The organism is uncultured Arcticibacterium sp., from assembly GCF_964021845.1.
Classification (GTDB): domain Bacteria; phylum Bacteroidota; class Bacteroidia; order Cytophagales; family Spirosomataceae; genus Arcticibacterium.
Genome location: NZ_CAXHZC010000003.1, coordinates 288,358 through 403,700 on the forward strand (window position 1 = coordinate 288,358; position 115,343 = coordinate 403,700).

Sequence of the window (115,343 nt, forward strand, 5' to 3'; positions counted from 1 at the left end):
TAAAAACAGAAGAAGACGCTGTTTTTGACAAAGAATTAACTTATTCGGCTGAAGATATTGAGCCACAAATCACTTACGGTACCAACCCTGGTCTTGGAACTGGTATTTCAAATACTATTCCTAAAGCGGGTGAAGTAATTGACGGTGAAGCCAGTTATAAAAAATCACTTAACTATATGGGTTTTGCTGAAGGCGAAAGCATGATAGGAAAAGAAGTTGATTATGTATTTATTGGTAGTTGTACTAATGGTCGTATTGAAGATTTTAGAGCTTTTGCTTCTATAGTAAAAGGAAGAAAGAAAGCGGATAATGTTACCGCGTGGTTGGTTCCCGGCTCACACATTGTAGAAGCTCAGATTAAAGAAGAAGGTCTTTTAGACATCTTTACTGATGCAGGTTTTGTACTTCGTCAGCCTGGTTGTTCTGCTTGTTTGGCTATGAACGACGATAAGATTCCTGCTGGTAAGCTTGCGGTTTCTACCTCAAACAGAAACTTTGAAGGTCGACAAGGACCAAATTCTAGAACACTTTTAGCTTCTCCATTAGTGGCAGCAGCAGCAGCGGTTTCTGGTAAGGTTAGTGACCCGCGTGGGTTTATGGATTAAGGTTTTCAATACTTAACTACATTGAGCATTAAGTATTTCACAAAGATGGAATTACGAGAGTCATAGATACTTCCGTGAGTACGCTTTGAGCACTTTGTGGTTAAACTCCAAAAATTAAGAAATAACAAAATTATGGCATACGATAAATTTACAGTTTTAAACAGCACTTGTGTACCGCTTCCTTTAGAGAATGTGGATACCGACCAAATTATTCCAGCTCGTTTCTTAAAGGCAACTAAGAGAGAAGGTTTTGGAGACAATCTTTTTAGAGATTGGAGATACAATAACGACGACTCTCCAAAAGAAGATTTCGTTCTAAACAATGACACATACTCTGGTAAAGTATTAGTAGCCGGAAGAAATTTCGGTTCGGGTTCTAGCCGTGAGCACGCTGCTTGGGCCATCTATGATTATGGTTTCAGATGTGTTATCTCTAGTTTCTTCGCAGATATTTTCAAAGGAAACTCGTTGAACATTGGAATATTACCTGTGACAGTTAGTCCTGAATTTTTGGATAAAATTTTCAAAGACATTGAAAAAGACCCTAACGCTAAAGTTGAAGTAAATCTTCCTGAGCAAACGGTAACCCTAGTTTCTACGGGTGAAAGTGAGAGCTTTGATATCAATGGCTATAAGAAAAACAATATGGTCAACGGCTTTGACGATATTGACTACCTACAAGCAATGAAAGAGGAAATTGGTAGTTTTGAAGCTGCTCGTCCCTTTTAGAGAGCATTGAGCTATTTGCTTTGGCAATTGGCTTTTCGAATTGTGAAATACGGAGAATAAATGTCGACTTCTCAATTCTTTTCAAAACAGCAATCTATTCATTGAATACAAACTAACGAGCATTAAATGGTAAAAGCTCAGGGCGGTAGACGCCATATTGAAATAATGGACACCACCCTCCGGGATGGTGAACAAACCAGTGGAGTGTCTTTTTCGGCCTCTGAAAAACTTACAATGGCTCAACTTTTACTTGAAGAAGTAAAGGTTGATAGAATTGAAGTGGCTTCTGCCCGAGTCTCAGAAGGCGAGCTAAACGCCGTCAAGAAAATAACTAGCTGGGCAAGCCAAAAAGGTTATTTGGATAAAATAGAGGTCTTGACCTTCGTAGATGGCGACGCTTCCATTGATTGGATGGAACAAGCTGGAGCAAAAGTGATGAACCTTTTAACTAAAGGCTCTTTAAATCACTTAACTCATCAGCTTAAAAAAACTCCTGAACAGCATTTTTCTGAAATTGAAATTCTAGTAAACAAAGCTGTCGCTAAAGGTTTCAGTGTCAATGTTTATTTGGAAGATTGGAGCAATGGAATGCGTCATTCTAAGGAGTATGTTTATCAACACTTAGACAATCTCATTAAGCTTCCAATTAAACGGATTTTACTGCCCGACACTTTGGGTATTTTAACCCCCATGGAGTCTTATTCTTTTGTGAAAGATATCGTGGATAGATATCCTGATAAACACATAGATTTTCATGCCCATAATGATTACGACTTAAGCGTTGCAAACGTAATGGGTAGCCTTAGGGCGGGCACTCATGGATTACACGTAACCGTAAACGGTCTTGGTGAACGTGCTGGAAATGCACCACTGGCTAGTACCGTAGCTGTAATAAGGGACTTTTTTCCAGATATTCAAATTAAGGTAGATGACAAGTCGCTTTACAAAATAAGTGGTTTGGTAGAAGGTTTTTCAGGAATGAGAATTCCGGCGAATCAGCCCATAGTTGGTGATAGTGTTTTTACACAAACCGCTGGTATTCATGCCGATGGTGACAAGAAAAACAACCTTTATGTATCTGATTTAGAACCTGCAAGGTTTGGAAGAAAAACACTTTACGCTTTAGGAAAGTCTTCTGGTAAGGCGAACATTGAGAAAAACCTTCAAATGTTGGGTATTTCATTGCCTGATGAAGATTTAAAGAAAGTCACGAAGAGGATTATAGAGCTTGGCGACAAAAAAGAGGCTGTAACTCGTGAGGATCTTCCTTTTATCATTGCAGATGTTTTAGACCGTGACCCTGAGGAGAAAAAGGTAGAATTAATCAATTATGTGCTGACACATTCTAGAAACTTAAGGCCTTCTGCTACGCTTCAAATTAAGATTGACTGTGAGGTTTATGAAGAAAATGCTCAAGGTGATGGTCAATATGATGCCTTTATGAATGCCTTGAAAAAGATATTCAAACAAAAGAAAATGGACTTCCCTGTTCTAGCAGATTATGCCGTAAGAATTCCTCCAGGTGGAAATACAAATGCTCTTTGTGAAACTATTATCACTTGGAAAGTGGGTAAAAAAGAAATGAAAACCCGCGGTCTAGATTCTGACCAAACGGTGTCAGCGATAGAGGCTACGGTGAAGATGATGAATTTGATATAAATTAGCTTTTAGCCATTTGCGGTTAGCTATTAGCTCCAAATATTCCGCAGCAAAACGTACAATTAAAAAGTGCTAAAGGCTCAATGCCAATAGCTCAAAGCTCAAAACAATGAACTTAAACATAGCAGTATTAGCCGGTGACGGCATCGGGCCAGAAGTAGTAGAACAAGCACAGAAAGTATCTGATGCGATAGCAAAGAAATATGGTCATACCATCAAGTGGACACCAGCCATTACGGGTGCAGCAGCCATTGACGCCGTAGGCGAACCATATCCAGATTCCACACATGAAATTTGCATGAATTCTGATGCGGTTTTATTTGGAGCCATTGGTCTTCCAAGGTTTGATAATGACCCATCTAACCCAGTAAGACCTGAGCAAGGTTTATTGGCAATGCGTAAGAAACTAGGACTTTACGCTAATATCCGTCCTACATTGGTGTTTCCATCGCTTCTTCATAAGTCTCCATTGAGACCAGAATTGATTGAAAATGCTGATTTTGTATGTATTCGTGAACTTACTGGTGGAATATACTTTGGTGACAAAGGAAGAAACGAAGCTAGAGATAAGGCTTGGGATGTATGTGAATACACAAAACCTGAGGTAGAAAGAATTATCCGTTTGGCTTATAGCTACGCTATGCAGCGTAACAAGAAGCTTTGTATAGTAGATAAAGCTAACGTTTTAGAAACATCAAGACTGTGGAGAGAAGTGGGTCAATCTTTAGAAAAAGAGTACCCAGAAGTAAAAACAGAATACCTTTTAGTAGATGCCGCTGCCATGCGTATTATTCAATGGCCAGAGGGTTTTGACGTAATGGTTACCGAAAACATGTTTGGTGATATCTTAACTGACGAGGCTTCTGTAATTTCAGGTTCTATGGGCTTAATGCCGTCTGCATCTATTGGTCTTCATACATCTGTTTTTGAGCCTATACACGGCTCTTATCCTCAAGCGACAGGTCTAAACATAGCAAACCCAATTGGAACCGTTTTATCGGCTGCTATGATGTTTGAATATGCTTTCAAACTTATGGACGAAGCTCAGGAAATTAAAGATGTAGTGAATAAGTCTTTGGCAGAAGGAATTGTAACCGAAGACATCGCTGGAAAAGATAAAGCTTATGGCACCAAAGAAGTGGGTGACTGGTTGGCTGCTCAGATTGCCGGCTAAGTTAGATGTCAGATGCTCGGTGTCGGGTGTTTTTTGCCTGATGTTGATGCCGAAATAAAATATTATCCTGACCTATAGAAAGAAAGCCCTAATCGAGAGATTGGGGTTTTCGTTTTTACCCTAAAAACCATCCCTAAGCTCCTTATCCATCGCAAATTTCCTAAAGTACAGGATGTTAGACTTATCATTTAGTTCTGTTTCTATCCACTTATCCATTTCTTCTTTTGGGAATTGGCTTTTATGGCATCTTATGGCTTCGTTTGATTTTGCTTCATCTTCATCAGAAAACGTAATAACGGTATTAAAGCTTTCTTTGGCAGAATAATTTAGGTTCCAAGCCTTATATCTCTCTGCTTGATCCTTTATCCAGCCTAGATAATAAAGGTCAATTTTTTCGGTTAAATTCTCTCTTAGTAATAGTTCTGTCGTCACCAAACCTACCATTCGGTGGTCCGGGTGGCCAGTATCGCCATCTGGCCCAAAAGTGACAATTACATCAGGCTTTAATCTTTCAATTTCTTTTAACAAATTAACCTTAAGTCTCGCTTCTTGCTCATAGAAATTATTATGCCCGTTAAGTCCTAGTCCATCTTGTAAGTCTAGCCGAATGGGTGCATGAATGCCCATTTTTTCACAGGAACATTTAGCTTCTTCGTTTCTAATAGCTATCAACGAGTCGCCTGCTGGAATTCCTGCATGGTCTGTTACTCCGAATTGACCGTCTGTAGCAATGATTAAATAAACAGAGTCTGTTTGGGCGTATTTAGCCAATACTGGGCTTATTGTTGTTTCATCGTCTGGGTGAGCTAATACCGCTAAGATTGTTCTTGGGCTTGAGTCGTTTGTTTGACAGGCGGTTGTTAGGATTAGGAGAGTTAGAATTTGTAGTAGTTTATTGGGCATTTTTTATTGGGCTTCATCTTTAAAATCCTAGTCAAAAGGAGGCTTTTGAATTAATGAATTTAGGGTTTTTATATTTTTAGCTGGGTAATTCCTAACTTTAATGAGACGTTTGACATGATTTTGGTGCAAAATCTCGCCAAACTAAAGGGTATCCTTGGTTTTTCCCTTCTACCAAGGTCTAGCCCCGACGGGGCTACAGATTCAAATTGAAGGTTTTATGGCATACTTGATGGAAGGGAAGCCAAGAAAAGTAAGGATGGGTTATCACTCCACCCTATTAATTCCGTTCCGTAGGAGCTATTGGCTACTCTCAAAAATTTTTATTGAAAAAAGCCGAAATCATACAATTCCGGCTTTTTTAATGCTATTACAAAAATGTTAATTACTTATAAATCATACCAAGTAAACTCGCCATTTTATCTTTTAAGTCCTTTCTATCCACAATGAAGTCCAAAAACCCATGTTCTAGCAGAAACTCTGCTGTTTGGAAGTCTTTTGGTAGGTCTTTACCTATTGTTTCTTTTATAATTCTTGGTCCTGCAAAGCCAATTAATGAACCAGGCTCCGCAATGTTGAAATCTCCTAACATTGCAAAAGAGGCTGTTACACCTCCTGTTGTTGGGTCAGTCAATAAAGAAACATAAGGAATTCCTGCTCTATCAAGCAAAGCTAATTTCGCTGAAGTTTTCGCCATCTGCATTAAAGAGAAACCTGCTTCCATCATTCTGGCTCCGCCAGATTTTGAAATCATTAGAAACGGTATTTTCTTCTTTAAGGAATTATCAATTCCGCGGGCTATCTTCTCCCCTACTACGGATCCCATAGAACCACCAATAAAACCAAAATCCATACAAGAAATCGTAATTCCTTTGCCATGAATTTTACCTTCTGCTGTCCGACAAGCATCTACTAAACCGGATTTTTTTTCAGTTTGGACAATTCTATCTGGATAAGCTCTAGTATCTACAAACTCTAAGGGATCTGCAGAACGCATATTGGCGTCTAATTCTGTATATTCACCTCCGTCAAAAAGTAATTGAAAATAAGCCTCTGAACCTATTTTCTCATGGTAATTACAATGATTGCAGGTAAAAGAGTTTTGCTTGTGCTCTCTAGTATGCGTAGCCTGTTTGCACTCTGGGCATTGATACCATAGTCCGTCTGGAGCTTCTCTTTTAAGCTCCGTAGGGGTGTTAATTCCTTTTCCTGTACGTTGAAACCAAGACATAAATTAGATTTTGATTGAGGGGCAAATATATAAAGGGTACTGCTAAGAACCTGAATCTAGTCAACAGATAATTAGAAATACCCTTTTAGAAGTGGCTAGTCAGGTGCACATAAGCCGAAATCCACTTACTTATTTTTCTATATCATTTTCAAAAAATATGGTTCCTTGAACTCCGCCATAATAGATAACACGTCCTTTTCCCTCCTTTTTTCCATTCACGTAACGAATATATAATCGATCTCCATTTTGATAGTAAAAAGTAGCCTTGTCATCATGCATCAAGCCTTGCTTAAATTTACCAACATATTTTGTTCCGTCTTTAAAATAGTAAGTGCCATATCCATGGAAATTACTGCCAGCAAAATCACCTTCATATTTCTTTCTGTTATCAGCATAATACTCTATTCCGTAACCTACCCTTCTTCCATTTTTCCAGTTACCAGCATATTTTTCTAGGGTCTTTCTATTAACAGCCACGCCATATCCTTGGCTGCAATTTCCTTCAATGCATCCTGTTCTCACCGTAATTACATTTCTTGGTTTTGAAGTAACCTTTACTATTTCTGGTTTTCTAACAACTGGTTCTGTCTTTGGAACTTCTCTTTCAATTTCTGGTTCTGGCTCAGAACTTAATCTTGGATACATGCCTTGGGCATTTTCATAACCACGTTTAATTGCGGTCATTCTTTTTCTTCTTGGAGGATGACTTCCAGTATCATAGTCGGTAGTCATTTTCCAGATGGCAGATTGGGCTTCTTTTAAACTGGCTCCCATTTGATACATTACAAAACCAGAAAATTCATCTGCTTCTAATTCTCTATTTGGGTCAGAGCCACCTTGTTTTAGCGTGTGACCCTGCAAATGGTGACCTATTTCATGAGCCAAAATACTCATTGCTCCCCAGTCGGTATTAGTAAGGTTATTTACTCTACGCATAAAACTGGCATCGTACACTATTAGGCGTTCTCCGTTTCTAGCTGCCGCAAAACAATTGTCAATGTTTGGACATTCCATCACATAGAAGTTTTGCTTTAAACCAGACCTACTCACTATTCTTTCAACTGCTTTTTGAGCCTCTGGCCTCGTTCTAAAACCAAGCATGCTACAAATTGATTTTTCATTTATAACACCTGCCGTGTAACTGCAAACAAAATTCGATTTATCGAGTTTTTCTTCCTCCTGAGCATTAGCTAAATTAACAGAAGCAGAGAATAAAATAAGTAAGCTTAATAATTTTGGAAGGGACATTCTTTAGCCTTTTGAATTGATAGCAATATACCAACGCCTGCAATCAAAATATTATTTTAAAAGATTTGGAATCTTGGTTCAAAGAAAAGGTAATTTTTGACTCAAATTGAGTCAAAAACTAACGAAAAGCTTGGCTAATTCCACGTGGAACTAAATTTTAGTAGACAAAATCCCCTCTAAGTTCTCGGAACCTTTTTCTAGCCTCAGCCCCAAAAATGCTACCAGGGAAATCAGTCAATATTTGACGATACAAAGCCATTGCCTTTGTATTTTCATTTAATTTTTCATCATAAATTTTAGCTAGCTTGTATAATGCGTCATCCGCCAGAATGTCATATTTATAATTCTCTAATAATACATTCAGGTCACTTATAGCAGCATCTACCCTATCTAATTTGTAATTGGTATTTGCTCTAAGCCAAAGAATTTCATCTGCCAAAGAATGTGTTTTATAAATTTCAAAAAGCGAATCAAGTTTTAACAAGGCTTCCTCGTTTCTGTTTTGGAATAAGAGTAGGTCAACGGCGGAGTATGCACTTATGGCAGCATCCGTAGTATCAAGCCCTAAATTATCTTGAATAAGTAAACTAAGCTGCATGGCATCATTAGCAATTTCTCTGGTAGTAGCTTTCTTTAAAATATTCAAAATGTCTTTTGACAAGTCAAACTCCCCTGTGTAATAATGCAGTTTGGCATTTTTAAGCTTTGCCGTTTCTCCTAAAAAATCTTCCTTTTGAGACTTTTCCACTTGCATATAAAGCAATGTAGATTCCCAAGGTTCTTCTTTCAAAATGTATATATCTCCTAAATCTAACTTGCACTGGTCTTTAAATTTAATATTGGAGCCTGCTTTCGAAATCGCCATTTCTAGGACTTCTACCGCACGATCTTGGTCATCTAGATAGAAGGCATACAATAAAGCCATGTTACGAAGTGCATCTATTGTTTTAGGCGTCAGGCCTAGGTCCTTTATCAACAACTCATATTGACTTATCAACTCTAAAATTTCTGTCTCATCTATTGGGAAAGTATTTTTCACCAATTGTTCACGACATTGAATGTTCCATCTTCTAGCATATGGATAAAAATCACCTTGTGGATATTCATTCATCACATATTGATACATTCTAGCAGCATCTCGAAATTGACCATTTGTATAAGCTAAACCTGCTAATTCAAAAACCTTACGCCCTCCTAATTCCAATCTTCTATCCAAAGCCCTCGCTTGTGTAAAAGCTCGTGAAAATTGTTTTTGCTGTACAAAGTGCCAAATCAAAATTTCATTATAATAAAACTCATCAGGGTTATCTTGAATTTTTGTGTAGAGTAAACGCTCCAACATTTCAATTTCCTTATCCTCCTTTATATTATCCTGAATGGTTCTTTCTACATAATCCGAATTCCTATGTTTTATTCCATAAGAGAAAACCTCTTCCAACATTTTATCTTTTTTGCCAGCAAACAAATATGCCCTTGCCAAATGAATGTTATGCTTATCTTCAGATTTTGACCTCAACCTTGATTTAAGCAACATATCAATCAATAAATTGATCTTATTCGTCTTGTAAAAGAAATTTTGAAGTTGGTACACATAAGAATCCTTTTGCGAAGCTTTGTCAATTAATTCTTGGTAAGCTATATCAGCACCCGTCAGGTCGCCAGAAACCTCTATTAAATACGCTAAGTCTGCTTCATAGACCACCACATCAGGATAGGTCTTTATCTCTTGTCTAAGGAAGTCTTTTGCCTTATCAAACTGTTTTAGACGAATAAGGCTATTTAAGTAGTTATCATGAATAAGTCTTCCATTCTCTTTTTTTCTGCTAAGCTTATCGAAAATTTCCGCTGCTTTTTCATATTCCCCTTTATTGTAATATTCGTTGCCCAGTTCTAAGCTTTGGCCGTAAGCCGCCGACACAGACATTATTATTATCATTAGGTTTATAAATCTCTTCATATATTAAAAATAAGAATATGTATTTATTTATTATTATTAATTATTAGGGCTGTGGATATGTGCTTATCTTTTTATTTGAATTCTATTGTTAATTCTGATTGTTCTTAATGGTTTTACTGATGTGGATAGTTCAATATTTATTCCACAATTAGATACCTTATTTTTAGATAGTTAATAGATTCTCCACCAAAGTTTGCATTTTTAAGGTCGTTAAGTTTTGATGTTAATATTAGCAAAATATCTGTGTATATATGTTTTAACTAAATTGAGTATAACTCAAGCTTATGTGGTTTCATCCACGGTTTTTGATGTTGATTTCTTTAAGTTGTTTGTTATCCCCAATTTTCTAATAGGTTTTGCACCGTTTAATTTGGGTTATCTACAGGTTTACCAACATCATTCTATTATAATATCGTTTAATTCGAAGTTTGCCTTAAGTTTTATATCTCCTTTAGATATAACTATCTTTTCTGGAAGATTATTCTTTTCAAAGTCACCCGTATCCCATTGACCATTCGAGTTGGAATCTTCTATTATTCTAAGTTTATATACACCAGGAATTAAATCTGGAAATTTGTATTCTTCTGTAAATAGCTGACTATCAATAATACTAAGATTCTTAAAGTTTAATACTTCGATAATTTTTTGACCTTTAAATTTATCATACCTACCAGAAATACTACCGTACGAGTCTTGTTGATAAAGTTTGTTGATAAGTTGATAAGTCCTATTAGTGTCTGATTTATAGTTAGTTATAGCCCCTTCTTCTATACTTAGTGATATTTCACGCGTGGCAGAACTGTTGAAATCTATTTGAAGTTGTGTTTGAGATTTATCTATCCAGTTTAATGATAGTTGTTCTTGTGTAGTTGTATCGGAGGTTATCGTGATTTTCGAAGTATCGATGTTGGTTATCGGAAATTGAAAGTCAAGTATGTATTGGTTAGGTTTTTTTATGATACTGTTTGACTTTATAGTATTATTGGAAATTGAAAGTACTTCAGGTTTAGGTTCACTTTTAATGTTGGTATTAAAATATATTTTGAGTGTGTCTTCTAAAATATTATTGGCTGAGTCTAAAACTATTATTTTAGTTAATGTTGTATCAGTGGTGTAAGGGTGGTTAAAAAATAGGAGTTCGTCATCACGTTTTTGATAGGTTAGGCTATCAGGTGGGTTTAAAAATTCAACATTTATATTTTTTACAGCTTTATCAAAAGTTACCGAGAAATTTGATTGTCTTGACAAGCTTCTTTTTATTTTGGGAGCTTTGGTATTATTAGGATATATATTAATGTCAAGATTAGTAATGATGCTATCAAGTTTTAAAGTGTCTTGATGGAATCCGAATAATTCGTTTTTACTGTCAAATATTAAATTCTGGTTTTTATCTGAAAAGGTTAATAAGCGGTAAGAGGAGGATTTAATATTTTGGAAGATGTAATTGCCAGAGGTGTCAGTTTCTGTAAAGTAAGATGGCTTTCTATCTAGTAAGGGAATTGTATCATTTGTGTTGAGGTCATAAATACCTACCAATATTTCTTTACCTGGAAGACCTGTCCATAGATTAGTAATTTTGCCACTAAGACCTAATGAGTCAATTTCAGAACCAGTACTAAAAACTAGTTTTAGGTTTTTTGCTGGATTCTTTTCATTCAGGTCTTTTATTCCGTCCCTGAAATTTAATGTGTAGGTGGTGCTGTCATTAAAGTCTTCGTCGAATTTTAGTTCTATACTATATGGTTTGTTTTTTAAACTGTAAATTCCTTTTTGACTTGGTGTTATTATCAACTCTTGTCTTACTGCCGTTGCATCTATTAATTCATTAAAAACGAGATTTATAGTCTTCTCTTTGAACCGAAGTGTTTTATTTTCGGGATAAGAAGTTACTAGTTCAGGAGGTTCCTCGTCTTTAGGTCCACCAGTAGGTGGAACAAACTGAGCACAGCTGCTTATTAGAATAGAGAGGGAAAGGATAGTATAGATGCGTTTCATTTTTTAACGACCAAGGAATATCATAAGAACGGAGATATCTGCAGGTGAAACACCACTTATGCGAGAAGCTTGTCCCAATGTTTCTGGTTTGATATCTTTTAATTTGTGTCTTGCTTCATATGATAGGGAGGTCAATTTACTATAATCAAAGTCAGGATTGATAGACAAGTTTTCAAGCTTGTTCATTTTTTCTGCCATAGTCACTTCCTTCTCTATATATCTTTCATACTTAATGTTAATCTCCGCTTGCTGTGCTATTTCAGGAGTCAGTGTTAGAAGTAATGTATCTAGTTCGGGAGAAATGGCTCTAAGATTATCAATATTCAACTCTGGTCTTTTCAGTAGATTATTAAGTGTAGTTTTTTCTCTAAGTTTTGAAGACTTATTTTCGCTTAAGTAATCGTTAACTTGGAGTGGTTCTACTTTGATGCTAGCGAGTTGTTTCATCAAGTTTTGAGAGGATTCTATCTTATGGTTTACCTTTTCTAATCTGGTATCAGAGGCTAATCCAATATTATTTGATTTTTTAGTTAACCTGATGTCTGCATTGTCTTGGCGTAGTAATGTTCTAAACTCAGCTCTTGAAGTAAACATTCTATAAGGTTCATCGGTGCCTTTGTTAGTAAGGTCATCTATTAGTACTCCTATGTAAGCTTCATTTCTCTTAAGAACAAAAGGCTCTTTGTTATGTACTTTTAGGTGAGCATTAATTCCGGCCATTAATCCTTGTGAACCTGCTTCTTCATAGCCAGTAGTTCCGTTTATCTGACCAGCAAAATATAGATTACTTACTAGTTGTGTTTCTAAGGTAGAATTTAGTTGAGTTGGTTGAAAAAAATCGTATTCTATGGCATAACCTGGTCTAAACATCTTAACATTTTCGAAGCCAGGAATTTTCCTTAATGCCTTAAATTGGATATCTTCTGGAAGTGAAGTAGAGAATCCGTTGACATACATTTCTACTGTATCACGTCCTTCTGGTTCTAAGAATATTTGATGGCTGTCTTTATCAGCAAAACGATTTATTTTATCTTCTACAGATGGGCAGTATCTAGGACCAAGACCTTGTATTCTTCCATTAAACATAGGAGACTTATCGAAGCCTTTTTTTAGTTCTTCATGTACAGCTAGATTGGTGAAGGATATCCAGCAACTCTTTTGGTCGGTTGTGATATTGGTATCGGTGTATGAAAATCTTTCAGGCTTTTCGTCACCTAGTTGTTCTTCCATCTTTTGGAAGTTAATGGAACGTTGATCAACTCTTGGTGGTGTTCCTGTTTTCATTCGTCCCGATTGAAAACCTAGTTTTATTAGGTCGGCAGTTATTCCAACAGAACTACTCTCCCCTGCTCTTCCGCCACCAAACTGTTTTTCTCCAATATGGATTAGACCATTTAGAAAAGTACCGTTTGTTAGGATAACGGAACTTGCTTTTATTTCTAAACCAAGAGATGTTTTGATACCAGTGGCGACACCATCTTCCGTAATAAGGCCTGTAACCATCTCTTGCCAGAAGTCAACGTTAGGATTCTGTTCTAGTTTATACCGCCATAACTCGGCAAACTTCTGTCTATCACTTTGACATCTTGGACTCCACATTGCAGGACCTTTTGACCTATTTAGCATCCTGAATTGAATCATTGTTTCATCAGATATTATACCTGACATTCCACCTAAGGCATCAATCTCTCTTACTATTTGACCTTTTGCCACGCCGCCCATTGCGGGATTACAAGACATTTGGGCAATGGTTTGTAGGTTCATTGTTATAAGTAAAACCTTAGAACCCATGGTTGCGGCTGCGTGTGCAGCTTCGCATCCGGCATGTCCTGCCCCTACTACTATTACATCGTATTTTGGAAACATATGTATTACTGTTCCACGTGAAACCTTCGTTATTTAATGCTTCTTAGTTCCACGTGAAACACTGTCGTTTTATTGTTTTTATTTAGGTGTTTAAACACCAATTTTAAAGCCATTACAAATTTATATAATGGGCTGATTAGTTAATTCTCCTGAAATAATTATCTGTTTCACGCTTATAGAATGGAGTGAAATTAGGCGGAGTAGTTCTTATAAGTTCTACTTGTTTCTCCTTCTCTTTCATAAAATTCTCTAATGACGGCGGAGATTCTCTTTCAAAATTTAAGGCTGTTTTGGATTTTCGTTTTGGGTCTAGCTCTTGTTCTTTAACCGCCTTTTCTACCTCTAGTAATCTAGTTTCAAGTTTTAATTGCCTTTTTATTAATTCAGGATTAACTCTCTTATTGACTATTTCATTCTCGGCGGCGTCCATTTCTTTTTGTAGCTTTTTTAATTCATCCCCTACTTTCTTTCCTGCCTCAGTACCGTTTAAAGACTCCTGCATTTTCTCTAACTGCTTTCTAATTTGAGCTTGCTCATTAGCTAATTTGGCTAGTTCTTTTGATAACTCAGAACCATTTTTCCCACTTTGACCTAAGCTTTTCATTTTTTCATTGAGACTCTTTTGTTGTTCACCAATACCGGGCATTGGCATACTACCTTTCTTTCCCCCCTTCCCACTTCCGGGCATAGACATGGCCATCATCTCTTGCATTTGATTAAAGGTATCACTAAGCATTAAAGCCAAGTTATTAATAGAGGTCATAGAAAACTGCTGTTTGGCTGCGGCTTTTGGTAAACTCCTATCTTTAAGCAATTGGATGGATTGGTCCATACTATTCTTCATGGCGGTTACTTCTTTAGTAACAAAAGATTCTATTTGCATGACACGCTGAGCCAAAGAGTATAGACTATCTTCTATTACTTGTGCATCGTCAGTAAGTTTTAACTGTTGTTGAGAAAGATCAATGAAACGGGGGTCAGATTTAGATAGACCTTTTAAATCTTTCATTGCTTGTTCTTGGTCAAAAGAAAGTGTAACTAGGTTTTCGAGAATAGCTCTTAAAGCTTCAAGGTCTATATCAAGCTGTTTCATTTCAGCAGACTTCATAGACTCTGACATTTTTGCTGCCATAGATTTCATATTTTGGGCAGCCTTCTTTTGAGCTTTACTCGATTTGGAATTTTCTTGCTTTTCTAAGCTGTCTTCCGCTTTCTTTTGTTCGTCAGAAGTTTCCTCTTGTTTCTTCTTTTCGGTATCCATTTCCTTACGTAACTCTTTACTTAACTTTCGGATATCCTCTAGTTTTTCCTTCTTCTCTTCGAACTCCTTACTTAATTTTTCTTGCTCTTTTTTTAGTTCTTTGTTTTTAGCAGCGTCTTTATTCTCTTCTGTTTTTTCAGCAAGATCCTCTTGTTTCTCAGCTAACTTTTCTAATTCCTTAGCTACCTGCTCTACTTTTTGTTTAAGCTGCATGTTTTTAAAAAGCTTAAGAGCTCTGTCTATATCCTTATTCAGGTTTCTATCTTGCTCCTTCATTTTCTGAAGTTGGTCTTGAATTTTTTCATCTTCGTTTTTCTTCAACATTTCCTCCAACTGTTCGAAAAGCTGATTCTCTTTATCTTGCATTAACTCATTAAGAAGTTTCTGCAACTGTTCCATCTTTTCTTGAGTCTGTGGGTTTTGTTCTTGAAAACGATTTTGTTTTTCCTGCATTTGGTCAAACTGCTTTTGAAGGTCTTTAAGATCCTTTAGCATGTCTTCACGTTTCTTGACTAGCTCCTCTAGGCGTTTTTTATCTTGGAATTCTAATTTCTTTTTACTCTTAAGATCTTGATCAAGCTTGTCAATATCTTTTTGAAGCTCTTTAGATTTTTGAAGTAGTTTATCCATTTTGCTTTCAGTTTCCTCTATTTGCTTTTCTACTTCCTGGTCAAATTCTGTAGAAGACGGCATTCCGAAAGTCATGATTGAAGTTTTGGAAGACTTAGCTCCATTAACCCCATCATTATCCCAAACTTCTAAAAAGTATTCAATTTCATCTGATTGGTCCAAAGCCAAAGAGGCTACATCAAATTGATAAAAGAATGATTGCGAAAGCTGATTTTGATTAAAACTGACATCTAAAGCTTTGTAAGGATCGCTTTCAGCACCTTTCTTTTTATATTTCAATTGAAATTTTGAAAGGCCGTAATCGTCCGCAATATTTCCACCAAGAGCTATATAATTGTACAGTGTAGTGTCCTTAATTTGCTCTAATTTAATTTTTGGGTGTAAATCAGGTATTACGTTGATATAATAGGCAATGTTTTCGTTATTATAAGTTGTATTATTTTTTATAATTAACTTATAATCAGAAGATTCTGACATTTTTTTTCTAGCAGAAAATTGATTCGAATGATTTTTAGTAGTATTTAGTATACTAGGCTCACTTGAAATAGCATTTGGATTGAAAATGACGGAGACAGAATCGGCAAATTGTGTATTAAATAACCAACGGATGTTGGTTCCTTCAGGAACTATCAAATTTCCTACATTTTCTAGCCTTTCAGGGCTTTTACCTAAATATCTGGGGTATTGAGCTTCTATATCGAAAGAAAGCAGTTCTGGCCTATTTAAAAGGCTTAATTCATGATGTTCTGACTGGAAACCAGATGCCAAGAAGTTAAAATTAACTCCCTGCTGAAGTTTATTAAAAGTGTAAGAATAGTTATTATCGCCCGTATTGTTCATTCTGAAGCGTCTTTCATTGTATATCAAAAAGACTTCTTCAGGGATGGCGTCACCGTCAAGTTTGAGGTCTAGCGTGAAATCCTCATTTCTATAGGCTTCCAGATTATCATTCACGATTTTGAATTGGAAAGGGGCTTCTTCTACAAACTCTTTACGGAAATTAATAATTCGCTCACTACTGTTGAAAAAAGTGGGAGAAATGGCTGAAATAAATAGCAATATCACCAAAGGAGGTAGTGTGTATTTGAGATACTTCCGGTTCTCTTTAAGGTTGATGGCATCGGTAAAGTGAAATGGACTTAGTTTAGCACTTTTTTGTTCAATACTGGCTAAAAGAAGGGCATTGTTTTTAGAGCTATTATCTGACAATTGGAGTGTGTTAAGTAACCTATCCCCTATTTCAGGAAAAAACTTACCTATATCAGCTGCTGCGTCTTTATTGCTGACTCTTTTCCCCATTTTAAAGAAGTGTAAAAGGGGTTTACCTATCAAGAAAACCAAGGTATAGAGCGATACCACTATAAAAAGTAGCAAAAGAATGCCTCGGAAAACGCTCCCTAATCGGCCAAAGTATTCAATAAAATTGACAAAAAGGAACAAAGAGACCAATAATGAAACAGCTATTAAACCACCTTTTAAAAGCTGGTTTTTATAGAATTTGTCTTTGTACTCTTCTATTTTTTGTAGAAGCGTTTGAATTGAACTAGTCATTATATCAATATTTTAATCCTTTAACTCTAACGAAACTGGACAATGGTCTGACATATTTATTTCAGGATGAATTTGTGCATGCATAAGTCTCTCTTCCATTTCTTTGCTAGCAAAAAGGTAGTCAATACGCCAGCCTAAGTTTTTTCCACGTGAGCCTGCCCTATAAGACCACCAAGTATAATGATGTGGGTCTTTATTGAATTGACGAAAAGTGTCAATAAACCCTAAATCTAAAAAGGAACCAACCCACGCTCTCTCTTCTGGAAGAAAACCAGAACTGTTCTTATTACTTTTAGGATTATGAATATCTATTTCGGTATGACAAATATTCACGTCACCACATAAAACTATGTTTTTAGTTTTAGTTTGAACCTTAGAAATATAGCGTTCCATTTCAACTAAAAATTCCATCTTAAGATCTTGCCTAATACTTCCCGTAGTTCCTGATGGAAAATACGCACAGATTAAAGTAAAGCTCTTAAAATGAGCCGTTATAACCCTGCCTTCAAAGTCAAATTGCTCAATATCTATTCCATATTCTACAATATCTGGTTTTACCCTAGTTAAAATGGCTACACCACTGTACCCTCTTTTTTGGGCAGGGTACCAATAACAGTTAAGACCAAGATCCTTGAATTGGTCTTCCACTAATTCGGTCTCGGACAATTTTATTTCTTGCAAACAGAGAATATCAGGTTTTTCTTCAGATAACCATTCTATGAGTCCTTTTTTAATTGCGGCTCTTACTCCATTAACGTTAAACGTAAATATTTTCATTAATTCTGTTTAAATATGAAGACCTATCTCATCTTTGAAATATTCTATTACGTAGTGTTTCAGTAGGTTTTCTTGCGAAAATAGGTCAAAGGGAGGTAATTCTTTAACTAACTCCCAGTGTGGCCATCCCTCTTCATCCGTACCAATTAACGTATAGAAACCACCTTTGCTTAATACTTTACAGGTGGCAATATGTATAAGATCCTGCTTTTGTTCCTTAGAAAAATGCTCAGGTCCTTTACCCAGTTCTTGAATGCCGATAAGAAATAAAACACCTTTCAAATCGGATGGTTTTTTGCCGATTGTCTGCTTAAAGAAAAGTAGAATATGTTTCCACTTTTGTTCAACATCTTGGTTATCAGTTATTTTTGACATAATTTAACAATATGAATCCATTACAATATGCAATAGAATTAATGTATCCGCGGCTATGTTCAGCATGTTTTAGCACACTCCATGTCTATGAAAATCATATTTGCATAAAGTGTAACCTTTCGCTTCCTAAAATAGCTCTTCACGAAAATGAACAAGTAAAGTTAGATAAGAAGTTCTGGGGTAAGCTTAATATTAAAAATACTTATTCATTTTTACAATTTGTAAAAAACGGACCAGTACAAAATATCTTGCATAAACTAAAGTATAAGAACAGTCCTGAACTTGCCAATTTTATGGGAAAATGGTTTGGTAATCAATTGTTAACGTTAGGATTTGATAAAGAAATAGACCTATTATTAGCCATTCCGCTGCACCCTATCAAACAAAAAAGAAGAGGTTATAACCAAGCTGACCAAATAGCAGAAGGTATTGCAGAAGTGTTAAACATTGAATTTAACACGGGTTTATTAATAAGAAATCAATTTACAGAAACTCAAACGAATAAATCGAGATATAAAAGATTTGAAAATATGGAAGGTGTATTTAGTATAACCAACATGGATGCAATAAAAGGAAAAAGAATAGCTCTGGTAGACGATGTGTTAACCACCGGAGCAACATTAGAGATAGCTGGAGGAGAATTAATGAAGGCTGGTTGCTCAGAATTATCAATTTTAACTTTGGCGGCAGCCCTATAAAAAAAGCCTTGATCTTTCGACCAAGGCTTTGGGTAATAAGTTATAAAACGGATTACATTTTCTTTTTGCTAGGTGCACCTACAGAAATCATGGCACATCTAAAACCAATAGTAGCAGTTGAAGAATCTTGATCAATGTATCTTCTAGTTCCAGGAGATAACCAGTAGGCTACATCGGCCCAAGAGCCTCCTTTATAAACTCGCTGATTATTGTCAATCAAAGAGTTATAATTTTTTGAGTCATACATAGCATCCTCATCTTGGTAATCATTTCTTCTGATTGGATTCAGGTCATTGAAATCCTGATAAGAACCAGGACGGTATAAGTCATATACCCACTCATTAACGTTTCCAGCCATATTATAAAGACCAAAATCATTTGGTTCAAAAGAGTATACTTCTGCAGTAATGATATTTTGATCGTTAAGGCGACCGGCTATACCAGCGTAATCTCCACGACCACGCTTAAAGTTTGCCATCATCATACCTTTACCTCTTCCGTTGTCTTGTCTTAAAGAAGAGCCATCCCAAGGATAAATTCTTTGATTTGCCTGATTTTCATCATTATACTGCGTTCCAATCATCGCTTTAGCAGCATATTCCCATTCTGCTTCTGTAGGAAGTCTATAATTTGGAAGAACAGTACCTGATTCAATTGCTTTTCTTCCTCCGTCTGAAACAGGAGCAGATTCTGCAAGACCCTCTTCTGCTTTCTTTTTCTTACCAAAAGAGATGCCTTTTTTCTTTTCACCACCACCTTGAGAAAGAGAATTGTTTACAGCTTCCGAACGCCAATTGGCATAATCTGAGGCCTGAATCCAAGAAACACCAACTACCGGGTACATTCTAAAACCAGGGTATCTTAGGTAATGATCAACGTATTGGTCATTAAATGACATATAATTTTGCCATACTGTAGTATCAGGTAAGGCAGATTCATAAAACTCAGCAGTTGAATCTGACTGAATATTATAAAGGTAAAATAAGTAGTCAATGTTAGAGATTTCAGCCTCATCCATGTAAAAAGAGGCAACAGTTACGGTTCTTTCAAGATTATCTCTTGTAAAAGTGATATCCTCAGCTACGGTACCCATGGTAAATCTACCACCTTCAATAAACACCATATTTGGAGCTGCAGGCTGGCCTGCAAAACTCTCGGCTTTATAACCGTCTGTTTTTTTATCTCCGTATGATAAACCGGTTGCACCATTGGTTTTACCGGGATCCATACTTGTTCTTTTGTTCTCTTTACAGCCTGTAAATAGGAAAAGCGACGTAGCTACAAGTGAAGCACCTAAAAATAGTCTCTTCATTAGTTTTATTATTTATTTATTTCATGCGAAAGCAATCGCAAATGTAATTAATGTTTAACCCGAAGGTAAATTCTATTGTTTTTTGTCAACATGCTCTAAAACGGAATCAAAGAAAGTTTCTATTTTTTGAATAGAATCAGCGTTTTGAACACTCAAAACTAGCTTTTCTTTGATTTGCTTCAGCGTACACTTTTTAGGGTGCACTTTAACGTAATCAAGAATTCTGCCAAATTTATCTGCTTGATAATATTCAACATGCTTTGATGAAACGAAATAGCCTTTCAGGATATTATTTTTCCATGTTAGTTTTTCAAAACCTAGGGTTTCTGCTTTCCATCTTATTCTTACTATTTCAAACAGGTCTTCCACCTCTTTTGGTAGTTTTCCAAACCTATCGTGGATAGAGTTTTTGAAAGAATCTAGCTCTTCTTGGGTCTTTAAACCATCAATAGAGTTATAAACGGAAAGCCTTTCAGAAATATTGGTGATATAGCTATCTGGAATAAGGATTTGTTGATCTGTTTCTATTTGACAGTCTTCTACTTTAAATTCTTTGGCAGAAAGTTCTTTTTCGAAAAGGGACTTAAATTCGGTTTCTTTTAGTTCAGAAACTGCATCATCCAGTATTTTGTGATACAATTCATAACCTAAATCATTGACAAAGCCGCTTTGTTCTGCACCCAAAAGGTTTCCTGCTCCTCTAATATCGAGGTCTCTCATGGCTACTTTGAAGCCATCGCCTAAATCAGAGAATTCTTCAAGAGTTTGAAGCCTTTTTCTAGAATCTCGTGTCAATCCAGACAATGGAGGGGTCAATAAATAACAGAAGGCTTTTTTATTTGAACGCCCTACCCTACCTCTCATTTGATGCAAATCAGACATACCAAACATATGTGCGTGATTTATGATGATGGTATTGGCATTAGGAATATCAAGCCCAGATTCGATGATATTGGTAGAAATAAGGATGTCAATTTCCCCTTCTATAAATGACATCATGATTTTCTCTAGTTTATCACCGTCCATTTGGCCATGGGCCACCCCAATTTTAGCATCAGGAACCAGTCTCATGATGATATTTCCTATTGCATCAATGTCTTTTATACGATTATGAACAAAAAAGGCCTGCCCGCCACGCTGTAGCTCGTAAGAAAGTGCGTCTCTCAGAACTTCTTCTTGAAAAACCTTTACTTCTGTGGTAACTGGTTGCCTATTTGGTGGTGGTGTAGCAATAATTGACAAGTCACGAGCACCCATTAGAGAGAAATGCAGCGTTCTTGGAATTGGCGTAGCCGTAAGTGTAAGCACATCTACATTATGCTTAATCTCTTTAATTCTGTCCTTTGCTTTTACACCAAACTTTTGCTCTTCATCAATAACCAATAGGCCAAGGTCTTTGAATTCAATCTTCTTATTTAGGAGTCTGTGCGTACCTATGATAATATCAACTTTTCCAGCTTTCAGTTCTTTTAAAGTCTTGGTAGAATCTGCAGCAGACTTGAATCTGTTAAGATAATCTACCGTTACAGGAAGTTTTTCCAACCTTTCTCTGAAGGTTTTTGCATGCTGCATCGCCAAAATAGTGGTAGGAACCAGTACTGCTGCTTGTTTTCCATCGGCAACAGCTTTAAATGCAGCTCTGATAGCAACTTCTGTTTTACCAAAACCCACATCTCCACAAACTAGCCTATCCATAGGGTTTGGTTTTTCCATGTCTTCTTTAACATCTGCCGTGGCTTTGGCTTGGTCTGGCGTGTCGTCATAGAGGAAAGAAGACTCTAATTCTATCTGCAAATAGGTATCTGGGTTAAAAGCAAAACCCGGAGCCGCCCTTCTTTTAGCGTATAGAGCTATTAACTCTTTCGCAATGTCTTTAACCTGTCGTTTAACCTTGCTTTTCTTGGTTTCCCAGTCGCCTGTACCAAGTTTACTCATTGGAGGCGGAAGGCCTTCTTTTCCGGAGTATTTGGCAATTTTATGTAGCGAGTGAATGTTTACAAAAAGCAAATCATTGTCTTTGTATATCAGTCGGATGGCTTCCTGTTTACGACCTTTTACATCAATGAATTCCATGCCCGCAAAACGACCAATTCCGTAATCAATATGCGTTACAAAATCACCTGGTTTGAGCGATTTAAGCTCTTTTATGGTAATGGCTTTTGACTTAGAAAACTTCTCTTTTACGTTATATCGGTGATAACGTTCAAAAATCTGGTGGTCTGTATAGCAAACTATTTTGGACTGTTGGTCCACAAAACCTTCTCTTAAAGAAAAGTTACCTGGTATGAATTTGTTTTGAGGGTCAAGTTCTTCAAATATCCTTTTTAACCTTGTTAATTGCTTGCTTTGATCAGAACAAATGACCGTGCTAAAGCCTTTTGACTGCCTTTCTGAAAGGTCTTCTATTAAAAGTTTGAATTCCTTGTTAAAAGAAGGCTGCGACTTTGATGGATAATTAAGCCTTAAAGCGTGATTGTAAAAGAATCTACGACCAAATTCAATGGTCTTAAATTTTTCAATATCTTCTTTAACCAAATCTCTTGTTAAGAAGCTCTCATCCGCATCAAAAACGACTTGAATATCGCCACTTTTGTCCACCATACTTTCCACAGAAAGTTTAGCCTTTTCAAAGTTCTCTTTTGCTATTTCAAGGCAATAATTTATGTCCTTTACCCAGATTTGTGAATCTTCTGGAAGGAAACCAAAGAAAGATTCTCTTTCTTCTTTTTTTAGTTTATGCTCTACATCCGGAATGATGGTTACTTCTTCCAGCGTTTCTATAGATAGCTGAGTTTCTGGGTCAAAGTAACGCATGGTGTCAATCTCGTCACCCCAAAGCTCTAAACGAACAGGCTTGTCAGAAGCAAACGAGAAAATATCTACAATACCGCCACGGACAGAAAACTGACCGGGTTCGTAAACGAAGTCCGTCTTTTCAAATTCATAAGAAACCAGTAATTCTGTAATGAAATTAAGGTCTAGCGTTTCGCCGCTTCTAAGCTTTAGGGTGTTGGCTACTAAGCTTTTCTTGTTGATAACCTTTTCTGTAATTGCCTCAGAATAAGTAACTATAAGGGCATTTTCTAAGCCTTGATTTAGTTTGGTAATTAGCTCAGCACGTAAGAGCACGTTGGCGTTTTCTATTTCTTGGTATTCAAAGAGCCTTTTGTACGAAGCAGGGAAATAGAAGACGTTTTTTTCTCCAAGGAGGTTTCTGAGGTCATTATAAAAATAGACTGCATCCTCTTTTTCGGGGAGAATAAACAGACCAGAATATTGGGCTTTTTTATAGAAACTAGCCGCCAAAACAGCATCTAAACTGCCGTGTAGACCCTCAATTTGTACTCGTTCAGAGCCTTTAAGCTGTTCACGGATATTTTGGACAAAACTATCTTCTTGAAATATTTTAAGGAATTCTTCTGCTATCACGTAAGTCTAATGTATTCAAATACCGAAAAGACGCTCCGAGTTCTGGGCGTCTTTGTTATCACACAAATTTAAAACAAAATGTTACTCTTCATTTTGCTTATTAATAACATTAATAAAAGATAATAATTCCTTTTGTCTCTCATCGCTAGATTCTGGGTAAGAAATATCTAGCGTTTTTAGCTTTTCTTGTAATACTTTGGCCACTATGAGTCGCATGTTCTTTTTATCATCAGCTGGGACAATGTGCCATGGACAATCCTTAGTAGATGTTTCATTAATTAAATCCTCATAAGCCTGCTGATAGTCATCCCAGTACCCTCTTTCTTTAATGTCACCAGCCTCAAATTTCCAGTTTTTATCTTGCTCGTTTATACGGGCAATTAACCTTTCGCCCTGTTCTTTTTTTGACACATTTAGGAAAAATTTGACTACCACAATGCCGTTATTGCTCAGGTATTCTTCAAAGTTCTTGATGTCTTTATATCGCTTTTCCCAAACATCTTTTTTACTAGAAATTTCGGAAGGAATTTTTTGAACGTCAGTTAGTATTTCAGGATGCACTTTTACTACCAAAACCTCTTCATAATAAGAGCGATTAAAGACCTTTATTTTCCCTCTTTCTGGAAGTTCCTTGTAGCATCGCCACATAAAGTCATGGTCTAATTCTTTAGAGCTGGGTCTTTTAAATGAGTAGAAAGCAGTTCCTAATGGGTGCACATTGGCAAATACACGTTTCATGGTGCCATCTTTCCCTGCTGCATCCATGGCTTGAAAAATTACGAGCATGCCATATTTATCATGAGCATACATCATATTTTGAAGGGCATCTATCTCGCACTGAAGCTCCTTTAATTGACTAGAGTAATCGTCTTTACCGTCATAAAAGTCCTTTATTTTGGTTTTAACCTCATTTATTTTGAATTTCCCTTTTCCATCAAATTGGTAGTCGTCACCTTTTATTTTTGACATTGATATTTTATTTAATAGTTCTAAACTAAAATGGGGTTTCCTTTTGTTCTAAAGAGGTAAGCAATCTACAAAAACGATATGGAATCTGAGAATAAAAATATGAGCGTAGCAACATTGGCCGCAGGCTGTTTCTGGTGTGTAGAGGCAGTTTTTCAAAACCTAAAAGGCGTAGAAACTGCTGTTTCTGGATATATGGGAGGACACTTAGAAAACCCAAGCTATAAGGATATTTGTACTGGTGAAACTGGTCATGCCGAGGTTTTGAAAGTAACTTTTGATAAAGATATAATAAGCTTTGAGGAGTTATTAGAAGTGTTTTTTAAAACGCATAACCCTACCACGTTAAACAGACAAGGAAATGATGTAGGCACGCAATATCGTTCTTCTATTTTTTATCATGATATGGAGCAAAAATTGATTGCTGAGGGTATTGTGAAAAAACTGTCTGAGGAAAACGTTTTTGACGACCCAATAGTGACGTTATTAGAGCCAGTTACAACTTTTTACCGAGCAGAAGATTATCATCAAAACTACTTTAACGAAAATGGGCAAAATCCTTACTGTGCCATGGTGGTAAAACCAAAGGTAGAGAAGTTTAAGAAGGTGTTTGCTAGTCGTTTAAAGTAGGCATTACATTCTGATAACTTTCAGGTAATGGTTGCGGTTATTGGCTTTTATATGTAATAAATGAAAACCATGACCTCCTTTAAGTTGAAGGTTTACCACATAAGCACCTTGCCTGTAATCTGTTTTTTTGAGAAGAACACCATAAGGCTTTCCTTTGATATCAAATTGGGTAATTTCAATTTTGGCGGCTACATAAAGAACCATGCTTAAAGCTATTTTACCATCAACTGTAGGGTTTGGGAAAGCTTTAAAAACGTCTTGTTCCGAGACATTATAAGGGCTGTAGGGGTTGCTCGGAGAGCGTGGGTCTACATTTACCTCTGGAATAACAGGCTGTGCAGGTAAAGAGTCGTCTTTTTCGGTATCTTTTAAGAAACCTACCTTATCTATCAGGGCAAACTTACCCCCTAAAATTTCTTCTGTAAAGAAAGAAGATGCTCCAAACCAGGTTCTTAGCACTTCTTGATAAATACTTTGAAAATCATATCGGTAGGCTAGGTTTTCATGGTCATAGAAAGGAAGAAACGCTACATTGCTACCAAAGGTTTCGCCTTTTACCTGGTCGCCAAAAGCAAACATCACATTAGAAGTACCATGGTCAGTACCTTGGCTTCCATTTTCATAAGGCCTTCTTCCAAACTCAGAAACGGTCATCCCTATCACTCTTTTTGAATGGCCAAGGGCCTCAATATCAGACTGAAAAGAAGATATGGCATCACTCATTTTTTTAAGGAGCGAGCTATGAACGCCTTCTAAACCACCCTGACCGGAGTGTGTGTCAAATCCACCGAGGCTTACAGAATAAACCTTAGTTTTTAAACCTCCGTCAATAAGCCTGGCTACCAATTTCATTTGGTTTGAGAGCCCATCGTTTTGATAAGTTTCTGTGTTTTTCCCTTTGTCAAATGCCTCTTTTACAGACTTTGAAAAATGATTTATCTTAACTCCAACATCGTTTATATAGTCAAATTCTTCAGAGAAAAGTGAGTTTTCATCAACGTCAATTTTTTCGCTTTCTACCTCTTTCCCTCTTTCAAATAACTCTTCAGGATCTTCAAGTAAAATTGCATTTTCTTCTTCTTGCCCTTGAAACATCAGTAATGGACTGTCTCCAACATGAATGCAATATGGGCTTTCAGGAAGGTTTTCATTTTTATATTGGTCAAAATACCTGCCTAACCAGCCTGTAGAAAGGACTTGGCCATCAGACTGAGGCACTATTCCAGAAAACCAAATGTCTGTAGATCTAAAGTGCGAAAGATTTGGCTTGCTATAGCCTACGCCCTGTATCACTGAAAGCTTACCTGCTTCATACAGTCCATGCATTCCACCTTTTACGCCACTTCCTAATGAAGGATGCATGGCAGAGCCATCTTTAGGATCTGCAAAAGGTAGGCAGACATTGTTAGGAATACTTATTCTTGGCCTAAATCGATTGTAATAATCTGGCCATTCAAAAGGTACGATGGTGTTTATGGCGTCATTGCCACCAAATAGCTGAACCACTACCAGAATATTGTCGTTTTCCTCCCCTACTTGGTACAGCGAGTTAAAAGAAGAGAGGTTTATATCTCCGACCTTCATCGTTCCAATGGCTCCAAGTCCAGCAGATGTGTTCTTTATGAATTTTCTTCTGTCCATATTAATTCAAATAAAAATCTGGGAGTTTAAACATCGCTTTCAATAAGGCTTTTACACGAAGACCTGCGTTCTCTTTGTTCTGTGCTATTTCTGGCCATTCGTAGTAAGGAGCTCCACCAAGAAGTATATTTTCAAGTTTTTCTACTCTTTCACTGTTTGGCAGCTTGGCGAGCAACTTGAAAGAAATATCTTCTACCAAGGCTCTTGACTCAAAAAAGCCTTCATTTTTTGCGGCCCACTCCCCTATCTCTAAGTTAGTTTTAGCCGTAATAATTTTACTATACTCATGAATATAAGCAGGGAGTGTTTTGGTGGTTATCCAGTTTCTGTAACCTGTCCAGCCGCTTACATTCGGAGGGTTTAATGGCTCTAAACCAAACTCTTTAGACCACTTATTGAGTTGATTTGTTTCAATTCCGAAGTGATACGAGAAGGAAATGAGGTTTTCGAGGTGGTTTTTTATTTGTACACCTCTGTTGTTTATATCAAAAAAGTGTTTGCTGGTCAACAGCTTAACTAGCATTGCTTTAAGATTAAAGCCAGAGGTTCTAAAATGCTCTGCTAGTTCATTGATTATACTGTTTTCTTCTATAATAGGTTTGCTGTAAACAAAGTAATTATAAAAATTTGTGGCCATAAACTTAGAAACAGCCTCTCCTTTTTGCTCTAATATAACAGCCGAGAGTTTTTCAATGGCATTTTTATAGGCATTGTCTTTATTAACTTCATAGTCAACAGTAAATTTAACGCCAAACACTTCTTTGTCTTCAATGCTATAGTCACCAGGATTAAAGTAAGGTTTGTATAGGCTTTGATCTTCAATAAAGTGACTGGCCTTCCAGCCGGTTAAAACCTTGGCAGCTTCTCTAATGTCATCTTCTGTGTAATTTCCATCATCTATTCCTATTGAAAAAAGCTCAAATAGCTCTCTAGCGTAGTTTTCATTTGGAGCCTCACGAACGTTTTCGTTGCCATTTAGGTACATCAGCATGGCACCATCAACGGTTACTTTCTCAAGGAATAATTTGAAATTTGGCAAAAACAGGGTTCTAAACAGTTCATTTTGTCTGTAAATCCACTGTGCTGCTATTGGTTCGTTTCCCTCATACTGCGTGGTAAAGTGACCATGCCACATGAAGGTTATTTTTTCCGAAAGGCTTTTGGTGTCTACTTTCATCAGGTTTACCCACCAATCTTTTAGAATATCATTTTGAGCAAAATGTGTTTCTAAATTGAATGTTCTCTTTTCATGATATGCAGGGCTTCCTCCTCCAAGTAAGTCAGGATTATTAAAACCCTGGTTCAGGTTAAAATTTGGAACAGGTTTATTTAAAGAGGGAGCATTATTTATCAATAAATTGACTGCCTCTTTTGCCGATTTTCCTACAAGTGTTTTTGCGAAAGTATCATCTACAGAGAAGCAGCAACGCCTCAAAAGATGGTAAACGTCTGCAATGTCTAAAGGAGTGGTGTGCTCATCAAGGCTGTTAACGGCCAGTTGATTTGAACCACCTAAAAGACTATTAAAAAATGATCGCCTGCTAGAAAGGTTTGTCATTAAAATCTAAAATATTCTAAACTGCTAAGTTAGCTGTTTGTAAGGTCACTCTTTAATTTGGAAGCGATATTTTACCCATGTAAAAGGAACTTCTATTTTCGCTAGGTTTTTGGAAGCCTGTTTTTCCTGCTAATGTTTCATTGGCTAAAGCCGCAAAAAGAACAGCCTCTTTAGCATCTCCTGAAATACCCAAGACGTCCATTTTGTCAATAACGATATTAGGGAGCCTTTGTTTTATTAATTCTACAATCAAAGGATTGTGCATCCCGCCCCCACTCAAGTAAATGTTTGTTTTATCCTCTAAAGTCACATTTTCCAGGATGCAATCACATAAGGTGTCTGCGGTAAAGTGGCATAAAGTTTTGAGGACATCTTCTTTGCTTAAATCTCCTATTAATGGGTCGATATAGCTTAAATTAAACAGTTCAGGCCCAGTTGTTTTAGGGATAGACTCTGAGAAATAAGGGTGTTTTTTTAGCTTTTCGAGCAATGTTTCGTTCAGCATTCCTATTTTAGCTATTTCTGCATTATCGTCAAAAGGAAGGTTGAAATGTTTCTGGACATAGGCATCAATAATTGTGTTTCCAGGCCCAGAATCCGTAGCAAAAACTTTAACAAAGTCACCATCAGCAGGAAGAAAGGTGAAATTTGCTATACCACCAATATTGATTAAAACCCTATTTTCTTTAGCAGAGGAGAAAAGCAAATAGTCGCCATAAAGAGCTAAGGGAGCTCCTTCGCCACCTGCTGCACAGTGCTTTTGTCTAAAATCAGATAAGGTCAGAATACCCGTCTTGACGGCCATGTGGTCTCCATCGCCTATTTGAAGGGTGCTGTTTGGGTATTTTTCTAGGCTATGAAGCCTTTTTGGCTGATGCATGACTGTTTGCCCATGACTGGCAATTGCATCTATTTCAGAGGGTTTTACAGCCCATTTTTTAAGACAGCGGTTAACTATTTCACCGTGCATATTCCCTATCCAAGGATTTAGCATGCATAGCAGCGGGAAGTCTATGTTTTGTTTCGCAAAGACTTTTCTAATTTCTGTTTTAACACTTTCTTCAAAAGGAACTGTTTCAAACTTAAGAAGTTCAACTGTGGTTTTTTGCCCGGCGTCATGAAATCTACATAACGCCACGTCTAGGCCATCCATAGAGGTGCCAGACATTAATCCAATGATAAGCCGAGAGGGCTTTTTGCTTATTTGATATAGCTTTTCAATCTGTGGGTTCATACCACAAAATTAATGAATATTTCCCCTCTAAACGGATGGTTTTAAGCATTCATATCGTCTGCCCATTTGAAACGATCATCTGGAGAAAACTTCCATGGCGACATGCTGGTTTCTAGGTTTTGGAACATCATATTCCATGATTGCGGAGCTTTAGACTCTTCCATTACATTGTACCTACGAAGTTCCAAAATGATGTCAAGTGGGCTTATTTGAATAGGACAGGCCTCTACGCAGGCATTACAAGTAGTGCAAGCCAGTAATTCTTCCTCTTTGATATAATCACCATTCAGTGATTTTTCGTCTATAAAGTCATAACCATTTTTAAGCCATCCTTTCTGAATATCTTCTAGGCGGTCTCTGGTATCCATCATGATTTTACGCGGAGAGAGAGCTTTGCCTGTTTGGTTTGCAGGGCATTGCGAAGTACACCTGCCGCACTCCGTACAGCTGTATGCATCCATAAGGCTTTTCCAGCTTAAATCTTGTACGTCTTTTGCTCCAAAACGAGCTACCTCTTCGGTTTCGTCACCTGGCTGCTCTAGTTCCATCATGATTTTTACCTCTTTGGTAATAGCAGGCATATTGCTCATTTCGCCTCTTGAACCAAGGTTAGCGAAGTAAGTATTTGGGAATGCTAAGGCAATATGAAGGTGCTTAGAGTAAGTCACAAAAAGGGCAAAAGCCATAATTCCTAAAATATGGAACCACCAAGCGACCCTCTCAGTAAGCACTAAAAGGTCGGAAGAGAAATTATCTAGTATGGGAATCAAGGCCTGACTAATCCAAAAGTTACCCGTGCTCAATTCTGCAAAATGCCCTACTCCCCTACTTTGAAGGATGGAATCTGCAGCATTCATTTTTAAGAAAGCCATCATAAGGGCTATTTCAAAAACCAAGATGATATTAGCATCCATAGCTGGCCAGCCGTTCATTTCTTTGGAGTCGTTAGGGTGAAGCCTTTCTATTTTTAGGATATTTCTTCTAATCAAAAATACTACACATGCAAGGATAACACCTACCGCCAAAACCTCAAAAAAGTTAATTACTACTGGGTAAAATGAGCCCAATGGTTCAGCTAGAACACGGTGTGTACCAAAAATGCCATCAATGACTATTTCTAAGACTTCAATGTTTATCAAAATAAAACCAACGTAAACCAGAAGATGAAGTAAACCAACTATGGGTCTTTCAAACATCTTTTTCTGTCCAAAAGCTATCAAGAGCATGTTCTTGAAACGTCTGGCTGGCTGGTCGGTTCTGTTTTCGGCTTTTCCGAGCTGAATGGTTTTCTTAATAAGAAAAGCTCTACGTATAATTAAATAAGCAGCAATGCCTAAAGCGATTACGAAAACTATTTGAGAGATATAAGCCATGAAATTAGGGTTATGGTTTCCTTTTGAAATTAGTATGCTTGCATACTATACAAAGGTCATAAAAATGCTGGAAATAAAAAAGAAGAATATTTTTTGTGAGTTTTTGCCAAAATGTTTGTGCGGAATAACTTTTTCTTTACTTTTGCATTCCCTTAGAAACAAGGGCAGGTTGGTGATGTAGCTCAGTCGGTAGAGCAAAGGACTGAAAATCCTTGTGTCGGCGGTTCGATTCCGTCCATCACCACTTCAAAGCTATCTCGTGAGAGGTAGCTTTTTTAGATCTACGGAAAACAGTGTAATTCCATAGTTGTTTTCTTCCCGATAGGCCGAGCGACCATTACCCCTATTTGTCTTAAAGCATTTTGACAATGTCTCACTATGTATACATTTTGCATTCTGAAAATATCGGCAGGTATTATGTGGGCGAATCTGCATTTCCAGAAGAGCGATTAAAAGAGCATAATTCAGGAAAGTATCATGGTTCTTTTACAAAACAGAGCTCTGATTGGGAGATATTCTTAACAATAGAATGCACAGAACGTAACCAAGCACTGAAAGTAGAGAAGAAGATAAAGTCTATGAAATCAACTAACTACATTAAGAATTTAAAGCTATATCCAGAGATGATTGAGAAGTTATTGAATTTATAAAGTTCGGCGGTTCTCCCGATAACTATCGGAACCGTCCATCACCACAGCAGAAAGGCCATCTCTTTCGAGATGGCCTTTTTTTGTTGATATTTTGAAGAGAGCACTTCTTTCGTTTGCTTTGTGGACATTCAAAATCATTGACTTATGAAAAAATCATTAATTGCCATTCTTCTTGCTTCTTCTGTTTGGGCTTGTGCCCCTGAAAGAGAGGCGGAGGTATCTGAAATGCAACAAAGGGTAAACGAATATGCGGAGTTTACGCTTACGGCCGACCTTAGCCATTTATCTGAAAACCAGCAGAAAATCATTCCAATCTTGATAGAAGTTGCCCAGATAATGGATGACATTTTCTGGAAAGAAGCTTACGGAGATAAAAGTGCTTTGCTAAATAGTTTGACCGACGATGCTGCCAAGACTTTTGTGAAATACAATTATGGCCCATGGGATAGATTAGGTGGTAATGAGCCTTTCTTAGAGGGCGTTGGTCCAAAACCCGCAGGTGCTCAGTATTATCCTCAAGACATGACCAAAGAGGAGTTTGAGGCGTTCGAATCTGATGATAAAAAGAGTCTTTATACGCTTATTAGACGCGATGAAAATGGGCAACTTTATACAGTTCCTTATCATGAGGCGTTTAAAAAAGAGGTAGAGCGAGCTTCTGAGCTGCTAAAAGAGGCAGCTTCTTTAACAGAAGATATTGGATTTCGTAGGTATTTAAATCTTAGGTCGGAAGCATTATTGACAGATGATTACCTAGAAAGTGATATGGCATGGATGGACATGAAATCAAACAAAATTGATTTTGTAGTGGGTCCTATTGAAAACTATGAAGACCAGCTGTTTAATTACAAGGCCGCCCACGAGGCTTATGTGCTAATAAAAGACACCAAATGGAGTGAGCGATTAGCTAAGTTCGCCTCTTTTTTACCTGAACTTCAGGCTAATTTACCTGTGGAAGCGGCTTATAAAACCGAAAAGCCAGGAACGGATTCTGACTTGAATGCTTATGATGTGGTTTATTATGCTGGGGATTGTAATTCTGGTGGTAAAACTATTGCCATTAACCTGCCTAATGATGAACGTGTGCAACTAGAAAAAGGAACACGTAGGCTGCAACTAAAAAATGCTATGAAGGCGAAGTTTGATAAGATTTTGTTGCCTATAAATGAGTTGTTGATTGATGTTTCTCAACAGAAGCATGTCACTTTTGATGCCTTTTTTGCCAATACCATGTTTCATGAAGTGGCTCATGGCTTAGGGGTTAAAAACACCATCAACGACAAAGGAACTGTAAGGCAGGCTTTAAAAGAGCATAGCTCAGCTTTAGAAGAAGGTAAGGCGGATATTTTAGGGCTTTACATGGTTACACAGCTTCATGAAAAAGGCGAAATTGACGGTGAATTGATGGATTATTATACCACCTTTTTGGCAGGTATTTTCCGTTCGGTGCGTTTTGGTGCTACCAGTGCACATGGCAAAGCGAACATGATAAGATTCAACTATTTTAAAGAGCAAAATGCTTTTACGTATGATGAAGAAAAAGGAACCTATAAAGTCAATTTTGAAGAATTTCAAGAAGCCATGAATTCCTTATCGGAGAAGATATTGACCCTTCAGGGAAATGGTGATTACGAAGGCGTAGGAAAACTATTTGACGAAATGGGTATAGTTGGAGCAGAGCTTCAGAAAGACCTAGACAGAGTAAGTAAAGCAGGAATACCGAGAGATATTGTGTTCAAGCAAGGCGTGGAGGTTTTGGGTTTATAGACTAAAAAATATGTTTGGAGTGTTTTAGGCAAGAAAATTGTAAAAAAGAAACTGTAGTAAAGCAAAATATTGTCTTTTTTGCAATTGAATTATTTATTCCAAAACTTTCTAATTAAAAAAAATGAACAGAAACATTCAAAAAATTTCCACACTATTCTTTGCATCAGTCTTACTTTTTAGTTGTTCTAAGTCTGACAGCGATGATGTTGAACCAGCAACAAAAAATGCGTTTGTTATTAGTGACCAAGAGTTTGCTTTAGACGCTGGTCTAATTGAAAACTATGGTGAGACGGACGAAGATGTATATGACTTTGATATTACATTATACTCTTCTTCGGTTACAGTAGTAGAAGAAGACGGTGAGTATTATGAACTTGCTGGAGAAGGAAATGCAGTATATCTTGATTTTTCCTCAAGTTCGGCAAGTGACTTAACACCAGGAACATATTCTTATAGTGAGGGTTACGAGGCTGGTACTTTCGCTGTAGGCGTCGCCATTTCTAATGCAAATTTTGCTTCTGGTATCGGAACAGATTATTTCGTTGAATCTGGAAGTGTCACTGTTGATAAGGATGGAGACACTTATACTATCACATTTGATGTGACACTAGATAGTGGAGAGAAAATGACAGGTTCATATACTGGCGTATTAAAGCTTTATGATTATACAAGTGCTTTTGCAATAAACGCAGGAAGTCGTAAGTCAAAATAAGCATGTAATTTATTTTACAAAAAGGCTTGACAGTTAATTCTGCCAAGCCTTTTACTTTTTGGGTTATCTAAAAGTCTGTAAATTCAGAAGGTCTGCCTTATTCAAACTGATAAGCGAAGTATTGAATCTGCTCTGAATCAATATTCTTAATTCCATGTGGGACTTCAGATTCTACATAATAGAAATCTCCTTTTTGTGCTTTCACAATACCATTACCTAGTTCCATTTCCGATTTTCCGGTAGTCAATAATATGATTTCTGCCGCTCTGTGTGTATGTGGCTCATGGCTTTTAATACCTGGATTTAGGTTTGTGACATGCATTTCCATACGTTTACAGTGTGCAGTAGTTCTGTCGTAAAACTTTCTGATACCGCCTTTGTCATGGGTTTTGTAGGGTACATCATCCCAATCTTGAAGGGCACTTTTTCCTGCGTTTTGGTATTTTCCATCTCTTGACTGGTAGGTCATGACATAAAAAGAACTTTCCCTTTTCGCCTTTAAACGCAGGGCATCTTGAGGCATTAAGAGAGCAATACTACCTGCTCCCATGGTTTTGGTTTCACCATGGAGCGTGAAATCAATTTCGCCCGATTTTACTATCACAAGCGTTTCCATAGCAGCATCAGAAATCGCATGATTTAGGTTTTTTTTAGAAATTAGAGCTTTCATGCTCATCCGTGAAAAGTCTCTAGTAGAGCCATCAAAAAAGGTCTTTACTAAAAGGTTACCTGAACCCTCTGCTGGAGTATTGTCAAAAGAATAAGCTTTTGACGCCACTTGAGCTATGCCTTGAGAAGCAAATAATGCTAACAAAACGAACGAGAACAATACTCTTTTCTTCATAAGGGTTCAGGGTTTAAATTGTTTTTAATTTCCTTTCAAAGCCATTTCCAGAGCCTTGGTGGTGGTGTAATACTTAGTAATCATATTTGGAACCTCCCACGTTGGCATATTTCTGTTTTGAAGGTATTCAAGGTATTTCTCTGTGACACGTGCAAAGTGAGCTTCGTGGCCTTCTTTGTAGTGGTCTGGAATAAGGACTAGGTATTCATCACCTTGTTTTTCAAAACTTACCCCTGGGAAGGTTTTATCTATTGCCTCAAAGGCGGCTGTTAAGTCAGCCTCAGTGGTTTCACCAAGCGTTTGAATATACAGCGTAGGTTTGAAGCCTTGCTCCTCCCCTTGTCTAATAATCAAGTTAGCTTTAGTTCCTCTCATGATGGAGTAATGCGTATCTCCAGCACCTTGAGGAGCTTTGTAATTCCAGATTACAGATACTTTGGCATGTACGCCATTGATGGTATAGTTAATCTCTCCATTTGAGTATGAGCTCAGTTTATCGTCCGCGATATAAGGCGATAAATAATCTGGGTATTCGTCTAGTTTAGTAACTTTTTGAAAGTCGTCTTTTGTAAGCACTGTAGGCCATCTTTTAGCTTCTAAAACATTGACAGCGTTGGTGTCAATAATTTGTTCCGGAAAACACTCCCACTGCACTAGGTCAACCAAATGCGTGGTAACATCTACGATTCCTTCACCTTCTTGCGTTACGTCAAAAAACCATGCAGGTCTGGTAAGTGGTGAGCCAGAAACATATTTAAAGAAATGATGAACGGATTCCTTTGTAACCGCAGGGTTTTCTAAAGTTCCTTTTTCCAATTCTCCAAAAACTGAAGGAATTTGAGAAAGTTCTTTTTGAAGCATGGTGCTTATTTCAAACCTCTCAGTCATGATATCATAAACAAGCAAGTCTTTTTCTTTTGCAGTTTTGAAAGTGCTTTTTAAAAGTTCAAAGCCTGCAGCATTGATAACCATCGGCTTGTCGGCAAAAACATTGAAACCCTTGTTAATTGACTCAGAAATATATTCCGTTTTTTTCTTATTGTTACCAGCTAGCATAACCACGTTACCTGCTTTTTCTGAAAGCATCTTTTCAAAGAAATCATCGCCTTTATAGACCACTGAATTCCATGAAGTTGGCTTTTCATCTCTTGAGTTATAGCCATTAATTTTATCAAGATGTAAATTTACATCAGGGCTATCTGGAGCATAAATGTGTACCGTGCTATCCACAGAATCATACATTGATTTTTGGACCAAAGCAGAGTGAAAGTGACCAGGGTCTAGCGTGATAAGCTTGAATTTAGAAGCTGTTTCTGTAGTATCGGAGGTCGCACAAGACATAACGATTAAGGAAGTCGAAAGACTCAACAGGAGTTTAGATTTAAACATTTTCAAAGAGTAAGTTTATCGAGGTATGATTTTGAAAAAGGTCAAGCAGAAAAGCTTGACCTTCATTTGATTACATTTTTATATAGTTAGTACCATAAGGGAAACGTTGCGGCCTGCTTAACATAGAATTTGCCACATCATCGTTTACAAATCGCTCTGCCTTAGGGTTCCACTCTAGCTTACGAGGAAGCTTCATAGCAATATGGCTCACTAGGCATACAGAACAAGCTCTGTGACCGATTTCTACAGGTGAGATAGGCTGTTTGCCCGATTGAATACAATCAAGCCAGTTTCCGTGCTGCTCGTCACTTTTGTAAAGGTGAATTTCATCTTTTCCAATGACTGAGGTTAATAGTTTTGGGTCACTAGCGTCTAAAGATTTTACACCGTTATTTTCTGGAATTGGATCTGATGCGGTAGCTCTGTAGGCTCCACGTGTCACAAAAATCCATCCATCGGTTCCTTCATACCTGATTCCGTTAGGAAAACCACCACTTGTAAGCATGGTAATTCCGTTTTCGTATTCAGCTTTTACCATGAAATCCCCATGTACATTCCAGCTTCCAAACTTTGGAAATTCGGCTACGGCTTCTACAGAAATAGGGCCGGTAAACTCTGTATTCATTCCCCAAGCAGCTGAGTCATAATGGTGCTGTCCCCAACCTGTAATCATACCAGCTCCAAACTGATCCATTCTTAACCAACCCGGTCTTCCGTATCCTTTTTGAGGGTGAACTAACATTTCAGAATATGGCATTTCTGGTGTTGAGCCTAACCACATATCATAGTTAAAGCCAGCTGGAACAGGACCTGTTTCTGCTAATGGGCCTGCTGGGTCTCCTGGTAATCCAACTTTTACAGTATGTATTTTACCTATTCTACCATTTCTAACTAACTCTGCAGCATACCTAAACTGTGGAGAAGAACGCTGCTGTGTCCCTACTTGAAGCGTAATACCTTGACGATGTACAATATCACTAAGTTGACGGCCTTCGGCAATAGTTAAAGATGTTGGCTTTTGAAGATACACGTGCTTTTTAGCCAATGCTGCTTCAATAGCTGGCTGAGAATGCCAATGGTCAGGAGTACTGACAATTACTGCGTCAATGTCTTTATTTAAAAGCATTTCGCGGTAGTCATCATACATTTTGACATCCACCGTTGAGCCTGTTTTCTTATAATGCCCTTCTACTAATTTTTTGGCGTCTTCAGTTCTGTTTCTATCTAGATCACATACCGCCATTATTCTAGCCGAATCATGCTGCCATGTACCAGGAAGATCGTGACCTCGTGCTATTCTTCCACAGCCTATTTGACCAATGTTAATTTTATTACTTGGAGCACTCTTACCAAAAACCGAAGATGGTACTATGTAGGGCAAAGCCACAGCCATGGAGGTTTTTTTGATAAAGTTTCTTCTGTTAACTGATTTTATTTTCTTCATTTTAATCTGGTTTTTTCTGTTTCAATTTTTATCGGGTTCACATATTCTTGCCAAGCGGCCTCTGCTTTTTCTGCAGTCATTTTGCCATTAAATATTAGCAATCGGTATTTTAAGTTATAAGTATTATTTGGTTCTAAAACCCAATCCATATTTTTAGTTGGGGCAAAGTTGACGAACATATCGCCATCTCCATTTGAGCCTTCTGGCCATATTCTTAAAGGCTCAGGGTGATTATAATTAGTAGGGTGCGACATCAATACTGCTCCACCATAGTTTTCTCCTAATTCACCTTTCACTATGCACCATCTTGCTGTACTTCCGTCAGATTCTTTCCGTGATTTTCCTTCTGAGGTTATAACCACACTATTTTTATCAGTCCACACCTCTGTGGCTCTCCAGCTAAAACCACCATACCTATATTCTAAGATATGAAAAGGAGAGTCGCCTGCTGGGCTCAAATCAATAGAAAAATCTAAGACATATAGGTCTTTTTCTGGTTGATAAACGCGTACATTTTGAACTTCGTTTAGAGCAACTTTTTCAGATCCATCTTTAAGAACTACATGCTCATGAAGGGCAGAATATTCGGCGAATACAGGGCCGTCTTCTTGCTTCAAAAATTGAGCGAAGCGTACAGTACCCTGTTTCTTTTTTAAATTCCAAAAGTCTAAAGTGTCACCCTCAAAAAGAACGTGTGTCCAAGGGTTCCAAACGCCATAATGGTGGTAATGATCATCAGGCTGAATTCTAGTTAAAAGGTCTCCTTTTGGAGTATTTAATGGATGAATGAAACCGCTACGTCCAAATACGGGGTCAATACCTTCAGGAGAAGGCATGAATTCGTATTTGTAGCCAAGAAGGGTTGAGCTGCCATTATTTACGGTCAATAAGCCATTTTCTCTTTTAAGTTTAAGATTAGAAGCGGTGGCAGTTGGTTTTCTTTTGATAAGGTCATAGCTAAGAGCTCCCACCGTGCTTTCTTGGTTTATTTTCCAATGTAGTATTCTACTCTTTCCATTTTCTATTTGAAATGGAACTTCTCTCCTAACGTTTTCGCTCACTTCAATGAGTGATAGCTGCTCTTGACCTAAAAAAGTAACCTTGTCAAGGCTCACTTGAGCATGATAAGATAAGGAAGAAGCAGAGGCAGCTTTTGGGCTAACTTTAAAGCTTGCAATTTTTTGAGATTTTGCCTGAAAGGCAAAGAGAGATATCGCTAAAAGCAATATGTTTTTTTTCATAGAGAGTTAAATTATTTCAAGAGAAATTTAAAGATAGGGAAATATAGAAAAAAGTTTATGCAATCGGTTGAAATTTATTTGATCAAGGAGATAATATCGCCTTATGATTAGATTTCTTTATAGTTTTTTATTGATTTCTTCGAAAAAGAGCCCAAATTGTAATTACTAAATATGGACAATTTGAAAGTAAGAGTAGCAGGAGTTATAAAAGAAGGAAATAAGGTGCTTACCATGCGATATAATTATGGAGGGGTAGATGTTTTTGCTCTACCTGGAGGCAATCTTGAATTTGGTGAAGAGTTAAAGGAAGCTCTAAAAAGAGAGTTTTTTGAGGAACTTCAAATAGAAATAGAAGTAGGGGAAGAATTACTTACTGCTGAGGTAATAAGGGAGAATGAGCAAACGCTTCATCAAGTATATGACTGTAGAATTATTAAAGGAGAGCCCACATTAAACCCTCAAGAAACAAGTTCTTTAGAGGTTTGCTGGCTTGACTTAGATAAAATTGACGAGTACAATTTATACCCAAACATCAATATATATTTAGGTAAAAGAAATTTGGCCGATAATTACGTAGGTGTTATTGAACAAAAATGGTTTTAATGATTTTAACAGAAGAATTAAACAAAGAAACGGAGGCATATTTTAGAGAAAAAGGCTGGCTAAAGGCTGAAAATGAACTATTGGAATATGTCAAAGCTGGGGAGGGCAACATGAATTTTGTAGCTCGTGTCAAAACAAACGGTTTCAGTTTTATTGTAAAACAGTCAAGAGCATACGTAGAAAAGTATAAGCAAGTACCGGCTCCTATTGAGCGAATTGAGGTAGAGCATGCCTTTTATATGGCTACTGCAGAGTCAGAGTTTATCAATGGTTTTTCTCCAGAGATTTTGGATTTTGATGAGGAGAACCATGTCCTGGTGATGGAAGACTTGGGTGAAGGCACAGACTTCCTAGGTCTTTATGCTGGAAAAATACCTGTGACTAAAGAGGAGATAGTGGTTTTGATAAAATATTTGATGGCTTTGCATAGTTTAAAGCCAAGTGATTTTCCTGAAAATGCTGATATGAAATCACTTAATCATGAGCATATTTTCAATTACCCGTATTTGGAAGAGAATGGTTTCGATTTAAATTCAGTACAAGAAGGACTTCAGGAACTAGCGATGCCTATAAAACAGAATGAAGTTTTAAAAGCAAAAATAAAGGAAATAGGAAATAAGTATTTGGTAAATGGAAAGACCTTGCTTCATGGAGATTTTTATCCAGGGAGTTGGCTGAAAGTAGAAAAGGGCCTAAAAGTTATTGATCCAGAGTTTGCTTTCATGGGCGACCCAGAGTTTGATTTGGGTGTGATGTTGGCACATTTTAAAATGGCAGGGCTTAGTGAAGAATTGATAGATTTTACGCAAGGGCAGTATAAGAAAGGACGAAGTATTGATGAGAAACTTTTGAGTGAATACATGGCCGTGGAGGTTTTAAGAAGGCTCATAGGTTTGGCACAATTACCGCTAAACTTGTCCATAAAACAGAAAAAGATTTTGATAAACGAAGCGGTTGATATTCTTCAATAAAAGTATCTATGCAATTAGAGAAACAGCTTTACAATAAGGTTCTGGGAAACATAGTAGGTTCTGCCATTGGTGATGCCATGGGTGCTCCGATGGAAATGTGGTCAAGAGAAGACATAAAAGCTAGTTACGGATTTGTGGATAAACTTTTTCCGTTAAATAGAGAAGCCTCACCAGAGGGGCCTTGGAAAGAAAACCTTCCTGCAGGAGGCACTACGGACGACACTAGATGGAAGGAGTTGGTTTTTAAATATCTTTCTAAACAAAAATCAAAAGAATTGGACGCAAAGGAATTTGCGTCTGAAATTTTAGCCTTCTATGATAATGCACATTTAGGAAACGACAAAGAGAACCTTAAATTTTTAAAGACTGCCTGGGTACAAGAATGGGTAAAAGTGGCTCGCCCTTTTAAAGCAGATAATTTGGTGGGCTTTGCTGATGGTTTGAGCTCATTTTACGGAGGAGAAATGGTGTGTGCAGGTTTGCTTTATGCCACAGCGATTGGTGCTTTTTTTCCGGAAGAGCCGCTCCGGGCTTATAACGAAATGTATAAGCTAAGTATTTTTGATATTGGTTATGCAAGAGATTTGAGCGGCTTATCTGCCGCAATGACTGCAGTCTCCATGGCAGAAAAACCTTCAAAAGAAAGTGTGATAGAGGTTTTAAAAACCATTGACCCTTACCACTATGCAGAAAGCAGGTTGGTCGGTAGAACGTCTTCAAAAATATTGGATAATGCTCTTGATATTGCGGAGAAATCAAAAGGGAAATCAATAGAAACGGCCTTTGAAATGTTAGATGCTCAGCTTCAAGACATGCCTTTTCATGCAGGGGAAATATACCTTCAAGTTTTGGTAGCTATGTTTTATAGCGATTTTAAGTTTGAAGAAACGATGCAGTTTTTGGTCAACTATGGCAGAGACAATGATACTACTGCTGCTCTGGCGGGGGGTATTTTAGGCACTTTTCATGGTTTTGACGCCCTTCCTTATTCAGAAGCAAAGGCAGTTATAAAAGTGTCTAAAGAGGAGTTAAATATTGATTTGGAAAAACTAGCAAAGGAGCTTACAAATACTCTTTTAGAAGTGGTATAACTTATACTTATTAAGGGCGTTTTAGAGTTGTTTGTCTATTTTGATTTGGCAATCACGCAATTATTAGGGTACTTCGAGTTTTCAGAACCATAAACCTTATTGTAAAATGAAAAATAGAATAGTAGCATTGCTATGTTTATTTACGTTAGCATTTGCTGCAAATGCTCAAAATGGAAAGTTAAAAGCTCTCTTGTTTACCAAAACTGCAGGCTTTCACCATGAGTCTATTCATGAAGGCGTTGCTGCTGTTCGTGGGCTAGGTCAAAGACATTCTTTCCAAGTAGACTGGCAAGAGAATAGCTCTGTTTTCACTGAAGACAGATTGAAAAATTACGACGTTGTTATTTTCTTAAATACAACGGGAGATGTATTGAATGACAAAGAGCAAGCAGCTTTTGAAAAGTATATTCAGAATGGCGGAGGTTATGTAGGTGTACATGCCGCTGCAGATACCGAGTACGAATGGGAATGGTACACTAAAATGGTAGGAATGATGTTTAAAATTCACCCTGCTCAGCAAACAGCCTATATTCATGTAGAGAACAGTAATTTCCCGGGGATGGAGCGTTTTCCTAAGAAGCTACTTTGGACAGACGAGTGGTATGAGTACCAGAAGCCTGTGCTTACTAAAGACTTAAACTATCTAGTGTCTGTAGATGAAAAATCTTACGAACCTTATGCAAAATGGGGAGATAACGAAGGAAAAGGTATGGGAGACTTTCACCCAATATCTTGGTACCATAATTATGATGGAGGAAGAGCTTTTTACACAGGTTTAGGTCATATTGGAGCTATTTACTCTGACCAAACTTATCTTGATCACCTTTATGGTGGTATTTACTGGGCAGCTACAGGAAAGGGTTTGTAATACAAAACCTCCTTTAAAAGTAAAGCCCCGTCAACCGTTTGGTTGGCGGGGCTTTGTCTTTATACAGTCTAAAAATTAATTAGTTTCTAGACCCTCTAGAGCTGCTGCTTCTTGAAGATGAACTCCTTGGAGAGCTACTTCTTGCGGATGAACTTCGGCTACTAGAAGAAGACCTTACGGCCGAACTTCTACTGCTACTTCTAGCAGGTGTGGCTTGTCTGGCAGAAGAAGATCTGCTGCTAGAGCTTGACCTCACGGCTGAAGACCTTTTAGAGCTGCTGCTTGATGCTGGTCTTGTAGAAGACGAACGTCTACTACTAGAAGAAGGTCTTACTGAAGAGCTTCTGTTACTGCTAGGGCTAGCCTGTCTTGCCGAAGACGAACTTCTACTACTAGAAGAAGGTCTTATTGCGGAGCTTCTGCTGCTACTTGAGCTAGACTGCCTTGCAGACGAAGATGGTCTAGAAGTAGATGTTCTTGCCCTTACCGCGTCTCTTGAGCTAGAGCTTCTTGACGTAGCGGTTCTAGCAGAACTTGATGGTCTGGTAGAGCTCACTCTGCCGTTAGTAGAACCGCTGTAGGTTCTTGCTTTGGCTGTGCTAGAAGATCTACTGTTACCTACTCTTGCAGAAGGGTTAGTTCTATCTCTTACTACCACGTTTCCGTTAGCTCTTTTGTCTAACCTCGTAACCGTATGACGGGTTGCGTTGTTAGCATTTACGTTATTATTTCGATACCTTCTACCGTTTCTGTAGACATAGCGTTCGTTATTATAAACATAAATTCTAGTGCTAGGGTAATAGAATCTTGGAGCGTATCCATATCTAAAGTTTCCCCAGCCCAGGTTATCAAACCTGTAGAAATTCCAGCCGTTACCATAGTATCTGTTATACCAGAAAGGGTATGTATTGAATCCAAAGTACACTCTGTTAAATCCGTAGTAAGAGCGGTCATAGTCTGCAAGCTCTAAGCCCACTTTTCTATTTAACCATCTTACGTCTTCCCACACATCGTCCTGCTCCCACTCATCGTAGTTGCCATCCGCCATGTAATCGTATTCTTTTTCTTCTATTCGCTCTAACTTATTGTATAGTCTTTTAGACTCCCAATTAGTTATAAGTCCTGACTTTATACCGTCCGAGATTCTTACTCGCACATCCCAGTGCCAGTCAAACTCATCATCGTAGTAATATCGGTCGTCGTATCTGTTTCCGTCTTGGGCTGCGGCAGTAAAACCGAAGAGTCCAAGAAGTATTATTGTTATTAGCTTTTTCATTATCGTAATTTTTAGATTGTATACCCCTTAGATGCAGAAAGTTGGGCTCAGGTTGCAAATGAAATGTTAATAAAGTGATTTTTTTAAGTATTTATTTCACTATACCTAGGCAAATTTTCAAAACATTCTGTTTATCAGCAATATACGTATTTAGTAAAAGTGAGTTTGTATATACTTTCAATAATTTGACATTCGTATATAGGTTCTAATCCATTTTAGATGCGAATACATGAAAACTGGTATATAACTACTTCCGGCCAATCATCAATACTCCAGCTAAAACAAGTGCAGAACCTATAATTTCCTGCAAACTTAAAACCTCACCTAAGAAAATATAAGCTAATAATATAGTGGAAACAGGGCCTACACTCGCCACGATAGAAGCTTTATTAGCTCCTAAAAGTTTAATACCCTCCATTACCATGAATGTAGGAATTACGGTACTTACAATCGCCAGCAAAATGCCATAAAAATGAACTCCAGTTTCAATCTTGCTTAACGCAACATCCGAGAAGAGATTAAAATGAATCAATACATAAAGCGACGACAATATCATAGAAATACTGTTGAAATTTATAGACCCATATTTCTTAATTAGCTCACCGCCAAAAACTAAATACAAGGAATAAGTAACCGCACTTACCAAAATAAATGCACCACCTTTTAGGAAGTTTTCTGATTCAAATATTCGTGGCTCTGCCGCAATAATCATCACACCAACATAAGTTACACCTAAGGCTATCAAAGCACTTTTGGATATGTGAGTTTTCAAAAATAGCCTAGAAAAGATAACAACAAGCGTAGGATAGATAAAAAGAATGATTCTCTCCAAGCCAGCAGAAATATACTGCAAACCTTTAAAATCAAACCAGCTAGCCCAGTAATAACCCAACATGGCTAATATGGCGATGTAGCCCCAGTCTCGTTTGTTAACCGTTTTCAGCGAGCCTTGTTTGTATCGCCAGAAAGCAATCAAAATAAAGATGGGCAGAGCATAGCCAAAACGAAGGGTAAGTAAGGTAATGTCGTCAACGTCATATTCGGCGTAGGCCAGTTTAATAAAAATGGCTTTAGCCGAGAAACAGATGGCTCCTATGGCTACGAAGAATATTCCTTTCTGAGTTTGCGTCATTTTGATTACCGTTATCCGAGTAAAAAGATTGAACATTCTGAATTATTCCTTATAACGCACTGTGCTGTTTGAACATGGTCAAAATTCATTTCTACTATTATAACCATATCTCCCTAATAATAAGAATTTTGATTGTGTGAGTTTACAGTGTGCTGTTTTATTGACGGTTGGCCGCTGCCATTCGTTTTTTTTCGAAAATAAATGAAACCCCGGCTGGGAAGCCATCGGAATAAAAGAGTGGCGTGTATCTTTTAAAAACAGAGAATAAGCGTTGTTCTGAATCATTTTGATACTTAGTTGAATGAGAATGACATTTAATCAATACTTAAAGGTGAAGCCTTTTTTGGTTATTTCACAACAATTGACCGTGTGCGGCATTTTTTAGGCTAATTCAGACATTTGTAAAATGAAAAACCCCACCAAAAGGCAGGGTTTTCAAAATCTATTGTCTCTAATCTAAAGTCTAAGAGTCTAGAAGAAAGTCTAAATCATTCCTTTGCCGTTCAAGTATTCTGCTATTTGAACAGTGTTGGTAGCAGCACCTTTACGAAGGTTATCTGCCACGCACCAAAGGTTTAGTGTATTTGCTTGTGACTCGTCTCTTCTAATTCTACCCACAAAAGTCTCATCTTTCCCGTGAGCACTTAGTGGCATTGGGTAAAGGTTGTTAGCAGGGTCGTCTTGAACGACCACGCCTTCCATGTTTGCCAAAAGAGATTTTACTTCGTCTAAATCGAAATCGTTTTCAAACTCTATATTAAGCGACTCAGAGTGACCGCCCACCGTAGGAATACGAACCGTAGTAGCCGTAACTCGGATACTGTCGTCTTCCATGATTTTGTTGGTTTCTTTTATCATCTTCATTTCCTCTTTGGTGTAGCCATTCTCTTGGAATACATCAATATGAGGAATAACATTCAAATCAATTTTGTGCGGGTATGCAGGGTCTGCAATGTCCTTTCCGTCACGCTCACCAAAAAGCTGATCAACTGCCTTTTTACCAGAACCGGTTACCGACTGATACGTAGAAACTACTACTCTTTTGATTTTATATTTATCATGAAGCGGCTTCAAAACCACCACCATTTGGATAGTAGAGCAGTTTGGGTTGGCTATGATTTTATCTTCTGCGGTAAGAGAGCTAGCATTTACCTCTGGCACTACCAATTTCTTGGTTTCGTCCATTCTCCAGGCAGATGAGTTATCAATCACCGTAATTCCAGCTTCCGCAAACTTAGGAGCAATGGCCAATGAAGTACCACCACCAGCTGAGAAAATGGCTACGTTCGGTTTCATCTTTATAGCGTCCTCAAAACCCACCACGGTGAATTCTGTACCCTTAAAAGAAACCTTATTTCCGATAGACCTTTCTGAAGCCACCGGAATGATTTCTGTAACAGGAAAATTTCTTTCCTCTAATACTTTCAAGATTTCGCCACCTACAAGACCAGTGGCACCTACTACTGCTACTTTCATGTTAATAATCATGCCCCCCGACCCATGGCGGAGCATTTTGTATGTTATAAAGAGAGAGGTCTATTCTCTTCGTATTCCTTTTATAAACACCAACAATTAAGCTGGTTAAACTGTTTGGGGTGCAAAAGTAGTGGTAAAAGGTTTATGCACAAACATGATCTAGAATATGTTGTGAGAAATAGAAGTAAGAAATTATAATTATTTGGTTTTCAGTAAACCCTTAATTGTTTCAAAAATTCCAGCAATAAGAGGCAACCCAGTTTCACCAGTTATTAAAGAAAACATAAGTATGAAAATTCCAATGGAGGTTTTTGGATGATTTTCAAAGGCAGAAAGAATACGAGTAAACCACTTTATTAAAATGTCTCCGACTTTTTTAAATTGTTTTAAAGGCTTCATTATATACACAATAGTTTTATTTCAGGTAAAATTGGGGGTTCCAAACTACTTCTGAAGTAAACATTGTTTACATATTTCGATTAAAATGAAGACTATTCATTTCTTTTAAAAATTGCTATAATTTCTTTGATATTTAGTTCGTCAAGAATTAAGAGAATCGGGGTTTTATAAATTATTGCAAGAACTAATAAAACAATTAGCTTTATAAACCATTTCCACTCTGAAAGGGCCTTGCCCCAAGCAGCAATCTTATCCGAACTAAATCTATTATCTTGTTTTTTTTCAGGCATAATACATCAATTAAAAAAAATCGATGTATTCATATTTATGGCTCTTGCCGCTATAAATTTATAAGAAATGATTTATGTAAAAAAGGGCTGAATTTCGTAATGGTTGGTTATTGTTGTAAATGTTAGTAATTGGCAGTTAAAGAGTTGGTGTTTATGACCTTTTTTTCAAAGTTCCACGGTTATCTAAAGTCGATATAACTTTAAACCTTTTGATGGTTGAAAGTTTTTAGAATCAGCTTGCGGGATTTAGGGGTCAAGGGAACCCTATAAAACTTTCAAATAAGACCATCCCGAATAAGCCTTTTCTTAAACTCCTTAAGGCTTATACCTCTATTTGGGTCTTTTAAATATTCCTCATATCGTTCATCCAAAATGGCCTTGTGCCATTCAGGAATATCGAAAACCTCCGTTTTATTTGGTTCGGAATTGTTTTCTGGAACTGAATCTTTTTGCTCGCTCATAGTTCTATAAAGCTAAGCCAAATTCTCCTAAAAACTATAAACCCTTACCCCAGTAATCACATGCTGCAGCGGCACATCAGTCTCCTCCACATCTTCAATTTCGTCCTCAGCGTCAAAATAAGACAGACCAACTATCGTGGTGTTTTTGGTGGCTAGTTCTAGGAAACGGTCATAGAAACCTTTTCCGTAGCCTACTCTTTGGCCTTTTTTGTCGTAGGCCAGTAATGGCACTATGACTAAGATGTCGTCGTCGGTGTCAAAGAAATCTTCAGAAGAGATTCCTTCTGTGGTGGGTTCAGGTACGCCCCATTTGTTTTCTTCTGTTGGCGTGTCAGTGGTAAAGAGATGATGCGTTAGCACGCCGTTTTCTCTTATTTTAGGCACATAAACATCCACAGGGAAGTCTTTGTGAAGTGTGTTGGTGATAATGGAGGTATTTACCTCATTGCGGTCTTTTACAGGTAAAAAACAATGCACTTTATCATAGCGGTGCATCATGAGTCTACTAAAAAGCAATTCCTTTATGGCCAGGCTCTTTTCAGAAACCTCTTTGGGGCTTAAAAGGAATCGCTTCTCTAGGTATGCTTTTCGCAAAACCGACTTTTTCATTCTCTAGCTTATTTTATCAAAACCGCAGAACGGCTGTAAAACCTTAGGGATATTGATACCCTCTGCCGTTTGATTATTCTCTAAAATAGAAGCCAATATTCTTGGCAAAGCCAGAGCAGAGCCATTTAAGGTATGAAGCAGCTGCGTTTTGCCCTCTACTTTGTAACGCAGTTTAAGTCTGTTTGCTTGATAGTTTTCAAAATTAGACACAGAGCTTACCTCCAGCCATCTTTCTTGAGCGGCAGAGTAAACCTCAAAGTCATACGTTAGGGCAGAAGTAAAGCCCATATCGCCACCACAAAGGCGTAATATTCTATAAGGAAGCTCTAGTTTCTCTAGCAAACCCTTTACGTGGGCTACCATTTCTTCCAAAGCATCATAAGATTCTTCGGGCTTTCTGATTTGAATAATCTCAATTTTATCAAACTGATGCAGTCTGTTAAGTCCTCTTACGTGAGCACCCCAGCTCCCTGCTTCTCTTCTAAAACATGGCGTGTAGCCTGAGTGTTTTATAGGCAAAGCCTCTTCTTTGATAATATCTCCACGGTACATATTAGTCAATGGTACTTCTGCCGTAGGAATCAAAAAGAGCTTGTCTGCCGTGGCTTCATACATTTGACCTTCCTTATCTGGCAGTTGGCCAGTTCCGTAGCCAGAAGCTTCGTTTATCATGATTGGCGGCTGTATTTCACCATATCCAGCAGCTTCGGCTTCGTTTAAGAAGAAATTGATAAGTGCACGCTGAATTTTAGCTCCTTTGCCTTTGTAAAAAGGAAAACCAGCACCCGTTACTTTGTTTCCTAAATCAAAGTCGATGATATCATAATAGGAAATCAAATCCCAGTGAGGTTTGGCACCTTCATGTAGCGTAGGTACTTCACCGTGTTTGAAAACTTCTTCATTATCTTCTGGCGTTCTGCCAGCAGGCACAGAGCTATGCGGAAGGTTGGGGATGGTGTACATCACCTCGTCTAGCTCAGAGCTTAATTGTTTTAACTGCTCGTCCAGTTCTTTTGACTTTGCTTTTAATTGACCTGTTTCTGCCTTTGCTGCTTCCGCTTCTTCTTTTTTGCCGGCTTTCATCAAACCGCCAATTTGCTTTGCCATGGCATTAGATTGAGCCAAAACGCTGTCTAGTTCTTGCTGAACGTTTCTTCTGTTTTGGTCAATCTCCAAAGCGTTGTCCACTACGGCAGCTGCATCTTTGAAGTTTCTTTTTTCTAAGCCCGCTACTACGGCCTCTTTATTATCTTTTATATAAGCTATCTGAAGCATAATTACTTTGTTGTTAGTCGTCTATGGTAGTTTACTTGGCCAAGATGATAATTCAAATGACCTAAAAGGTGATAAAGGAAAAAGTCTGTTTTCATTTCTCCACCAAAAATTTTTTCCGGATAAGGGCTTGATAGCTCTTCCGAACTTAAGGAAGCAATGGTTTTAGAAACTACCGAAATAGATTCTTCAATATCTGACACTATTTGCTCTCTAGAAAACCTTCCTGAAAATTCTTCCTCTCTGTTTCTCACATATTTTGTTTTACCAAGAATGGCACCAATAAAGTGTTGCAAATTGCCATTTAAATGCATGGCAAGGTTTCCACCCGAGTTGGTAATTCCTTCAGCAATGGCAAAAAGAGCATCTTCTGAGTCGTAGCTCAAAACCTCTTCTTTCAGTTTATTTAAGTCTTTTGTGAATACAGAAATTAGTGCTTCCATTAGTTTTCAAATTTAAAAAGTCCTTCGTTTAAAGCTTCCAAAGCTTCATTTTTATGAACAGAGTCTACCAAAAGGGAAATATTATGCTCGGAAGCACCGTAAGAAATCATTCTGATAGGAATGTGTTTTACTGCCTCCAAAATCTTTATGGCTATGCCGGCATTATCTGCCAAGAAATTACCCACAATACAGATAATACTCTGGTTTCTGTCGTTTTCTTCTAAGTCGGCAAAAAGTCTTAGTTCAGCACTTATTTCCTCCAGCCTTTCAGAGTTGTCAATAGTTACCGCCACAGAAACCTCTGAAGTAGTAATCATGTCTACTGGGGTTTTGTATTTTTCAAAAACATCAAATACCTTTCTTAAAAAACCATAAGCATTCAGCATTCTGGTAGAATGCACATAAATGGCCGTAATGTTGTCTTTGGCAGCTATCGCTTTGATTTCCGCACCTTGAGATATTTTAGATGTAATTACCGTTCCGGGTGCTTCTGGAGCCATCGTATTTTTCAGTCTTACCGGCACACCACCCATTTTAGCAGGTGTAATAGTACTTGGGTGCAATATTTTTGCTCCAAAATAAGCAAGCTCAGCAGCTTCTTCAAAAAGCAATTCACGCACAGGGAAAGTTCTGCTAACTATCCTTGGGTCGTTATTATGCATGCCATCAATGTCGGTCCAGATTTGAATTTCTTCTGCTTTAATGGCTCCGCCAATCAATGAAGCCGTGTAATCAGAACCACCTCTTTTAAGGTTATCTACTTCACCTCTTGGGTTTCTACAAATAAATCCTTGCGTTACTAATATTTGCTGCCCTTGGTTAAGAAGGATGGCACTTAGTTTTTCACCTATTTTGGTAAATTCTGGTTCGCCGTCGGTATCAATGCTCATGAATTCTAAAGCTGGCAAAAGGACAACAGACTCACCTTGTTCTTTCATATAAGCCGTGAAGAGCTGCGTACTTAATATTTCACCCTCAGCCACCATCTTTTTGTCTTGCCTTGGTGTGTAAATATTGACATTGGCCAGAGAGCTTATGAAGCTAAATTCTTTTTCAATTATCAGTTTTCCTTCGGCTAGGCTTTCTTCTGTAGAGAAAAGTTCCGCAATAAACGTCTCATAGTGAGCAAATAGCTCATCAATTCTGCTAAAAGCTAGTTTCTTGTCTCCTTGAGATAAAGCCTCACCAATGCTCAAAAGGGCATTTGTAGAGCCAGACAAAGCAGATAAAACTACAATCTTGCGGGTCTCATCAGCCTTAACTAAGTCCCTAATTGATTTCATACGTTCTGGCTTTCCTACGGACGTGCCACCAAATTTCCAAACTTGCATTTTTAAATAATTTATTTTTGAATGGTGCTTTTTTTTTATGTTTTTTTGCTCAGAGCGGATGAATCAGAAATCTCAAATCGATAACATCTTAATAGCCGTAATAGCAGCTTCGTCTCCTTTGTTGCCATGAACCCCTCCAGCTCTATCCACGGCTTGCTGATGCGTGTTTGGTGTTAAAACACCAAAAATCACAGGCTTATTATACTTCAAACTTACTGAAGTAAGCCCTTGGGCTACTGCATTATTGATATAATCATTATGTTTTGTTTCACCTTGAATTACACATCCAATGGCAATAACAGCGTCAATTTCTTCTTTGGCGGCATAAATTTGCGAGCCATAGCTGAGTTCATAGCTGCCTGGTACATCTATTTTTAAAATGTTTTCTTTTTGAGCACCGTGTTTTATTAAGGTATCAAATACACCTTGATACAAGGCACCCGTTATTTCTTCATTCCATTCGGCTACTACTACCGCAAATTTCTTGTTAGAAATGTCAATAATGCCGTCAGTATTATAAACAGAAAGGTTTTTATGTTCTGAACTCATGTTTTTCTAAATGATGATTTATAAAAAAAGGGATAAACCTGCTGGCTTACCCCTTGTTAATATTATTATGCTTGGGTTAGTTACCAGCTTCTGCTTCTAATTTCGATTTATACTTGGTAGCCGCCAACACACTTGTAGACGTAGGATACTTTTCTATAAGCTCGGTGTATGCTTCCATAGCACCGTTAGTATTTCCTGAAGTTTCAAATGCTGTTGCAAGCTTCATTAGGTAGTTAGGCGTCATTTCTTTGTTAGGCTTATAGTCAGCAGCTTTTTGGTAGAAAGAAATAGCTTCTTCAGTATTTCCTTTTTCCATATTAGCATCACCTATCAAAGCGTAAACTTTGCCTTGAACAATTAAATCGCTTGAACTAAAATCAGAAAGATAGTTTATAGCATCATCAAATTTTCCTTGTTTCATATAAGCTACACCTACATAATACTTCGCTAAATTTCCTGCTGGCGTAGAACCATAGTTTTCCGCAACTTCTAAAAGACCAGCGTTTCCACCAGTTCCTTGTAAAGCTAGGTTTAATGAATCAGCTTCAAAATAGTATACAGAATCAAACATCGCTTTTTGCGTTTCTGTATTCTGTTGTTTCATCCAATAGTTATATCCAAAGATACCAAGGGCTATTACTAAAATTGCACCTCCTATTATTCCAAGGACCTTTTTATTTGAGTCAAAGAAACTTTCGGCTTTGTTAAACTCTTGTTGAAGTGCTTCTGCACTTTCTAGAATCTCAATACCTGATTTATCTTCTTTCTGTTTTGCCATCTTATGCTTTCGCTTAATTTTCGAGGTGCAAATTTAGTTAATTGATTTCTAATTCAATCAATCCTTTGCCCAAAATGTATTTAATGGTAGGCTTAAAAAACCTATTGTATACAAGAAAAGGCACCAAAGGTGCCTTTTAATACGATTTTCGCAAAGAATTATTCCATTAAGAATGGGTAATCTTCTTGAACGTAGATATCTTTGAAGGCATCTTCTGCTGCTGGGAACGGAGATTCTTCAGCAAATTTTACAGATTCAGCCACTTGTCCTTTGATTTTTTTATTAATTTCTTCCAACTCAGCTTCTGTAGCAATATTCTCTTTAAGAATTCTGTCTTTAGTCATCTCGATAGGGTCACGAGACTTCCATTCAGCTACTTCTTCTTTGGTTCTATATTTTTGTGGGTCAGACATAGAGTGACCTCTAAAACGATATGTCTTAAACTCTAAGTAGGTAGGGCCATCGCCTTTTCTAGCTCTTTCTGCAGCTCTGCTAACAGACTCATGAACTGCTTCTACGTCCATAGCATCTACAGGCTCAGCTGGCATATCATAAGCTTCGGCTAAGGTGTAAAGCTCTTTTACGTTCGAACTTCTTTCTACAGAGGTTCCCATGGCGTATCCGTTATTTTCTACTACAAAAATTACAGGAATTTTCCATGTCATGGCTAAGTTAAAGGCTTCGTGAAAAGCACCTTGACGTACCGCACCATCACCCATGTAGCAAATACATAGGTTTTTAGTTCCTTTATATTTTTCAGCAAAGCCAATTCCAGCACCAACAGGAATTTGAGCACCCACAATACCGTGACCACCTACAAAACCTACTTCTTTGTCAAAAATGTGCATAGAGCCACCCTTACCTTTTGTGGTACCTGTAACTTTACCAAAAAGTTCTGCCATAATGGCGTTTGGGCTAGTTCCTAAGGCCAGTGGCTGACCGTGGTCTCTGTATGAAGTAATGTATTTGTCACCTTTTTCTAGAGCAGAAACTGCTCCTGATGCACAAGCTTCTTGTCCTATATATAAATGACAGAATCCTCGAATTTTTTGCTGACCATATAATTGACCTGCTTTTTCTTCAAACTTACGCTGAAGCATCATTGATTCATACCAATATAGGTATTGCTCTTTTGAGTATTTAGTTTTCGCTGCTGCTTTCTTCTTTGTAGCTGCCATATATTTCTTTCGTTTCTTAGCTCTAAATTATCAAAACAAAATATCTTTTTCGAATTAGATATTCCTTTTTAAAGGGAGAGCAAAAATAGCTATTAAAGGTTTACAGATGAAAAATATCCTTTAAATCTATCTAAATATGCTGGTGAAAATTTCATAATAAGACCTGCAAGATTGATTCTTTGGCTTTTTCATGTGCAATTAGCTTTGTGAATTGGCAATTCTTTGGTCAATTTTGCCACCATTACAGCAGCAAAAATGTATTTAAAGTCAATTAGACTCTTCAATTTTCGGAACCATACAGATGCCCAATTCCAATTTTCGGAAAGGGTAAATTGCATTGTTGGTCAAAATGGTGGAGGAAAAACAAACCTCATTGACGCCGTATATTTTTTGGCTTTGACCAAAAGTTCTATTCAGAAGCAAGACCAATTAAGTGTTACCCATGATGAGCTTATCATGGTAATAGATGGCAACTTTGTCAATATAGACAAAGAAGAAAACATAACGCTTTCTGTTAGAAAAGGTCAAAAGAAAACACTTTTGGCAGACAAAGTAGCTTATGATAGGCTTACGGAGCATATTGGTAAATATCCTGTGGTGCTCATTGCTCCTGATGATACTGATATGATTCGAGATGCGAGTGATACACGTAGAAAGCTTTTTGATGGTATCATTTCTCAGTTTGATATGGACTACCTCAAGGCTTTCCAGAAGTATAACCGACTTATGGACCAGCGAAATAGTTTATTAAAACAGTTTGCTGAAAGAGAGTATTTTGACCAAGAGATGTTGGATAGCTATTCGCAGCCTTTAGTTGCTCTTGCTATAGAAATAGCTAACAAAAGGCGAAGTTTTTTAGGAGAGTTTGAGCCTGAAATAGTTAAGCACTATAAAGAGATAAGTGGTGGAAAAGAAAAAGTAAGCATCCATTATCAATCCGAAGTTGAAGGTGACTTTGCTAAGAAATTTAAGCATAATGAATTTCGGGACAGACAAGCTCAACGCACCACTTTAGGTATTCATAAAGACGATTATGTTTTTCAGCTAGATGAATTGCCTGCTAAGAAGTTTGGCTCTCAAGGGCAGAAAAAGTCTGTTGTTTTGTCTGTAAGGCTCGCTCAGTTTAATCTTTTGGAGGCAAGAAAAGGCTTAAAACCAATATTGCTTTTAGATGATATTTTTGATAAGCTGGACGATAATAGAATCAAAAAACTGATTGAAAAAATTGACAACGATACTTTTGGGCAGGTTTTTATTACGGACGCGAGACCTGAGAGAACACAAAGGATTTTAGAAAATGTTAAAGCGGAGGTCAAGTATATTGAGCTCTAAAGTCTTAAGTTTGTATATGTCAGAAGCTACAAAACCTACCAGTGGTTGTTTATTAATTGCGGAGCCTTTTTTAGGTGACCCAAATTTTGAACGGAGTGTTATACTTTTATGCGAACATAATACGAAAGGTTCTTTTGGCTTGGTGCTTAACCAGCTATCAAACCTGACACTGAAAGATGCTATAGATGACTGTTATGTAGAAATACCCCTTCATGTAGGTGGTCCGGTAGAACATAATACACTTCATTACATTCATAGGCTCGGTGACTTAATTCCGGGTTCTGTGAATTTGGGAAGAAACCTTTATTGGTCAGGAGATTTTGAAACGCTAAAAACTTTAGTGAACGTAGGGCAGGTAGAAGAAAAAGACATTCGTTTTTTTCTTGGGTACTCTGGCTGGGGCGAAGGTCAGCTAGATGCAGAAATGAATAAAAACTCTTGGATAGTGTCTGATATTGATACCGATTTGATATTTGATTCAAAACCAGAAGAGTTTTGGCGAAAGATATTAAGAGGAATGGGTGGCTCGTATAAAGTTATGAGCAACTACCCTACTGACCCGCGATTAAACTAAAATCGCCAAATTGGATAAACACTCCCTTTTTCAAATGAAGGGCTTTCTTGGTTTGGAAGTTCTAGAAAAGCATCATTTAAACTCAGGTTCGCCAGGTCTCCAGAGCCGCCGCCTTCTATGGGAATAGCTTTGAGTACTCCTTCTTTATTTTCAAGCTTCACTTGCAAAAAGTAGCCTAATTTCGGTTTAAAGCTAACTTCTTGATCTAGAATTGCCATTTCGGGTTCTATTTTAATACCAATGGATTTCTGAAGCCATGGCAAAACATACCGCACTGCACACATAAAAGAAGAAACCGGATTTCCAGGAAGTGCAAAAGCTAGTGTTTTTCCTTTTTTGCCAAACCACATAGGCTTGCCTGGTCTTTGCTGAATTTTATGAAATAATTTCTCTGCTCCTACTGCTTCTAAAGCTTGCGGCAAGTAATCTTTTTTTCCTGCAGAAACTCCTCCCGATAATATGATAGCATCGTACTCTTCAAAAATGTTTTGAAGCATTTCGATGCTTTTTTGGAGTTCGTCTTTCAGGTGAAATTGACTTACTGATGTCGCAAAGGGTTCTAATAAAGAGGCAATAGCGTAGATGTTTGACTTTCTTATTTGATGACTTTTAGGAGCTTGGTTTACTTCCACGAGTTCATCGCCAGAGGTAATTATGGCAATTTTTGGTAGCTTCTTTACTTTGACTTGATTCTTTCCTACTGTGGCTAAAATAGCTAAATCTGCACTTTTAAGTTGATGTCCTATTGGCAATAAAACTTCGTCTTTTGTTCTGTCGTGCCCTTTTTTGTGTACGTTTTTAAATACGGAAATTCCCTCATTTATAGTGGCAATGCCATTTTCTAGCAGCACGTCTTCATACCTAATTACCGAGTCGGTGTTTTTGGGTAAAGAGGCACCCGTCATTATTTCTACACAGGAATTTAGGTTAACTAAGGTTTTCTGCGGTTCCCCTGCGTATTGAATGGATTCTATTGGGAATTCTCTTTGACCACCTTCATAGGTTTTTCCTTGAATGGAAATACCATCCATGGTCACTCTGTCAAAAGGAGGGAAGTCTCTATCAGCCTTTAATTCTTCTGCCAATATTCGCCCTTTTGATTTTTGAAAGGGGATAGTTTCCACACCAAAGCTTTGGGTGTTTTCTAAAACTATTTGACTCGCTTGTGCTACGGTAATAAAATCCATTAATCAAAATTCATAGGTTCGTCTCGTACATGAATGGGGCTTTGTCTTTCTCTTAAATGTAGGCCCGTTCTTTCAGAGAATACTGTCTTAATCTCTGCTAAGATAGAAAGAGCTATTTCCTCGGGGTTTGTAGCTCCAATATCTAGCCCTGTAGGAGCATAAATGTGATTTAAAAGCTCTTTGTGAACTGGTTTGCCTTCTTCAGCAAGCTCATTTAAAATTCGTTCTGAGCGAACCTTTGGCCCTAACATTCCTATATATCGAAGGCTTTTATCAGACAATTTAGTAAGGTTATCCTTATCTGTGGCTAAAGAGTGCGACATTAATATGACAGCAGTAAAATCATCAAAATTAAGCCGGTCTATATCTTCAGGAGCTACTACATTTTCGTCTTTGACTTTAGCTGGCGGAGCAATCACGCTATAATCCCAGCCAAGTTCACGTATCTGTCTTATTAGCGGATATAAATCATATTGGTGACCAAAGAGAAGAATTTGCAATGCGGGGGGAACTACCTCAATGAATAAAGTGATTTGCTCACTGAGCACTAAATTCTTTGATTTTTCAAGCAGCTCAATTTGCTTATAAAGTTTTTCAATGTCTGCATAACTTTCTAAAAATTTCAAAATCTCAATTCCAGTAAATGCTAAGAGTTTTCCGAGAAGTTTTTTGTCATCTGAGAAAGTTATAGAAACTAGTTTTCTGACTTTTCTAGGCGTCTGGTTTGTTGAATTTAGTACGGCAATAGCATTGTTTGGATCGTTCTCATCAATGGGTGTAAATAGCACATCAATAATGCCATTACAGCCAAGGCCTACTCCTATTTGATGGTCGTCGCCTGTGGAGGTGTCATAGGTAATAATAGAGGCTCTATCTTTTAAGATAGCCATTCTGGCACGTTTTAGGGCATCTCCTTCAAGGCAACCTCCGCTAATTCCGCCTACCCAAGTTCCGTTTTCAGACACTAGCATTCTAGCCCCCATTCTTCGATATGAAGAACCTTCTACCCGTACCACGGTGGCTAAAGCCACTTTTTCATTTGGCTCTTTTTGGGCATAGGTTTTTAAAATACTTCTTATCTCTTTCATCAAAATCAAAATTAGTCAATGAATTTTAACAAAGGCAGATTCGTTAAATATTCGATATTACAAAAGGTAATGCTATTTTGAATTTATGTTGCACTTTTGTGATGATTGAGCGGTTTTATACGAAAGGTTTAGGGATGAAAGTAAAAATATTGTGTTTTGGAATTACGAAGGAAATTCTAGGCGACTTTGAAAAGGAAGTGGAACTAGCCGACGGAAGCACCGTGGATATACTAAAAGCGAAGCTAATTGCAGACTATCCAAGTTTTTCAAAGTTGATATCGTTAAGAATAGCCGTGAATGAAGAGTACGGTGACGGAGCATTGGTGTTAACAGAAAGAGACGAAGTAGTATTAATTCCGCCAGTGAGTGGAGGTTGATTATTATATGAAAGATAATATTGACATAGTTTTAACACCCAATGTGCTCTCGCTTGATGATTGTCAGGCCTATGTTTCAGAAGATTCTGTTGGGGGGATTGTTCACTTTGTAGGTACGGTGAGAAACGAAACCAAGGGAAATACTGTGCAAAAACTTGATTTTGAGGCTTATGAGCCTATGGCTATTTCTGAAATGCGAAAGATTGCTGAGCAAGCCATTGAAAAATTTGATGTAAAAAAAATAGCGATTCATCATAGAGTGGGGACACTAATGGTAGGGGAGGTTCCCGTAATTATTGCAGTTTCGGCAGCTCACCGAGTGGCCGCTTTTGAGGCTTGTCAATACGCCATTGACACCTTAAAAGAAACGGTACCCATCTGGAAAAAGGAGTATTTTGAGGATGGCGAAGTTTGGGTGAGTGCTACACCTTGATATTAAAAGCTTAACTATTTTCCGAAAGAAAAGCTTCCTTTTCTTCGGGAGTATTTACATTTCTTAAAATATCTGGGTTCTCAGCTTTAATAACTTTGACCTCACTATTTATCAAAACTTTTCTAGGACAAGAATAGCCAAGTGCCAAAAACCCTAGCATTCTCATATAGCTTTTAGGCTCCCAAAGGGTAATAAGTGGGTCTGGAAAATCAGTTTCGGGGTTGTAGAAACAAGTGGCCAGTTTGGAAGGGTCACGTTGTTTGATAAGTGTTTCTAAAACAGCAGCGTTTACCAAAGGCAAATCACAGGCCGAAACCAGCCAAGCAGCATTTGGGTCTGACTGAAAAGCGGAAAGAATAGCTCCGTAAGGGCCAAGGCCATCAAACTTATCAGTTATTCTCTTGTACTCTTCGTATTGGTCTGCTCTACAAGAAACAAAAGCATCGATTTTCAAACCATGGAATTCACCTAAAAGGAAGTCAACTTGGCTTTGTCCATGATAGTTGATTTGACCTTTGTCGCTTCCCATTCTCAGGCTTTTTCCGCCTGCCAGAATTAAACCTTTAATAGGAGAAATGATAATGGAATCTTCAATGGCATTCTTTATTCCTTTAATGTCGTTTAAAAGAAATGTTTTTCTAGAACCAACATTTTCTAACAACCAATCAAACGGCTCTGTGATATCATCGCAAAGGACATAACCAATAACATTTTTTAGTTGGCTCAACCTCTTTTTTAAAGAAGCTTCCTTTTTAGCATGAATTAAAACCAGTTGTTTTTTGGCTTCAAAATGATTTCCGTTAACTATAATTAGGTCTTGGTCGTTAAGGGCTATTTTTTTATCAAAATCATTCATAGAGGCCTTGTCTTGCCTGTAGAACTTGATTTTATCAATGAGTTCGTTATTGTTTAGCCCAGGTATTTCAGAGTCTCCAAAGGCGTGGTCGGCGTCAATATAAGTGCAGTTTTTTTCTGGAAAATGAGGAATGATTTTCTGCGATACTTCTTGAATTAAAGAACAAGGAGCACCTACTAGTGCTATTTCGTTTCTTCCAAAGTTTCCGATGTTTGGTTTGGTAAGTTTAGCGTGTTTTTGATGTTTTTTCATAGCTATTTTGTCGCTGTCAAATCAAAATCTCTTTTCCCTCCACTTTTGGCAATTAAGCGAGTTTCTTTAATGATAATATTATGAGAAAAAGCTTTGCACATATCATAGATGGTGAGGGCGGCTATGCTGGCACCGGTCAAAGCTTCCATCTCAATTCCTGTTTTTCCTGTCAATGAGGCAGTGCAAATAATCTCTATTTCGTTATCTGAATTGACACTTATTTCTACCTGACAGTTTTCTAAGCCCAAAGGGTGACAAAGCGGTATAAGCTCTCCTGTTTTTTTTGCAGCCATTACACCTGCAATAATAGCTGTTTGAAATACAGGACCTTTCTTGGTATGAATTTCCTCTTGATTGAGTTTATCCATAATTTCTTGGTCCAGAACTACAATGCTTCGGGCTTTCGCAATTCGTTTGGTGATGGGTTTTTCACCAACATCCACCATAGAAGGGTTTCCCGCAGGGTCAATATGTGTAAAATTCTGAGTGCTCATGTTTCAAAGATAGAGACCTCTATTTAAAAAGTCGCTTCTTGTATGGGGTAGAATTGAAAAAGGCTTCCCTGGTAAGAGAAGCCTTTCATAAAATATTTATTAATCTTAGTGATTAAAGCTTGAATGTTACACCAATTGAAGAATATGGAGAACCAGCTTCAGCATAAACACCGAATTTATCAGAGAAACCGTATCTGTAACCAACCATTCCTCCAAAGTAAACACCATTGCTCAATACTCTTGTTCCGTTTCCACTAATGCCTCTGAATCCTAAAACAGCACCTACATAAGGGTCAGACTTAGAATCATCAAAATTAAACCAGTCATTAAAATGAGCACCAAAGTGATAAGCACCTCTACCTCCCACAGCAAAAGAATTGTATCCCCAGTATCCCGTGTTAAATGAAGCACCAGCTCCTACACTAATTTGTTCTGTAATACCAACATCATAAGAACCTTGAATACCAACACCCCAACCAAGGTTAAGTCCTAGGTTTACATTACTTACACCCTTGTCAAATCCTTGGGAAAAACTAGAAATAGAAGCAGTAAGGATAACTGCAAAAACTAAAAAGATAGACTTTTTCATTGTTTGGTTATTTTAAATAATTAGAATTTAAATGTCTAAAGTGACTTCAAATTTACGCATATTGTGTCTTTGAAGTGATTGACAAAATTGCAAAAAAATGCTTATTTATGAAGTATGAGCGATGCAAAAAGAGAAAGAATTTTATTTTACGGATAAAACCATCCTGCTTAAATGAATACCGAAAAACATAGCCTTTACCCATTTGAGAAAATTTCTAAAGAAGATACTCTGAAAAGAAGTAAAGGGTTTAAAAAGGAAATGAAAAAGAGAAGATCTATTCGGTCGTTTTCTTCAGATCCCGTTGAAAAAGAGGTGATTGAAAATATCATAATGACGGCATCTTCAGCTCCTAGTGGAGCAAATAAACAACCCTGGGTTTTCTGTGCCATAAGTGAGGAGTCAATTAAGTCAGAAATAAGAAAGGCGGCAGAGAAGGAGGAGTATGAGGCATACCACGGGAAAATGAGTGAAACTTGGTTAAACGATTTAAAGCCATTTGACACTGACTGGCACAAACCTTTTTTGGAAAAGGCTCCTTGGCTCATTGTGGTTTTTAAAAAGCCCTATGGTTTGGCAGAAGATGGCTCTAAGGAGCAGCATTATTATGTGAACGAAAGTGTTGGCATTGCTTGTGGTTTTTTGATTTCGGCTATTCAGCAGGCAGGTTTAGTTACTTTGACTCATACACCTAGCCCAATGGCTTTCCTTAGTAAAATCCTAAAAAGACCCGAAAATGAGCGTCCGTTTTTGCTTTTGCCAGTAGGCTATCCAGAAAAGGAGGCTACTGTACCTAATATTCAAAAAAAGGGAGAAGCGGAGGTAATAGCTTGGTACTAAAAATCATCGTAAATTTGCCGCTAGAATAGAATATTATGTTAGAACAGTTAGAGGCTATAAGAGAACGCTTTGAGGAGGTATCTCAGCAAATAGGAATGCCAGAGGTGGTTTCCGACATGGTTAAATTTAAAAGGATCAGTAAAGAATATAAAGATCTGGAAAAAATTATTAACCAGTACAAGGCCTATAAAGAGGTGTTAGAAAATATAGCAGGAGCAAAAGAAATTCTGAATACCGAGAAGGACGAGGAGCTAAGGGAGATGGCTAAAGAGGAACTAGACGAGCTAGAACCGAGCCAAGAAGAAATGGAAGTCATATTAAAGGAAATGCTTATTCCGAAAGATCCTAATGATGCTAAGAATGTTATTCTTGAAATTAGAGCAGGTGCCGGCGGAGACGAAGCCTCAATTTTTGCGGGAGATTTATTCCGTATGTATGAGCGATTTGTAGAAAACCAATCGGGATGGAAAATGACCATTATGGATATTAATCATGGTACATCGGGTGGCTTTAAAGAGATTATAGCAGAGATAGATGGAGAGGATGTTTTTGGTAAAATGAAATTTGAATCTGGTGTTCACAGAGTGCAGCGTGTACCTGCTACAGAATCCCAAGGACGAGTTCATACTTCGGCTGCTTCAGTAGCCGTACTTCCAGAAGCTGATGAAGTTGATTTTGTTTTAAATAAGTCAGATATAAAGAAGGATACTTACCGTGCTTCTGGTGCGGGGGGACAGCATGTTAATAAAACAGAATCTGCCGTTAGGCTTACACACTTACCTACTAATACCGTGGTAGAGTGTCAGGATGGAAGGTCGCAGCATGCCAATTATGACAAAGCACTCACGGTACTTAGATCAAGGCTTTACGAAGCTGAACTAAAAAAGCACAATGATGCCATTAGTTCAGAAAGAAAGTCTTTAGTAGGAAGTGGGGATAGATCAGACAAAATAAGAACCTATAACTACCCTCAAAGCCGAGTAACGGACCATCGCATTGGTTTTACTGTATATAATTTACCCGCTGTAATGGATGGCGAAGTAGGTGAGTTTATGGAGAAATTAAGAATTGCAGAGAATGCAGAAAGAATGCAAGAAGGGGCTGTTTAGAATGAAGAAAAAGATATGTTTAGCGAGCAATAATGCTCATAAGATAAAGGAGTTGAAAGAGCTTTTGGGAGACTCTTTTGAAATCACTTCACTTGCTGAAATAGGGTGTACAGAAGATATTGCCGAAACCGCTGATAGCATGGCAGGCAACTCTCTTCTAAAGGCACAGTACGTTTATAATAATTATGGTATAGACTGTATAGCAGATGATTCGGGCTTAGAGGTAGATGCCTTAAATGGTGAGCCAGGGGTATATTCTGCGAGGTATGCTGGCGAACACGGAAACCATCAAAAGAACATTGAAAAGCTACTAAAGAACCTGGGTGGCAAGACTAATCGTGATGCCAGATTTAGAACGGTAGTAACATTAATTCAAAACGGTTCGGTAGATCTATTTGAGGGAACTGTAGATGGAAAAATTATTGAAAAGCAAATAGGAGATAACGGTTTTGGTTATGACCCAGTTTTTGTACCAAATGGCTATGACAAGACTTTTGCTGAAATGACCATGGAACAGAAAATTCCAATTAGTCATAGAGGAAGAGCTGTTGAAAAACTTATTGAATTCTTAAAGGCAAAAAAATAGTCACTTATGATAGAGATAGGTTTAAGACCTATCTCATTCTATCAGCACTTTTTACCAGTTTCTCATCTTTCTTGATAAATCTATTAGCTAACCAATTTAAAGCCAGAGCTGCAAAACCGGCATAGATTCCAATGTCAAAATTGCCTTCGCCAGCACCTTCCACTGCCATTCCATCGTATTTAACATGGTAAACACCTACAGCTACCGCAGCACCAATTAGTAGTGAGTTAAGAGCCACAAAAAGCATTTGACGTATTCTGTTTTTGTATTGGAAAATAGTAAAAATAGCAAGTAAAATAGCTAAAGCCGCCATTACCGCAATGTAAAAAATGTCTTGGCTAAAAGAAGAAAGTCCTCCCTGCGTAACTAGAACATGATAAGGGTTTACAATAACCTCTCCAGTGGCCGTTTGGCTTGTCCATAAATTTGTGGATAGAAAAACACCTAAGGCAATAGCAGAAAGAAGAAGTAAGACAGATTGTATTCTCTGAAGCATATAGTTGTAAATTTTGTACAAAGATATTTATTCTCTCGTTAGCTCTTCAATAATTTTGCGATGTTCTGGAAATTCAATGGATAAATCCGCTCTTTTTGCCATTTCAAAGTCTTGAAAATCAAATCCAGGTGAAACAGTACAGCCTACTAAAGCGTATTTTGCTGTGTTTTTGGGTCGTGAGGCAAACCAAAGATTGGCAGGAATTACGGTTTGAAGGGTTTCTCCTTTTTCTGGGTTTGGGCCAAGCAGTGTTGTAATCATGTTGCCCTTTGGGTCAATATGATATATTTCTAAGGTATCTCCTGCGTAAAAGTGCCAGAGTTCATCAGATTGTATTTTATGAAATGCGGAAAAGTCTCCCTTTTCCATTAAGAAATAAATGGAAGTCGAATGGTTTCTGGTCTTTTCTTCACCATTCATTAGGAAGGAGCTAGAGCCAGGTGACCTATAGGTTTCTTTGTAAAATCCTCCTTCAGGATGAGAAATAAGGTCTAATTTTTCAATCCAGTATGCGGCATTAAACATTTATTCGTTTTTGTTCAAAAATAGTGTAATTTTTGTATCCAAATTTCTGGTCATTGCTTTCATGAACAAAACAATTCGATTTTTATTTTTTCCTCTTATTCTGATTGTCGTTAATATTATTTCCATTCTTTTTTTCTTTAGGAAAGATCTGACAGAAGAAAAGCGATATAGCATTTCGGAGGCGAGCAAGAATATCGTGAGTAGGCTTCAAGAGCCTATTGAGGTTCAGATATTATTAGATGGAGATGTGCTTCCAGGAGGTTTTGAAAGGTTAAAACAGGCGGTAAATGAAACGCTTGGTGAGTTTAAAACATATGGAGGGGCTAATATTTCTTACAGTTTTTTTGACCCCAATTCTCTTACAAATCCTGAGGAGAAGAATGCTTTGATTGATAGCCTTTATATTAAAGGAGTGCAGCCTACTAATGTTTTTGACACCGACGGAGGACGCAAAACAGAGACAATGGTTTTTCCTTTTGCTCTAGTTTCTTATCAGGGTAAAGAGCAAACAGTGCTTTTGCTACAAGGAAATCAAGCCTTATCTGCAGAAGAAAAACTGAATCAATCTTATGAAAACTTGGAGTATTCTTTTGCTTCAGCATTTAGAAAGCTTACGCTTACAGAAAAAAAGAAAATTGGCTTATTAACAGAGTTTACGAGTTTAGAGCCAATCAACTTTGCCGGTCTTATAAACGCTCTTCAAGAATACTATGACTTGTATTTTGTAGATGCCGCTACTTCCGAATCTTTTCTTGGGTTAGATGCTCTTATTTTGCCAAAACCTGACCTGCGAATAGACGATTCCACGAAATACAAAATTGACCAATATGTTATGAGTGGGGGTAAAACGCTTTTCTTCATTGACGGGTTAAAGGTAGATTCTATTGGCTTACAGGGTACTTATGCTCAGCCATATGAGAGTAACCTTCAAGATATGTTTTTCAAATATGGGATTCGGCTAAACTACGATATGATAAAAGATGGAGCCAGTGCCACTATGGTGCCCCTGGTGGTAGGAAACATGGGAGATAAGCCAAACATTCAGCCTATTCCATATCGTTTTTTCCCCTTAATCAATAATTTTGGGCAGAGCCTAATTACTAAAAACCTTGACTTGGTAGAAAGTAAGTTTACTTCCTCTATTGACACCGTACTTAGTTCAGGAATAGCTAAGACTCCTCTTTTAAAAACAACACCTTACACCAAAATTTTGAATGCTCCAGCTTTGGTAACTTATAATGATGCTAGAAGTAATACTGACCAGCAAGAATATAATAATGGAGAGAAAACCATTGCCTATTTGTTAGAGGGAGAGTTTTCTTCGCTTTATGAAAATAGAATTCTTCCGTCTGACCCTAGAAGCGGGATTTTCAAGGCGAAAAGTGTGCCTACTAAAATGATAGTTTGTGCTGATGGCGACATAATAGTAAATAGCCTTGATAGACGAACTGGTGAGCCATTACCTTTAGGTTACGATAAGGTAAGCCAGCATACTTTTGGGAATAAAGACTTTCTGATGAATGCTATTGACTATTTGGTGGATGAAAACGGTGTAATTAATGCCAGAGGCAAAGAAGTTAAACTTAGGCCACTGGATGCCATAAAAACAAGAGATAATAGAACTCAAATTCAATTAGTTAATCTTTTAATACCGTCTGTTTTGATAATCCTCTTTGGTTTGGTAAGGGGTTTCTTTTGGCGTAGGAAATACGCTCACTAATTCTATTAGATAAAAAATAAGACTAAAGAGCGATTTTCTTTCAATTTGAGTAACTTTGCCTAATCTTAAACCCATATAAAACTAAATATTCAAATATGAAGTTTGTAGTTTCTTCTTCTGAGCTGTTGAAGCATTTGGCCACTATAAGTGGTGTTATTGCTAGTAATCCAATAGTTCCGATTTTAGAAAATTTCTTATTAGAACTAGATGAAACTAACCTTACCATAACGGCATCTGACATGCAGACTGTTATGATGACAGAGGCACAAGTAGAGTCGTCTGACAAAGGTTCTATAGCTGTTCCAGCCAAATTATTGATGGAAACGCTACGTAGTTTGCCAGAGCAACCCGTTACGGTCAATATAGACGAAGACAGTTTTGGGGTAGAGTTGGTTACTTCTAACGGAAGGTTTAAGCTTGCTGGAGAAAATCCAATGGATTTCCCACACGCCCCAGAAGTAAACAAGAATTTTAGCATAGAGTTAGATTCAAGTGTATTAGGTGCTGCTATAGCAAATACTATTTTTGCAACGAGTACAGATGACCTAAGACCAGCTATGACTGGGGTTTTTGTTCAGGTTGAAACAGACCATACTACTTTTGTAGCTACTGACGGTCACCGATTGATAAGATACCGTAGAGAAGATGTAAAATCAGAGAATTCAACATCAATGATTTTGCCTCGTAAAGCTCTTATGCTTTTAAAGTCGAGCTTACCAAGTGGTGATGTTCCTGTAAAAGCGGAGTTTAGTAATTCAAACGCCTTCTTTAGTTTTGAGAATATCAAAATGATTTGTCGTTTGATAGACGAGCGTTATCCTGATTATGAGAACGTGATTCCTCAAAACAATCCAAACCATATGAAGATTGGTAGAGGAGAGCTTTTAAGTACGCTTAAGAGGATTTCAATTTACTCTAACAAAACTACACACCAGATTAGATTAAAAGTTACAGGAAATGAGCTTGAAATTTCTGCGGAGGATTTAGATTACTCTAATGAAGCAAACGAAAAGCTTAGCTGTGAATATACTGGAGAAGATATAGAAATAGGTTTCAATGCGAAGTTCTTAGTAGAAATGCTTAGTAACTTAAATACTGATAACCTAACATTAGAAATGTCTCAGCCTAACAGAGCTGGACTTATAGTGCCAGAAGATAAAGAAGAGAATGAAGATATGCTTTTATTGGTAATGCCAGTGATGCTTAACTCGTACTCTTAAGATACTTACCCGATTTCTATGAAAAAGAGAGCCTGGCGAAAGCCGGGCTTTTTGTTGGTTTAAGGTTTGTATTCAAAAAAAAGCTTTGCCATTTTCATGACAAAGCTTAATTCTTTTTTGATTAATAACGGAGGGTTAAACCACTTTTACCTTTACGGCAGTTGGTCCTTTTGGACCCATTTCGATTTCAAAGACAACTTTGTCTCCTTCTCTTATTTCGTCTAAGGTATTGTTAACGTGTACAAATACACTGTCTTGGCTACCTTGGTCTTTAATGAATCCATATCCTTTAGAATCGTTATAAAAACTAACGGTTCCTTTTCTTTCTATTTCTTCTGGTGGTCCATCTTCTCTCTTCGGAATTCCTATCTCAATATTCTCAGCGTCAATTTCCTCTTTAACTTTTGTTGGATCCGGTGGTGTATTTGAAATATTACCAAACTCATCCACATAAGCTATCATGTCTTCTAATTTTCCAGACTTGTCTAGCTCCTTTTTGGCAAGGCGTTTTTCAGCCTTTTCTTTCTTTCTCTTTTCCTTTTTGTTTCTTACTTCCTTCTTACTAAATGTTTCCTGCGACCTACCCATAAATTATTTTAAATTAATCAATAAATACAACCCCTCGCTGTACATACATATGATACAAAAAAGAAGTGGATTGCACAAAGATATTGTAAAATAATGCTTACTCAAGCGATAGCTGCTAATTATAAACGTATTTCATCGGCAATATAATTCCCCAATCACGAATATTTTGGAAACTTGTCGAAATCCGGCTTTCTTTTTTCTAAAAAGGCGTCTCTTCCTTCTTTGGCCTCTTCGGTCATGTATCCTAACCTTGTAGCCTCTCCAGCAAATATTTGCTGACCTACTAGGCCGTCATCAATCATATTCATGGAGTATTTTAACATCCTGATGGCCATCGGGCTTTTTTCTAGTATTTCTTGAGCCCATTGAAAAGCGGTGTCTTCTAATTCTTCATGAGGTATAACGGCATTCACCATCCCCATGTCGAAGGCTTCCTGAGCCGAATAGTTTCTACCTAAAAAGAATATTTCTCTTGCTCTTTTTTGACCTACCTGTCTAGCTAAGTATGCTGAGCCGTAGCCTGCATCATAAGAAGCTACGTCAGCATCGGTTTGTTTAAAAATGGCGTGCTCTTTACTGGCCAATGACAAATCACAAACCACATGAAGGCTATGGCCTCCACCTACAGCCCAGCCCGGCACCACACAAATGACAGGTTTGCTCATAAAACGAATTTGTCTTTGTACATCTAGAATGTTAAGCCTACCTACGCCAACGGCATCTTTATAGCCATCTTTTCCTCTTGCGTTTTGGTCTCCTCCACTACAAAAAGCCCAGCCACCATCTTTTGAAGAAGGACCTTCTCCAGAAAGTAGTACTACGCCAATGTTGCTATCGTTACGCACGTCTTCAAAGGCGTCAATTAATTCAAAAACGGTATTGGGGCGAAAGGCATTTCTAACCTCAGGTCTATTAAAAGCTATTCTGGCAACGCCACCTGTTTTCTTATATGTGATGTCTTCGTATTCTTTAGCTATTTTCCAGTCTGGACTTGGCATAGGATATATTTTATTAAGGCTCAAAAATAATTAATCTCTCGGACGAGCCAATGTACTATCTAAAACAGTAGAGAATTCGCTTACGGCAGAAACTCCAAAAAAACCAAGAGCTTTGCTTTGAGAATTACCGTTTCGATTAAAAATATTCGTAGGAATATTGGCAGGTGGTGTAGCAAAAATGCCACCATTTGAAGATTCTTGAGCTATTTGCTGAAGGTAGTAGTAAGCGTCTAGACCAATACTCCAAATTTCCACATGTATGGAATCATTATGCTGATAAAGGCCATCATTTATAGATTGCCTTACGGGTAAAATAAAGAGTAGTCCATCGGAACGAGAACCAGGGGAGAAGCCTGCATCATAGGCTAATGAAATTCGACCTGGGTCATTTATCAATTTGCCATTCTTGGTGGTTCTAATCCAATAAGTGTCGCCTTCTCCTTCAGGATCTTTTGCATAAAATTCTGCAAAATAACCTTCAGTTTCTGAGCTATCATCAGCCGCAAATGGGAGCTCAAAAAACTCATAGGCAATGGAGTCAATAGCAGGTACACGATTTAGTTTTGAGAGTGCGGTAAACTCTTCGTTTTGGTATTTGACATATAAGGCATACTGGCCGTTTTCTTCTAAGAAACCAGCGTTTTCTTTCTTTAGTAGGTATCTACCATCACCCAGGTCTGTAAATGAGTGAGCGGTGCTATCAGCTTCAAATACTATAACTTCAGCTCCTGTTACCATTCTAACTGGCGAATTGTCGAAATAAGGCTGTGTTAAGCTTAGTTTTATATATTGGTCTTCAGACTTATTGGTTAACCAACCATCTATTACTAGTTGGTCTACGGCGTCCTGAACATCAATGTCAATTACATCTTCACAAGAGCTGAAACTTAGTGCTAATGAAAGCAGAGCTAGTGTTGGAATTATTATCTTTTTCATTTTCTAGAATTTGAAATTGTATGTTACAGCTGGCAGAATAGATGCGAATACAGAATATCTTACTGCTTCTGTTTGGGCTAGGTTATCATCTTTTTGTCTTACATAAACAGAAAAGGCGTTTCTTCTATTATAGACGTTGTAAATTGAAAATACCCATTCGCTTTCTCCCTTTTTAAAGAGGGCATGTTTGTTCTTTTTAGTGGCTGCCAGGTCTAACCTATGAGAAGCTGGAATTCGGTAAGAATTGCGAGCGTCCGTATAATTATGAGGTAGAGCTATGTCTTGCCAAATAAACTTGCTGGTAGGGAAGGAGGCAGGCGTACCTGAAGAGAGGTTAAATGTGGCAGAGAAATTCCATTTCTTTTCGGTGTCATAAATGGCCACTACCGATGCATTATGAAGCTTATCTATTCTTGCAGGAAACCATTCATTATTATTTAAACCATCTACAAGCCTTTCAGTTCTTGCTAAGGTGTAACTAAGCCAGCCGTTAAACTTTCCTTTATTCTTTTTGACATAAAACTCGGCTCCGTAGGCTCTTCCTCGACCAGAAAGAAGGTCGGCTTCCACAGCATTATTCAAGAATAGGTCGGCATTTCTAACGTAGTCAATTTGATTTTGAAGTTTCTTATAATAAACCTCAAATGATGCCTCATAAGTGTTGTTCTCAAAATTTTGGAAGTAGCCTAAAGCCAGCTGATCTCCTATTTGGGGTTTGATATTATTACTACTTGGAGTCCATACATCTAATGGAGAAGATGCAGTGGTATTTGAAAGTAAGTGAATGTATTGGGCCAATCTATTATAACTCACTTTGATGGAGCTTTTAGAGTTAAGGCTGAAATTAGCGGAGGCTCTAGGCTCCCAGTTGCCGTATTGCTGAATTAGTTCGCCTTTCGGGATGCTATTAATTGCAGTCACGTTTTTTCTTTCGCCTGGTTCTACACCGGTTTCGTCTAATAAGATTTCTGAACCAGAACCAATGTATCTATAATCGGAGTACCTGATACCATATTGGAAAGAAAGCCGGTCGTTTACTTTTTGTTCAAGGCTTACATAAAGGCCTGATTCTACAGCATATTTGTTCTCCAAACCAATGCTAACTGCCTGACCACCGGAAACAGCCGTCGCTTGACCAGGGTTGAAGTCATAGTAGATGCTTTGCCCACCAAAACTAAGGGTGTTGTTTGGGTTGATGAAATACTGAAAATCAGGTTTGATACTGTAATTCTCTATATTTGACTTCCACTCAAACGAGTCTTGGTTGTCTTCATCTTTTAAGTCGGTGTCTAGCAGGTAATCATAATTACTGTAAAATACAGTAGCGTTCATAAATAGCTTTTCATTAAAGATATGATTCCATCGGAGCGACGTAGTAGTGTTTCCCCAGTTAAAGCCAAAGTCTGCACCGAACACATCACGTCCTAAGTAGCCACTAAGAAAGACCGTATTTTTGTCGTTTATCTTAAGGTTTCCTTTGGCAGTAAAGTCATAAAAGTAAAATTTAGAATCTTTCAGGTCACCTTTTAGGAAGGGTTTTGCTAAAACGTCAATATAGGAACGCCGAAGAGCTACTATAAAAGAGCCTTTTTCTTTAAAGATGGGTCTTTCATAAGCAAAGCGAGAAAAGATGGTACCCACACCACCAGTGAATTCAGCCTTTTTAGAGTTTCCTTCTTTCATTCTTACATCGAGAATGGAAGATATTCTGCCACCATAATTTGAGGGAATTCCTCCTTTAATCAATTTTACATCTTTGACGGCGTCAGGGTTAAAAACGGAGAAAAAGCCGAATAGGTGTGAGGAGTTATATACCGGAGCTTCATCTAAAAGTACTAAGTTTTGGTCGACACCACCACCTCTGACATTAAAACCAGAAGCACCTTCACCTACGGTACTTACACCAGGCAAAAACTGGATGCTTCTAATGACATCAACCTCGCCCAAGAAAGCAGGCATTTTTTTGATTGTTTTCATGTCAACTTTGTTTACGGACATTTCAAGGCTTTTTACGTTTTGATCTTCCCGCTCGGCTTTGACTACCACCTCTTCCAAAGCAGAAGATACAGCGTTCATTTCAAGGTTAAGCGTTTGGTTCGCGGTAAGTGAAATAGTCTTTTCTAAGGTTTCGTAGCCTAAATAGGTTAAAACCAGTGTGTAATCTCCTTGAGGCAGGGTGATGGAGTAGAAACCATAGGCATTAGTTTGTGTTCCAGTTTTGGCCTCTTTAACATATAAGGAGAGCCCAATCATACCCTCACCGTTTTCGGCATCTCTTATATAGCCACTAAGGCTAGAGTTCTGACCCAAGGTAGAGAGTGGGATTAATGTAAAAAGAATGAGGTAATTGATTATCTTCATATCAGAGATATACGCAGTGTTGCTTTTAAGAGATGCAAAGATAACGCCTGTGTCTTATTAGATGTTATTGTTTAGTGTTTATTGGTGATGGATGATTTTAATCAGTCGCTAACGATTATGAATGGTAGCAGACTGCAGTAATTAAAATAATTTAATATATATAATTTCAATAGGCAATTAATTTAATATTATATTTGTCTGATTTATACCGAAAAAAAATTATGCAAGAAACCCAAATTATACGTGAACCCATCGCTTACGAGAAAGTGCCAACTCGTATTTTCTCAAACTCTGAAGAGGCTTCAAAGGCTGTAGCCAATGAAATAGCGGAACTTATTAAAACTAAGCAGAAGGCTGGCCAAAAGGCGGTTTTAGGATTAGCTACAGGTTCTTCACCAAAGACTGTTTATGCAGAACTTATAAGAATGCATAAAGAGGAGGGGCTTAGTTTTAAGAATGTGATCAGCTTTAACCTAGATGAGTATTATCCTATGCAGCCTGATGCTATTCAGAGTTATTGGAGATTCATGAAAGAGCAGCTTTTTGATCACGTAGACATTGAGCCAGGTAATTTTTATATTCCTGATGGTACGGTTTCTCCAAGTATGCTTGCTCAGCACTGTCAAGATTACGAGAAAAAAATAAAGGAAGCTGGCGGATTAGATTTTCAACTTTTGGGAATTGGGGGTAATGGACATATTGGCTTTAATGAGCCAGGTTCTTTAGAAAATACCAAGACCAGGTTGATGATGTTAGATCAATCTACTAGAGTTGCGGCTAAAAGTGATTTTGGTGGCGAGCTTACAAAGGTTCCGAAAAAAGCAATCACTTTGGGTGTAGCCAAGATTCTTCAGGCAAAGAGAATCGTACTATTGGCATGGGGTGAAAGAAAGGCTCCAATGATTTGTAATGCGGTAGAGGGTACGGTTTCTGCTCAAAACCCCTCTTCATATCTGCAAAAACATGCAAACGCTCTTTTTGTCATTGATGAAGCAGCAGCCTCAGGCTTAAAAAGAATGAAAACGCCGTGGCTGGTAGAAGATGTAAAGTGGACAAACAGCATGACAAAGAAAGCCGTAACAGGCTTGTCAATTGGTTTGGGTAAATCAGTTTTAAAGCTTACCAATGAAGATTATAATGATAATGGTCTGAGTGACTTGTTAGCTTCACATGGTAATGCCTATGATATTAATATTGACATATTTAATCAACTTCAGCGTACTATCACTGGATGGCCAGGAGGAAAACCTGAAGCAGATGATACCCATAGACCAGAAAGGGCACTTCCTAAGAAAAAGAAATGCTTGATTTTTAGTCCACACCCTGACGATGATATTATATCAATGGGTGGTACCTTCCAAAGATTGGTAGACCAAGGGCACGACGTTCATGTAGCTTACCAAACTTCTGGAAATATTGCCGTTTCGGACGAAGAAGCACACAGGTTTCTAGAGTTTGTAGTAGATTATAATAGTGGTTTTAATGTTGAAAATAAAGAAACCCTAGAGACGTATAAAGAGGCGATAGACTATTTAAATAATAAGAAGGATAGCGAATTAGATAGTCCTACTGTAAGACTTGTCAAAGGGATAATCAGGAAAGGCGAGGCAAAGGCTACTTGCAGACTTGTGGGTATTCCTCCAGAAAATGTTCATTTCTTAGACATGCCGTTTTATGAAACAGGGAGAGTTCAAAAGAACCCATTAGGTAAAGCAGATGTGAAAATAGTCTCAGCTTTGATTGAGGAACTGAAACCACATCAGATTTATGCGGCAGGAGACCTGGCAGATCCACACGGTACGCACAAGGTATGTTTAGATGCTATTTTTGAATCGTTAAAGGAATTGAGACATAAAAATTACATGAAAGACTGCTGGGTTTGGCTATATAGAGGAGCTTGGGCTGAGTGGGATATTCATGAAATTGAAATGGCTGTGCCAATGAGTCCTCATCAAGTGATGCAGAAACGTATGGGTATCTTTAAGCACCAATCTCAAAAAGACGGTGTAGTGTTCCAAGGAGCAGATTCACGTGAATTTTGGCAAAGAGCGGAAGAAAGAAACCAAGCTACTGCAAAGCTTTATAATGACCTCGGTCTAGCCGAGTATGAAGCCATGGAAGCATTTGTTCGGTACCATTTCTAAATATTCCTGTCGAAATATTGTTACCGTAAAATAAAATTCTTAGGTTTAAGTAGAAATTGTACTAAAAGGCAGTTTTTTATAATAAACCTAAGAATTTTTGCGTTAAGTTAGTACTAACCACTATTGAAATAATATTACTAACGTGCATATAAAACGATATGAAAAAAAGAAACATCAATCTACTGATGGTTGTGCAATGGCTGATATTTATGCCCTTGTTATTACCAATGGGCATTTTAGCCGGAGCTTTTGAAGGAATTAAAAAGACCTTTAATAGAGCAAATGCCGACATTTTTGAAGAACAAGCTAATCTTACTGAAATTTAAAAAGGTAGACCAGTAAAATGGTCTTTCTTTTTAATGAAGGAACTTCATTGTGTCATCTTTTATATCCTCTGTTTCTAATTGAAGGAACTCTTCCCAAAATGCATTTTCAGGCAATGGTGCTTTGCATAAAACAGGCTCTTTTTTTACTGGGTGAATAAAGTATGCTCTTCTTGAGTGTAAATTAATAGACGCATCAGGGTTTGGTCTTGGATAGCCATATTTCAAGTCCCCTCTTATAGGGCAGCCCATACTGGCCAGCTGTACACGAATTTGATGAGAACGCCCTGTGATAGGTTCTACTTCTATAAGGTGGTGCTTATTAATAGTACCTATATACCTATAATCTAGTTCTGCTTTCTTACTGTTTGGTACTTCTTCGTCATGAGCGGTTACCACATTTCTATCTTGGTCTTTAACTAACCAGTGGGTCAGTCTTCCTTTCTTTATTCTAGGCTTATTTCTTGTGATGGCCCAGTATGTTTTCTGAATGTGTCTTTTTCTAAAAAGCTCGTTCATCCTTTCCAAAGCCTTTGATGTCCTTGCGAAAATTATCAAACCACTAACTGGTCTATCTAGACGGTGAACCGTGCCTAAGTACACGGCTCCAGGTTTGTTATATGCTTCTTTAATATACTCTTTAACAGCTTCTTCTAAGGTTTTGTCACCTGTTTTATCACCGTGAACTAACACACCAGAACGCTTATTAACTATAATGAGGTGGTTGTCTTCGTATATTACTCTAAATGGTTTTTTCATAGTTCTTTACCGTTATTTTACGGTTTTAAAGATTTAAATTCTTTAAATCAACTCAAAGGCCTTTGCACGAGTTTGTTTGTCTGTTTCAATATAATCATCCAAGCTCGGTTTTTTAACAAAAGAGACATTGCTCATGCAGTTTTCTATCAAATCAGACATTTGAAGAAAACCAATTTTGTCTTTCAGAAAGGCATCAACAGCAATTTCATTTGCTGCGTTCACTATACAGGCCATGTTTCCACCTTGGTTAAGGGCATTAAAAGCAAAGCCAAGGTTTCTAAATGTTTCTAAATCAGGTTTTTCAAAAGTAAGCTTAGGATAATCCATAAAGCTAAATCTTGGGAAGTCAGACTTTAAACGCTGTGGAAATCCAATGGCATATTGAATAGGAAGTTTCATGTCAGGTAAGCCCATTTGAGCTTTCATACTACCATCCTCAAACTGAACCATAGAATGAATGATGCTTTGCGGATGAACAATCACATCAATCTGTTCCGACTTTAAATCAAAAAGCCATTTGGCTTCAATGACCTCTAAACCTTTATTCATTAAAGAAGCAGAGTCAATCGTGATTTTTGCTCCCATTTCCCAGTTTGGATGTTTGAGGGCTTGCTCCTTAGTTACCGTTTCTAAAAAGGCTCTATCTTTTCCACGGAATGGGCCGCCAGAAGCGGTCAAAATGATTTTCTCAATTGGATTTAAATTTTCTCCCACCAAGCATTGAAAAATAGCCGAATGCTCAGAATCAACAGGTAGGATTTCTACCTTATTTTCGATTGCCAATTGTGTTATCAACTCGCCAGCAACTACCAGGGTTTCTTTGTTTGCTAGAGCAATGTGCTTTTTTGCCTTTATGGCTCTAATAGTAGGAAGGAGTCCAGCATAACCTACCAGAGCGGTTAAAACCATGTGCACTTCTTCGTTTTCAACTACCGCTCCAAGAGCATTTTGACCAGCATAAACTTTTATGTCTAAAGGGTCAAGAGCGTTTGAAACCTGGTCGTAAAGAGCTTCGTTACCTATTACCACCACATTCGGCTTAAATTTAGCAGCTTGCTCAATGAGTAAGCCAGCATTATTTTGTGCGGTTAGCACCTCAACCTGAAAGAGGTCAGAATTAGCCTCTATAACCTCAAGAGCCTGAGTACCTATAGAGCCAGTAGAACCTAAAATCGCGATATTTCTTTTTTGCATGCAAAGGGATTTGGCTGCAAAGGTCTGAAAAATTTAGGGATTAAACGTAAGGGTAGTTCTTTTGACACGATTAATCAAAAACTCCAAGTATTCTTATTCCTGTTGTAAGGTTCTAGGGAGAATTTAAATCCGCTGTCAAAACCAAACTGATTTGACTGTGAAGTGACGTAATAGGCTCCAAGCCTGAACCTAGTCTTACCTAGTTTGAAAACTCTGTTTATGCCTGCATAGAGCTCTGAATATTGATAGTTTTGATCTGGAACGTATAGTAAACCAGCACCTGCTGTGGTGTTTATGCCCGTTTTATTTAGTAATGGAATTTTGCTGGTTAGAAAACCATTAAACTGATGTTCATAATGCGATTCGAAAACCCAACCGAAAGTGCTAAAAGTTTGAGGAATCAGCTGATAGGTTGACATGCTTGGCGAGAACCAAATAGGGTCGCCTCCTCTTTGATATTTATAGTCCATGGGTGCCACTTTCGTGGTATCCAGAAATTTACCAATGCTGATTTTGTATTCCGAAGTGCCCAGAATACCTACATTAAAATATTGAGAGATGCTAAACTCAATATCCGTAAAGGCTTTTTTAAGCCCATTATCTAGCTGAAAAGCTTTATTGTATTGTAGACCAAAAGTGGGGAATTTGGAACCGAGTACAATCTTTTCATTCGGTTCTGAAATGTAAAGCTGTTTTGGTGTGTAGTCTATTCTGAAATTGGTTTTAAGAATAGAGCTATTTGGGAAGGTTTGCGGGTTGTTTTCGTCAAAGAGTTCATCTCCAAGCCTTGAAAACTTAAAGTCGCCAAAGTCTTCTCTTTTATTTAATTGAACATTGGTATTGAAATAAAAGCCATTGAAGAGCTCTGTTCGGTGACCCAGATTTAGACCTGTGTTAATATAAAAATTGTTTCTTTTTATAATGTCAGAAATGGTAGCACTTCCATTAATTACATCAAAACCTTGACCTACATTTAGAAAAAGGCTTGATTGTTTTACGGGGTTATAGAGGTAATCTATGGTAAGTTGACCCCGCAAATCTTGATTAAGAAAACCATAATTCAGATAAGGGCTTACTCTTATTCTTTTTCGGTTTTCAAAACGTTTTAGGTAGTTGATATTATACTGCATTCGCCAGCCGCCTATAGCCACTATGTTTATCAGCGAAGGAATAGAGCCGAACTCCCAGTTCGTCTTCTTTGCTCTATTTATGTGCCCCACGCCACTCCATGCTACTTTCAAGAAAGTAATTTTGTTATAAACAGCGTCTATAGAATCTAAATATTCTTTAGAATTAACGCGGAGGTCGTAAGCCTCTTGTTTTTTTACTACGTGGCGTTCTTCTTTTGATAGGGGTTCTGGTCTTATGCTGTCCCAAAAGGTAGAGTCTCTTTTATAAGCTTCTTGTGTAGTTTTTGCTATTTCGGGACCAAAGAAATTTTTGGTGTAAGTGCTGTCAAAAACAAAATCAGATTGGCTAACAGTCGTTGTTCCTGTTTTGACTTGTCCTCCTTCTTTAAGTTTCCATTGAAATTGTTCTGAAGTAATGACCCATTTTTCCTCAACTTTTTCATAGGCTTGTTTGAAAGCAAATTCGTCATAAATGATTAATGACTTTTTTGATAGGCTTAAATTAACCGATTTTAGGACCCATAACTGGTCAAAAACCTCAATTTCTCCTTCGTAAAGGGCATTTCCTGTTTGTTTAGGTTTAATAGAAATTTTATAAATCAGCTTGCCATCCTCGTAGAAAGTATCTTCTAGTTTGTATTTATATGAAGCAAAACCAAGGGGGCTAATGGGGGAAACAAAGGAGTTTTCACTTAGCTTTATTACTTGTTGCAAGTTTTGATAAAGGTCAAACTCTCCATCGGTTGTGGAGGTGAAAAACAAAGTTTCTTGTTCGCCTATTTTTTTTACAGCCGTTCTTTCTTCCTTTAATTTATTTGGTGGAGCTACGTATCGGGTGATATTGGCTTCAAAATAATTTTTCTGAGGAATGCTGTCATTCTTAAACGGGTCGTCGTCTTTACTTGGTTTCTGAGGCTTTATATTGACAGGTTCTTCTAAAGATTTGACGTAGGTATTACAGCGGTAGTTTTGATATTGGTTGAGATACTTTTCCTTATTTTCAATAACATTCCGAATTACTTCATAGCTAAAATCTTTCTTTTTGACATTTACCACTACCTCATTCAGCATGGAGGTATCGGCCTTTAAAAAGATGTTTTTCGCATAGTCTTCTTCAATAACCAACTCAAGAAATTCACTGGTATGACCGATATAGGAAACTCCAATGCGGTGTAGGCCTTGCTCTAAATTAATTTCAAATTGTCCTTCGGCATTAGTTTGCGTTCCCGTTTGTGAGTCGTAAACTCGAATATTAGCACCAGGGAGAGGCTGATTATCTTCAGAATAAACATAACCCCTGAGTTTATAAAAGGTTTGTGCCTGAAGCCCAAATGAACTAAGAAGTAGAAGACAGGATAAAAATGCCCGCATATAATGGGATTGTTGAACCACAAAATAAGGGCATTTTATCTTAGCAAGATGTTAAAAAGGTTTAAAGACTTATTGTTCAAGTTTATAAATATTCCCGTCAAAAGCACAGATGTAAAGTTCATTATCCTGATCTATCCCAAATGCTGAAATATTTTGGTCTTGGTCCATCAAAACCTCATTTGCGTAAGTGCCATCAGCATTTTCTGTTAGTGCGTAAATTCTACCAGAAACGTAATCTGCGAAAATGTATTTACCAATTAAATCGGGTAGGAGAGAGCCCCGGTAGGCAAAGCCTCCAGTGATTGATTTGTCACCAGTACTTTGTGCTATTTCTAATACGGGTGCAATATAATCAGGAGAGTTACTGCCAGATTTATAGGTGTGTAAACCCTCCATATCATTCCAACCATAGTTTCCGCCTTTAATAATAATGTCTACTTCTTCATAAGCGTTTTGACCAACATCGGCACACCAGAGTCTTCCTGTTTCAGAGTCAAAGCTTATACGCCATGGGTTTCTCAAGCCGTAGGCAAAAATTTCTTTCCTTTTGGTAGTACTATTGAAAAAAGGATTGTCGGTAGGGATACCATAGTTATTGCCGTTTTCTTGTTTATCAACATCAATTCTCAAAATAGAACCCAATAGCGTTTCGGCATTTTGTCCATTCCCTTTCGGGTCGCCACCTGAGCCACCATCACCTACCGAAATATATAAGAAGCCATCTGGCCCAAAAGTTACTTGACCGCCATTATGGTTGCCATAAGGTTGGTCGTATTTTAGAAGAACGAGTTCACTGTTTGGGTCAGCTTTATTGGGACTTGATGGGTCAACCGTAAATCTAGAAATATATGTTTCGCTGCTGGAGACGGTATAGTTCAGGTAGAAAAAACCATTTTCCTTATAGTTAGGGTGAAAAGCTAGACCCAGTAAGCCCTCTTCATTGCTTCGGTCGTCTACTTGGTCTGAGATGTCTAAGAAATTAGCCTTTTCTGTAACGTCAGGGTTATTGTCAAAAACAGAAATAATACCTTCTTGTTCCACTACAAAAGCTCTGTTGGTTCCGTCGTTTGGTGATTGGAAGTCTACAGGGCGTGTAAACTTAAGGTTTTCAAAAGCGACTATCATTTTTAAGTCTCCTTCCGAAACGGTATCAATACTCTTCTGGGTAGAATCTGAGCAGGAAGGGGCTAAAAAAAGTAGATTTGAGATTAAAAGTAGGAGCGTTTTCATATTGCTTTTAACTGGTTGTAATTAATAGTTTAACTAAAATAAGAGGGGAGCTATTTGATCTTCTAAGACTTATTTTATCAAAAGACCTTTAATCTTCCTAACTTTTAGACATTAAATTAAGCTTGTAAAATATGGCGTTTTGGGACGAAGAGGACGATGACTTTGATGATGAGGAGTTTGAAAGGGAGCGAAAGGAGGAAGAGGAGAATTTCAACAGTTTGCCTATTGTAAAAAAGGCGAAAGACCTTTTCACTACCATTACGGCTTTCATGGAAACGCTGGAAGACAGTGAAGACGACGTAGATCTAAAGCCTCACTTATTTGAGGATGTGGCGGTGATCAATGCGAAAATTCGTGGAGCAGAGGCTGGGGATCTTTACAGGATAAGAATGGAAAACGCTGTCATTATAAAGGTGCATGCTGTAAGTATCCGAAATATTATGCACACTTATGAAATGCTCGGAGTTGGAAATACAGAATACCTAGAGCTTATAAGAAATGAAATAGAAGCCTTTAGGCTGGTTTTTGTAGAGTGGGTAAATTCATTTGACAGATTTAATGATCTTGATGAAGATGAATGGGGTCTATTTAATTGATGTTGAGGTGAAATCGAATTGGCCCAAAAGAACATTTCTCACTCATAAACCGTTATGTCAAAACAAATCATGACCTTTGTACTATGATAAAAGTAAGAGAAAGACCTGTGACGCATTGGCTACCCATCACTATGAAGGAAGTGGAGATGCGTGGATGGGATGAAGTGGATGTGGTCTTAGTCTCTGGTGATGCTTATGTAGATCACCCTTCTTTTGGTACAGCAGTTATCGGTCGTATTATAGAAAGTGAAGGTTTTAGAGTAGCGGTAATTCCTCAGCCAAACTGGCGTGACGACCTTCGTGATTTTAAGAAATTTGGTAAGCCAAAATACTTCTTTGGGGTAACGGCAGGCTGTATGGATTCTATGGTGAATCATTATACGGCTAATAAACGTAAACGCTCAGACGATAGTTATACACCAGGAGGTGAAGCTGGTTTTAGGCCAGACTATGCTACAACGGTCTATACTAAAATATTAAAAGAGCTTTACCCTGATGTCCCTGTTTTGATAGGGGGAATTGAGGCTTCACTGCGTAGGGTTACACATTATGACTATTGGGCAGATAAACTTTTCCCAAGTATTCTAGCTGATTCTGGTGCAGATATGTTGGTGTACGGAATGGGAGAGCAGCCACTTAGGGAACTCTTAAAGCTGGTGCAAAAGGGCGTGCCTTTGGGCAGCATAAAAGATGTAAATCAGATCTCTTATTTGGAAGATACTACGGAAGAGGTTAGGTCATATAAAGGCTGGAATACCATAGAGCTTTCAAGTCATGAAGACTGTTTAAAAGACAAAATCAAATATGCCTCTAACTTTAAGCTAGTGGAGGTAGAGTCTAACAAATGGCAGGCAAATAGATTGACCCAAAAGATAGGTAAGCAAACATTGGTTATTAATCCTCCATTTGTGACCATGAATGAGCAAGAGATGGACCAATCTTTTGACTTGCCATACACCAGATTACCTCATCCAAAGTATAACAAAAGAGGGCCAATACCTGCTTACGAGATGATTAAGTTCTCGGTCAATATGCACCGAGGTTGTTTTGGTGGCTGTAGTTTCTGTACCATTTCGGCACATCAGGGCAAGTTTATAGCCTCGCGTTCTCAAGAGTCTATCATGAAAGAGGTGGACGAACTGACGAAACATCCCGACTTTAAGGGTTACTTATCTGACTTAGGAGGGCCTTCGGCAAATATGTACCGCATGAAAGGGAAGGATGAATCTATTTGTGCAAAATGCCAAGCACCTAGCTGTATTCACCCTGTTATTTGTTCAAACCTTGATACTTCGCACAATCCATTAACAGAGATTTATAAAAAGGTAGATGAGCACCCTGATGTCAAAAAGGCTTTTGTGGGTTCTGGAATTCGTTATGATTTATTAGTAGATGACTTTAATAAGAACAACGAGGATGGCAACCATGATGAATACATGGAACAACTGGTCACGCGTCACGTTTCTGGTAGATTAAAGGTGGCTCCAGAACATACTGCAGACAACACCCTGAAGGTAATGCGTAAACCATCTTTTAAGCACTTCAGAAAGTTTAAGGAGAAGTATGACGACATTCAAGAGAAACATGGTCTAAAACAACCGCTTATTCCTTATTTTATCAGCTCGCACCCTGGTTGCGAGGAAGCTGATATGGCAAACCTAGCTGCTGAAACCAAAGACATGGGTTTTAAGCTAGAGCAGGTACAAGATTTTACACCTACGCCAATGACCGTGGCAACGGTTATTTACTATGCAGGAGTACATCCGTACACTTTACAGCCTATTAAAACGGTTAAAACTAGAGAGGAAAAGCAAACGCAAAATAAGTATTTCTTCTGGTGGAAAAACGACATGAAAGGCTGGATTAAGAATAGGCTAAATAAATTAGGGAGACCCGATTTGGCTAAGCAGCTTTTGGCTCACCCACCCAAAACAGAGCGTAAAGAGTTTTCTGAAGGGAAGTCTAATAAGTTCAGGAAAAACAAACCAGCTCGCAAAAGCAACGCGACTCAAAACGAAGCCCCAAGGAAGAAGAAAAACTTTAAGAAGAAGAAGGGTTGGGCATAGGGTTTTGTAGTTCTTGCGAGTAGAAAATCTAAGTTGTTTTCTTCAATTAGAAGGAGAGGGTCAGTTTGAGCGAAGCCGAAAACAGTCTTACACTTTCAAAGCAAGCTATATAAAGAATGGCAGTCCTTGTTTTGACTCGGACGAATAGTTGTAAAGCTTTTCTAATTAATACCGTAATTCTAGCACGATTTGTCAAATTTTCGGGGTTAATCCAATTTAATACCGAAAATTTAGCAAAATGGGGGTTAACTACATCAAATCAAAGCCTCCCCAAACTTTCCAACTATCCCCTGCGTTTAATAATTTTGAAGAAACAATAAGACAAACAATACATTGACAGAACTAGCTATACCAACACGTAAACCAAGAATATTTTTAGGAGAAGATTTTGAGCTGAATGGCTGGGAGAGCCTGAAGGGTTTTTATGAAGACTTGGTGAGTAGGGAAATAAACTCTGGTGAAGAATTAGAAAAATGGTTTAAAGATAGAGACGAGTTAGAGTCTTATTTGTCGGAAAACATGGCATGGAGGTATATCAAAATGACCTGTGACACCAAGAACGAAGAAGCTCAAAAAAACTACCAATACTTTGTTACAGAAGTGCAGCCGCATCTTGCTGTTTTTGATGACAAATTGAATAAAAAGGCCTTAGAAAGCCCTTTTCTTGATGATTTGAAAGGTAGTGGCTACAAGATTGCTCTGAGAAGCATGAAGAAATCTGTAGAGATATTTAGGGAAGCGAATATTCCGGTAGTAACGGAAATCCAAACAAAATCTACAGAGTACCAAGCGGCTACTGGTGCCATGACTGTGACTATAGATGACGAAGAAATGACGCTTCAGAAGGCGGGCTCATTTATGATGGGAGCTGACAGAGCAAAGCGTGAAGAGGCTTGGTTAAAAATAGGAGAAAGAAGGGAGCAGGACAGAGTCAAACTTGATAAGCTTTTTGATGAATTAAAAGACCTTAGACAAAAGGTGGCTGAGAATGCCGACTTTAAAAATTACAGAGATTACGCTTTCGCTGCTTTAGGAAGGTTTGACTATACGCCACAAGATTGCTTCGACTTTCATGAGTCTGTTGCAGAGGCTGTGGTGCCTTTGCTAGATGCTGGGCAAAAAGAAAGAAAAGCCAAACTTGGTTTTGATTCTTATAGACCATGGGATAAGAAGGTAGATGTAGCGGGCAGAGAAGGTCTAAAACCATTTACAAATGGGGAAGATTTATTAGATAAAACTGAAGCTTGTTTTGATAAGATTGACAAAACGCTTGGTGATTACATTCGTGTTATGCGTAAAATGGGGCATTTTGACGTAGAGTCTAGAGTAGGGAAGGCTCCAGGTGGTTATAATTATCCATTGATGGAAATTGGGGTACCGTTTATCTTTATGAATGCTACGAGCACACTAAGAGATGTGGTGACTATGGTGCATGAAGGTGGCCATGCTATTCACTCTTTTGAAGTAAGAGACCTGCCGCTGAGTGTGTTTAAAAACACAACCTCAGAGGTGGCGGAGGTAGCATCTATGGCTATGGAGCTTATTTCTATGGAGCACTGGGATGCATTCTTTGAAAATCCAGATGAGCTAAAAAGAGCTAAAATAGAGCATTTAGAAGATATTTTGACCGTATTGCCATGGATAGCGACAGTAGATAAATTCCAACATTGGATTTACGAAAACCCTAGCCATACCGTAGAAGAAAGACAGGCGGAATGGATAAAGGTATTTGAAGAGTTTTCAGATACTCAAACTGATTGGTCTGGTTTTGAAAAGTTCAAAGAAGCTACTTGGCACAGACAGTTACATATTTTTGAATTGCCATTTTATTATATTGAATATGGTATGGCTCAGCTTGGGGCTATTTCGGTATGGCGTAATTATAAGAAAGACCCAAAGAAAGGCCTTGAAGCTTATTTGAGAGGGTTAAAGATGGGCTACACAGGAACCATTGGTCAAATTTATGAGGCCATGGATATTAAATTTGACTTCTCAAAAGCCACTATTTCTGAGCTGATGGGCTTTGTGGAGGCCGAACTGGCAGTGCTAAAAGTTAGGTCACAAATTTAAAATTTAGGCTGAATGAAAAATGGGGTAAGTATAAAGTTTTGGGTTGTCTTTTTGGTCAATTTGCTTTTTGTACCAACCATTTTACTTGTGTCGCTATTTTTTTATCAACAGTTCAAAACCTCCATTGATGAACGTGTTCTACTCCAATTAACCTCCATTAAAGGGCTGAAAAGAGTACAAATTGAAGACTTTCTTGAGAGAGAATGGCAGAACTTTGAGCCAAATCAAGAAGGACAATTAATCAGTGAAGAAGAACTTTCAAACTTTGCGAAAGAATCATCAGGCTTAGAGGGAATTCATGATGTAACGGGTTTAGAAAGTGGAGGTTTTCTGAGGCTTGCTTTTGTTAAAAAAGACAGTGAAGGAAGTTATCATATTCGATATGAGGATGGGGAGGAAATAAAGAAGATTTTGCTGGAGAGAACTGGAATGGGCAAAAGTGGCGAGTCTTACCTGGTAGGGGAAGACTTTAAATTAAGGTCTAGGTCTAGGTTTTTTCCAGAGAGGTCGCCTTATGAATTTGAATGCCAGTCAGAAGGTGTTTTAAATGCCTTTGAACAAAAGGAAGGTAAAGGTATTTATGAAGACTACAGAGGCATAGAAGTTTATGGAGCTTATCAGTTTTTAAATGCTAGAGGTCTAAAATGGGCTATTTTATCCGAGATTGACACAGAGGAGGCTCTCGAGCCATTGCTTGCCTTGAAAAAGAATTTGATTATAATTCTGGTCATTTCTATTCTTATCATTTTTGTTTTGTCGCTATTCTTGGCAGGAGCCTTAACTAGGCCGCTTTTAAGAATGAAGTACTATTTAGATAGAATGTCTGGCGGCGATTACGATTTTGAAATTAATGCCAAACCAGTGGGTTATGAAATGAATCTCATGTATGATTCTTTGTCAGAAATGGTAGCTAAATTTAAGTCTACCATATCCTTTTCAAAGGAAATAGGGGAGATGAACTTGGCGGCGGATTATAAGCTAATTGGAGAAAACGACACGCTTGGGAAATCTCTTTTGGCGATGAAAGAGCAGCTAAGAAAAATTAACGAAACAGAAACCCAAAGGCAGCGAGAGTTAAGGTCTGCCATAGTTTCTGGGCAGGAGAAAGAGCGTTTAAGGCTTTCTAAAGAACTTCATGATGGCCTAGGGCCCATGCTCACGCACTTAAAACTAATGGTTCAAAGTCAAGAACTTCCGACGAAGGGAAAGGACGCTTTAAAAAATGTTATAGACGATACGGTTAATGAGGTCAGAAGAATGACCTTTAATTTGATGCCGCAGTCACTTATGGATTTTGGGGTAGCTAAATCGGTTCAAAACTTGGTTTTGATGCTGAAACCGCTAACTGATATTCAGATAGAATTTATTTATCACAGTGGAGAAAAACGAGGGAACTTTGGTGATGACGTAAACATTTGTTTGTTTAGAATAACACAAGAATGTCTTAATAATGGCATTAAACATTCTGTGGCGGAAAACATCGTTTTAGTATTAACAGAAGAAGAAAACCAAGTGAACCTTTATTACTCTGACGACGGTAAAGGCTTTGATGTCAATACGGTTTCTGGAGGCTCTGGTTTAAGTAATATGAGGGCTAGAACCGACGCCTTGGGCGGCACCTTTGTGATAAGTAGTGCAGAGGAAGGCACTACAATAGACGTAACTTTACCATTTCAAAAATGATAAAAATAGGCATAGTAGACGACCATCAATTATTCAGCAGTGGACTTGCCGCTATGTTTTCTAATGTAGAAAATATTGAAGTGGTCGGCACTTTTGATGATGGTGAGGCTTTCATTGAGTTTTTAGAAAAAGACGGAGAACTGAACGTTGTTCTTCTTGATATAACCATGCCTAAAATTGGAGGTTTGGAGGTACTTGAAATTTTAAGGAAAACTAGACCAAGTATCAAAGCAATTATGCTTTCGATGCATAATGATGGCAACTATATAGTACAAAGTGTCCGGAATGGGGCACTAGGGTATTTGCTTAAAAACGCCGACCAAGAAGAACTCACAAAGGCCATTACTGCAGTGTATGAAGGAAAAAAATACTTTAATGCGGAAACCACAGAACTCCTCCTAAACAATATGGCTGTGGAAGGAGAGGTAGTAAAGAAACTATCTCCAAGGGAGCGTGAAATACTGGAACTAATAGCTGAAGGACTTACTACCAAAGAAATAGCAGAGAAGCTATTCATCAGCACCCGAACAGTGGAGACACATAGGGTGAATATGCTCAAAAAGCTCAATGTCAAAAACTCCGCAGAGCTCATAAAAAAGGCCGCAGAGCTTAAACTAATCTAAGCATATCCGTATAAATACGGATGGTTTTTCTGGCGAGGAATGACGCAAAAAATCACATATATTCTCATATTGACTTCAGGCTTGTCTTTGTACATTTTTGTATTGTAGAAAATTTAATTTCAACAACAAAAAAACAAGACAATGAAAAATATATCAATAATAGCAGTTCTCTTATTAGCATCTACGGTGGCTTTTGGACAGCACCCACTATATAAGAAAGGACCTAAAGCAAAAAACTATAAAGTAGCTCAAGAAGAAAGCTTACCTGCAACGGTAGTTAGCTTATATGCTAGCCCATCTGATAAATATGAAGCTGGGGCAAACGCAAAGAACAGAACCTTAAAAAATGATGATGCGGAACTAGTTTCGGGCTATGTTCAGACTGGAATTAGAAGAGGTACTGGTGCCAATGCAAAAAACAGGTATGTAAGAGTAGCTAGACAAACAGAAGAGGTAAATATAGACGAAGAGGGTATAGACTCTGGAAATAACTCTGACGGTAATATACTTCAAAGAAAATAAGTATCTAGCTCCACGCTTATATTTTGGTTTAGGTTTCAACAAACGAACGATAGTTTTAGGGGTTAAAACTTATTGTGAACCCATCTTACGAAAGTAGGGTGGGTTTTTTTAGTATAGGAAAGGGCTAGAAATTTATTTCGTAACATGATCATTCTAAAGAAAAAGTCTGACTTCGGAGCAAATTATTAATGTCAGAACTTGTTCTAGTAAGTATATAATTTTTATGCAACTATCACATTATAAGTAATTTATGAGTAGTTAATTTTACTCGATCTTTTTATGTTGTTACTATTCTCAGTAATTTTGGGATTTGAATGACTCACATAAAAAGGTATCATAATGCTAGAAATACGACAACTAACGATAGAGAATATTGATAAAATAAACACCCTTAGAAAACATCTTCAAAGTTTAGTAAATAAGACTGGTTTTGAAGTTGATTTTAGGGAAACAGAGGATCTCTTCATTATGTCTAGTAGTCTTAACGGAAGGATATTTTACTTTCAATTTATATTCCAGGTTAACCCACATAAAGAGCCTCAACTTTTGGAGGGAAACCTTGAGTATGAACCGTATGACCCTAACATTCTTAGAAGAAAAATTATTAAAACGATTGACTTTGAGAAAATAGATATTGCATTTGAAAATTGGGTGGATATTGTTGGTATGTATAATTCAAGGTCTTTATCAGTAGAAGACTCCCTGATAATAGGTTACCAAAAGGAGTATAGTTATGAGAATTTTGAAGGGTATGAGTTTCTGGATGAAAACTTCGATTTTGAGCAACAGAAGCAGCTAAGGGTGTTTTTGGAAAGGGTAACTAAGAAGCTGGCGGAAGGGGAGAATTTTGAAAACAAAAGTGAGGTTATTCAGAGTTTAGAGTTAATGAATGGTGATTTAGGAAAAATGACGAAGTCTAAATTTATTCTTCAATTTTCTAAAACCATGGCCAGTCTTCGTTTTCATGCATTTCATATTTTTGTTGACGTTGTTGAGGTTTTAAAAAAAGAAATGCTTAAAAGGATGATAGTGGGTCCTTTAGAAGGGTTTGATAATTGGATAGGGGCAATTTCCAGTTAGTTGATTTTGGTTTAAATGGAGGCGTGCTTAGATATGTTCTACGTCGATTACTTCCGCAAACCTCAAATACCCTTTCTTCCCCCTTTTAGAAGAATCAGCACAGACATACACTTTGTCTGAAGTGGCTATCATGGCTTGGCTTATTTCTGCTTCGGTTTCTGAGTTTGCCCATAGGTTTCCTTCTTGGTCAATGGCATCTGCACCTATAAAAGCTTTATCTGCATGATACTGTTTTATATGATTTACCGCCATTTTACCATGCACAGCTTGCCGTTTATGGTCTAGTTCGCCACCTATAAGGTTTACTTTTACATGAGAGTTTTGCAAAGCACTCACCACTGGAAGCGAGTTGGTAATCACTTTTATATTTAGCTTTTTGATGTGAGAGCAAATATGCAAAGTAGTACTACCACAGTCAATAAAAATGACATCGCCATCTTGAATGTGTTTGGCGGCAGCTTCGCCAATTTTCCTTTTCTCTGTATCGTTTTGTGAAGATTTGAGGTCAAAACTTACCATGGGGTTTTCGTCAACTTTGGTAGCTCCGCCGTGCGTTCTTTTTAGCAAACCTTGTGTTTCTAATTGTGCCAAATCTCTACGTATAGTAATATCTGACACACCTAGTTTTTCTACCAATTCGGAAGCGTTGATAAATTCTTTTTTGGCCAACAGGCTTAAAATTTCCTTTTTTCTTCTTTCAAATCCCATTCTTTGAATTACATTTGGTCAAAAATAAACAAAAACAATCAAATTCGTTCAGTATGGCTTCGGTAAATATCATTGAAAACAAACTTTTATCAGATAATTGGTATACGCTAAGAAAACTGACCTTTGATTATACGACAGATAAAGGCGAAGTACAACGACAGTCGAGAGAGTGTTATGACAGAGGAAATGGAGCCGTGATTTTGCTCTATAATTTGGAAAAGGAAACGGTGATTTTGACGCGTCAGTTTCGTATGCCGACTTATCTGAATGGTAACAAAGACGGTTTGCTAATAGAAGCCTGTGCCGGCCTTTTAGATAATCAAAGCCCAGAAGAGTGCATCAAAAGAGAAACGGAAGAAGAGACAGGTTTTAGAATTAATAAGGTAGAGAAGATATTTGAATCTTATATGTCCCCAGGCTCAGTCACGGAGATTTTATACTTTTTCATAGCCGAATATGAACCCAAAATGAAAGTTAGTGAGGGCGGAGGTCATGAAGATGAGCAAGAGAATATTGAGGTGCTGGAATTACCTTTTACACAAGCCATGAACATGATAAAAATCGGTGAAATTAAAGACGGTAAAACCATAATGCTCTTACAGCACCTTATGATTAAGCAACTATCTGAATTATTTAAAGAACCCTAAAGGGTCTGGTTTGACAGCTATAAGCTGAGAAAGTAGGTCAAAATTGATAGCCGTTGGGCTTATTTTGTAGCCTTTATGAAAGGCGTCCCAAGCATTATCTATGTTGCTATCTAAAAAGTTAGCGTAAGAAAGTTGCATGTAAGCGTTTGCGTACTGAGGCTCTAATTCAATGGCTTTATTTAATAATTGATATGCTTTAGGCAGGTCTGTATTATGAGCGTTTTGAGAGAAACAGTTTATATAAACTGTAGCGAGGTCTGTTAAAAGAGGAGCGTTTTTGTCGTCAGCCTCTAAACCCATCGACATCAGTTTTATCGCTTCTTGATGTTCTCCTTTTTGATATTCTATAACACCAAGTCCCCAATAAATTTCTGTGTTATCTGGATTAAGCAGGTAAGCTAAATTATAACGATAAGTCGCCATTTCTTTATGGCCTTCCTCTAAATATTGCCAGCCCATATCCGAAAAGAAAAGACTTGCTTTTTCTCTGTTTTCAAAGTTTCTATCACAATCTTTCAAAAAAGCTTCGTCTTCCTCCATTTGTTGAAGGTTTTTTTGATAACCACCCCAAAGCGAGAGTTCATTAATATTTAAGCCATCAGGAGCCATTTTACCCACCATGATTACTTCATGTTCACGTTGAATAATGGTTTCGTTCAGACTTTTGAACATGGTTGGTTCAAAATCTTTATTCGAATCTACTTTAACTTTGTCGGGAGTATTTGAAATAGGGAGCCCGATAGAGCCGGAACTTGCGGCGTCAGATTTCAAAATAACTTGCTGACCAAATATGGTAAAGCAGGTTGAGAATATTATTCCAATTGTAAGCCTTCCTTTCATCTTATATTAAGCACTGTAATTTGTTATATAACGGCGAGTGCTGTATTATTATTTGATATGCTTAACGCCTTCTTTTTTTAGAAGAACGCTTCTTTTTTGTATCCCTAGGCATGTTTTTCTTCTTCTTCTCATGAAAAGCACCTTTAAAGGTAGGGTCTGCCTTTTTCTTTTGCTCATCTATTTCACGAAGAATGATTTGCTGCTCATCAAAAGGGGTTTCAGAGAGCTCAATATCCTTTGGGATGCCCAATTTAGGAATTTTTGTTCGAATTATCTCCTCAATTCGCTCAAGATGATATTCTTCGTTTGGTGTCATAAAGGTTATGGCTACACCTTCCAAGTTAGCTCTACCGGTACGACCTATTCGGTGTACATAGTCTTCATAAATTACAGGAACGTCAAAATTAATAACATGACTAACTGCTTGCACATCAATTCCTCTAGCGGCCACGTCAGTTGCTACAAGCACCCTTAACTCACCACTTTTAAATGCATTGATAGAGTTGATTCTAGTGTTTTGACCCTTATTGGCATGAATTACCTTTACGTGGTCTCTACCAATTATTTTTCTGTCCAGAAATTTGAAAACTAAGTCTGCCACAGTTTTTGTTCTGCAAAAAACCAGTGCTCTCTTAATGTCTTCTTGGTCTTTAAAAAGGTAACCAAGTAGGTTTAACTTCGTTTGAAAGTTAGGGGCAGGGTAAACTCGCTGGTCAATGGTTTCTGCGGTAGTGGCTTGCGGAGTAACTTCTATTCTAACAGGGGCTTCTAAAAACTCTTGAGAAAATCTCTCTACTTTTTCAGGGAATGTGGCGGAGAAAAGTAAGTTCTTTCTTTTACGAGGAATGATTTCAAGAATCTTTCTGATTTGAGGCATAAAACCCATATCCATCATCTTATCGGCCTCATCTAGCACCATGAACTTGATGTCTTTGGTGATAATAACTCCTCTCAGATACAAATCCATGAATCTGCCCGGAGTAGCCACTATAATGTCTAAACCGGCCTGAATAGTTTCAATCTGTGTTTTAGGTCCCAAACCACCATAAATAGCAGTATGCCTTAGGTCAGTATATTTACCAAAATCGGCAATGGCATCATTTATTTGAATGGCAAGCTCTCTGGTAGGGGCAAGTATCACGCACCTAATATTATTTCCTTGAGCATATTTTATCTTCATCAAAATAGGAAGAAGGTATGCGGCTGTTTTTCCGGTACCCGTTTGGGCTATGCCAAGTACATCATGACCATATAAAAGGGTCGGGATGGCCTGTTCTTGGATAGGAGTGGGCTCTTTATACCCCAGTTCTTCAATTGCCGTTAGCAATTGTTTGTTGAGTGCAAAATCTGAGAATGAGGCTGGCATTTTTATTTAGTTTTTTCGAGGCTGTAGTCAAAGTTCGACTCAAATCCCCAGGTGTACTTACTCCAAAAGGTAAGACTTTTTATTTTTTTATTAGTTCCTTCGGTGGCAAACCGTAGGAAGTCGTTTTCGCTAGTAACTTTTTCGCTGGCAAGTATTCCTCCTTTTAAAATGGGTGGAGGTATTCTAAAATAGTCTTCGGTCTGGTCTTGATAAATCACTTTACATCTTAAATAAGGAGGTTGAAAGAACAGTCGAGCTATTTTGCCAAAGAAGCTATAATGTACATCAGCATTCAAATATATTAAGCCATCCGATGTTTCTGGAATGCTTATTTCTATACCTAGCAGCCCTTGCTTTTTTTCTATTTCTTGATAATCAGGCATCGAAACATTGGTTTCCTTTTCAAATAGAAATAGTTTTTCGTGTGGCATGATAATGGTATCACCAAGGGAATAGTTCCTTCTAAGGGCTAAATAGGCACCTTTGTCCATCCAAAGAGGGTTTTGTTCTCTATAATCATGGATGTTTGCCAAAACAAAGTCCGGGGCGGTGCTTCCTTTATATTTTTCCTCGTTTTTCTCAGCAAGCCAATCACTGTTTGCTTGATATGTTTGAATGATTGGTCTTGGATTATAGGTAAATTGGTTGAAGAAAATATAGGAGATTTCCCATGGCATAATATCAATCGAAGCATTGCCAATTTTGTCACGAATATCCTGCGGCAGGATTCTGATTTTATTGATTTCTTCCTGCTGAAAATTCTTTTGATAGTCGTAATTATAAAACTTTGAAAAGTAATTGTAAGGGCTTTTGGCTTTCAATGTGTTGAACAAAACAAATACATTTTTATTTTCTTTTGCTTCCGTAGCTATGCTGTTTGGAAAGTAAAAAAGAGCGTATTCTTTTAAATTATAATTTGTGATAGCGAGTCTTATAAACTGCGTAGAAATTACCTGCAGAAAAAGTACTGTGAAAACCATTCTTGCTCCACCTTTAAAATGTTTGGCAAAAAGGAATATCAAAACGGCTAAAACAGGTAAGAAAAGAAAGAAGCCAAAAACATTATAATGCCCAGTGGCCGTGTGGGCTTGTTTAAAACAAAGAAACCAAGCTAACGCACTTATGATATAAAGGTATAGGTTGTCTACAAAAAAGGCTAGGTTTTTAAAGATGTAAAGCAAAACTATAGCTAGAATGATAAACTCTAAAATGAGAAGAAGTCCAAGTTCTTTAATCTTCAAAATATTAACGGCTTGTCCGTCTTGATAAGCATCTATAATTTTTAGACTTGCCGCCAAATAATCAGGAATGGAGACGTTTAGGAGTAAAGAAAAGCTAGCAGTAAAAAGAATAAGAGAAACCAATGTCAATAAAGCAGCTTTCCAAGAGATTATTTTAACAAAGTAAAAATAGAGTACGGATAAAAGAAGTACAGTATAAGCTATCAGACTAAGGTTAACTTTGATATAGAATATTAAAACAGCCAGCACTACCGCTAATATTAAACCCAAAGTGCTTTTGGTTTGCTGCACGTAGAGTAGCCAAAACAGCATTAGGTAAAATAGTGTAAAGGTAACGTCGGCAAAAAAGCCCCATGGCAAAAGAATAGAGACAGCTACTATAGCCGCTTGCCACCACTTATCACCCATTTTTAAAAAGGAAAGCTTAATTATCATCAAATAGTTAAGCAGCAAAAAGGAGTGGAAAAGGAATAAAACCCAAGGGCTAATTTTTTCTGGTAAGAGTGCTGTGTTTAGGAAACCAAGTGGGCCATAGTTGAAAATAAAGTCGGTACCGAACGTGAAATTTTGGTTGATGGCCATCACCAAAGATTCTGTCCAAGAAGGGTCAATATCAATACCCGCATATCCGAAAGGTTCGGCAATAGAAAAAAACAGAAAGCCGAAGATTAAATAAAATAGTTTTTGTTTAGCCTGTGAACTCATGGAAAATGGTCTTTGTAAAAGAAATAAACCCTGACAAAAGTAGGCATTGTCAGGGTTTAATATAATAGTTGAGCCTTAGCTCACAGTAATTTATAGGTGAATCACCTCGTCATAGGCAGCTGCAGCAGCTTCCATAATGGCTTCAGACATGGTAGGGTGGGGGTGAACAGACTTCACTATTTCCATACCTGTAGTTTCTAGTTTTCTAGCTACTACTGCTTCAGCAATCATTTCGGTTACGTTAGAGCCAATCATGTGACAGCCTAACCATTCGCCATATTTGGCGTCAAAAATTACTTTTACAAAACCTTCTGGTACTCCACCAGCTTTTGCTTTTCCAGAAGCAGTGAATGGGAATTTACCTACTTTTATTTCATGTCCAGCTTCTTTGGCTTGCTCTTCTGTCATACCTACAGAGGCTATTTCAGGCGAACAATATGTACAGCCAGGAATATTTCCGTAGTCTAAAGGAAGAGGATGGTGTCCAGCTAGTTTTTCTACACAGATGATACCTTCTGCAGATGCCACGTGAGCAAGAGCTTGACCAGGAGTAACATCACCAATAGCAAAATAACCAGGCATGTTAGTCTCATAAAACTCATTTACTAAGATTTTGCCTCTGTCTGTAGCTATTCCTACTTCTTCAAGACCAATATTCTCAATGTTGGCAGCGATACCTGCAGCAGAAAGAACCACATCAGATTCTATCACCACTTCGCCATCTTTAGTTTTGATGGTAGATTTACATCCTTTTCCAGAGATATCAACTTTCTCTACAGAAGAGTTAGTCATGATATCAATGCCTAATTTTTTGTATTGTTTCGCTAATTCCTTAGACACGTCAGCATCTTCTACAGGAACTATTCTTGGCATAAATTCTACGATAGTTACCTTAGTGCCCATACTTGCATAAACATATGCAAACTCAACACCGATAGCCCCAGAACCAATAACAAGCATTGATTTTGGTTGCTTTTTTAGGCTCATTGCCTTTCTGTATTCAATAACTTTTTCTCCGTCGATAGGCACATTAGGAAGCTCACGTGCTCTAGCACCTGTAGCTATAATAATACTTTTACCCTCGACCGTTGAAACTGTGCCATCAGCGGCAGTAACCTCAACCTTTTTACCAGGTTGTACTTTACCGTAACCGTCTATGACGTCAATTTTATTCTTTTTCATCAAGAACTGAACGCCCTTACTCATGCCATCGGCTACGCCTCTTGACCTGTCAATAACTGCATTAAAGTCGGCTTCTGCCTTGGTTACTTTAATACCATAGTCTTCTGCATGCTGTATATAGTTAAAAACTTGAGCAGACTTTAAAAGAGCTTTGGTAGGGATACATCCCCAGTTTAAGCAAATTCCGCCAAGGTTTTCTTTTTCAATTACTGCCACTTTCATCCCTAATTGAGATGCTCTAATAGCTGTTACATATCCACCAGGGCCAGAACCCAAAACTACCACGTCATATTGTGCCATAGAATTTTATGCTTTTTATCGTTCTAAATGTTCCGCAAAAGTAAGGAAAAATGAAGATTATTTAGCTACCATGTGCCGTAACGATAGTAATTAATAATTCGTCTTAAAAAGGAAGTGACTTTAGGGTTTTAAACTATTTATTTGAAGTCGTCCTCTTTTATAAACGTCAATATTACTATGATTACTTATATTGACAATTCTAATACCTCTAGTTTTTGAGAAATTTGCTAATATTTCATGACCCTTAAATACTTTATAAAAAGATATAAATTGCTTTGCAATTTGACTTTCAATAGTTCCAATGTCTCCACCAAACTCTTTACTTAGGTTTCTTTTTCTTTGTCCATAAAAATGAGTGTCATTGAGGTACAAAGTGTTGTCTTCGTTAGAAACTCTTAGGTTTTCATTCCAAGAGTGATCCGCTCCAGTAATATAAATATCATCAAATCCCATTCTAATACCTTGAAAAATAGTTGCAACTAATACATTTTGGCAAAGAGGCATACCAATTCCAAGGTTGTATAGTATGTGATTTAGCGGTAAAAAACCATCGACAATTGTATAATTAAAGTAATGAATAGTGATGTTTGAGTTTACTTTGACTCTATCAAGAAAATAGGATGATTTCCGAAAGTGATATGGGATAATTAATGTGAGAGCCCAAGATGTTTTCTCGATGATATTAATAATGAGTTTGCTAGCACTCTCATGTTTCTCATCTATAAAAGCGGGGTCTAGTAAAACGTAGTATTTAGGTTTTATGATCTCAAATTCAGAGTTCGAGGCAAACATGTTTACACAAATACAAGTCATTTCCTTCATCTGAGGTAAAAACTCCTTAAGCGTGTCTTTGCTAGACGGCCCATTTCCTAAAATCAAACATGAGCCACTTTCCTTTATTGGTTTTTCAGGGAAAAGCTTCGAGAGGAGAAGTACCTTTAGTATTGAAAAAAGGGATTGAACCACTTTGTTTATAAATAAGCTAGCTTTTACCATTTATAATGTCAGTCATTTTGGTCAGTATTTGAATAAAAAGAGTATTTATGTCTTTTGATACTTGAAAAAAATATATTAAGCCAAGGAAAAGAAAACCGGTAATAAAAGATTTATAAATAATGGAAATAGCGGGGCTTTCTAGGGTAGGTAACATGAATCCAATATAAACAACCAAGCCCGAAATGATAGTAGCAATTAGCTGCTCTTGTCCTAAGGGTTGGATTTTGAAATAATGCCAAACAAGCAAGCTTCTTAATGTGTTATAATAGATAATTGCCAAGAGTGAAGCTACAGCCGCTCCATTTAATTTATATATAGGAATTAGCCATTGATTTAAGAGATATAATACGAAAACAAAACTGATTATCAGTACAGAGTCAATTTTGTAATATTTAGAATTGGCCAGAATCAAACTGTTAATTCCTGTTAGAAGATCAAATAGCTTGCTGAAACCAATAATAATTAAAGCCGTTTTACCAATCGAATATTCAGGTTTAATAAAGCCAAATAATTGGTCGATATTAACCCAAACAATCAGCATAATGAACAAACCAAAAATGTAGAGGTTAATACTACTTTTTTTATAAATAGACTCCACCTTATTGTACTCTTCTTTTTCCATAGCATCTATAACAATGGCGGATGAAGCTTTATGAATTCCTACATAGGCCATACCGAGTAGGCTAGCAAACAAAAGACAAGTATTATAAATGCCTGTGTTACCGAGCCCGAGGTATTTATAAACCATAATTTTATCTAGCTGTAAAACTATCATGGATGAAAGGCCAGTGAAAATACTAAAAGAAGCGAATTTAATGAACCTAGGGCGTATATGCGAGGTAGGAAAGTCTTTTGACGGAAGGAAGTTTAAACCTGAAACAGAAAGAGCTTTTATTATAATAAACAAAGTGGGTAAGGAAATGGCAACTATCCAAAGGTAAATGAACTGATGAAAATCAACCAGTTTAAGGGCGTATATAGATACCGCTATAAGGAGAAATAATCGTTGAAAAAACTGACTATACAGTGTTCCTGCGGAAGTGTTGTAAAGACCTTTTAAGTAATTATCAAAAAGGTTAAAGATCATAGTGGCAGACGCCATTACGAAAATGAAATTGAAATTTTCTGCAAACAGCTCATTCCCATTGGAGTTAGTTTGTATGATATAATCTTTTAATAGCCATAACACACATACTCCACCTATATAGCCTAATAATTGAGTTTTAAATCCTAGGTTCAGGTAACCCCTATGGTTAGTTTGGTAATTTCTAAAAAAAGAAAAGTATTTCGTGCCGGCATTATTGAAGCCAAGGCTTGCTATTTGACAGAATATAAACATATAGCTAAGCAGCAGGGCTAATAAACCATTTTCCTCAGGAGTAAAGTAATTTGGGATAATGAAGCCCTGTGTAATTATTCCTATTCCAGCTCCTAAGTAGGAGTAGATACTGTTTAAGATGGATTGCTTTTTTATGACCGACATTCTAAAACAGAATTATAAAGCTCAAGGTATTTTTTTGCTACAACATCTTCACTGAAAAATTTATTAACTTTTTCCCTTGCATTTAATGAAAGTTGTTTGTCATCATTATTGCGAAGCACCCATTGTATACCCTCGGCTAAACTTTCTGAGGATTTATACTTTGCTAAAAAACCATTTTTTTTATGATCAATTATTTCTGGAATTCCTCCGATATTAAATGCTGCACATGGGGTTCCACAGGCCAGTGCTTCAATCAATGTATTTGGCAGGTTTTCTTGAATGGAAGAAGAAACAAAGATATCGGCGGTATTATAAATAGTATTTAATTTGTCGGGGTCGTTAATGCGGCCCAAAATATGTGTTTTAAAACGGAAGTCATGCTTAGACTCTGGAGCGGCCTCACCTACTATAAGAACTTCAATACCTTCTGCCTCTTTTTTGTTACAACCCATGTACAAAATTTCTAAGGACTCTTTAAGGTAGCCATACCCCTTCCAACTGACAGAAACCTTCATGGCAGAAAAGAGAATGTAAGTTTTTTTTTCTTCTAAAGCCATCGATTCTTTTGCATTTTCTTTATTAATAGGAAAGAAAACACGCTGATTCAAAGGGTTCGGGATGGTTGTAATCTTAAGGTTTCCTAAGACTTTACTTTTGCGAGCTCTATTAGATATCCACTCACTACAGCCAACAATGTGAATGTTCTTCTTTTTTTTAAACAGTTCGAATTTTACTTGATTTAATCTGAAAGAGAGATCTGACGTTGATGGTCTTTTTAAATATTGTTCGCACTCTCCACACCCGGTCTGAAAGTTTAGGCAGTCTCCACTATGATGGCATCCACCTGTCATAAGCCACATATCATGCATGGTCCACACTATGGGGATATTTAAATCAAAGATTCTTTTAATAGATGTGTTAGACAGAAAACCGAAGTTGGTCCAATGCAAATGTATAATATCGAATGTTTTAAGGTCAACATACTTGGTGATATCAATTCCAGAAATACTGGGAGAAAAGGAAAAGCGAACCGACTTGTCTTTTTCATAGAAGAAAAAATAGGTTCGTTCAATTAGAAAGTTTAAAAAAGTTATTTTTTTTAACCACCACTTTTCGGAGATAGCTTGTACTATGTTTTTTTCGGTATTTTTTTTTTGAGTAAAAATAGTTACATCAAGGCCTTTTTTTTCGAGCGTCTCTGCTAATCTTACGCAAGCTATAGACGCCCCTCCTAGTGTGTCATCAATATTTATAAAAGCTACCCTCATTTATTCGCTATAATCACAATGTAAGGGGAAAACCATTTGGTTTCAATCGGGATGATGGTGAAAATTGCTTTAAAAATGAACCAGACGGTTTTAAATAAAAACTTGAAACAAGTAGACTTTGTAGAAAGGTTTTCTAACCAAATCATAAACTTACCATTATAAAAGGTTTTTACATTTTTTAATCCAGCTTCTTCCGTTGCTTTTTTTAACACGTCTAAATCCATACAAGCTATGTAGTGTTTTTCAAAGTTATCTTTGTCAAATTTCTTTTGCATCCAGCCATTTAAGCCCTTGAAGTTTGGGATGGAAATAAACAAAGTGCCTTTTTCTTTAAGGAAAGAAGCGTGTATGTTTACAATCTCCTGGGTATTTTCAAAATGTTCAATTAAGCCATTTGAGAAAACAAGGTCGTACTTTTCTTTGTTCTTAATATTGAATAGGTCAGCTTCTATAATATGAACACCTTTTTCGTTTAGCTGATTTGCCGCTAAAAGTTCAGTGAAAATCTTTGGATGTATTACATAGTCTAGAAGGGTAGCATCTACATCTAAATATTTTTGAAGATAAACAGAGTAATGTCCGGGGAAGCCACCTAGTTCTAAAGAATTTTTAATATTTCTTTTATTACAAATTTCCCTTAGAAAATCAGAAAGTATTAGGTTCTGAGGAACAGGAAAAACAAGATTCTTTTTACTCTCCCAATAGTTTAACCAAAATTCTCTACTCGTTAAACTCATTTCGTGTCTTTTATACCCTTGAAAATGCTTAGGCCAAGTAGTAATATCAATCCAACCGAAGCTACAAGGTCAATCATTTTTCCGGACTTTACCGACTTAGGCTTAAATTCAAATATGATCTCATGTTTTCCTGCCGGAACCTCTAAGCCTCTTAATACATAATTGACCTTCAGGTGGTCTACAGGTTTTCCATCAATGTAGGAGAACCAATCTCGGTTACCTCTATAGAAAACCTCAGAAAAGACTGCAAAACCTTCATTGTTTGCACTAGAAGCGTAAACCAGCTTATTTGGAGTGTACGATGTTAACGAAATGCTGCTGCTAGAGTCTTTCTGATACGCTTTTGTTTCAGGGAAAAAGCTTTTTTGTGTTACAGCTTCTTCGCTTGGTGTAAAGCCTTCTCCTAAAGAAGCAAGCTCTTCGTCCGCAGTAGGCACTACCTTTAAAGTGTCTACAAACCAAGCGTTACCTAAAGCCTCTGGGTTTTGTTGAGCTATTGGGGTGTTTTCTGGTCCATTATTGATAAAGTATTTTGTATTCAGCATGTTTAAGATCGGCATATTTAATCTGCCATCTTTAATCATTTGATACTCATAAAGCTCTTGTATTTTCTTAAGCTTTGCACCGTGATAACCACCAATTGATTTATGAAAATAAGAATCGCGGGCATCTGACCAGAAGCCTGTGGTTAAATTTATAACACGGAAATTCGGGTCTTTATCTGCCAAAATTTGTTGATCTGCAGCCGTAGCTTGGAAAGTTTCTTTGTTAAACCTCTTCGTCTCAAAATCTGAATTATTGAAGTAGCGTTTATCCACTGAAATAAAATCAAAAAGCACAAGTGCCACGGCTATTATTCCAAAAACCACATTGCTGATTTTATTCTTCTTCAAAAGAAATATAGCTCCAATGGTTAAGGCTAAAAGCACCAAACCTCTGTAAATATCATTAAGAGCCATGGAACTTCGGTCCTCACGAAGGGCATTTAATAGCCTTTGTGCAAAGTCATTTCCTAAAGATTGTGATAGGCTAGCTATAAAGTTTTGGTCTCTTGGGGCATTAAAGTCAACCATGAAATAGCCTAGAAACATTAATCCGACAATAATACCAGCAGTAGTATATATCGGTTTCTTTAGGCTGCCCCATGAGAACTCCGTTTTAAGTAAATCGGAAAGTGTATTTGCCGCTCCCCATACTAATAGGAAATGCACTAAAGTGAGAATCATGGTCACCGCCCTAAACTTATTATAGCCTGGGAACGTGTCAAAAAAAACATTATTGAAAACAGGAAAATTACTACCCCACGATAGAACAATGAATAGACCTGTTAATCCTGCTATGAGCCATTTTAGCTTGCCTTTTGATATAAAAAGACCTAAAAGAAAAAGGAAGAAAACGATTATTCCTGAATATGAAGGGCCACTGGTGACGGATTGGTCGCCATGGTAAAGAGGAAGTTGCCTTATAAACTGTTTGGCTGCTCCTGGGTCTACCCCTCCCGAGTTAAGTGTTTTATAAACCTCTGAATTTTCAGAAAGTGCTCCTGCCGAACCTCCGCCCATGAGGTCAGGCACAATCAGATTGAAGGTTTCGTCAATGCCATAACTCCAGCCAAAAGCATAGCTTCTGTCGAGTCCATTGTTTCCAGCAGTTGAGTTTTGAAGTTCTGTTTTACCTCTTGTTGTTTCAGACGAATATGTAATATTATTCCATAGCCTCATGGAATTCATGCCTACACCAATACATAAGGCAATGGCAAAACTTAGTGCGATTTTTGGGAATAAATTTAATTGTTTGGCTTGAATGATTTTGACGGATTCATATATCGAATAGGCAATCAAGATTAACATGAAGTAATACGTAATCTGTAGGTGGTTCGCATAAAGTTCTAAACCAAGGAATAATGCTGTTAAGAATGTTCCTAACAAGTATTTTCCTCTGAAAACATAAATAAAGCCAGCCATTAAGGCGGGGCCGTATGCCAACGCCAAAATTTTAGAAACATGACCAGCTTCTAAGTAAAGCATGTTATAGGTGCCTAAGGCATAGGCAATAGAACCAATTACTGAAACCCAGATGTTTCTTCTCAAGCTAATCATGAAAATGAAAAAACCTACCATCATTAAGAAGATTGTACCAGAAGGTACAGGTAGCATAACACTCAAGAAACCACCAAGTCGAGAGGTTAAACTATTGGGGTAAGCTCCTGTTATCATATAACCAGGCATACCTCCAAACATTGAGTTAGTCCACCAAGCCCACTCGCCTGTTTGCTCATGAAAATCATTTAACTCCTTTGCCGCTCCTCCTGCCATATTAGTATCATGCATAGAGAGCGTTTTTCCACTTAGTAATGGGCTGAAATAGCTCATGGTGACCAGTAGGAAAAAGAGAATGGCTAGAACGTAAGGAAGGGAAGATTTTAAATCAAACTTATTTTTCATTAGGAAACATGTTATTGTTCGGTCTTATCAAGTTTTACTAAACCCATATCGTGCCAAACTTACGAAAGACAAGGCAAGACTAGCTTTTTCAAGAAAACACCTATATTTAGCCAAATCTATGAAATTGATTTTATTTATCAATTCCATCACTTAATTCTCAACCCTTTATTATTGAAAAACAGCCAGAATGAAACAGTTTCTACTTTTTGCTTCCGTATTCTTAATTATTAGTTCATGTGCAGATAAAACCACCGATTACTCAAAATGGACAAACTATGGAGGAACAAAAGATGCCTCGAGGTACTCTTCTCTAGAACAAATTAATGTTGAAAATGTTAAAAACCTTGATGTGGCATGGGAATATCATACAGGCGATGCATCCGAGAATTCTCAGATTCAATGTCAGCCCATTATTGTAGATAGTATTTTATATGCTACCACGCCTAAGTTAAGCTTAGTAGCTCTTCATGTAGAAACAGGAAATGAGATCTGGCGTTTTGATCCTTTTGAGGTTTTGGGTGGAGAAAACTCTTGGGCAGGAACAAATAGAGGGGTTACCTATTTTAAGGAAGGTGACACCCGACGAATCCTTTTCTGTGCCGGAAGCTATTTAATGTCTGTTGATGCTATAACAGGTAAACCAGATTTAAGTTTTGGAGACAAAGGAAAGGTAGATTTACAAATAGGATTATCTGAAAACTCAGAAGATCAGTTTTTGGTAGTTTCCAACACACCTGGAATTATTTACGGGGATAAGATAATTATGGGAATGCGACTTTCTGAAGGTTTAGATGCTGCTCCAGGACATATCAGAGCCTATAACGTAAAAACAGGAAAGCAAGAGTGGGTTTTTCATACCATTCCCAAGAAAGGGGAGCTAGGTTATGACACCTGGGACGAGGAATTTGTAGACAAAATAGGTGGAGCAAACAACTGGGCTGGCTTAACGCTGGATGAGGAGCGAGGAATAGTATATGTGCCTACGGGCTCTGCCACCTATGATTTTTGGGGTGGATTCAGAAAAGGAGACAATCTTTTTGCCAATAGTTTGATAGCTTTAAATGCTGCCACAGGAGAGCGAGTTTGGCATTATCAATTAGTTCATCATGATGTGTGGGACAGAGATATTCCTTCAAACCCTAACTTAGTTACTATTAATAAAGACGGCAAAAAGATTGATGCTATAGCACAAATCACTAAGCATGGTTATGTCTTTATGTTTGACCGTGAAACGGGCGAACCGATTTTCCCTATTGAAGAGAAAACAATACCTGAAAACATAATGGATGGTGAATTTGCCTCTGCTACGCAGCCAATTCCTACATTACCAGAAGCATTTATGCGTCAAGAAGTAGGGGAGAAGGATTTGCTAAATATCACACCTGAATTAGAAAGGGAAGTGAAAGGCATGATAGAAGGCGTAGAATATGGTAATATGTGGTTGGCTCCAAGTCAAGAAAGACCGTTTTTGCTTTTTCCTGGTTTTGATGGTGGTGGAGAATGGGGCGGAGCTGCTGTAGACCCTGAAAGTGGTATTATGTATGTCAATGCCAATGAAATGCCGTGGCTGATAGAAATGATTCCTAATGAAGCCGCAAAACTTAAAAAGGGAGAGATAAGTGGAAGTAGTATTTATGCCAATAACTGTGCAAACTGCCACGGAGCAGACAGGATGGGAAACACTTCGGCGTTTCCTAAATTGGTAGGCCTTGCGGGAAAATATGACAGTGAAGAAGTACACAAAATCCTGAAAAACGGAAGAGGAGGAATGCCTTCATTTAAACATATAGCTCAGGCAGAAAGAGATGCCTTGGTGAATTTCCTTTTAGAAAAAGAGGAAAAAGGTGTCAAAAAAGAACTGAGTGGAGGGAAAGAAAAACTGACTACGCCTTATTTAATGAACGGTTACAAACGTTTCTTGACGAAAGATGGCTACCCAGGTATAAATCCTCCTTGGGGTACATTAAATGCCATAGATTTAAACTCGGGTAAGATACTTTGGAAAACGCCTTTGGGAGAGTTTCCTGAACTAACCGCCAAAGGAATTCCGATTACAGGAAGAGAGAATTATGGCGGCCCAGTAGTAACCAAAGGCGGTGTCATTTTTATAGGAGCCACGGAAGATGAAATGTTTAGAGCCTTTGACAAGAAAACAGGAAAAGTTCTTTGGGAAACAAAATTACCGGCCGGCGGCCACGCCACACCATCTGTTTACGAATGGAAAGGCAAACAATACGTAGTAATAGCCTGCGGAGGTGGTAAAAGCGACAAGTCGGGCGACTCTTATCTAGCGTTTGCTTTGCCTGAAATTTCAGAATAATGTTATATTTGGTTATAAAATCACAGAAATGTCAACAACAGAGTTAAAAAACTTGGTATTAGAAAAGGTTCAAGGCATTGATAAGGAGTACCTTTTGGAGGATTTATTACATCTTATCGAATTTGATTCAGAAACTATTTCTGTACCTGAGGAACATAAAAAGGGTTTAGGCCAAGGGCTAGAAGATATAACAAAGGGTAATGTTATTTTGGGTGATAAAGTGGAAGCAGACTTTGAGAAATGGTTAAACGAATAACTTGGACAGAATTAGCTGTTTTTCAAAGAAGAGAAATTCTACAATATTGGATATCTAGAAACAAAAGTAAAAGCTACTCCATAAAGCTCAACAAGCTCTTTCTTAAAGGCACACAATTAAGACCTATCCCAACTCTGGAAAACTTACAGACTACAAGGGAATTAGAGTAAAAATCATTAGAGATTACTATTTATATTATAAGGTCAACAGTGCTGACCTTTATATAATTGCGATTTTTGACGTTAGGCGAAACCCTATAGTAACAAAGAATTTGTTTTTGTAATTGATTATGAGGTAGTATTCCGATATTATTCTATAAAAACTATGATAAAGAAAACCTTATTGAGCAGAACGACTCGTTTAACGGCCATTATAGCCATATTTGCGTCGCTAAACATGTTCGTTTTTGCGACGGATGAGGATGTTTTTCTTTATGACTATGGTTCTTTTTTTATGAGACTTATGCTGTTTTATTTGGCAAGTCAGATGATTGTAATTGCTTTTTTAAATGAAGTTTATATTGAGGGAAATTCCTTAGTGGTGAAGAGGATATTTGAGAAAGTAAGAAGTCAAAAGTTCTCTGAAATTACATCTGTAAAGAAAACTTTACTGGTTAATAGTGTTTTCTTGATTCCAAATGTTAAAGTAAGCTTTAAAGATGGAAACTATGCTCGGTACTATCCTCTCAACAATGATATCAATTTGGAAGATTATATTTCTTAAGATTTATTCAGCCAGTAAATACATCTAACTATAGGAGCAATCAATAAAATCTTTTGACTTAACAAAGAATCAAAAATCAATCCTCCGGAAAAAACTTCTTAAAGCCGATACGTCTCAGCATTTTCTTTTCAAAAGCCCAGAAGAACTTAAACTGACCAAATACCCAACCCACAAGCGGCAGGGTCAACTGGTAAATAGGGAAGATTAGGAGAATACGACAGACAAGATAAAGAATGTATGGCTCGGTGGTTTCTGGACTCAGGCCAAAAAACGCAGTCACGGGTTTAGCTACCCAGGTGGCAAAAGAACCATTAATAGAAAATACTACTAAAATAGCCACTAACTGCCAGTTTGATGTCAAGCCCCAACGTTCCTTAAGTTTCTCCATGTTCGTATTTATGGGGCAAAAGTACAATTTCATAAGAAAACTAGACTTATTTACTTTGGTTTTATTAAGTCCTTCTTATTTACTTTCTAGATACTAAGAAGGAGAAAACGCAAAGCGTGCTGATAAAAAACAAACCACATTCTTAATTTCTCTATTTTTGCAGAGCATCTTTAAAAGCATATATGATTTCTATCGTAATCCCGATTTTTAACGAGGAGGAAAACATTCCAAACCTCTATGCCAGATTAACCGCCGCTTCCCCTTCTTGGAAAGAAGATTATGAGATAGTATTGGTAGATGATGGCTCTTCAGATAGCTCATTAGAAATCATGACGGAGCTTGTTGAAAAAGATGCTCACGTACGTTTAATAAAGCTTTCTAGAAATTTTGGACACCAGCCAGCTATTTCGGCAGGTATTCAAGAGGCTAAAGGCGACGCCGTGGTTATTATGGATGGTGACTTACAAGACCCACCAGAAGAGCTCTACCGATTTTTGAACAAATGGCGTGAAGGCTATCAGGTGGTTTATGCCATCAGAACCAAAAGAAAAGAAGGCTTTTTTAAGAAAATAGCTTATGCTACTTTTTATAGAATGTTGGCTGCTATTTCGGAGATTGACATTCCGCTTGATTCAGGAGACTTCTGTGTGATGGACAGGAAAGTGGTGAACGCCATTGTCAAAGAAATGCCAGAGCAAATCCGTTTTGTGAGAGGTTTGCGTGCTTATGCCGGTTTTAAACAAATAGGGGTAAAATACGAAAGGGCAGAAAGAGCAGCAGGAGAAGTAAAATACACTTTCAAAAAGCTCATGGAGTTGGCACTTGACGGGCTGTTTGGTTTCTCCAATGTACCGCTAAGGCTAGCCACGTATTTTGGTTTCATTATAGCTATTCCTTCTTTTATCGTTGGTTTTTTCTTTGTGCTACACAGAATTATAGGCTTTAAAGTTTTAGGCCATACGCCTGCCGAAATCCCAGGAACCACCACATTGACCGTAGGGATGTATTTTTTAGGAGGTGTTACCTTGATAATTCTTGGAATTTTGGGCGAATACATCGGCAGGATTTATATAGAGGTGAAAAGACGACCTTTCTTTGTGATTGATGAAATAGTCGAAAAGAAATAAATGCTTAGGGTACCCTCCGAAATAGCAGCAGACCAGTTTGAGTCTCTAAAGATTCAGGAGCTGACTTTTGTGGCTTATCGGAGTGATGTTTACCCTTCCAAGAACGAGGTTTTTTTTGAAGAAAATGCCGTTATCTATGTTATAGAAGGAGAAAAACGCTTTACCAATACCGAGTCTGACGTTACGGTAACCAAAGGCGATGTTTTTTTTATTCGTCGAGGCTATTACCTGATGTCAGAGTCAATTGACGAGTCCTACAAAAGCCTGGTTTTTTTTATAGAAGATAAGCTTATCAAAGATTTTGTAGACCAGAATATTGAGCTTTTCCCAGAAGAGAAAAAGGTTTCTTATGATAACTCGGCTCTGCTGGTTCTTCATTCTAATGATAAATTTGGGAAGTTTGCCGAATCCGTCTTGCCTTATTTCAAATCTAAGACCAAATATCTTAATCAGTTTTTGAAGCTGAAACTGCACGAGCTTTTACTGCATTTGATGGAGTTTGACAATGACGATAAACTCCGTAGTGTGCTCCGTTTGATTTATAGGGGCGAAAAAGAAGACTTAGGCTATTTGATGCAAAACTATTATTTAAAACCGCTAACTATCAGCGAGCTCTCAAAGCTTTCAGGTAGAAGCCTGTCTGGCTTTAAGCGAGATTTTCAAGAACAATTTGGCGTTTCGCCAGCATACTGGATAAGGTCAAAGAGACTAAGTAGAGCTGCGTTCTTACTTAAAAATAGCGACAAAAACGTTTCAGAAGTAGCGGAGGAGGTTGGCTTTGAAAGCATCTCGCACTTCATAAAACTCTTCAAAGAAACCTACGGAAAAACGCCGGCTAAATATTAAAGAGAAAAAGTTTCTGCGAGATATTAGTCCTTCAGCTGAAGCTTATCACCCACTAAATGAATAACCACATCAAACTGGTCTTTAATCAAACAGTAAGGAATATCATTTCCAGCTAGATTTTTCAACCTTTTTAGGTGACTTGCTCTTTGTAAATAAGCCACCATGTCAGTCTCAGCATCTTCATAAGCGGCAGTTGCCAAATGAGTACTGTCCTCCTCGTTTTCATGGGTTTCGCTTAGCATTTTAACCAACGCACCAGCAAACAGAATATCTTCTAAACCAGGTCTACCTTTCCAGCCAGCACATATAACTATTACATCTTTGTCGATGCTTTGCAAATATTTTGCGGTTGGGCTTAAGTTTGAAAAAGATGCCACTAAAATTTCATCCGCCTTTCCTTTGGCTTTATTGATGGCCAAAGTACCATTTGTAGTAGTCATCGCAATGTCTTTCCCTTTGGCTTTATCAGCCATATAGCTAAAAGGAGAGTTGTCTAAATCAAAGCCTTCAATCATTTTGGCATGACGCTCGCCGCCGGCCAGATAGCCTTGGGCTTGTAATTTTAAGCATTCCTCCACCTCCAAAACAGGTGTTATAGATTTGACGCCGGTAGCTAAACCAGCCACCATACAAGAAGTAGCCCTGAAAACATCAGTAACCACTACTACTTTTCCAGCCAAATCATGCTGTTCAATTAAATTGGGCGTAAGGCAAACATCAATATTTCTCTTCATAGCTCGCAAAAGTACGAAAGCGGATGAAGTTTTATATTACAAAAAACTTCAAAGCTCCAGCGGAGCGATATATTTATAGCGAGGGTTGAAAACCCCTCGCATAAGAGCGTGTCAATTATTCCGTTTGGCGAGATTTTGAACCAAAATCATGACAAACGATTTTGATATTAATTCAAAACACTAATAACCTCCGCATAGCATGCAGGTTTCTCAACCCCCTGAATTTCAATACTCGCCTCCGCTATCATTTTAAGCCCCCCGCTTGCTGTTTTTGATGCATGTTTGAGTGTAGCGTTTAATCGTATTTTACTATTTGAAAGCACAGGGTGCAAAAATCTAACTTTTTCTGTTCCGTAATTAATACCCATTTTGGAAAAAGGGGCACTATAAATTTCAGACATCAATTTAGGAATGAGCGAAAGTGTCAAATAACCATGAGCAATGGTGTCTCCAAAAACAGTTGATTTTGCTGCTTCTTTGTCAATGTGAATCCACTGTTTGTCTAGCGTAGCTTCGGCAAACTCATCAATCATTTTCTGACTTACTTCTAGCCAAGGACTTTTTCCTAGAGGGTTTCCAACCCAAGCTAAAACCGCTTCTTGATTTTGAAAAGCAAGAACCTCGTTTGTACTGGTTTCTGGAACTTCAGGTTTCGGGACCTTGGCTGTTATTTTTTCAGCGGAGCTTGCTTCTTCTTCAGTGCAAGTAATAACCACGGCCTTGCCTGTTACTTTTCTGTTCATGAGGTCGTTTAGGGCATCTGCACCTTTTTCTAGCGGATAAAGTTTATAGATATGTGGCTTAATTTTGCCTTGCATATAAAACTTACCAAGCTCCTGAATGTTCTGAACAGAAAGAGCGGGCTCTTCACTAGTAAACCTTCCCCAGAAAACACCCATGATGGCACAGCCTTTTAAAAGAGGTAAGTTCATCGGTATTTTTGGGATTTCGCCTCCGGCAAAACCAACTACCAAGTACCTGCCATTCCAAGCGGTTGACCGTACGGCTGCTTCCGCCCATTTATCTCCTACGGGGTCATAAACCACATCTGCACCTTTGCCATTTGTCAGTTCCTTTATACGTGTTTTTAAGTCTTCTTCTGTATAATTAATAAGGTGCGTCGCTCCCTTTTCTTTACATACGGCTAGTTTTTCGACCGATGAGGCTGCCGCTATTACGGTGGCACCTAATATTTTCCCTAGCTCTACCGCTGCCAAACCTACGCCGCCAGCGGCACCAAGCACCAAAAGTGTTTCGCCTTTCAGTAGTTTAGCCCGGTCTTTTAAGGCGTGGTAAGAGGTACCATAATTATACATTAAGGAAGATGCCGTAACGTAATCCATGCCTTTTGGTAAAGGGAAAACACGACTTTGGTCTACCACCGCCTCTTCTGCAAAGCCGCCCCAGCCACAAAGGGAGAGCACTTTGTCTCCTTTTTTGAAATGATTAACGTTTTTCCCTACACTTTTTACTATTCCTGCCGCTTCGGCTCCTGGTGAAAAGGGAAGCTCTGGTTTAAACTGATAGAGGTTTTGAATGATGAGCACATCCGGGAAATTGGCACTACAGGCTTTGATGTCTATTAAAACCTCATTTGCACTTGGCTTAGGGTTGTCAATGTTTTTGAAGACTAGGGAGTCTGGTTTTCCGTGAGTCTCACATAAAATGGCTTTCATATAGGTTTGTTGATTTTTGATAAACTAGATACAAAAAATTCAAGATATTCCTGCTAAAACCTCAAAAAAGAGAGGCAATTGTCAATATTATTAGGGCATTGTCGTTTTGCAATCGTGGAATTAAATACCCACACGATAACGTTAGAATATTGAGCGTAGCAAATTCATTAGTACAGTTTTTGCCATTTAAGCTCAAAAGGGTCAAATTTTGACTTAAAGAGTTAAGAAAATGAAAAAGAAATTAACAATAGTAGGCTTGGTGCTCGCCTTAGGTTTTTTAGGAGCCGCTTTGGCGAAGCAAGTAAAAGCCCGGGGCATTAATCCAGAGAAGCAAAATATCTCCTTTGGTCGTTTTGCAGTTGGTGATGAGGTAAGCGATTTTAAGCTAAAAAACGTGGACGGTAAAATGGTCTCCATGAGTGACTTTTCCTCAGCAAAGGGGTTCATTTTGGTTTTCACCTGTAACCACTGTCCATTTTCTAAAGCTTATGAAGAAAGGCTGGTTCAGCTAAACGGAAAGTATATGTCTAAGGGTTTTCCGTTGATAGCCATTAATCCTAATGACCCAGAAGCTTACGAGGAAGATAATTACGAGAATATGAAAAAAAGGGCGGCAGAAAGAGGCTTTACTTTTCCATATTTGGTAGATGATAAAGGAGTAGCTAAAAGCTATGGAGTGTCAAGAAATCCTCAAGCCTTTGTGATAGAGAAAGTAGGGACTAAAAACATAGTGAGATACATTGGTGCCATTGACGACAGTCCTAAAAGTGAAGGATTGGTAAGCAATAAATACGTAGAACAGGCCATTGAAAACCTTTTGGTAAGCAAGCCGGTAGTAACGCAAAACACCAGAGCCATTGGCTGTGCAATGAGCTGGAGAAGCAATTAAACGCAGCTAAAACATTAATTCAGAGAAAGGGTTGTCCATTGGGCAGCCCTTTTTTGTTAGTTTTGAAACAAAATTTAAAAGCAATGTCAATTCCTTCTCAGCCGCCATTATTTACTCCAGAACGCATGAATCACTTAGTTGCCTTTGATAGGCTACTAACCATCATGGATGAGCTTCGTGAGCAGTGTCCTTGGGATAAAAAACAGACCATGGAGAGCCTTAGACACTTGACCATTGAGGAAACGTATGAGCTTTCGGATGCTATTTTAGATGGAGACTTGGAAGAGATAAGAAAGGAACTAGGTGACATTATGCTTCACATGGTTTTCTATGCCAAAATAGGTTCAGAAAAAGAGGCTTTTGATATTTCGGAGGTGCTACATGGCATTTGCGATAAGCTGGTTTCTCGTCATCCACATATTTATGGCGATGTTAAAGTAGAAAACGAGGAAGATGTAAAGCAAAACTGGGAAAAGCTAAAGCTCAAAGAAAAAGGGAATAAGTCGGTTTTGGGTGGTGTACCTAAATCTTTGCCAGCACTGGTTAAAGCCATGCGAATCCAAGAAAAAGCCAGAGGTATAGGCTTTGATTGGGAAGAAAAATCTCAGGTTTGGGCTAAAGTGGAGGAAGAAATGCAAGAGTTCAAGGAGCAGTTTGACACTGAAAAGTCAGAGGCTATTGACACTAAAGAAGCTGAGGCCGAATTTGGCGATGTGCTGTTTTCTCTCGTAAACTATGCTCGTTTTATTGATATAAATCCAGAAACCGCTCTAGAAAGAACCAATAAGAAGTTTATCAAAAGGTTTCAATATTTAGAATTAAAAGCAAAGGAAAACAACAAACAGCTTTCAGATATGACTTTGGCAGAAATGGATGTTTTTTGGGAAGAGGCTAAAAAGGTCTAGTGGTATCTTCGCTCCATGCGTCGAAACCTAGTTCTGTTTTTCCCATCTACCCTTGAGGCTACCGCCCAAAGTGCTGCTGGCAACCAACCAAGAATGGTGAGTTGAAGAAACAAACATAGTATTCCTCTAAGAATTTTACCCCTCAAAAAGAAAGACAACCAAGGAAGTAATACGGCAATTAGTAACATAGCTTTTTTATTTCTACGAAAATAATTGCCGCATCTTACATTTTCAATCTCTTATTGATAAGCGGTTTGTAGCCTATTTATAGTTTTACTTCACAGCCACCATTGGCTCCAGACTTTAGTACAGCTTCTACCACTCTAATGTCACGCAGGCCTTCTTCACCTGGGCAGAGGTATGGCTTTTTATTAATTATTGACAGTGCGTCGTCATCTAATTGAAGTGGTTGTTGGCGGTCTATTGGCGTATAAATTTCTGTCCCGTCAGACATGCTTCCTTTGTTTCCACCATAGCCAGACTGTGGTTCCATTTTAAGCCAGCCCTTTTCGTAATTAACCTGAAGGTGGTTCATACTTATTCCAAAACTAGATTGGCAGCTGGCTCTTGCCCCGCTAGGGAATTCTAGAATGTATGCGGCACTTTCTTCTACTTCATGATAAATTTCTGGTTGGGTGGTATAGGTTTGTGCTCTAACACTTATCGGTTCTTCCCCAGTTGCCATTCTAGCACCTTGTATGGCATAAACACCCATATCTCCCATTACGCCACCACCCATGGCTTTACTTTGTTTCCAGTGGTTTGTTCTGCCATCTACATAACCAGCGGCGGAGGTAACCATTTTTACCTTACCAAATTTTTGTTCTTTTACTACTTTTTGGTATGCTTGAATATTTGGGTCATGCTGGCATCGGTAGCCTATTGAAAGGCCAACTTTGTTTTTATTGCAAGCGTCTATCATTGCTTGACAGTCTGCCGCGGTAGGAGCCATTGGTTTTTCACACCACATATGTTTACCCGTTTCAGCACCACGTACGGTATATTCTCGGTGCATTGATGGAGGTAAAATCACATAAATTATATCAATGTCTGGGTTGTTGGCTATGCTGTCATAGTTGTCATAGGTGTAAATATTCTTATCTACAATACCATATTTCTCTTGCCATGTTGGAATCTTTGATGGGCTACCAGTCACTATTCCTTTTAATTCGCAATGTTTAGTTTTTAATAGAGCAGGAGCTATTAAGTCAGTGCTATAATAGCCTAGGCCAACCAAGGCTACGCCCAGTTTCTCTTTTACAGGTCTGGTAGCAGCTAAGAGTACATTTGGCGAAAAGGCAGCCACAGAGGAGGCTAAAATTGACTTTTTAACAAACGAACGACGGGTGGTATTCATAAGAGTTGAATTATTTATTGTGTTTAATTAAATTGAATTTACGACGATTTAAGTGGAGTTTCAAAATTTAAAGTCAGGTCAAAAAAAATAAATTTGGCAAGAAACTACGTAGGTCTAAATGAATCAAACTACTTTTCGAACTGAAATGAGATATGATTGAAAGTTATAGGTAGAAAAGAACGGGCAGACTTGCCAGCTTTGGCTTTGTTTAATGTTGGGGCTAAAGTAGATACAGGTGCGTACACGTCTAGTATGCACTGTGAAAAAGTTACGGAAATAGATGGAGGTATTTCTTGTCAATTTCTTAACTCACATAAGTCTAAAGAATCAGTAGAAAATGTCATTTTTACTGACTTTCGTAAAAGAAAAGTCAAAAGCTCAAATGGTATAGAAGAAGAACGCTATTCTATTTGGACAAAAATTTGCCTTGGGGAAGATGTTTTTGACATTGAGCTAACACTTACAAATAGAAGCGAAATGAAAACCCCGCTACTCTTGGGCAGAAAATTTATTAAGGGTAAATATTTAGTGGATGTCGCTAAAAAAGAGATATTAAAAAAATGAAGATTGTAATTCTATCGAGAAACGCCAACTTATATTCTACAAGGAGGCTAAAAGAGGCAGCTGAAAAGCGTGGACATGAAGTTCAAATTATTAGTCCATTGAAATGCGACTTAGTAATTGAAAAGAAAAAACCACAGATTTTTTATAACGGAAGCTTTATAACGGGTGTTGACGCCATTATTCCAAGAATAGGAGCATCGGTAACTTTTTATGGTACAGCTGTGGTGAGGCAATTTGAGATGATGAAAGTATTTACCACGGTAGAGTCTCAAGCATTGGTCAGGAGCAGAGATAAGCTTCGAAGCCTACAAGTTTTAGCAAGAGCTGGTTTGGGTTTGCCAAAGACGGTTTTTACTAATTACTCTAAAGATACTGAGCAGGTGATTGAGAAAGTAGGAGGACCTCCATGTATTATTAAATTATTAGAAGGAACTCAGGGTGTGGGTGTGGTATTGGCAGAAACACAAAGTGCCGCTACATCTGTTTTAGATGCTTTTCAAGGCCTTCAGGCAAGAGTTATAGTGCAAGAATTTATAAAAGAAGCTAATGGTTCTGATATACGTGCTTTTGTGGTAGATGGTGTAGTAGTAGGGGCCATGAAACGTCAAGGAAAAGAAGGCGAGTTTAGGTCTAACCTACACCGTGGTGGCTCAGCAGAGGTAGTAGAACTGACTGAAGAAGAAGAGAATGCAGCCCTTAAGTCGGCTCGTGTACTTGGC

The 115,343-nt window shown here is 37.8% G+C and carries 104 protein-coding genes and 1 tRNA gene (2 of these 105 only partly in view); 42 read left to right on the forward strand and 63 right to left on the reverse strand.

What is annotated here, in order from left to right; all coding sequences use genetic code 11:
- The 4 genes from leuC to leuB all read left to right on the forward strand — a co-directional run.
- Positions 1-605 carry the end of a 3-isopropylmalate dehydratase large subunit gene (leuC, locus tag AADJ06_RS10765; protein WP_341226449.1) on the forward strand. The gene continues 793 nt to the left of window position 1, outside the view, so only the last 605 of its 1,398 coding nucleotides appear in the window; its start codon lies beyond the left edge, outside the window; its stop codon occupies positions 603-605.
- 132 nt (positions 606-737) lie between these two features.
- Positions 738-1,334 carry a 3-isopropylmalate dehydratase small subunit gene (gene leuD, locus AADJ06_RS10770; protein ID WP_341226450.1) on the forward strand — a complete coding sequence of 199 codons (597 nt, stop codon included), beginning with the start codon at positions 738-740 and terminating at the stop codon, positions 1,332-1,334.
- A gap of 126 nt (positions 1,335-1,460) precedes the next feature.
- Positions 1,461-2,993 (forward strand): alpha-isopropylmalate synthase regulatory domain-containing protein, encoded by a 1,533-nt coding sequence (locus tag AADJ06_RS10775; protein WP_341226451.1) that lies wholly within the window; start codon positions 1,461-1,463, stop codon positions 2,991-2,993.
- 109 nt (positions 2,994-3,102) lie between these two features.
- On the forward strand, positions 3,103-4,167 hold the full coding sequence (leuB, locus tag AADJ06_RS10780; protein WP_341226452.1) for a 3-isopropylmalate dehydrogenase: 1,065 nt from the start codon (positions 3,103-3,105) through the stop codon (positions 4,165-4,167).
- Positions 4,168-4,287: 120 nt separating this feature from the next.
- Here the strand turns inward: leuB and AADJ06_RS10785 are convergent, their stop codons facing one another.
- From AADJ06_RS10785 to AADJ06_RS10825, 9 genes are all read right to left on the reverse strand, one after another.
- On the reverse strand, positions 4,288-5,070 hold the full coding sequence (locus AADJ06_RS10785) for a PIG-L deacetylase family protein (RefSeq protein WP_341226453.1): 783 nt from the start codon (positions 5,068-5,070) through the stop codon (positions 4,288-4,290).
- 382 nt (positions 5,071-5,452) lie between these two features.
- On the reverse strand, positions 5,453-6,298 hold the full coding sequence (accD, locus tag AADJ06_RS10790; protein ID WP_341226454.1) for an acetyl-CoA carboxylase, carboxyltransferase subunit beta: 846 nt from the start codon (positions 6,296-6,298) through the stop codon (positions 5,453-5,455).
- A gap of 129 nt (positions 6,299-6,427) precedes the next feature.
- Positions 6,428-7,546 carry a M48 family metalloprotease gene (locus AADJ06_RS10795; RefSeq protein WP_341226455.1) on the reverse strand — a complete coding sequence of 373 codons (1,119 nt, stop codon included), beginning with the start codon at positions 7,544-7,546 and terminating at the stop codon, positions 6,428-6,430.
- A gap of 157 nt (positions 7,547-7,703) precedes the next feature.
- Complete coding sequence (locus tag AADJ06_RS10800) at positions 7,704-9,503, reverse strand: tetratricopeptide repeat protein (RefSeq protein WP_341226456.1); 1,800 nt, start codon at positions 9,501-9,503, stop codon at positions 7,704-7,706.
- Positions 9,504-9,899: 396 nt separating this feature from the next.
- Positions 9,900-11,498 (reverse strand): Ig-like domain-containing protein, encoded by a 1,599-nt coding sequence (locus tag AADJ06_RS10805; protein ID WP_341226457.1) that lies wholly within the window; start codon positions 11,496-11,498, stop codon positions 9,900-9,902.
- A gap of 3 nt (positions 11,499-11,501) precedes the next feature.
- On the reverse strand, positions 11,502-13,364 hold the full coding sequence (gene mnmG / locus AADJ06_RS10810; RefSeq protein WP_341226458.1) for a tRNA uridine-5-carboxymethylaminomethyl(34) synthesis enzyme MnmG: 1,863 nt from the start codon (positions 13,362-13,364) through the stop codon (positions 11,502-11,504).
- A gap of 136 nt (positions 13,365-13,500) precedes the next feature.
- Positions 13,501-16,806: a DUF4175 family protein gene (locus AADJ06_RS10815; RefSeq protein WP_341226459.1), complete on the reverse strand. Its 3,306-nt coding sequence runs from the start codon at positions 16,804-16,806 to the stop codon at positions 13,501-13,503.
- A gap of 12 nt (positions 16,807-16,818) precedes the next feature.
- Positions 16,819-17,583, reverse strand: a complete 765-nt coding sequence (locus tag AADJ06_RS10820; protein WP_341226460.1) for an exodeoxyribonuclease III — start codon at positions 17,581-17,583, stop codon at positions 16,819-16,821.
- Positions 17,584-17,592: 9 nt separating this feature from the next.
- Positions 17,593-17,958 (reverse strand): hypothetical protein, encoded by a 366-nt coding sequence (locus AADJ06_RS10825; RefSeq protein WP_341226461.1) that lies wholly within the window; start codon positions 17,956-17,958, stop codon positions 17,593-17,595.
- Positions 17,959-17,969: 11 nt separating this feature from the next.
- On the opposite strand from AADJ06_RS10825, the gene AADJ06_RS10830 reads away from it, so the two are divergent.
- Positions 17,970-18,656 (forward strand): phosphoribosyltransferase family protein, encoded by a 687-nt coding sequence (locus AADJ06_RS10830; protein ID WP_341226462.1) that lies wholly within the window; start codon positions 17,970-17,972, stop codon positions 18,654-18,656.
- A 52-nt stretch (positions 18,657-18,708) separates the two neighbouring features.
- Here the strand turns inward: AADJ06_RS10830 and gldJ are convergent, their stop codons facing one another.
- The 3 genes from gldJ to AADJ06_RS10845 all read right to left on the reverse strand — a co-directional run bounded on the left by gldJ (position 18,709) and on the right by AADJ06_RS10845 (position 24,366).
- Entirely contained in the window at positions 18,709-19,968 is a 1,260-nt protein-coding gene (gene gldJ / locus AADJ06_RS10835) for a gliding motility lipoprotein GldJ (RefSeq protein ID WP_341226463.1), read from the reverse strand.
- Positions 19,969-20,040: 72 nt separating this feature from the next.
- Positions 20,041-23,397, reverse strand: coding sequence for a transcription-repair coupling factor (gene mfd, locus AADJ06_RS10840; protein ID WP_341226464.1), 3,357 nt, complete (start codon positions 23,395-23,397; stop codon positions 20,041-20,043).
- Between the two features lie 81 nt (positions 23,398-23,478).
- Positions 23,479-24,366, reverse strand: a complete 888-nt coding sequence (locus tag AADJ06_RS10845) for a PPK2 family polyphosphate kinase (protein WP_341226465.1) — start codon at positions 24,364-24,366, stop codon at positions 23,479-23,481.
- A gap of 99 nt (positions 24,367-24,465) precedes the next feature.
- On the opposite strand from AADJ06_RS10845, the gene msrA reads away from it, so the two are divergent.
- On the forward strand, positions 24,466-24,993 hold the full coding sequence (msrA, locus tag AADJ06_RS10850) for a peptide-methionine (S)-S-oxide reductase MsrA (RefSeq protein WP_341226466.1): 528 nt from the start codon (positions 24,466-24,468) through the stop codon (positions 24,991-24,993).
- 3 nt (positions 24,994-24,996) lie between these two features.
- Here the strand turns inward: msrA and AADJ06_RS10855 are convergent, their stop codons facing one another.
- The 4 genes from AADJ06_RS10855 to AADJ06_RS10870 are packed head-to-tail and all read right to left on the reverse strand — an operon-like array spanning position 24,997 to position 30,799.
- A complete protein-coding gene (locus AADJ06_RS10855; RefSeq protein ID WP_341226467.1) occupies positions 24,997-26,634 on the reverse strand; it encodes a DUF1501 domain-containing protein in 1,638 nt (545 codons plus the stop codon).
- Position 26,635: 1 nt separating this feature from the next.
- A complete protein-coding gene (locus tag AADJ06_RS10860) occupies positions 26,636-28,192 on the reverse strand; it encodes a DUF1800 family protein (protein WP_341226468.1) in 1,557 nt (518 codons plus the stop codon).
- A gap of 52 nt (positions 28,193-28,244) precedes the next feature.
- On the reverse strand, positions 28,245-29,426 hold the full coding sequence (locus tag AADJ06_RS10865; protein WP_341226469.1) for an anhydro-N-acetylmuramic acid kinase: 1,182 nt from the start codon (positions 29,424-29,426) through the stop codon (positions 28,245-28,247).
- Between the two features lie 41 nt (positions 29,427-29,467).
- Entirely contained in the window at positions 29,468-30,799 is a 1,332-nt protein-coding gene (locus AADJ06_RS10870) for a (Fe-S)-binding protein (RefSeq protein WP_341226470.1), read from the reverse strand.
- 171 nt (positions 30,800-30,970) lie between these two features.
- On the opposite strand from AADJ06_RS10870, the gene AADJ06_RS10875 reads away from it, so the two are divergent.
- The 4 genes from AADJ06_RS10875 to AADJ06_RS10890 all read left to right on the forward strand — a co-directional run bounded on the left by AADJ06_RS10875 (position 30,971) and on the right by AADJ06_RS10890 (position 33,928).
- Positions 30,971-31,043: transfer RNA gene (locus AADJ06_RS10875), tRNA-Phe, on the forward strand.
- A 124-nt stretch (positions 31,044-31,167) separates the two neighbouring features.
- Entirely contained in the window at positions 31,168-31,449 is a 282-nt protein-coding gene (locus AADJ06_RS10880) for a GIY-YIG nuclease family protein (protein WP_341226471.1), read from the forward strand.
- A gap of 144 nt (positions 31,450-31,593) precedes the next feature.
- Positions 31,594-33,216 carry a Zn-dependent hydrolase gene (locus AADJ06_RS10885; protein WP_341226472.1) on the forward strand — a complete coding sequence of 541 codons (1,623 nt, stop codon included), beginning with the start codon at positions 31,594-31,596 and terminating at the stop codon, positions 33,214-33,216.
- 121 nt (positions 33,217-33,337) lie between these two features.
- Positions 33,338-33,928, forward strand: a complete 591-nt coding sequence (locus AADJ06_RS10890; protein ID WP_341226473.1) for a hypothetical protein — start codon at positions 33,338-33,340, stop codon at positions 33,926-33,928.
- 97 nt (positions 33,929-34,025) lie between these two features.
- On the opposite strand, the gene AADJ06_RS10895 is transcribed toward AADJ06_RS10890, so the two are convergent.
- The 4 genes from AADJ06_RS10895 to AADJ06_RS10910 all read right to left on the reverse strand — a co-directional run bounded on the left by AADJ06_RS10895 (position 34,026) and on the right by AADJ06_RS10910 (position 38,846).
- On the reverse strand, positions 34,026-34,772 hold the full coding sequence (locus AADJ06_RS10895) for a cupin domain-containing protein (RefSeq protein ID WP_341226474.1): 747 nt from the start codon (positions 34,770-34,772) through the stop codon (positions 34,026-34,028).
- 24 nt (positions 34,773-34,796) lie between these two features.
- Positions 34,797-36,113, reverse strand: coding sequence for a putative oxidoreductase C-terminal domain-containing protein (locus AADJ06_RS10900; protein WP_341226475.1), 1,317 nt, complete (start codon positions 36,111-36,113; stop codon positions 34,797-34,799).
- A gap of 118 nt (positions 36,114-36,231) precedes the next feature.
- Entirely contained in the window at positions 36,232-37,605 is a 1,374-nt protein-coding gene (locus AADJ06_RS10905) for a Gfo/Idh/MocA family oxidoreductase (protein ID WP_341226476.1), read from the reverse strand.
- Entirely contained in the window at positions 37,602-38,846 is a 1,245-nt protein-coding gene (locus AADJ06_RS10910) for a PmoA family protein (protein ID WP_341226477.1), read from the reverse strand. The genes AADJ06_RS10905 and AADJ06_RS10910 overlap by 4 nt, the downstream gene beginning before the upstream one ends.
- 171 nt (positions 38,847-39,017) lie before the next feature.
- On the opposite strand from AADJ06_RS10910, the gene AADJ06_RS10915 reads away from it, so the two are divergent.
- The 4 genes from AADJ06_RS10915 (at position 39,018) to AADJ06_RS10930 (ending at position 42,379) form a co-directional block, all read left to right on the forward strand.
- Positions 39,018-39,449: an NUDIX domain-containing protein gene (locus AADJ06_RS10915; RefSeq protein WP_341226478.1), complete on the forward strand. Its 432-nt coding sequence runs from the start codon at positions 39,018-39,020 to the stop codon at positions 39,447-39,449.
- Complete coding sequence (locus tag AADJ06_RS10920) at positions 39,449-40,420, forward strand: phosphotransferase (RefSeq protein ID WP_341226479.1); 972 nt, start codon at positions 39,449-39,451, stop codon at positions 40,418-40,420. Before AADJ06_RS10915 ends, AADJ06_RS10920 begins: the two co-directional genes overlap by 1 nt.
- An 8-nt stretch (positions 40,421-40,428) precedes the next feature.
- Positions 40,429-41,511, forward strand: coding sequence for an ADP-ribosylglycohydrolase family protein (locus AADJ06_RS10925; protein WP_341226480.1), 1,083 nt, complete (start codon positions 40,429-40,431; stop codon positions 41,509-41,511).
- A 106-nt stretch (positions 41,512-41,617) separates the two neighbouring features.
- Complete coding sequence (locus AADJ06_RS10930) at positions 41,618-42,379, forward strand: ThuA domain-containing protein (protein WP_341226481.1); 762 nt, start codon at positions 41,618-41,620, stop codon at positions 42,377-42,379.
- Positions 42,380-42,458: 79 nt separating this feature from the next.
- Here the strand turns inward: AADJ06_RS10930 and AADJ06_RS10935 are convergent, their stop codons facing one another.
- The 13 genes from AADJ06_RS10935 to pdhA form a co-directional block, all read right to left on the reverse strand.
- Complete coding sequence (locus AADJ06_RS10935) at positions 42,459-43,655, reverse strand: hypothetical protein (RefSeq protein ID WP_341226482.1); 1,197 nt, start codon at positions 43,653-43,655, stop codon at positions 42,459-42,461.
- A gap of 247 nt (positions 43,656-43,902) precedes the next feature.
- The gene (locus AADJ06_RS10940; RefSeq protein ID WP_341226483.1) at positions 43,903-44,787 is read right to left on the reverse strand and encodes a DMT family transporter; all 885 of its coding nucleotides are present in this window, start codon (positions 44,785-44,787) and stop codon (positions 43,903-43,905) included.
- 483 nt (positions 44,788-45,270) lie between these two features.
- Positions 45,271-46,263: an aspartate-semialdehyde dehydrogenase gene (locus tag AADJ06_RS10945; protein ID WP_341226484.1), complete on the reverse strand. Its 993-nt coding sequence runs from the start codon at positions 46,261-46,263 to the stop codon at positions 45,271-45,273.
- Positions 46,264-46,461: 198 nt separating this feature from the next.
- Positions 46,462-46,662 (reverse strand): hypothetical protein, encoded by a 201-nt coding sequence (locus AADJ06_RS10950; protein ID WP_341226485.1) that lies wholly within the window; start codon positions 46,660-46,662, stop codon positions 46,462-46,464.
- Positions 46,663-46,754: 92 nt separating this feature from the next.
- Positions 46,755-46,952: a hypothetical protein gene (locus AADJ06_RS10955; RefSeq protein WP_341226486.1), complete on the reverse strand. Its 198-nt coding sequence runs from the start codon at positions 46,950-46,952 to the stop codon at positions 46,755-46,757.
- Positions 46,953-47,227: 275 nt separating this feature from the next.
- Positions 47,228-47,413 carry an addiction module protein gene (locus tag AADJ06_RS10960; RefSeq protein WP_341226487.1) on the reverse strand — a complete coding sequence of 62 codons (186 nt, stop codon included), beginning with the start codon at positions 47,411-47,413 and terminating at the stop codon, positions 47,228-47,230.
- Positions 47,414-47,440: 27 nt separating this feature from the next.
- A complete protein-coding gene (locus AADJ06_RS10965; RefSeq protein WP_341226488.1) occupies positions 47,441-48,022 on the reverse strand; it encodes a 5-formyltetrahydrofolate cyclo-ligase in 582 nt (193 codons plus the stop codon).
- A 3-nt stretch (positions 48,023-48,025) separates the two neighbouring features.
- Positions 48,026-49,297 (reverse strand): serine--tRNA ligase, encoded by a 1,272-nt coding sequence (serS, locus tag AADJ06_RS10970; RefSeq protein ID WP_341226489.1) that lies wholly within the window; start codon positions 49,295-49,297, stop codon positions 48,026-48,028.
- A 2-nt stretch (positions 49,298-49,299) separates the two neighbouring features.
- Positions 49,300-49,737, reverse strand: coding sequence for a DinB family protein (locus tag AADJ06_RS10975; RefSeq protein ID WP_341226490.1), 438 nt, complete (start codon positions 49,735-49,737; stop codon positions 49,300-49,302).
- Complete coding sequence (locus AADJ06_RS10980; protein WP_341226491.1) at positions 49,737-51,068, reverse strand: aspartate kinase; 1,332 nt, start codon at positions 51,066-51,068, stop codon at positions 49,737-49,739. The genes AADJ06_RS10975 and AADJ06_RS10980 overlap by 1 nt, the downstream gene beginning before the upstream one ends.
- Before the next feature lie 72 nt (positions 51,069-51,140).
- Positions 51,141-51,617: a 6,7-dimethyl-8-ribityllumazine synthase gene (ribH, locus tag AADJ06_RS10985; protein WP_341226492.1), complete on the reverse strand. Its 477-nt coding sequence runs from the start codon at positions 51,615-51,617 to the stop codon at positions 51,141-51,143.
- Positions 51,618-51,693: 76 nt separating this feature from the next.
- The gene (locus AADJ06_RS10990; RefSeq protein ID WP_341226493.1) at positions 51,694-52,395 is read right to left on the reverse strand and encodes a tetratricopeptide repeat protein; all 702 of its coding nucleotides are present in this window, start codon (positions 52,393-52,395) and stop codon (positions 51,694-51,696) included.
- Positions 52,396-52,553: 158 nt separating this feature from the next.
- Complete coding sequence (gene pdhA, locus AADJ06_RS10995; RefSeq protein WP_341226494.1) at positions 52,554-53,573, reverse strand: pyruvate dehydrogenase (acetyl-transferring) E1 component subunit alpha; 1,020 nt, start codon at positions 53,571-53,573, stop codon at positions 52,554-52,556.
- Positions 53,574-53,828: 255 nt separating this feature from the next.
- On the opposite strand from pdhA, the gene recF reads away from it, so the two are divergent.
- Positions 53,829-54,905 carry a DNA replication and repair protein RecF gene (recF, locus tag AADJ06_RS11000; RefSeq protein ID WP_341226495.1) on the forward strand — a complete coding sequence of 359 codons (1,077 nt, stop codon included), beginning with the start codon at positions 53,829-53,831 and terminating at the stop codon, positions 54,903-54,905.
- A gap of 16 nt (positions 54,906-54,921) precedes the next feature.
- Positions 54,922-55,479, forward strand: a complete 558-nt coding sequence (locus AADJ06_RS11005; RefSeq protein ID WP_341226496.1) for a YqgE/AlgH family protein — start codon at positions 54,922-54,924, stop codon at positions 55,477-55,479.
- On the opposite strand, the gene AADJ06_RS11010 is transcribed toward AADJ06_RS11005, so the two are convergent.
- Both AADJ06_RS11010 and AADJ06_RS11015 read right to left on the reverse strand, forming a co-directional pair.
- Positions 55,476-56,666 (reverse strand): molybdopterin molybdotransferase MoeA, encoded by a 1,191-nt coding sequence (locus AADJ06_RS11010; RefSeq protein WP_341226497.1) that lies wholly within the window; start codon positions 56,664-56,666, stop codon positions 55,476-55,478. The two genes, AADJ06_RS11005 and AADJ06_RS11010, sit on opposite strands and share 4 nt — an antisense overlap.
- The gene (locus tag AADJ06_RS11015) at positions 56,666-57,754 is read right to left on the reverse strand and encodes an XdhC family protein (RefSeq protein WP_341226498.1); all 1,089 of its coding nucleotides are present in this window, start codon (positions 57,752-57,754) and stop codon (positions 56,666-56,668) included. The genes AADJ06_RS11010 and AADJ06_RS11015 overlap by 1 nt, the downstream gene beginning before the upstream one ends.
- 134 nt (positions 57,755-57,888) lie before the next feature.
- Between AADJ06_RS11015 and AADJ06_RS11020 the strand changes: the two genes are divergently transcribed.
- Positions 57,889-58,131, forward strand: coding sequence for a MoaD/ThiS family protein (locus tag AADJ06_RS11020; RefSeq protein WP_341226499.1), 243 nt, complete (start codon positions 57,889-57,891; stop codon positions 58,129-58,131).
- 7 nt (positions 58,132-58,138) lie between these two features.
- Positions 58,139-58,564: a molybdenum cofactor biosynthesis protein MoaE gene (locus tag AADJ06_RS11025; protein WP_341226500.1), complete on the forward strand. Its 426-nt coding sequence runs from the start codon at positions 58,139-58,141 to the stop codon at positions 58,562-58,564.
- A gap of 10 nt (positions 58,565-58,574) precedes the next feature.
- Here AADJ06_RS11025 and AADJ06_RS11030 read toward each other — a convergent pair whose 3' ends face one another.
- The 3 genes from AADJ06_RS11030 to AADJ06_RS11040 form a co-directional block, all read right to left on the reverse strand.
- Positions 58,575-59,672 (reverse strand): NTP transferase domain-containing protein, encoded by a 1,098-nt coding sequence (locus AADJ06_RS11030; protein WP_341226501.1) that lies wholly within the window; start codon positions 59,670-59,672, stop codon positions 58,575-58,577.
- A gap of 2 nt (positions 59,673-59,674) precedes the next feature.
- On the reverse strand, positions 59,675-60,166 hold the full coding sequence (gene moaC, locus AADJ06_RS11035; RefSeq protein ID WP_341226502.1) for a cyclic pyranopterin monophosphate synthase MoaC: 492 nt from the start codon (positions 60,164-60,166) through the stop codon (positions 59,675-59,677).
- A gap of 112 nt (positions 60,167-60,278) precedes the next feature.
- On the reverse strand, positions 60,279-60,755 hold the full coding sequence (locus tag AADJ06_RS11040; protein WP_341226503.1) for a hypothetical protein: 477 nt from the start codon (positions 60,753-60,755) through the stop codon (positions 60,279-60,281).
- Between the two features lie 258 nt (positions 60,756-61,013).
- On the opposite strand from AADJ06_RS11040, the gene AADJ06_RS11045 reads away from it, so the two are divergent.
- Genes AADJ06_RS11045 through AADJ06_RS11055 form a run of 3 tightly spaced genes read left to right on the forward strand, consistent with a single transcriptional unit; the run spans position 61,014 to position 63,287 of the window.
- Positions 61,014-61,592, forward strand: a complete 579-nt coding sequence (locus tag AADJ06_RS11045) for a nitroreductase family protein (protein ID WP_341226504.1) — start codon at positions 61,014-61,016, stop codon at positions 61,590-61,592.
- A gap of 35 nt (positions 61,593-61,627) precedes the next feature.
- On the forward strand, positions 61,628-62,701 hold the full coding sequence (prfA, locus tag AADJ06_RS11050) for a peptide chain release factor 1 (protein ID WP_341226505.1): 1,074 nt from the start codon (positions 61,628-61,630) through the stop codon (positions 62,699-62,701).
- Between the two features lies 1 nt (position 62,702).
- Positions 62,703-63,287, forward strand: coding sequence for a non-canonical purine NTP diphosphatase (locus AADJ06_RS11055; RefSeq protein ID WP_341226506.1), 585 nt, complete (start codon positions 62,703-62,705; stop codon positions 63,285-63,287).
- A 28-nt stretch (positions 63,288-63,315) separates the two neighbouring features.
- Here the strand turns inward: AADJ06_RS11055 and AADJ06_RS11060 are convergent, their stop codons facing one another.
- Entirely contained in the window at positions 63,316-63,783 is a 468-nt protein-coding gene (locus AADJ06_RS11060) for a DUF4293 domain-containing protein (RefSeq protein ID WP_341226507.1), read from the reverse strand.
- Positions 63,784-63,810: 27 nt separating this feature from the next.
- Entirely contained in the window at positions 63,811-64,308 is a 498-nt protein-coding gene (locus tag AADJ06_RS11065; protein WP_341226508.1) for a cupin domain-containing protein, read from the reverse strand.
- A 61-nt stretch (positions 64,309-64,369) separates the two neighbouring features.
- Here AADJ06_RS11065 and gldG point away from each other — a divergent pair, with 61 nt between their 5' ends.
- Together gldG and dnaN are read left to right on the forward strand one after the other, a co-directional pair.
- On the forward strand, positions 64,370-66,028 hold the full coding sequence (gene gldG, locus AADJ06_RS11070) for a gliding motility-associated ABC transporter substrate-binding protein GldG (protein ID WP_341226509.1): 1,659 nt from the start codon (positions 64,370-64,372) through the stop codon (positions 66,026-66,028).
- 95 nt (positions 66,029-66,123) lie between these two features.
- The gene (gene dnaN / locus AADJ06_RS11075; protein ID WP_341226510.1) at positions 66,124-67,248 is read left to right on the forward strand and encodes a DNA polymerase III subunit beta; all 1,125 of its coding nucleotides are present in this window, start codon (positions 66,124-66,126) and stop codon (positions 67,246-67,248) included.
- Positions 67,249-67,383: 135 nt separating this feature from the next.
- Here the strand turns inward: dnaN and AADJ06_RS11080 are convergent, their stop codons facing one another.
- The 4 genes from AADJ06_RS11080 to AADJ06_RS11095 form a co-directional block, all read right to left on the reverse strand.
- On the reverse strand, positions 67,384-67,836 hold the full coding sequence (locus AADJ06_RS11080; RefSeq protein WP_341226511.1) for a cold shock domain-containing protein: 453 nt from the start codon (positions 67,834-67,836) through the stop codon (positions 67,384-67,386).
- A 155-nt stretch (positions 67,837-67,991) separates the two neighbouring features.
- Positions 67,992-68,834, reverse strand: a complete 843-nt coding sequence (locus AADJ06_RS11085) for a 1,4-dihydroxy-2-naphthoyl-CoA synthase (protein WP_341226512.1) — start codon at positions 68,832-68,834, stop codon at positions 67,992-67,994.
- Between the two features lie 30 nt (positions 68,835-68,864).
- Positions 68,865-69,770, reverse strand: coding sequence for a DUF4249 domain-containing protein (locus tag AADJ06_RS11090; protein WP_341226513.1), 906 nt, complete (start codon positions 69,768-69,770; stop codon positions 68,865-68,867).
- A 3-nt stretch (positions 69,771-69,773) separates the two neighbouring features.
- Positions 69,774-72,131, reverse strand: a complete 2,358-nt coding sequence (locus tag AADJ06_RS11095) for a TonB-dependent receptor (protein ID WP_341226514.1) — start codon at positions 72,129-72,131, stop codon at positions 69,774-69,776.
- 221 nt (positions 72,132-72,352) lie between these two features.
- Between AADJ06_RS11095 and nagB the strand changes: the two genes are divergently transcribed.
- Together nagB and AADJ06_RS11105 are read left to right on the forward strand one after the other, a co-directional pair.
- Positions 72,353-74,275, forward strand: a complete 1,923-nt coding sequence (gene nagB, locus AADJ06_RS11100) for a glucosamine-6-phosphate deaminase (RefSeq protein WP_341226515.1) — start codon at positions 72,353-72,355, stop codon at positions 74,273-74,275.
- A 158-nt stretch (positions 74,276-74,433) separates the two neighbouring features.
- Entirely contained in the window at positions 74,434-74,601 is a 168-nt protein-coding gene (locus AADJ06_RS11105) for a hypothetical protein (protein ID WP_341226516.1), read from the forward strand.
- Between the two features lie 30 nt (positions 74,602-74,631).
- Here the strand turns inward: AADJ06_RS11105 and AADJ06_RS11110 are convergent, their stop codons facing one another.
- The 4 genes from AADJ06_RS11110 to AADJ06_RS11125 form a co-directional block, all read right to left on the reverse strand.
- Positions 74,632-75,357, reverse strand: a complete 726-nt coding sequence (locus tag AADJ06_RS11110; protein ID WP_341226517.1) for an RluA family pseudouridine synthase — start codon at positions 75,355-75,357, stop codon at positions 74,632-74,634.
- Between the two features lie 42 nt (positions 75,358-75,399).
- Positions 75,400-76,551 carry a 1-deoxy-D-xylulose-5-phosphate reductoisomerase gene (locus AADJ06_RS11115; RefSeq protein ID WP_341226518.1) on the reverse strand — a complete coding sequence of 384 codons (1,152 nt, stop codon included), beginning with the start codon at positions 76,549-76,551 and terminating at the stop codon, positions 75,400-75,402.
- A 74-nt stretch (positions 76,552-76,625) separates the two neighbouring features.
- Positions 76,626-79,052, reverse strand: coding sequence for a DUF5686 and carboxypeptidase regulatory-like domain-containing protein (locus tag AADJ06_RS11120; RefSeq protein ID WP_341226519.1), 2,427 nt, complete (start codon positions 79,050-79,052; stop codon positions 76,626-76,628).
- 69 nt (positions 79,053-79,121) lie between these two features.
- Positions 79,122-80,282, reverse strand: a complete 1,161-nt coding sequence (locus tag AADJ06_RS11125) for a PQQ-dependent sugar dehydrogenase (RefSeq protein WP_341226520.1) — start codon at positions 80,280-80,282, stop codon at positions 79,122-79,124.
- 131 nt (positions 80,283-80,413) lie between these two features.
- Here AADJ06_RS11125 and AADJ06_RS11130 point away from each other — a divergent pair, with 131 nt between their 5' ends.
- The 7 genes from AADJ06_RS11130 to AADJ06_RS11160 all read left to right on the forward strand — a co-directional run bounded on the left by AADJ06_RS11130 (position 80,414) and on the right by AADJ06_RS11160 (position 88,922).
- On the forward strand, positions 80,414-80,878 hold the full coding sequence (locus tag AADJ06_RS11130; RefSeq protein ID WP_341226521.1) for a hypothetical protein: 465 nt from the start codon (positions 80,414-80,416) through the stop codon (positions 80,876-80,878).
- A gap of 83 nt (positions 80,879-80,961) precedes the next feature.
- Positions 80,962-82,944 carry a YgiQ family radical SAM protein gene (locus AADJ06_RS11135; RefSeq protein ID WP_341226522.1) on the forward strand — a complete coding sequence of 661 codons (1,983 nt, stop codon included), beginning with the start codon at positions 80,962-80,964 and terminating at the stop codon, positions 82,942-82,944.
- 333 nt (positions 82,945-83,277) lie between these two features.
- Entirely contained in the window at positions 83,278-85,014 is a 1,737-nt protein-coding gene (locus AADJ06_RS11140) for a M3 family oligoendopeptidase (protein ID WP_341226523.1), read from the forward strand.
- Positions 85,015-85,026: 12 nt separating this feature from the next.
- Positions 85,027-86,697 (forward strand): ATP-binding protein, encoded by a 1,671-nt coding sequence (locus AADJ06_RS11145; RefSeq protein WP_341226524.1) that lies wholly within the window; start codon positions 85,027-85,029, stop codon positions 86,695-86,697.
- Positions 86,694-87,320, forward strand: a complete 627-nt coding sequence (locus AADJ06_RS11150; protein ID WP_341226525.1) for a response regulator transcription factor — start codon at positions 86,694-86,696, stop codon at positions 87,318-87,320. The genes AADJ06_RS11145 and AADJ06_RS11150 overlap by 4 nt, the downstream gene beginning before the upstream one ends.
- Before the next feature lie 141 nt (positions 87,321-87,461).
- Positions 87,462-87,842: a hypothetical protein gene (locus tag AADJ06_RS11155; RefSeq protein WP_341226526.1), complete on the forward strand. Its 381-nt coding sequence runs from the start codon at positions 87,462-87,464 to the stop codon at positions 87,840-87,842.
- A 339-nt stretch (positions 87,843-88,181) separates the two neighbouring features.
- A complete protein-coding gene (locus AADJ06_RS11160; protein WP_341226527.1) occupies positions 88,182-88,922 on the forward strand; it encodes a hypothetical protein in 741 nt (246 codons plus the stop codon).
- 27 nt (positions 88,923-88,949) lie between these two features.
- Here the strand turns inward: AADJ06_RS11160 and AADJ06_RS11165 are convergent, their stop codons facing one another.
- On the reverse strand, positions 88,950-89,630 hold the full coding sequence (locus tag AADJ06_RS11165) for a DeoR/GlpR family DNA-binding transcription regulator (RefSeq protein ID WP_341226528.1): 681 nt from the start codon (positions 89,628-89,630) through the stop codon (positions 88,950-88,952).
- Between the two features lie 53 nt (positions 89,631-89,683).
- On the opposite strand from AADJ06_RS11165, the gene nudK reads away from it, so the two are divergent.
- The gene (gene nudK / locus AADJ06_RS11170) at positions 89,684-90,277 is read left to right on the forward strand and encodes a GDP-mannose pyrophosphatase NudK (RefSeq protein ID WP_341226529.1); all 594 of its coding nucleotides are present in this window, start codon (positions 89,684-89,686) and stop codon (positions 90,275-90,277) included.
- On the opposite strand, the gene AADJ06_RS11175 is transcribed toward nudK, so the two are convergent.
- The 9 genes from AADJ06_RS11175 to AADJ06_RS11215 all read right to left on the reverse strand — a co-directional run bounded on the left by AADJ06_RS11175 (position 90,260) and on the right by AADJ06_RS11215 (position 102,839).
- On the reverse strand, positions 90,260-91,117 hold the full coding sequence (locus AADJ06_RS11175; RefSeq protein WP_341226530.1) for a hypothetical protein: 858 nt from the start codon (positions 91,115-91,117) through the stop codon (positions 90,260-90,262). The two genes, nudK and AADJ06_RS11175, sit on opposite strands and share 18 nt — an antisense overlap.
- Positions 91,118-91,178: 61 nt before the next feature.
- Entirely contained in the window at positions 91,179-92,483 is a 1,305-nt protein-coding gene (locus tag AADJ06_RS11180; protein ID WP_341226531.1) for a DEAD/DEAH box helicase, read from the reverse strand.
- Positions 92,484-92,485: 2 nt separating this feature from the next.
- Positions 92,486-94,429 (reverse strand): hypothetical protein, encoded by a 1,944-nt coding sequence (locus AADJ06_RS11185; protein WP_341226532.1) that lies wholly within the window; start codon positions 94,427-94,429, stop codon positions 92,486-92,488.
- Positions 94,430-94,519: 90 nt separating this feature from the next.
- Positions 94,520-95,911: a dihydrolipoyl dehydrogenase gene (gene lpdA / locus AADJ06_RS11190; RefSeq protein WP_341226533.1), complete on the reverse strand. Its 1,392-nt coding sequence runs from the start codon at positions 95,909-95,911 to the stop codon at positions 94,520-94,522.
- A gap of 120 nt (positions 95,912-96,031) precedes the next feature.
- Positions 96,032-96,907, reverse strand: a complete 876-nt coding sequence (locus AADJ06_RS11195; protein WP_341226534.1) for a hypothetical protein — start codon at positions 96,905-96,907, stop codon at positions 96,032-96,034.
- Positions 96,894-98,390, reverse strand: coding sequence for a polysaccharide biosynthesis C-terminal domain-containing protein (locus tag AADJ06_RS11200; protein ID WP_341226535.1), 1,497 nt, complete (start codon positions 98,388-98,390; stop codon positions 96,894-96,896). The genes AADJ06_RS11195 and AADJ06_RS11200 overlap by 14 nt, the downstream gene beginning before the upstream one ends.
- Positions 98,378-99,658 carry a glycosyltransferase gene (locus tag AADJ06_RS11205; protein ID WP_341226536.1) on the reverse strand — a complete coding sequence of 427 codons (1,281 nt, stop codon included), beginning with the start codon at positions 99,656-99,658 and terminating at the stop codon, positions 98,378-98,380. Before AADJ06_RS11205 ends, AADJ06_RS11200 begins: the two co-directional genes overlap by 13 nt.
- The gene (locus AADJ06_RS11210; RefSeq protein ID WP_341226537.1) at positions 99,655-100,395 is read right to left on the reverse strand and encodes a class I SAM-dependent methyltransferase; all 741 of its coding nucleotides are present in this window, start codon (positions 100,393-100,395) and stop codon (positions 99,655-99,657) included. Before AADJ06_RS11210 ends, AADJ06_RS11205 begins: the two co-directional genes overlap by 4 nt.
- On the reverse strand, positions 100,392-102,839 hold the full coding sequence (locus AADJ06_RS11215) for a hypothetical protein (protein ID WP_341226538.1): 2,448 nt from the start codon (positions 102,837-102,839) through the stop codon (positions 100,392-100,394). Before AADJ06_RS11215 ends, AADJ06_RS11210 begins: the two co-directional genes overlap by 4 nt.
- Positions 102,840-103,026: 187 nt before the next feature.
- On the opposite strand from AADJ06_RS11215, the gene AADJ06_RS11220 reads away from it, so the two are divergent.
- The 3 genes from AADJ06_RS11220 (at position 103,027) to AADJ06_RS11230 (ending at position 106,138) form a co-directional block, all read left to right on the forward strand.
- Positions 103,027-105,159 carry a PQQ-binding-like beta-propeller repeat protein gene (locus AADJ06_RS11220; protein ID WP_341226539.1) on the forward strand — a complete coding sequence of 711 codons (2,133 nt, stop codon included), beginning with the start codon at positions 103,027-103,029 and terminating at the stop codon, positions 105,157-105,159.
- Between the two features lie 28 nt (positions 105,160-105,187).
- Complete coding sequence (locus AADJ06_RS11225) at positions 105,188-105,415, forward strand: hypothetical protein (RefSeq protein WP_341226540.1); 228 nt, start codon at positions 105,188-105,190, stop codon at positions 105,413-105,415.
- A 324-nt stretch (positions 105,416-105,739) separates the two neighbouring features.
- On the forward strand, positions 105,740-106,138 hold the full coding sequence (locus tag AADJ06_RS11230) for a hypothetical protein (protein ID WP_341226541.1): 399 nt from the start codon (positions 105,740-105,742) through the stop codon (positions 106,136-106,138).
- 76 nt (positions 106,139-106,214) lie between these two features.
- On the opposite strand, the gene AADJ06_RS11235 is transcribed toward AADJ06_RS11230, so the two are convergent.
- Positions 106,215-106,526, reverse strand: coding sequence for a DUF6787 family protein (locus AADJ06_RS11235; protein ID WP_341226542.1), 312 nt, complete (start codon positions 106,524-106,526; stop codon positions 106,215-106,217).
- Between the two features lie 182 nt (positions 106,527-106,708).
- Here AADJ06_RS11235 and AADJ06_RS11240 point away from each other — a divergent pair, with 182 nt between their 5' ends.
- Together AADJ06_RS11240 and AADJ06_RS11245 are read left to right on the forward strand one after the other, a co-directional pair.
- Positions 106,709-107,653, forward strand: coding sequence for a glycosyltransferase family 2 protein (locus tag AADJ06_RS11240; protein ID WP_341226543.1), 945 nt, complete (start codon positions 106,709-106,711; stop codon positions 107,651-107,653).
- Entirely contained in the window at positions 107,654-108,499 is an 846-nt protein-coding gene (locus AADJ06_RS11245) for an AraC family transcriptional regulator (RefSeq protein WP_341226544.1), read from the forward strand.
- Positions 108,500-108,522: 23 nt separating this feature from the next.
- On the opposite strand, the gene AADJ06_RS11250 is transcribed toward AADJ06_RS11245, so the two are convergent.
- Positions 108,523-109,233: a 2-phosphosulfolactate phosphatase gene (locus AADJ06_RS11250; protein WP_341226545.1), complete on the reverse strand. Its 711-nt coding sequence runs from the start codon at positions 109,231-109,233 to the stop codon at positions 108,523-108,525.
- 167 nt (positions 109,234-109,400) lie between these two features.
- Complete coding sequence (locus tag AADJ06_RS11255) at positions 109,401-110,909, reverse strand: zinc-binding dehydrogenase (RefSeq protein WP_341226546.1); 1,509 nt, start codon at positions 110,907-110,909, stop codon at positions 109,401-109,403.
- 229 nt (positions 110,910-111,138) lie between these two features.
- On the opposite strand from AADJ06_RS11255, the gene AADJ06_RS11260 reads away from it, so the two are divergent.
- Entirely contained in the window at positions 111,139-111,798 is a 660-nt protein-coding gene (locus AADJ06_RS11260) for a thioredoxin family protein (RefSeq protein WP_341226547.1), read from the forward strand.
- Positions 111,799-111,881: 83 nt separating this feature from the next.
- Complete coding sequence (mazG, locus tag AADJ06_RS11265) at positions 111,882-112,703, forward strand: nucleoside triphosphate pyrophosphohydrolase (RefSeq protein ID WP_341226548.1); 822 nt, start codon at positions 111,882-111,884, stop codon at positions 112,701-112,703.
- Here the strand turns inward: mazG and AADJ06_RS11270 are convergent.
- Positions 112,700-112,891 carry a YqaE/Pmp3 family membrane protein gene (locus AADJ06_RS11270; protein WP_341226549.1) on the reverse strand — a complete coding sequence of 64 codons (192 nt, stop codon included), beginning with the start codon at positions 112,889-112,891 and terminating at the stop codon, positions 112,700-112,702. The two genes, mazG and AADJ06_RS11270, sit on opposite strands and share 4 nt — an antisense overlap.
- A 77-nt stretch (positions 112,892-112,968) precedes the next feature.
- Positions 112,969-114,060, reverse strand: coding sequence for a Gfo/Idh/MocA family oxidoreductase (locus AADJ06_RS11275; RefSeq protein WP_341226550.1), 1,092 nt, complete (start codon positions 114,058-114,060; stop codon positions 112,969-112,971).
- Between the two features lie 156 nt (positions 114,061-114,216).
- Here AADJ06_RS11275 and AADJ06_RS11280 point away from each other — a divergent pair, with 156 nt between their 5' ends.
- Positions 114,217-114,624, forward strand: a complete 408-nt coding sequence (locus AADJ06_RS11280; RefSeq protein ID WP_341226551.1) for a RimK/LysX family protein — start codon at positions 114,217-114,219, stop codon at positions 114,622-114,624.
- On the forward strand, positions 114,621-115,343 hold the 5' portion of the coding sequence (rimK, locus tag AADJ06_RS11285; protein WP_341226552.1) for a 30S ribosomal protein S6--L-glutamate ligase. The gene runs 156 nt beyond the window's last position; 723 of the gene's 879 nt are visible here — the first part of the coding sequence; its start codon is at positions 114,621-114,623; the stop codon falls past the right edge of the window. The genes AADJ06_RS11280 and rimK overlap by 4 nt, the downstream gene beginning before the upstream one ends.

What these genes read in the sequence shown, in the direction of transcription:
- AADJ06_RS11180 (WP_341226531.1), bottom strand. Translation starts at nt 92,483, where the DNA reads ATGCCAGCCTCATTCTCAGATTTTGCACTCAACAAACAATTGCTAACG.
- AADJ06_RS11080 (WP_341226511.1), bottom strand. Translation starts at nt 67,836, where the DNA reads ATGGGTAGGTCGCAGGAAACATTTAGTAAGAAGGAAGTAAGAAACAAA.
- nudK (WP_341226529.1), top strand. Translation starts at nt 89,684, where the DNA reads ATGGCTTCGGTAAATATCATTGAAAACAAACTTTTATCAGATAATTGG.
- AADJ06_RS11110 (WP_341226517.1), bottom strand. Translation starts at nt 75,357, where the DNA reads ATGAAAAAACCATTTAGAGTAATATACGAAGACAACCACCTCATTATA.
- pdhA (WP_341226494.1), bottom strand. Translation starts at nt 53,573, where the DNA reads ATGGCAGCTACAAAGAAGAAAGCAGCAGCGAAAACTAAATACTCAAAA.
- nagB (WP_341226515.1), top strand. Translation starts at nt 72,353, where the DNA reads ATGCAAGAAACCCAAATTATACGTGAACCCATCGCTTACGAGAAAGTG.
- AADJ06_RS11130 (WP_341226521.1), top strand. Translation starts at nt 80,414, where the DNA reads ATGGCGTTTTGGGACGAAGAGGACGATGACTTTGATGATGAGGAGTTT.
- AADJ06_RS11155 (WP_341226526.1), top strand. Translation starts at nt 87,462, where the DNA reads ATGAAAAATATATCAATAATAGCAGTTCTCTTATTAGCATCTACGGTG.
- AADJ06_RS11105 (WP_341226516.1), top strand. Translation starts at nt 74,434, where the DNA reads ATGAAAAAAAGAAACATCAATCTACTGATGGTTGTGCAATGGCTGATA.
- AADJ06_RS11120 (WP_341226519.1), bottom strand. Translation starts at nt 79,052, where the DNA reads ATGCGGGCATTTTTATCCTGTCTTCTACTTCTTAGTTCATTTGGGCTT.
- mazG (WP_341226548.1), top strand. Translation starts at nt 111,882, where the DNA reads ATGTCAATTCCTTCTCAGCCGCCATTATTTACTCCAGAACGCATGAAT.
- AADJ06_RS11090 (WP_341226513.1), bottom strand. Translation starts at nt 69,770, where the DNA reads ATGAAAAAGATAATAATTCCAACACTAGCTCTGCTTTCATTAGCACTA.
- AADJ06_RS10800 (WP_341226456.1), bottom strand. Translation starts at nt 9,503, where the DNA reads ATGAAGAGATTTATAAACCTAATGATAATAATAATGTCTGTGTCGGCG.
- AADJ06_RS10860 (WP_341226468.1), bottom strand. Translation starts at nt 28,192, where the DNA reads ATGACAAACCTTTCTAGCAGGCGATCATTTTTTAATAGTCTTTTAGGT.
- AADJ06_RS11165 (WP_341226528.1), bottom strand. Translation starts at nt 89,630, where the DNA reads ATGGGATTTGAAAGAAGAAAAAAGGAAATTTTAAGCCTGTTGGCCAAA.
- AADJ06_RS11260 (WP_341226547.1), top strand. Translation starts at nt 111,139, where the DNA reads ATGAAAAAGAAATTAACAATAGTAGGCTTGGTGCTCGCCTTAGGTTTT.
- AADJ06_RS11045 (WP_341226504.1), top strand. Translation starts at nt 61,014, where the DNA reads ATGAAAAAGAGAAGATCTATTCGGTCGTTTTCTTCAGATCCCGTTGAA.
- AADJ06_RS10825 (WP_341226461.1), bottom strand. Translation starts at nt 17,958, where the DNA reads ATGTCAAAAATAACTGATAACCAAGATGTTGAACAAAAGTGGAAACAT.
- AADJ06_RS10910 (WP_341226477.1), bottom strand. Translation starts at nt 38,846, where the DNA reads ATGAAAAAAAACATATTGCTTTTAGCGATATCTCTCTTTGCCTTTCAG.
- AADJ06_RS11250 (WP_341226545.1), bottom strand. Translation starts at nt 109,233, where the DNA reads ATGAAGAGAAATATTGATGTTTGCCTTACGCCCAATTTAATTGAACAG.
- AADJ06_RS10820 (WP_341226460.1), bottom strand. Translation starts at nt 17,583, where the DNA reads ATGAAAATATTTACGTTTAACGTTAATGGAGTAAGAGCCGCAATTAAA.
- AADJ06_RS10920 (WP_341226479.1), top strand. Translation starts at nt 39,449, where the DNA reads ATGATTTTAACAGAAGAATTAAACAAAGAAACGGAGGCATATTTTAGA.
- AADJ06_RS10805 (WP_341226457.1), bottom strand. Translation starts at nt 11,498, where the DNA reads ATGAAACGCATCTATACTATCCTTTCCCTCTCTATTCTAATAAGCAGC.
- AADJ06_RS11005 (WP_341226496.1), top strand. Translation starts at nt 54,922, where the DNA reads ATGTCAGAAGCTACAAAACCTACCAGTGGTTGTTTATTAATTGCGGAG.
- AADJ06_RS11095 (WP_341226514.1), bottom strand. Translation starts at nt 72,131, where the DNA reads ATGAAGATAATCAATTACCTCATTCTTTTTACATTAATCCCACTCTCT.
- AADJ06_RS11135 (WP_341226522.1), top strand. Translation starts at nt 80,962, where the DNA reads ATGATAAAAGTAAGAGAAAGACCTGTGACGCATTGGCTACCCATCACT.
- AADJ06_RS11020 (WP_341226499.1), top strand. Translation starts at nt 57,889, where the DNA reads ATGAAAGTAAAAATATTGTGTTTTGGAATTACGAAGGAAATTCTAGGC.
- AADJ06_RS11270 (WP_341226549.1), bottom strand. Translation starts at nt 112,891, where the DNA reads ATGTTACTAATTGCCGTATTACTTCCTTGGTTGTCTTTCTTTTTGAGG.
- AADJ06_RS11200 (WP_341226535.1), bottom strand. Translation starts at nt 98,390, where the DNA reads ATGTCGGTCATAAAAAAGCAATCCATCTTAAACAGTATCTACTCCTAC.
- AADJ06_RS10915 (WP_341226478.1), top strand. Translation starts at nt 39,018, where the DNA reads ATGGACAATTTGAAAGTAAGAGTAGCAGGAGTTATAAAAGAAGGAAAT.
- AADJ06_RS11210 (WP_341226537.1), bottom strand. Translation starts at nt 100,395, where the DNA reads ATGAGTTTAACGAGTAGAGAATTTTGGTTAAACTATTGGGAGAGTAAA.
- AADJ06_RS11245 (WP_341226544.1), top strand. Translation starts at nt 107,654, where the DNA reads ATGCTTAGGGTACCCTCCGAAATAGCAGCAGACCAGTTTGAGTCTCTA.
- moaC (WP_341226502.1), bottom strand. Translation starts at nt 60,166, where the DNA reads ATGAGCACTCAGAATTTTACACATATTGACCCTGCGGGAAACCCTTCT.
- AADJ06_RS11030 (WP_341226501.1), bottom strand. Translation starts at nt 59,672, where the DNA reads ATGAAAAAACATCAAAAACACGCTAAACTTACCAAACCAAACATCGGA.
- AADJ06_RS11055 (WP_341226506.1), top strand. Translation starts at nt 62,703, where the DNA reads ATGAAGAAAAAGATATGTTTAGCGAGCAATAATGCTCATAAGATAAAG.
- AADJ06_RS10960 (WP_341226487.1), bottom strand. Translation starts at nt 47,413, where the DNA reads ATGAGCGAGCAAAAAGATTCAGTTCCAGAAAACAATTCCGAACCAAAT.
- msrA (WP_341226466.1), top strand. Translation starts at nt 24,466, where the DNA reads ATGAGCGTAGCAACATTGGCCGCAGGCTGTTTCTGGTGTGTAGAGGCA.
- AADJ06_RS10930 (WP_341226481.1), top strand. Translation starts at nt 41,618, where the DNA reads ATGAAAAATAGAATAGTAGCATTGCTATGTTTATTTACGTTAGCATTT.
- AADJ06_RS10880 (WP_341226471.1), top strand. Translation starts at nt 31,168, where the DNA reads ATGTCTCACTATGTATACATTTTGCATTCTGAAAATATCGGCAGGTAT.
- gldG (WP_341226509.1), top strand. Translation starts at nt 64,370, where the DNA reads ATGAACAAAACAATTCGATTTTTATTTTTTCCTCTTATTCTGATTGTC.
- AADJ06_RS10830 (WP_341226462.1), top strand. Translation starts at nt 17,970, where the DNA reads ATGAATCCATTACAATATGCAATAGAATTAATGTATCCGCGGCTATGT.
- AADJ06_RS10785 (WP_341226453.1), bottom strand. Translation starts at nt 5,070, where the DNA reads ATGCCCAATAAACTACTACAAATTCTAACTCTCCTAATCCTAACAACC.
- AADJ06_RS10925 (WP_341226480.1), top strand. Translation starts at nt 40,429, where the DNA reads ATGCAATTAGAGAAACAGCTTTACAATAAGGTTCTGGGAAACATAGTA.
- AADJ06_RS10890 (WP_341226473.1), top strand. Translation starts at nt 33,338, where the DNA reads ATGAACAGAAACATTCAAAAAATTTCCACACTATTCTTTGCATCAGTC.
- AADJ06_RS10975 (WP_341226490.1), bottom strand. Translation starts at nt 49,737, where the DNA reads ATGGAAGCACTAATTTCTGTATTCACAAAAGACTTAAATAAACTGAAA.
- AADJ06_RS11010 (WP_341226497.1), bottom strand. Translation starts at nt 56,666, where the DNA reads ATGGATTTTATTACCGTAGCACAAGCGAGTCAAATAGTTTTAGAAAAC.
- AADJ06_RS10940 (WP_341226483.1), bottom strand. Translation starts at nt 44,787, where the DNA reads ATGACGCAAACTCAGAAAGGAATATTCTTCGTAGCCATAGGAGCCATC.
- AADJ06_RS10990 (WP_341226493.1), bottom strand. Translation starts at nt 52,395, where the DNA reads ATGGCAAAACAGAAAGAAGATAAATCAGGTATTGAGATTCTAGAAAGT.
- AADJ06_RS11230 (WP_341226541.1), top strand. Translation starts at nt 105,740, where the DNA reads ATGATAAAGAAAACCTTATTGAGCAGAACGACTCGTTTAACGGCCATT.
- AADJ06_RS11065 (WP_341226508.1), bottom strand. Translation starts at nt 64,308, where the DNA reads ATGTTTAATGCCGCATACTGGATTGAAAAATTAGACCTTATTTCTCAT.
- AADJ06_RS10945 (WP_341226484.1), bottom strand. Translation starts at nt 46,263, where the DNA reads ATGAAAGTAGCAGTAGTAGGTGCCACTGGTCTTGTAGGTGGCGAAATC.
- AADJ06_RS11085 (WP_341226512.1), bottom strand. Translation starts at nt 68,834, where the DNA reads ATGCCAAGTCCAGACTGGAAAATAGCTAAAGAATACGAAGACATCACA.
- lpdA (WP_341226533.1), bottom strand. Translation starts at nt 95,911, where the DNA reads ATGGCACAATATGACGTGGTAGTTTTGGGTTCTGGCCCTGGTGGATAT.
- gldJ (WP_341226463.1), bottom strand. Translation starts at nt 19,968, where the DNA reads ATGAAGAGACTATTTTTAGGTGCTTCACTTGTAGCTACGTCGCTTTTC.
- AADJ06_RS11125 (WP_341226520.1), bottom strand. Translation starts at nt 80,282, where the DNA reads ATGAAAACGCTCCTACTTTTAATCTCAAATCTACTTTTTTTAGCCCCT.
- AADJ06_RS10865 (WP_341226469.1), bottom strand. Translation starts at nt 29,426, where the DNA reads ATGAACCCACAGATTGAAAAGCTATATCAAATAAGCAAAAAGCCCTCT.
- AADJ06_RS10965 (WP_341226488.1), bottom strand. Translation starts at nt 48,022, where the DNA reads ATGAAAAAGTCGGTTTTGCGAAAAGCATACCTAGAGAAGCGATTCCTT.
- prfA (WP_341226505.1), top strand. Translation starts at nt 61,628, where the DNA reads ATGTTAGAACAGTTAGAGGCTATAAGAGAACGCTTTGAGGAGGTATCT.
- AADJ06_RS10935 (WP_341226482.1), bottom strand. Translation starts at nt 43,655, where the DNA reads ATGAAAAAGCTAATAACAATAATACTTCTTGGACTCTTCGGTTTTACT.
- leuB (WP_341226452.1), top strand. Translation starts at nt 3,103, where the DNA reads ATGAACTTAAACATAGCAGTATTAGCCGGTGACGGCATCGGGCCAGAA.
- ribH (WP_341226492.1), bottom strand. Translation starts at nt 51,617, where the DNA reads ATGAGTTCAGAACATAAAAACCTTTCTGTTTATAATACTGACGGCATT.
- AADJ06_RS11275 (WP_341226550.1), bottom strand. Translation starts at nt 114,060, where the DNA reads ATGAATACCACCCGTCGTTCGTTTGTTAAAAAGTCAATTTTAGCCTCC.
- AADJ06_RS11160 (WP_341226527.1), top strand. Translation starts at nt 88,182, where the DNA reads ATGCTAGAAATACGACAACTAACGATAGAGAATATTGATAAAATAAAC.
- AADJ06_RS11225 (WP_341226540.1), top strand. Translation starts at nt 105,188, where the DNA reads ATGTCAACAACAGAGTTAAAAAACTTGGTATTAGAAAAGGTTCAAGGC.
- AADJ06_RS10980 (WP_341226491.1), bottom strand. Translation starts at nt 51,068, where the DNA reads ATGCAAGTTTGGAAATTTGGTGGCACGTCCGTAGGAAAGCCAGAACGT.
- AADJ06_RS11235 (WP_341226542.1), bottom strand. Translation starts at nt 106,526, where the DNA reads ATGGAGAAACTTAAGGAACGTTGGGGCTTGACATCAAACTGGCAGTTA.
- AADJ06_RS11175 (WP_341226530.1), bottom strand. Translation starts at nt 91,117, where the DNA reads ATGAAAGGAAGGCTTACAATTGGAATAATATTCTCAACCTGCTTTACC.
- AADJ06_RS10885 (WP_341226472.1), top strand. Translation starts at nt 31,594, where the DNA reads ATGAAAAAATCATTAATTGCCATTCTTCTTGCTTCTTCTGTTTGGGCT.
- AADJ06_RS10955 (WP_341226486.1), bottom strand. Translation starts at nt 46,952, where the DNA reads ATGCCTGAAAAAAAACAAGATAATAGATTTAGTTCGGATAAGATTGCT.
- mnmG (WP_341226458.1), bottom strand. Translation starts at nt 13,364, where the DNA reads ATGTTTCCAAAATACGATGTAATAGTAGTAGGGGCAGGACATGCCGGA.
- AADJ06_RS11255 (WP_341226546.1), bottom strand. Translation starts at nt 110,909, where the DNA reads ATGAAAGCCATTTTATGTGAGACTCACGGAAAACCAGACTCCCTAGTC.
- AADJ06_RS11220 (WP_341226539.1), top strand. Translation starts at nt 103,027, where the DNA reads ATGAAACAGTTTCTACTTTTTGCTTCCGTATTCTTAATTATTAGTTCA.
- AADJ06_RS11025 (WP_341226500.1), top strand. Translation starts at nt 58,139, where the DNA reads ATGAAAGATAATATTGACATAGTTTTAACACCCAATGTGCTCTCGCTT.
- AADJ06_RS11060 (WP_341226507.1), bottom strand. Translation starts at nt 63,783, where the DNA reads ATGCTTCAGAGAATACAATCTGTCTTACTTCTTCTTTCTGCTATTGCC.
- serS (WP_341226489.1), bottom strand. Translation starts at nt 49,297, where the DNA reads ATGCTTCAGATAGCTTATATAAAAGATAATAAAGAGGCCGTAGTAGCG.
- AADJ06_RS11215 (WP_341226538.1), bottom strand. Translation starts at nt 102,839, where the DNA reads ATGAAAAATAAGTTTGATTTAAAATCTTCCCTTCCTTACGTTCTAGCC.
- AADJ06_RS11145 (WP_341226524.1), top strand. Translation starts at nt 85,027, where the DNA reads ATGAAAAATGGGGTAAGTATAAAGTTTTGGGTTGTCTTTTTGGTCAAT.
- AADJ06_RS11240 (WP_341226543.1), top strand. Translation starts at nt 106,709, where the DNA reads ATGATTTCTATCGTAATCCCGATTTTTAACGAGGAGGAAAACATTCCA.
- AADJ06_RS11115 (WP_341226518.1), bottom strand. Translation starts at nt 76,551, where the DNA reads ATGCAAAAAAGAAATATCGCGATTTTAGGTTCTACTGGCTCTATAGGT.
- AADJ06_RS10855 (WP_341226467.1), bottom strand. Translation starts at nt 26,634, where the DNA reads ATGGACAGAAGAAAATTCATAAAGAACACATCTGCTGGACTTGGAGCC.
- AADJ06_RS10950 (WP_341226485.1), bottom strand. Translation starts at nt 46,662, where the DNA reads ATGAAGCCTTTAAAACAATTTAAAAAAGTCGGAGACATTTTAATAAAG.
- AADJ06_RS11150 (WP_341226525.1), top strand. Translation starts at nt 86,694, where the DNA reads ATGATAAAAATAGGCATAGTAGACGACCATCAATTATTCAGCAGTGGA.
- AADJ06_RS10815 (WP_341226459.1), bottom strand. Translation starts at nt 16,806, where the DNA reads ATGACTAGTTCAATTCAAACGCTTCTACAAAAAATAGAAGAGTACAAA.
- recF (WP_341226495.1), top strand. Translation starts at nt 53,829, where the DNA reads ATGTATTTAAAGTCAATTAGACTCTTCAATTTTCGGAACCATACAGAT.
- AADJ06_RS11040 (WP_341226503.1), bottom strand. Translation starts at nt 60,755, where the DNA reads ATGAAAAAGTCTATCTTTTTAGTTTTTGCAGTTATCCTTACTGCTTCT.
- AADJ06_RS11195 (WP_341226534.1), bottom strand. Translation starts at nt 96,907, where the DNA reads ATGGTAAAAGCTAGCTTATTTATAAACAAAGTGGTTCAATCCCTTTTT.
- AADJ06_RS10775 (WP_341226451.1), top strand. Translation starts at nt 1,461, where the DNA reads ATGGTAAAAGCTCAGGGCGGTAGACGCCATATTGAAATAATGGACACC.
- AADJ06_RS10905 (WP_341226476.1), bottom strand. Translation starts at nt 37,605, where the DNA reads ATGAAGAAAATAAAATCAGTTAACAGAAGAAACTTTATCAAAAAAACC.
- accD (WP_341226454.1), bottom strand. Translation starts at nt 6,298, where the DNA reads ATGTCTTGGTTTCAACGTACAGGAAAAGGAATTAACACCCCTACGGAG.
- AADJ06_RS11015 (WP_341226498.1), bottom strand. Translation starts at nt 57,754, where the DNA reads ATGAAAGAGATAAGAAGTATTTTAAAAACCTATGCCCAAAAAGAGCCA.
- leuD (WP_341226450.1), top strand. Translation starts at nt 738, where the DNA reads ATGGCATACGATAAATTTACAGTTTTAAACAGCACTTGTGTACCGCTT.
- dnaN (WP_341226510.1), top strand. Translation starts at nt 66,124, where the DNA reads ATGAAGTTTGTAGTTTCTTCTTCTGAGCTGTTGAAGCATTTGGCCACT.
- AADJ06_RS11185 (WP_341226532.1), bottom strand. Translation starts at nt 94,429, where the DNA reads ATGAGTTCACAGGCTAAACAAAAACTATTTTATTTAATCTTCGGCTTT.
- AADJ06_RS10845 (WP_341226465.1), bottom strand. Translation starts at nt 24,366, where the DNA reads ATGTCAAAAATAAAAGGTGACGACTACCAATTTGATGGAAAAGGGAAA.
- AADJ06_RS10900 (WP_341226475.1), bottom strand. Translation starts at nt 36,113, where the DNA reads ATGTCTTGTGCGACCTCCGATACTACAGAAACAGCTTCTAAATTCAAG.
- AADJ06_RS10795 (WP_341226455.1), bottom strand. Translation starts at nt 7,546, where the DNA reads ATGTCCCTTCCAAAATTATTAAGCTTACTTATTTTATTCTCTGCTTCT.
- AADJ06_RS11205 (WP_341226536.1), bottom strand. Translation starts at nt 99,658, where the DNA reads ATGAGGGTAGCTTTTATAAATATTGATGACACACTAGGAGGGGCGTCT.
- AADJ06_RS10895 (WP_341226474.1), bottom strand. Translation starts at nt 34,772, where the DNA reads ATGAAGAAAAGAGTATTGTTCTCGTTCGTTTTGTTAGCATTATTTGCT.
- AADJ06_RS10870 (WP_341226470.1), bottom strand. Translation starts at nt 30,799, where the DNA reads ATGGCTTATATCTCTCAAATAGTTTTCGTAATCGCTTTAGGCATTGCT.